The sequence below is a fragment of the Gemmatimonadota bacterium genome, from assembly GCA_030747075.1.
Classification (GTDB): Bacteria; ARS69; ARS69; order ARS69; family ARS69; genus ARS69.
Genome location: JASLLL010000005.1, coordinates 1 through 112,215 on the forward strand (window position 1 = coordinate 1; position 112,215 = coordinate 112,215).

Annotated in this window: 101 protein-coding genes and 4 tRNA genes; 15 read left to right on the top strand and 90 right to left on the bottom strand. The window is 65.3% G+C overall.

What is annotated here, in order from left to right; all coding sequences use genetic code 11:
* The 56 genes from QF819_02650 to murJ form a co-directional block, all read right to left on the bottom strand.
* A partial coding sequence (locus QF819_02650) for an ABC transporter ATP-binding protein (GenBank protein MDP6802061.1) occupies positions 1–693 on the bottom strand: 693 nt, incomplete at its 3' end.
* Positions 694–700: 7 nt separating this feature from the next.
* The gene (locus QF819_02655; GenBank protein ID MDP6802062.1) at positions 701–1,930 is read right to left on the bottom strand and encodes an ABC transporter permease; all 1,230 of its coding nucleotides are present in this window, start codon (positions 1,928–1,930) and stop codon (positions 701–703) included.
* Positions 1,927–3,420 carry a lysine--tRNA ligase gene (gene lysS / locus QF819_02660; protein ID MDP6802063.1) on the bottom strand — a complete coding sequence of 498 codons (1,494 nt, stop codon included), beginning with the start codon at positions 3,418–3,420 and terminating at the stop codon, positions 1,927–1,929. Before lysS ends, QF819_02655 begins: the two co-directional genes overlap by 4 nt.
* Positions 3,417–4,551 (bottom strand): peptide chain release factor 2 gene (gene prfB, locus QF819_02665; protein MDP6802064.1). Its coding sequence is split into 2 segments (ribosomal slippage): positions 3,417–4,481 and positions 4,483–4,551, totalling 1,134 coding nucleotides; the frame shifts between segments, so codons are not numbered across the junction. The genes lysS and prfB overlap by 4 nt, the downstream gene beginning before the upstream one ends.
* 57 nt (positions 4,552–4,608) lie before the next feature.
* Positions 4,609–5,232 carry a dephospho-CoA kinase gene (gene coaE / locus QF819_02670; GenBank protein MDP6802065.1) on the bottom strand — a complete coding sequence of 208 codons (624 nt, stop codon included), beginning with the start codon at positions 5,230–5,232 and terminating at the stop codon, positions 4,609–4,611.
* A gap of 1 nt (position 5,233) precedes the next feature.
* On the bottom strand, positions 5,234–7,921 hold the full coding sequence (gene polA, locus QF819_02675) for a DNA polymerase I (protein ID MDP6802066.1): 2,688 nt from the start codon (positions 7,919–7,921) through the stop codon (positions 5,234–5,236).
* On the bottom strand, positions 7,918–10,356 hold the full coding sequence (locus tag QF819_02680) for a DNA translocase FtsK (GenBank protein MDP6802067.1): 2,439 nt from the start codon (positions 10,354–10,356) through the stop codon (positions 7,918–7,920). Before QF819_02680 ends, polA begins: the two co-directional genes overlap by 4 nt.
* Positions 10,357–10,464: 108 nt before the next feature.
* Positions 10,465–11,811, bottom strand: a complete 1,347-nt coding sequence (gene accC, locus QF819_02685; protein MDP6802068.1) for an acetyl-CoA carboxylase biotin carboxylase subunit — start codon at positions 11,809–11,811, stop codon at positions 10,465–10,467.
* Positions 11,812–11,850: 39 nt separating this feature from the next.
* On the bottom strand, positions 11,851–12,978 hold the full coding sequence (locus QF819_02690; protein ID MDP6802069.1) for a type IV pilus twitching motility protein PilT: 1,128 nt from the start codon (positions 12,976–12,978) through the stop codon (positions 11,851–11,853).
* Positions 12,979–13,012: 34 nt separating this feature from the next.
* Positions 13,013–13,471, bottom strand: a complete 459-nt coding sequence (accB, locus tag QF819_02695; protein MDP6802070.1) for an acetyl-CoA carboxylase biotin carboxyl carrier protein — start codon at positions 13,469–13,471, stop codon at positions 13,013–13,015.
* Positions 13,472–13,514: 43 nt separating this feature from the next.
* Complete coding sequence (efp, locus tag QF819_02700; protein ID MDP6802071.1) at positions 13,515–14,078, bottom strand: elongation factor P; 564 nt, start codon at positions 14,076–14,078, stop codon at positions 13,515–13,517.
* The gene (aroQ, locus tag QF819_02705) at positions 14,075–14,569 is read right to left on the bottom strand and encodes a type II 3-dehydroquinate dehydratase (protein MDP6802072.1); all 495 of its coding nucleotides are present in this window, start codon (positions 14,567–14,569) and stop codon (positions 14,075–14,077) included. The genes efp and aroQ overlap by 4 nt, the downstream gene beginning before the upstream one ends.
* Positions 14,566–15,183 carry a tetratricopeptide repeat protein gene (locus QF819_02710; protein ID MDP6802073.1) on the bottom strand — a complete coding sequence of 206 codons (618 nt, stop codon included), beginning with the start codon at positions 15,181–15,183 and terminating at the stop codon, positions 14,566–14,568. Before QF819_02710 ends, aroQ begins: the two co-directional genes overlap by 4 nt.
* Positions 15,161–16,243 carry a 3-dehydroquinate synthase gene (gene aroB, locus QF819_02715; GenBank protein ID MDP6802074.1) on the bottom strand — a complete coding sequence of 361 codons (1,083 nt, stop codon included), beginning with the start codon at positions 16,241–16,243 and terminating at the stop codon, positions 15,161–15,163. The genes QF819_02710 and aroB overlap by 23 nt, the downstream gene beginning before the upstream one ends.
* The gene (locus QF819_02720; GenBank protein MDP6802075.1) at positions 16,240–17,262 is read right to left on the bottom strand and encodes a DUF4837 family protein; all 1,023 of its coding nucleotides are present in this window, start codon (positions 17,260–17,262) and stop codon (positions 16,240–16,242) included. The genes aroB and QF819_02720 overlap by 4 nt, the downstream gene beginning before the upstream one ends.
* A gap of 66 nt (positions 17,263–17,328) precedes the next feature.
* Positions 17,329–18,456: a S1C family serine protease gene (locus QF819_02725; GenBank protein MDP6802076.1), complete on the bottom strand. Its 1,128-nt coding sequence runs from the start codon at positions 18,454–18,456 to the stop codon at positions 17,329–17,331.
* A complete protein-coding gene (locus QF819_02730; protein ID MDP6802077.1) occupies positions 18,446–19,171 on the bottom strand; it encodes a zf-HC2 domain-containing protein in 726 nt (241 codons plus the stop codon). The genes QF819_02725 and QF819_02730 overlap by 11 nt, the downstream gene beginning before the upstream one ends.
* Positions 19,168–19,887, bottom strand: coding sequence for a sigma-70 family RNA polymerase sigma factor (locus QF819_02735; GenBank protein MDP6802078.1), 720 nt, complete (start codon positions 19,885–19,887; stop codon positions 19,168–19,170). The genes QF819_02730 and QF819_02735 overlap by 4 nt, the downstream gene beginning before the upstream one ends.
* Positions 19,888–19,939: 52 nt before the next feature.
* A complete protein-coding gene (locus QF819_02740; GenBank protein MDP6802079.1) occupies positions 19,940–21,670 on the bottom strand; it encodes a tetratricopeptide repeat protein in 1,731 nt (576 codons plus the stop codon).
* The gene (locus QF819_02745; GenBank protein ID MDP6802080.1) at positions 21,667–22,626 is read right to left on the bottom strand and encodes an ABC transporter permease; all 960 of its coding nucleotides are present in this window, start codon (positions 22,624–22,626) and stop codon (positions 21,667–21,669) included. The genes QF819_02740 and QF819_02745 overlap by 4 nt, the downstream gene beginning before the upstream one ends.
* Positions 22,592–23,596, bottom strand: coding sequence for an ABC transporter permease (locus tag QF819_02750; GenBank protein MDP6802081.1), 1,005 nt, complete (start codon positions 23,594–23,596; stop codon positions 22,592–22,594). The genes QF819_02745 and QF819_02750 overlap by 35 nt, the downstream gene beginning before the upstream one ends.
* 16 nt (positions 23,597–23,612) lie before the next feature.
* The gene (locus tag QF819_02755) at positions 23,613–25,193 is read right to left on the bottom strand and encodes an ABC transporter substrate-binding protein (GenBank protein MDP6802082.1); all 1,581 of its coding nucleotides are present in this window, start codon (positions 25,191–25,193) and stop codon (positions 23,613–23,615) included.
* 127 nt (positions 25,194–25,320) lie between these two features.
* Positions 25,321–25,397 (bottom strand) — tRNA-Arg (locus QF819_02760).
* Between the two features lie 71 nt (positions 25,398–25,468).
* Positions 25,469–26,839 (bottom strand): sulfatase, encoded by a 1,371-nt coding sequence (locus QF819_02765; GenBank protein ID MDP6802083.1) that lies wholly within the window; start codon positions 26,837–26,839, stop codon positions 25,469–25,471.
* Positions 26,836–28,038: a tryptophan synthase subunit beta gene (gene trpB / locus QF819_02770; protein MDP6802084.1), complete on the bottom strand. Its 1,203-nt coding sequence runs from the start codon at positions 28,036–28,038 to the stop codon at positions 26,836–26,838. Before trpB ends, QF819_02765 begins: the two co-directional genes overlap by 4 nt.
* On the bottom strand, positions 28,035–28,823 hold the full coding sequence (gene trpC, locus QF819_02775; protein MDP6802085.1) for an indole-3-glycerol phosphate synthase TrpC: 789 nt from the start codon (positions 28,821–28,823) through the stop codon (positions 28,035–28,037). The genes trpB and trpC overlap by 4 nt, the downstream gene beginning before the upstream one ends.
* A complete protein-coding gene (gene trpD / locus QF819_02780; protein ID MDP6802086.1) occupies positions 28,820–29,848 on the bottom strand; it encodes an anthranilate phosphoribosyltransferase in 1,029 nt (342 codons plus the stop codon). The genes trpC and trpD overlap by 4 nt, the downstream gene beginning before the upstream one ends.
* 6 nt (positions 29,849–29,854) lie before the next feature.
* The gene (locus QF819_02785; GenBank protein ID MDP6802087.1) at positions 29,855–30,418 is read right to left on the bottom strand and encodes an aminodeoxychorismate/anthranilate synthase component II; all 564 of its coding nucleotides are present in this window, start codon (positions 30,416–30,418) and stop codon (positions 29,855–29,857) included.
* A complete protein-coding gene (trpE, locus tag QF819_02790) occupies positions 30,415–31,908 on the bottom strand; it encodes an anthranilate synthase component I (GenBank protein ID MDP6802088.1) in 1,494 nt (497 codons plus the stop codon). Before trpE ends, QF819_02785 begins: the two co-directional genes overlap by 4 nt.
* Positions 31,905–32,423 carry a CDP-alcohol phosphatidyltransferase family protein gene (locus QF819_02795; GenBank protein MDP6802089.1) on the bottom strand — a complete coding sequence of 173 codons (519 nt, stop codon included), beginning with the start codon at positions 32,421–32,423 and terminating at the stop codon, positions 31,905–31,907. The genes trpE and QF819_02795 overlap by 4 nt, the downstream gene beginning before the upstream one ends.
* Positions 32,420–34,117: a DNA repair protein RecN gene (gene recN, locus QF819_02800; protein MDP6802090.1), complete on the bottom strand. Its 1,698-nt coding sequence runs from the start codon at positions 34,115–34,117 to the stop codon at positions 32,420–32,422. Before recN ends, QF819_02795 begins: the two co-directional genes overlap by 4 nt.
* Before the next feature lie 28 nt (positions 34,118–34,145).
* Entirely contained in the window at positions 34,146–36,074 is a 1,929-nt protein-coding gene (gene dxs, locus QF819_02805; protein ID MDP6802091.1) for a 1-deoxy-D-xylulose-5-phosphate synthase, read from the bottom strand.
* Positions 36,067–36,531: a divergent PAP2 family protein gene (locus QF819_02810; GenBank protein MDP6802092.1), complete on the bottom strand. Its 465-nt coding sequence runs from the start codon at positions 36,529–36,531 to the stop codon at positions 36,067–36,069. Before QF819_02810 ends, dxs begins: the two co-directional genes overlap by 8 nt.
* 48 nt (positions 36,532–36,579) lie before the next feature.
* Entirely contained in the window at positions 36,580–37,467 is an 888-nt protein-coding gene (locus tag QF819_02815; GenBank protein ID MDP6802093.1) for a polyprenyl synthetase family protein, read from the bottom strand.
* A gap of 4 nt (positions 37,468–37,471) precedes the next feature.
* Complete coding sequence (gene xseB, locus QF819_02820; GenBank protein ID MDP6802094.1) at positions 37,472–37,726, bottom strand: exodeoxyribonuclease VII small subunit; 255 nt, start codon at positions 37,724–37,726, stop codon at positions 37,472–37,474.
* Positions 37,716–39,059 carry an exodeoxyribonuclease VII large subunit gene (gene xseA, locus QF819_02825; protein ID MDP6802095.1) on the bottom strand — a complete coding sequence of 448 codons (1,344 nt, stop codon included), beginning with the start codon at positions 39,057–39,059 and terminating at the stop codon, positions 37,716–37,718. The genes xseB and xseA overlap by 11 nt, the downstream gene beginning before the upstream one ends.
* Entirely contained in the window at positions 39,034–39,930 is an 897-nt protein-coding gene (folD, locus tag QF819_02830; protein MDP6802096.1) for a bifunctional methylenetetrahydrofolate dehydrogenase/methenyltetrahydrofolate cyclohydrolase FolD, read from the bottom strand. Before folD ends, xseA begins: the two co-directional genes overlap by 26 nt.
* Positions 39,927–40,772, bottom strand: coding sequence for a TIGR00282 family metallophosphoesterase (locus QF819_02835; protein ID MDP6802097.1), 846 nt, complete (start codon positions 40,770–40,772; stop codon positions 39,927–39,929). The genes folD and QF819_02835 overlap by 4 nt, the downstream gene beginning before the upstream one ends.
* A gap of 45 nt (positions 40,773–40,817) precedes the next feature.
* The gene (locus QF819_02840) at positions 40,818–41,171 is read right to left on the bottom strand and encodes a cell division protein ZapA (protein ID MDP6802098.1); all 354 of its coding nucleotides are present in this window, start codon (positions 41,169–41,171) and stop codon (positions 40,818–40,820) included.
* A 40-nt stretch (positions 41,172–41,211) separates the two neighbouring features.
* Positions 41,212–41,487 (bottom strand): cell division protein ZapB, encoded by a 276-nt coding sequence (gene zapB, locus QF819_02845; protein MDP6802099.1) that lies wholly within the window; start codon positions 41,485–41,487, stop codon positions 41,212–41,214.
* A 14-nt stretch (positions 41,488–41,501) separates the two neighbouring features.
* On the bottom strand, positions 41,502–43,904 hold the full coding sequence (pheT, locus tag QF819_02850) for a phenylalanine--tRNA ligase subunit beta (protein ID MDP6802100.1): 2,403 nt from the start codon (positions 43,902–43,904) through the stop codon (positions 41,502–41,504).
* Complete coding sequence (gene pheS, locus QF819_02855; protein ID MDP6802101.1) at positions 43,901–44,926, bottom strand: phenylalanine--tRNA ligase subunit alpha; 1,026 nt, start codon at positions 44,924–44,926, stop codon at positions 43,901–43,903. The genes pheT and pheS overlap by 4 nt, the downstream gene beginning before the upstream one ends.
* Positions 44,927–44,933: 7 nt before the next feature.
* Positions 44,934–45,308 carry a 50S ribosomal protein L20 gene (gene rplT, locus QF819_02860; GenBank protein MDP6802102.1) on the bottom strand — a complete coding sequence of 125 codons (375 nt, stop codon included), beginning with the start codon at positions 45,306–45,308 and terminating at the stop codon, positions 44,934–44,936.
* Positions 45,309–45,402: 94 nt separating this feature from the next.
* Positions 45,403–45,990, bottom strand: a complete 588-nt coding sequence (infC, locus tag QF819_02865; protein MDP6802103.1) for a translation initiation factor IF-3 — start codon at positions 45,988–45,990, stop codon at positions 45,403–45,405.
* A 114-nt stretch (positions 45,991–46,104) separates the two neighbouring features.
* Positions 46,105–46,181, bottom strand: a tRNA-Val gene (locus QF819_02870).
* Between the two features lie 54 nt (positions 46,182–46,235).
* Positions 46,236–48,308, bottom strand: a complete 2,073-nt coding sequence (locus QF819_02875) for a 30S ribosomal protein S1 (protein ID MDP6802104.1) — start codon at positions 48,306–48,308, stop codon at positions 46,236–46,238.
* Positions 48,309–48,378: 70 nt separating this feature from the next.
* The gene (locus QF819_02880) at positions 48,379–49,038 is read right to left on the bottom strand and encodes a lysophospholipid acyltransferase family protein (protein MDP6802105.1); all 660 of its coding nucleotides are present in this window, start codon (positions 49,036–49,038) and stop codon (positions 48,379–48,381) included.
* An 83-nt stretch (positions 49,039–49,121) separates the two neighbouring features.
* Positions 49,122–49,817, bottom strand: a complete 696-nt coding sequence (gene cmk, locus QF819_02885; protein MDP6802106.1) for a (d)CMP kinase — start codon at positions 49,815–49,817, stop codon at positions 49,122–49,124.
* Entirely contained in the window at positions 49,814–51,100 is a 1,287-nt protein-coding gene (gene aroA / locus QF819_02890) for a 3-phosphoshikimate 1-carboxyvinyltransferase (protein ID MDP6802107.1), read from the bottom strand. Before aroA ends, cmk begins: the two co-directional genes overlap by 4 nt.
* 26 nt (positions 51,101–51,126) lie before the next feature.
* Entirely contained in the window at positions 51,127–52,140 is a 1,014-nt protein-coding gene (aroF, locus tag QF819_02895) for a 3-deoxy-7-phosphoheptulonate synthase (protein MDP6802108.1), read from the bottom strand.
* On the bottom strand, positions 52,137–52,895 hold the full coding sequence (locus QF819_02900; GenBank protein ID MDP6802109.1) for a pseudouridine synthase: 759 nt from the start codon (positions 52,893–52,895) through the stop codon (positions 52,137–52,139). Before QF819_02900 ends, aroF begins: the two co-directional genes overlap by 4 nt.
* Positions 52,873–53,766: an SMC-Scp complex subunit ScpB gene (scpB, locus tag QF819_02905; GenBank protein ID MDP6802110.1), complete on the bottom strand. Its 894-nt coding sequence runs from the start codon at positions 53,764–53,766 to the stop codon at positions 52,873–52,875. The genes QF819_02900 and scpB overlap by 23 nt, the downstream gene beginning before the upstream one ends.
* Positions 53,756–54,601 (bottom strand): segregation/condensation protein A, encoded by an 846-nt coding sequence (locus tag QF819_02910; GenBank protein MDP6802111.1) that lies wholly within the window; start codon positions 54,599–54,601, stop codon positions 53,756–53,758. Before QF819_02910 ends, scpB begins: the two co-directional genes overlap by 11 nt.
* A 125-nt stretch (positions 54,602–54,726) precedes the next feature.
* Entirely contained in the window at positions 54,727–55,635 is a 909-nt protein-coding gene (locus QF819_02915; protein MDP6802112.1) for a site-specific tyrosine recombinase XerD, read from the bottom strand.
* Positions 55,632–57,464: an excinuclease ABC subunit UvrC gene (gene uvrC, locus QF819_02920; protein MDP6802113.1), complete on the bottom strand. Its 1,833-nt coding sequence runs from the start codon at positions 57,462–57,464 to the stop codon at positions 55,632–55,634. Before uvrC ends, QF819_02915 begins: the two co-directional genes overlap by 4 nt.
* Positions 57,461–59,029 carry a murein biosynthesis integral membrane protein MurJ gene (gene murJ, locus QF819_02925; protein ID MDP6802114.1) on the bottom strand — a complete coding sequence of 523 codons (1,569 nt, stop codon included), beginning with the start codon at positions 59,027–59,029 and terminating at the stop codon, positions 57,461–57,463. Before murJ ends, uvrC begins: the two co-directional genes overlap by 4 nt.
* 140 nt (positions 59,030–59,169) lie before the next feature.
* Here murJ and rpsT point away from each other — a divergent pair, with 140 nt between their 5' ends.
* A complete protein-coding gene (gene rpsT, locus QF819_02930) occupies positions 59,170–59,424 on the top strand; it encodes a 30S ribosomal protein S20 (protein MDP6802115.1) in 255 nt (84 codons plus the stop codon).
* 34 nt (positions 59,425–59,458) lie between these two features.
* Here the strand turns inward: rpsT and QF819_02935 are convergent, their stop codons facing one another.
* The 11 genes from QF819_02935 to QF819_02985 form a co-directional block, all read right to left on the bottom strand.
* On the bottom strand, positions 59,459–61,168 hold the full coding sequence (locus QF819_02935) for a proline--tRNA ligase (protein MDP6802116.1): 1,710 nt from the start codon (positions 61,166–61,168) through the stop codon (positions 59,459–59,461).
* 34 nt (positions 61,169–61,202) lie between these two features.
* Positions 61,203–61,973, bottom strand: a complete 771-nt coding sequence (locus tag QF819_02940) for a class II aldolase/adducin family protein (GenBank protein MDP6802117.1) — start codon at positions 61,971–61,973, stop codon at positions 61,203–61,205.
* A complete protein-coding gene (locus tag QF819_02945) occupies positions 61,970–62,251 on the bottom strand; it encodes a EutN/CcmL family microcompartment protein (protein ID MDP6802118.1) in 282 nt (93 codons plus the stop codon). Before QF819_02945 ends, QF819_02940 begins: the two co-directional genes overlap by 4 nt.
* Positions 62,248–62,541, bottom strand: coding sequence for a EutN/CcmL family microcompartment protein (locus tag QF819_02950; protein MDP6802119.1), 294 nt, complete (start codon positions 62,539–62,541; stop codon positions 62,248–62,250). Before QF819_02950 ends, QF819_02945 begins: the two co-directional genes overlap by 4 nt.
* Positions 62,538–63,137, bottom strand: coding sequence for a BMC domain-containing protein (locus tag QF819_02955; GenBank protein MDP6802120.1), 600 nt, complete (start codon positions 63,135–63,137; stop codon positions 62,538–62,540). The genes QF819_02950 and QF819_02955 overlap by 4 nt, the downstream gene beginning before the upstream one ends.
* Positions 63,134–64,402, bottom strand: coding sequence for an SLBB domain-containing protein (locus tag QF819_02960; protein ID MDP6802121.1), 1,269 nt, complete (start codon positions 64,400–64,402; stop codon positions 63,134–63,136). Before QF819_02960 ends, QF819_02955 begins: the two co-directional genes overlap by 4 nt.
* A 2-nt stretch (positions 64,403–64,404) precedes the next feature.
* Positions 64,405–65,868: an aldehyde dehydrogenase EutE gene (locus QF819_02965; protein ID MDP6802122.1), complete on the bottom strand. Its 1,464-nt coding sequence runs from the start codon at positions 65,866–65,868 to the stop codon at positions 64,405–64,407.
* 17 nt (positions 65,869–65,885) lie between these two features.
* Entirely contained in the window at positions 65,886–66,194 is a 309-nt protein-coding gene (locus QF819_02970; protein ID MDP6802123.1) for a EutN/CcmL family microcompartment protein, read from the bottom strand.
* Positions 66,195–66,221: 27 nt separating this feature from the next.
* Positions 66,222–66,512, bottom strand: coding sequence for an ethanolamine utilization microcompartment protein EutM (gene eutM / locus QF819_02975; GenBank protein ID MDP6802124.1), 291 nt, complete (start codon positions 66,510–66,512; stop codon positions 66,222–66,224).
* A 69-nt stretch (positions 66,513–66,581) separates the two neighbouring features.
* The gene (locus QF819_02980; GenBank protein ID MDP6802125.1) at positions 66,582–66,854 is read right to left on the bottom strand and encodes a BMC domain-containing protein; all 273 of its coding nucleotides are present in this window, start codon (positions 66,852–66,854) and stop codon (positions 66,582–66,584) included.
* A 693-nt stretch (positions 66,855–67,547) separates the two neighbouring features.
* On the bottom strand, positions 67,548–68,165 hold the full coding sequence (locus QF819_02985; GenBank protein ID MDP6802126.1) for a hypothetical protein: 618 nt from the start codon (positions 68,163–68,165) through the stop codon (positions 67,548–67,550).
* A 96-nt stretch (positions 68,166–68,261) separates the two neighbouring features.
* On the opposite strand from QF819_02985, the gene QF819_02990 reads away from it, so the two are divergent.
* Positions 68,262–69,767, top strand: a complete 1,506-nt coding sequence (locus QF819_02990; GenBank protein MDP6802127.1) for an alpha-amylase family glycosyl hydrolase — start codon at positions 68,262–68,264, stop codon at positions 69,765–69,767.
* Here the strand turns inward: QF819_02990 and QF819_02995 are convergent.
* A complete protein-coding gene (locus QF819_02995; GenBank protein ID MDP6802128.1) occupies positions 69,731–71,335 on the bottom strand; it encodes a glucose-6-phosphate isomerase in 1,605 nt (534 codons plus the stop codon). The two genes, QF819_02990 and QF819_02995, sit on opposite strands and share 37 nt — an antisense overlap.
* Positions 71,336–71,489: 154 nt before the next feature.
* On the opposite strand from QF819_02995, the gene QF819_03000 reads away from it, so the two are divergent.
* From QF819_03000 to QF819_03010, 3 genes are all read left to right on the top strand, one after another.
* Positions 71,490–72,101 carry a YceI family protein gene (locus QF819_03000; protein MDP6802129.1) on the top strand — a complete coding sequence of 204 codons (612 nt, stop codon included), beginning with the start codon at positions 71,490–71,492 and terminating at the stop codon, positions 72,099–72,101.
* Between the two features lie 125 nt (positions 72,102–72,226).
* Positions 72,227–73,033 carry a hypothetical protein gene (locus tag QF819_03005; GenBank protein ID MDP6802130.1) on the top strand — a complete coding sequence of 269 codons (807 nt, stop codon included), beginning with the start codon at positions 72,227–72,229 and terminating at the stop codon, positions 73,031–73,033.
* Positions 73,024–73,731, top strand: a complete 708-nt coding sequence (locus QF819_03010) for a hypothetical protein (protein MDP6802131.1) — start codon at positions 73,024–73,026, stop codon at positions 73,729–73,731. The genes QF819_03005 and QF819_03010 overlap by 10 nt, the downstream gene beginning before the upstream one ends.
* Here the strand turns inward: QF819_03010 and QF819_03015 are convergent.
* Both QF819_03015 and QF819_03020 read right to left on the bottom strand, forming a co-directional pair.
* Positions 73,716–74,798, bottom strand: a complete 1,083-nt coding sequence (locus QF819_03015) for a mechanosensitive ion channel family protein (protein MDP6802132.1) — start codon at positions 74,796–74,798, stop codon at positions 73,716–73,718. The genes QF819_03010 and QF819_03015 overlap by 16 nt on opposite strands.
* Positions 74,799–74,835: 37 nt before the next feature.
* Positions 74,836–74,924 (bottom strand) — tRNA-Leu (locus QF819_03020).
* A gap of 152 nt (positions 74,925–75,076) precedes the next feature.
* Between QF819_03020 and QF819_03025 the strand changes: the two genes are divergently transcribed.
* The 4 genes from QF819_03025 (at position 75,077) to QF819_03040 (ending at position 79,332) form a co-directional block, all read left to right on the top strand.
* Positions 75,077–75,152, top strand: a tRNA-Ala gene (locus QF819_03025).
* A gap of 210 nt (positions 75,153–75,362) precedes the next feature.
* The gene (locus QF819_03030; GenBank protein ID MDP6802133.1) at positions 75,363–76,661 is read left to right on the top strand and encodes a lactate racemase domain-containing protein; all 1,299 of its coding nucleotides are present in this window, start codon (positions 75,363–75,365) and stop codon (positions 76,659–76,661) included.
* A gap of 32 nt (positions 76,662–76,693) precedes the next feature.
* Positions 76,694–78,520 (top strand): sulfatase, encoded by a 1,827-nt coding sequence (locus QF819_03035; GenBank protein ID MDP6802134.1) that lies wholly within the window; start codon positions 76,694–76,696, stop codon positions 78,518–78,520.
* Positions 78,521–78,600: 80 nt separating this feature from the next.
* Positions 78,601–79,332: a hypothetical protein gene (locus QF819_03040; protein MDP6802135.1), complete on the top strand. Its 732-nt coding sequence runs from the start codon at positions 78,601–78,603 to the stop codon at positions 79,330–79,332.
* Between the two features lie 6 nt (positions 79,333–79,338).
* Here QF819_03040 and QF819_03045 read toward each other — a convergent pair whose 3' ends face one another.
* On the bottom strand, positions 79,339–80,187 hold the full coding sequence (locus QF819_03045) for an XdhC/CoxI family protein (protein MDP6802136.1): 849 nt from the start codon (positions 80,185–80,187) through the stop codon (positions 79,339–79,341).
* A 72-nt stretch (positions 80,188–80,259) separates the two neighbouring features.
* The gene (locus QF819_03050) at positions 80,260–82,863 is read right to left on the bottom strand and encodes a S8 family serine peptidase (GenBank protein ID MDP6802137.1); all 2,604 of its coding nucleotides are present in this window, start codon (positions 82,861–82,863) and stop codon (positions 80,260–80,262) included.
* A 338-nt stretch (positions 82,864–83,201) separates the two neighbouring features.
* On the opposite strand from QF819_03050, the gene nifJ reads away from it, so the two are divergent.
* The gene (nifJ, locus tag QF819_03055) at positions 83,202–86,789 is read left to right on the top strand and encodes a pyruvate:ferredoxin (flavodoxin) oxidoreductase (GenBank protein MDP6802138.1); all 3,588 of its coding nucleotides are present in this window, start codon (positions 83,202–83,204) and stop codon (positions 86,787–86,789) included.
* A 5-nt stretch (positions 86,790–86,794) separates the two neighbouring features.
* Here nifJ and QF819_03060 read toward each other — a convergent pair whose 3' ends face one another.
* On the bottom strand, positions 86,795–88,630 hold the full coding sequence (locus QF819_03060) for a SpoIIE family protein phosphatase (protein ID MDP6802139.1): 1,836 nt from the start codon (positions 88,628–88,630) through the stop codon (positions 86,795–86,797).
* A gap of 10 nt (positions 88,631–88,640) precedes the next feature.
* Complete coding sequence (locus QF819_03065) at positions 88,641–89,096, bottom strand: cupin domain-containing protein (GenBank protein MDP6802140.1); 456 nt, start codon at positions 89,094–89,096, stop codon at positions 88,641–88,643.
* A gap of 138 nt (positions 89,097–89,234) precedes the next feature.
* Between QF819_03065 and QF819_03070 the strand changes: the two genes are divergently transcribed.
* Entirely contained in the window at positions 89,235–90,953 is a 1,719-nt protein-coding gene (locus QF819_03070) for a carbon starvation protein A (GenBank protein MDP6802141.1), read from the top strand.
* On the opposite strand, the gene QF819_03075 is transcribed toward QF819_03070, so the two are convergent.
* The 7 genes from QF819_03075 to QF819_03105 are packed head-to-tail and all read right to left on the bottom strand — an operon-like array spanning position 90,898 to position 97,906.
* Complete coding sequence (locus QF819_03075) at positions 90,898–91,449, bottom strand: phosphatase PAP2 family protein (GenBank protein MDP6802142.1); 552 nt, start codon at positions 91,447–91,449, stop codon at positions 90,898–90,900. The genes QF819_03070 and QF819_03075 overlap by 56 nt on opposite strands.
* Entirely contained in the window at positions 91,446–93,377 is a 1,932-nt protein-coding gene (locus QF819_03080) for a CehA/McbA family metallohydrolase (GenBank protein MDP6802143.1), read from the bottom strand. Before QF819_03080 ends, QF819_03075 begins: the two co-directional genes overlap by 4 nt.
* Before the next feature lie 5 nt (positions 93,378–93,382).
* Positions 93,383–94,384 carry an electron transfer flavoprotein subunit alpha/FixB family protein gene (locus tag QF819_03085; GenBank protein MDP6802144.1) on the bottom strand — a complete coding sequence of 334 codons (1,002 nt, stop codon included), beginning with the start codon at positions 94,382–94,384 and terminating at the stop codon, positions 93,383–93,385.
* 15 nt (positions 94,385–94,399) lie between these two features.
* A complete protein-coding gene (locus QF819_03090) occupies positions 94,400–95,173 on the bottom strand; it encodes an electron transfer flavoprotein subunit beta/FixA family protein (protein MDP6802145.1) in 774 nt (257 codons plus the stop codon).
* A gap of 41 nt (positions 95,174–95,214) precedes the next feature.
* On the bottom strand, positions 95,215–95,769 hold the full coding sequence (gene dcd / locus QF819_03095) for a dCTP deaminase (protein ID MDP6802146.1): 555 nt from the start codon (positions 95,767–95,769) through the stop codon (positions 95,215–95,217).
* 14 nt (positions 95,770–95,783) lie between these two features.
* A complete protein-coding gene (locus QF819_03100; GenBank protein ID MDP6802147.1) occupies positions 95,784–96,839 on the bottom strand; it encodes a hydroxyacid dehydrogenase in 1,056 nt (351 codons plus the stop codon).
* Positions 96,839–97,906, bottom strand: a complete 1,068-nt coding sequence (locus QF819_03105) for an alanine--glyoxylate aminotransferase family protein (protein ID MDP6802148.1) — start codon at positions 97,904–97,906, stop codon at positions 96,839–96,841. The genes QF819_03100 and QF819_03105 overlap by 1 nt, the downstream gene beginning before the upstream one ends.
* Positions 97,907–98,072: 166 nt before the next feature.
* Here QF819_03105 and QF819_03110 point away from each other — a divergent pair, with 166 nt between their 5' ends.
* Positions 98,073–99,437, top strand: coding sequence for a pyridoxal-phosphate dependent enzyme (locus QF819_03110; protein ID MDP6802149.1), 1,365 nt, complete (start codon positions 98,073–98,075; stop codon positions 99,435–99,437).
* Between the two features lie 14 nt (positions 99,438–99,451).
* A complete protein-coding gene (locus QF819_03115) occupies positions 99,452–100,597 on the top strand; it encodes a PLP-dependent aspartate aminotransferase family protein (protein ID MDP6802150.1) in 1,146 nt (381 codons plus the stop codon).
* A gap of 6 nt (positions 100,598–100,603) precedes the next feature.
* Here the strand turns inward: QF819_03115 and QF819_03120 are convergent, their stop codons facing one another.
* The 3 genes from QF819_03120 to QF819_03130 all read right to left on the bottom strand — a co-directional run bounded on the left by QF819_03120 (position 100,604) and on the right by QF819_03130 (position 104,180).
* Positions 100,604–100,891 (bottom strand): hypothetical protein, encoded by a 288-nt coding sequence (locus QF819_03120; GenBank protein MDP6802151.1) that lies wholly within the window; start codon positions 100,889–100,891, stop codon positions 100,604–100,606.
* A gap of 77 nt (positions 100,892–100,968) precedes the next feature.
* On the bottom strand, positions 100,969–103,164 hold the full coding sequence (locus QF819_03125; protein MDP6802152.1) for an ATP-dependent RecD-like DNA helicase: 2,196 nt from the start codon (positions 103,162–103,164) through the stop codon (positions 100,969–100,971).
* Between the two features lie 104 nt (positions 103,165–103,268).
* Positions 103,269–104,180 (bottom strand): sigma-70 family RNA polymerase sigma factor, encoded by a 912-nt coding sequence (locus tag QF819_03130; GenBank protein MDP6802153.1) that lies wholly within the window; start codon positions 104,178–104,180, stop codon positions 103,269–103,271.
* Between the two features lie 151 nt (positions 104,181–104,331).
* Between QF819_03130 and QF819_03135 the strand changes: the two genes are divergently transcribed.
* Entirely contained in the window at positions 104,332–104,457 is a 126-nt protein-coding gene (locus QF819_03135; GenBank protein MDP6802154.1) for a hypothetical protein, read from the top strand.
* A gap of 9 nt (positions 104,458–104,466) precedes the next feature.
* Here QF819_03135 and QF819_03140 read toward each other — a convergent pair whose 3' ends face one another.
* From QF819_03140 to QF819_03160, 5 genes are all read right to left on the bottom strand, one after another.
* The gene (locus QF819_03140) at positions 104,467–107,559 is read right to left on the bottom strand and encodes a sigma 54-interacting transcriptional regulator (GenBank protein ID MDP6802155.1); all 3,093 of its coding nucleotides are present in this window, start codon (positions 107,557–107,559) and stop codon (positions 104,467–104,469) included.
* Between the two features lie 113 nt (positions 107,560–107,672).
* A complete protein-coding gene (locus QF819_03145) occupies positions 107,673–107,933 on the bottom strand; it encodes a hypothetical protein (protein MDP6802156.1) in 261 nt (86 codons plus the stop codon).
* A gap of 125 nt (positions 107,934–108,058) precedes the next feature.
* Positions 108,059–108,322 (bottom strand): hypothetical protein, encoded by a 264-nt coding sequence (locus QF819_03150; protein MDP6802157.1) that lies wholly within the window; start codon positions 108,320–108,322, stop codon positions 108,059–108,061.
* Positions 108,323–108,379: 57 nt separating this feature from the next.
* Positions 108,380–109,723: a peptidoglycan DD-metalloendopeptidase family protein gene (locus QF819_03155; protein MDP6802158.1), complete on the bottom strand. Its 1,344-nt coding sequence runs from the start codon at positions 109,721–109,723 to the stop codon at positions 108,380–108,382.
* Entirely contained in the window at positions 109,720–110,523 is an 804-nt protein-coding gene (locus QF819_03160; GenBank protein MDP6802159.1) for an SAM-dependent chlorinase/fluorinase, read from the bottom strand. Before QF819_03160 ends, QF819_03155 begins: the two co-directional genes overlap by 4 nt.
* 112 nt (positions 110,524–110,635) lie before the next feature.
* Between QF819_03160 and QF819_03165 the strand changes: the two genes are divergently transcribed.
* A complete protein-coding gene (locus QF819_03165; GenBank protein MDP6802160.1) occupies positions 110,636–111,823 on the top strand; it encodes an acetyl-CoA C-acetyltransferase in 1,188 nt (395 codons plus the stop codon).
* Here the strand turns inward: QF819_03165 and QF819_03170 are convergent.
* Entirely contained in the window at positions 111,790–112,179 is a 390-nt protein-coding gene (locus QF819_03170; protein MDP6802161.1) for a PTS sugar transporter subunit IIA, read from the bottom strand. The genes QF819_03165 and QF819_03170 overlap by 34 nt on opposite strands.
* Between the last annotated feature and the right edge of the window lie 36 nt (positions 112,180–112,215).

Sequence of the window (112,215 nt, forward strand, 5' to 3'; positions counted from 1 at the left end):
GCCTGCGTGGAGTTGGTCCTGCGCGACCTCGTGCAGCGTTCCGCTTTCCATCTTCAGAACACGGTCGGCATGTTGGGCCAGTTCCGCATCGTGGGTAGCGACGACGAATGCTTGCCCGTGGTCCGCCCGCAGTTGATCTACCAGCGCATGAAGCTCCCGGCGCGTCGAGACATCCAGATTCCCGGAGGGCTCGTCCGCCAACACAATCGTCGGGTGGTTGGCCAGCGCGCGGGCCATGGAGACCCGCTGCTGCTCACCCCCGGAGAGTTCCGCCGGCCTGTGGTCCGCACGGTCCGAAAGGCCGACGGCCTCCAGGAGTTCGCTCGCGCGCGAGGCGGCTTCACCCGCGCGCATGCCGGCAATCCTGCAAGGCAACGACACATTCTCCCGAGCGGAGAAATCCGGAAGCAGGTGGTGAAACTGAAAGACGAAACCGATCCGGCGATTTCGTATCGCGGCAAGATCCGGCTCGGCCATGTCCCACAGAGACTGTCCATCCAGGCGAACCTCGCCTTCGTCCGGTCGATCCAGCCCACCGAGCGCGTGCAGGAGTGTGCTCTTGCCTGAACCCGATGGCCCGACCACCGCGACAATCTCCGCAGGCCGAACGCGCAGGTCCACTCCCCGCAGGACACGCAGCATCCCCTCGCCCGAGGCGAAGTTTCGCCTGACACCACGCGCCTCCATGACCATTGCAGCGCTACTCATAACGGATCGCCTCCGCCGGAACGAGTCGGGAGGCCCGCCACGACGGGTAGAGAGCAGAAAGCACCGAAACCGCAAATGCCAGCATCGCGACGATCACGAGATCACCCCACCAAAGCTCCACCGGAAGCGTCTCGATGAAGTACACATCGCCCGGAAGCGTGAGGCGGTACCGGTCCAGCCCCGCGCAAGCCAGCCAACCGGTCAGGCAGCCCAGAACCGTCCCTGTCCCGCCGATGGCCGCTCCTTCGAGAACGAACAGACGACGGATGGACCGCCGCGCCATGCCGACCGCCATGAGAACGCCGATCTCCCGTGTCTTCTCCAGCACGATCATGATGAGGGTGGACGCAATCAGAAAGGACGCCACCACGAGGATCACACCGAACAGCAGATATCCGACGATCTTCTCGATCCGCATCCACAGGAAGAGCTGGCGGTTCTGCCGGATCCAGTCGTTCGCCCAGAGTGGCGGGTCGGCAATCTCCGAGACAATGCGCTCGCCGATTGCCGGCGCGTCGTCCATGTCGGTCACACGCACGAGGATTCCGGTCGCGCGGCCCGCCGAGTCCAGCGCTTCCGCCGCGCTCTCAATGGAGGTGAGCGCCAGGGCTGAGTCGTATTCGTGCATTCCGGACTCGAAGAGACCGGTGACCACAAATGAGCGCATCCGCGGAATCCCGCGCCTGCGAACGGTCGGCACCATGACCGAGACGGTCTCGCCGATTCCGGCACGCAAGGAGGCCGCAAGACCCACTCCCAGAACGATTCCCGGAAGTTCGTCCAGGTCGGTTTCCGCTCGTCGCCCGAGTTCCGCGTTCTCGGGGAAAATGCTGCCCGGCACTTCCGTCACGAGGCTCTCCGCCGCGCGATCCATCCCGCGAAGGACCGCGCCTTCGGCCTCTCTGGCCGTCGAGATCATCACCTTTCCGTACACGAAAGGAACCGCCGCGACCACTCCCTCTACCTCCTCCACCGCAGAGACCACGACTTCCGGCGACTCGATTCCCCGCTCCTCCGGATCCAGCAGCACGACATGAGCATTGGTTCCTACGATTCGTCCGCGCACTTCCTTGCTGAAGCCGTTCATCACCCCGAGGACCACAATAGCCGAAGCCACCCCCACGACCACGCCGCCCACCGCAAGGAGGCTGATCAGCGAGCGAAACCGTGACCGCCCCCGGGCACGAAGATATCGCGACGCGACGAACCACTCGACGCTCATTCTTCCCCCTTCTCCGGACGCATCTGCGGGAAAAGAATGACCTCTCGAATCTGGTCCGCCCCGGAGAGAATCATGGCCAGCCGATCAATGCCCAGGCCCAGCCCGGAGGCCGGTGGCATCCCGTGTTCCAGCGCGCATAGGAACGGCTCGTCGAGCACCATCGTGTCCTCATCGCGTCGGGCGCGCTTCAGTTGATCCTCAAACCGGGCGCGCTGCTCCTGAGGGTCGTTCAGCTCAGAGAAACCGTTCCCGACCTCCATCCCGCACACAATGGGTTCGTATCGTTCCACCAGATGCGGCGAACCCGGCTTCCCCTTCGCCAGAGGCGACATGAGCTTCGGGTGATCGATCACAAAGGTCGGATCCAGCAGTTCAGGCTGCACAATCCGGGAGAAGAGGTCGTCCAGCATCACCGCGGCGGTAGGGTCTCCCTCATACTCGATTCCGTGCGCCTGGCAGGCTTCCCGGATCGGCCCTTCCTCCAGCGAGGAGAGATCCCGCCCTGCCGCCTCCGAGAGAATGGTCAGATACGACACGCGCTCCCACGGCCTCCCGAAGTCCAGCGTGCGACCGCCCCATTCCACCACGGTACTTCCACACGCGGCCTCGGCTCCGGCCGCCACGAGTTCTTCCACCAGCGACATCCCGTCCTCGTAGTTCCCATAAGCCTGATACGCTTCCAGTTGCGTAAACTCGGGCTGGTGTGTGCGGTCCATGCCTTCGTTTCGGAAGTCCTTGCCAAACTCATAGACGCGGTCCAACCCGCCCACGAGACATCGCTTCAGATAGAGTTCATCCGCGATTCGCAGGTACAGCGTGACGCCCAGCGCGTTGTGCTCCGTCCGGAACGGCCGTGCATTGGCTCCGCCATAGAGCGGCTGGAGTACCGGCGTCTCCACTTCCAGAAAGTCCTTCGCGTCCAGCACACGCCGCATGGCCGAGATCATTCGTGAGCGCGCCCGAAAGACGACGCGTGCCTCTTCGTTCATGGCAAGATCCAGGTATCGCTGACGGAACCGTATCTCCTTGTCCCGGACACCATGCCACTTCTCCGGCAGCGGCCTTTGTGCCTTTGCAAGGAAGCGCCAGCTTTCCACCTGAACGGTGGCCTCTCCGGTACGCGTGCGAAACATCGTCCCGGCGATTCCGGCGAAGTCCCCAATGTCGAGCAGGCTCATCAGCGCATAAGGCTCCTCGCCTACCGCGTCCTTTCGACAGTACGCCTGAATGCGCCCGTCCCGGTCCTGCAAGTGCAGGAAGGTGGCCTTGCCCATCTTTCGGCGCGACATCACCCGCCCCGCGATCCGCACGGGAACCCCTTCTCCTTCCGCTTCAAACGCACTCACCGCCTGCGTGGAAGTGTGCGTGATGTCATATCCACCGGGATAAGGGTCCACGCCCGCTTCTTCGAGACGGCGCCGCTTGTCAAGGCGCGCAAGCACCTGATCGCTTTCGGAACTCATTGGCGCGGCTCCCGGCGCATCGGTCATGAGTGACCCTCCTGCTCCCCGGCCGCCACTCCAGTCCCGACTCCCTGCAGAAGTGCCGCCTCAATGAACATATCAATATCTCCGTTCATGACCGCCTGAACATTGCCGGTCTCCACCTTCAGCCGATGGTCCTTCACCATCGTATACGGCTGAAACACATAGGACCGAATCTGATTGCCCCACGAAATCTCACCCTTGGCGTCTTCGATTTCCCGGCGCTTTCGATCGTCCTCTTCCTTCGCCAGCGCATACAGGCGTGACTTGAGAATATGCATCGCCATCTCGCGATTCCGGTGCTGGGAACGCTCCGCCTGGCAAGTCACCACGGTGTTCGTGGGAAGATGCGTGATGCGGACCGCGGAATCGGTCTTGTTCACATGCTGCCCGCCCGCACCGCTGGCGCGGTAGGTGTCCCACTTCAGATCCTGATCGTTGATCTCCACCGCTACTTCTTCGTCGGCCTCGGGATAGACATACACCGAGGCGAACGAGGTATGCCGACGGCTCTGCGCATCGAAGGGCGAGATCCTCACCAGTCGATGCACGCCTCTTTCCACCTTCATGTAACCAAATGCATAATCTCCGCGGATGATGGCCGAAGCGCTCTTTAGCCCTGCTTCTTCCCCGGGCGACTGATCCACGATTTCCACCTCGAATCCCCTTCGCTCTGCCCAGCGCAGATACATCCGGAAGAGCATCTCAGCCCAGTCCTGGCTGTCCACACCACCCGCACCGGGATGGACGGTCAGGATGCCATCTCTTCGATCGTCCTCGTCCCGGAAGAGACTGCGGACTTCCAGCGCCTTGAGATCTTCCTCGAGCGCCACCGCGCCTTCGGCCGCTTCTCTCTCGGAGTCCTGATCCGCTTCTTCTCTTGCCATCTCCAGAAGAAGTTCCAACTCCTCGCACCGCGACGCCACTGAGGTCAACTGCTCCACCCAGTTGCGTTCGCGCTTCATCTCTCGAAGAAGCCGCTGCGCCTTGGCGGAGTCGTTCCAGAATCCCTCCGCCGAAGTCTGCTCCTCCAGTTTGGCAATCCTCTTCTCCCGCGTGGGGAGGTCAAAGAAACCCCCGAAGGTCGGCGATTCGTTTCTGAAACCCTTCCAGCGTCTTCCCCAGATCGTCGTGCATTCCTGATCCTCCCTCCGGATCTGCTCTCACCGTCTGCAACCGCGCGGGATACTAGTCTCAAATGGCCTTTTCGTCGCGCCTCAGCTTTCGTAGAAACTCTTCCACTCCTGCGGCAAGATCCTCCACGGACCCGTGGTTTGCAAGCACATGATCCGCCCGGGACGCGCGCTCGGCGTCCTCCGCCTGCGCTTCCATTCTCTGAAGAGCCTCCGCCCTGCTCATTCCCCGGTCTTCCAGTCGTTGGAGACGGATCGAAGCCTCGGCCTCCACCACAAGCAGGAAGTCCACCGGGTAGGGTGGCCTCGCTTCCACAAGGAGTGCGGCGTCCACGACCGCAAGACCCGCGAAACCGGCCGCACGCCATTCCGCAAGCGATTCTTCCACCACGCCCCGCACTACCGGGTGCACGATCTCCTCCAGCACACGCCGACTCTCCTCATCCGGAAACACCCTTGCGGCCAGGCGGGCCCGATCGACCGAACCGTCCCCCGCCATCACCTCCGGGCCGAAGCGTGCCAGGACGCGCTCGCAGACCTCTCCGCCCGCATAGAGCTCGCGCACGATCTCGTCCGCATCCAGTACGCGCGCACCACGCGCCGCGAGAAGCGCCGCGACGGTGCTCTTCCCCGCCCCGATGCCACCGGTAACGCCCACGACGCACATCCGATCTCCGGTGCCCATGCTAGTGTGCCTCGCTCCAGTTCTGTCCGTGCCCCGTTTCCACAAGCAGTGGAACCTCCAGCTCCATGGCACCCTCCATGGCCGGGATCGCCACCTTGCAAAGCGCGTCCACTTCGTCCCGTGGAACATTGAACACCAGTTCATCATGCACGGTCAGGAGAATGCGAGAGCGCAGTCCCGCCTCACGGATCCCCGTCGCGACGCGCACCATTGCGATCTTCATGATGTCCGCTGCCGTCCCCTGAATGGGCGTGTTCACCGCAATCCTCTCGCCGAAGGAGCGCAGACGCGGATCCGACGACGCGATCTCGGGCACAGGTCGCCGCCGCCCACTCAGCGTCTCCACGAAGAGGTCCTGGCGCGCTCGCTCGCGAGCTTCCCGGATGAACGCGTCCACTCCCGGATAGCGTTGGAAGTACGCCTTGATGAAGCCGCCCGCTTCCTTTCGGGCAATGCCCAGCTGACCCGCGAGATTGCCGGCGCCCATCCCGTAGAGCACACCAAAGTTGATGGTCTTCGCTCTCCCCCGCTGTTCGCCGGTGACCTCCTCTTCCGGCACATCGAACACAAGCGCGGCCGTGGCGCGGTGAATGTCACGGCCCTCGCGGAACGCCTGGATCAGCGTGTCGTCTTGAGCCATGTGTGCCAGGATGCGCAGCTCAATCTGCGAATAGTCCGCGGAGAGAAGGACACTCTCCGAGTCCAGTGGAACGAACGCGCGCCGGATCGAGCGGCCTTCTTTCGTCCGAACCGGCACATTCTGCAGGTTCGGATTCGATGAAGACAGCCGTCCCGTCACCGTCACCGCCTGATTGAAGCTGGTGTGCAGACGCCCTGTCTCCGGATGCACCAGCCCGGGGAGGGAATCCACATAGGTGGACTTGAGCTTCGCCAGTTCCCGGTGCCTCAGCAGAAGCCCGGGGATGGGGTGCTGATCGCGCAGCATCTCCAGCACGCTCGCGTTGGTGGAGAAGCCGGTCTTCGTCTTCTTTCCCGTCGGCAGTCCCAGCTTCTCGAAGAGCAGCACTCCCACCTGCTTCGGACTGCCCGGATTGAAGTCCGGCCCGGCGGTCTCCCGGATCTCCGAAACCAGTGCTTCCAGCTCGCGGTGCATCTTTCCGGAGAGGTCGACGAGAAAGTCCGTATCAAGACGGATCCCCGCCTCTTCCATGTCGGCGAGTACGCCAGCCAGTGGCATCTCAATGTCGCGAAGCAGCTCCGTTTGCCCGGCCGCGTTCAGTCCCGGCTCCAGAACCGCTCGCAGCCGGAAGGTCACATCCGCATCCTCGGCGGCATAGCGCGCCACCTTCTCCACGGGCGCGTCCGCCATGGACACCGCGGACTTGCCCTTCCCGAGTACTTCTTCGATCGGGATCTTGCGCATCGACAGGAGACGATCCGCCAGTTCGTCCAATGAGTGGGACCGCCGGGACGGATCCTCGACATACGATGCCAGCATCGTATCGAAGTCCACCCCGCGCACCTGAACTCCATGCCGTTTGAGCACCAGCGTGTCGTACTTCACATTCTGACCCCACTTGGGAATCTCCGCGTCTTCCAGGATGGGGGCCAGAATCCCCCTGGCGGTCTCCCACGGCACGCCGCCACCCTGCGCATGGCCGACGGGCACATACCAGGCCTCCCCGTCCGACGACGCGAACGAGAGCCCCACCAGGCGGGCCAGCATTGGCCGCTTCGAAGTCGTTTCCGTGTCGAAGGCAAAGCGGCCCGCTTCACGGAGAGCGCGGGCTGCCTCCTGCAGGGCCCGGGCGGTATCCACGATCCGGTAATCGCTGCGACCGGCCACCACGGGAGCGGAAAGCTCTTGCCGCAACGAATGGAACTCCATCAGCCGCAGGAACTCGTCCAGTGCTTCCGGGTTTGCCGCCCCGTGATCGTAGTCCGAATCCGCCGGCTCGATTTCTCCATGGAGACGAACCAGTTCCCGCGCAGCCAGCGCAATCTCCCGGTCGGCGATCAGGTTCTCGCGGAGTTTGCTCGCCTTCATGTCGGCCGCGTGGTCCAAGATCGCGTCCAGTGTGCCGTGCTCCGCCAGGAGGCGCACCGCAGTCTTCTTGCCCACGCCGCGCACTCCGGCGACATTGTCGGAGGAGTCACCGACCAGCGACAGGTAGTCCACAATCTGTTCCGGGCGCACACCCATTGCCTCCAGCACTCCGCCCTCGTCCAGCGTGCGCGGGCGATCCGCACCCCTGCCCATGATCACGACGCGGACGCCTTCACCCACTTCCTGCAACAGATCCTTGTCACCGGAGACAATGCGCACCTCCTTGTCGGAGGCCGCGGCTCTTCGCGCCAACGCGGCCAGCACATCGTCCGCTTCGTACCCGTCCATGGTCACTTGTTCCACGCCGGACAGGCGCAGGTACTCCCGGATTCTCGGGAACTGGTCGCGCAGATCGTCAGGCATGCGCTCCCGCGTCGCCTTGTAGTCAGCGGAGAGCCTGTGGCGAAAGGTCGGGCCGCGAGGATCGAACACCACCACCAGCTCGTCCGGAGACAGTGCCTCCTTCATGCGCCGCAGTCCGGTGATGAACCCGTAGACTGCGCTCGTCACGGTGCCATCCGCAGTGGTCAGCGGGTTCTTCGCAAAGGCGAAGTGAGAGCGGTACGCCAGCGCTGTTCCGTCCACGAGAACCAGAACGCACCGTGCGGTCGCGCGCGTCATGATCCGGCAACGCCGCCCGGGGAGCCCTGCGACCTGGCGCTCAGGAGTTTGTCCAGATCCTCCACCGTCGGAACCAGAATCTCGCGCGCTTTGCTTCCCGTGAAAGGCCCCACGATGCCAGCCTCTTCCATCATGTCCACAAGACGGGCAGCGCGTGCATAGCCCACCTTCAGCCGCCTCTGAAGAAGCGAAATCGACCCCTGCTGATGAGCCACCAGAATCCGCGCCGCTTCTTCGAAGAGATCGTCTTCCCTTTCCATGGGGAAGAGGTCGTCCCCCCCGGCGATGGGACTCTCCTCGACAGCGTCTTCCTCTACGCTGGGGGAATGCGTCTTCAACCACTCCACGACATCGACCGCCTCTTCGGTAGAGACAAATGACCCGTGCACCCGGACAGCATCCGGCATTCCCACTCCGAGGTAGAGCATGTCGCCCTTACCCAGAAGCCGCTCCGCACCCACTCCGTCCAGGATGGTGCGTGAATCGGTACCCGTGGGAACCTGGAACGCAACTCGCGAGGGGAAGTTGGCCTTGATCACGCCGGTGATGACATCCACCGAGGGCCGCTGCGTGGCGAGCACGAGATGGATGCCTACGGCCCGGCCCATTTGCGCAAGGCGCGCGATCGAAGTCTCGATGTCCCCCTTCACATTCGACAACATGAGGTCCGCAAGTTCATCCACCACAATCACCAGGAAGGGGAGCGTGGGCGCACCCTCCTGCTCCTGCCGGGAGTTGTAGTCGCCAATCCCTCGCACGCCTACATGCGCAAGCATCCGATAGCGAGCCTGCATCTCTCCGACAGCCCACTTGAGGATCTTGACGGCTTCCTTCGCCTGAGTCACGACAGGCGGGATCAGGTGCGGGAGGCCGACATAGGTCTGCAGTTCCAGCATCTTCGGGTCCACCATCACAAACCGCACCCGCTCCGGACCCGCCTGATAGATGATGGACATAATGATGGTGTTGATGCAGACGGACTTCCCGGACCCGGTCGCTCCCGCAACCAGCACATGCGGCATGGCATCCAGCGGCACGCAATACGGATCCCCGGAAATGGTGCGGCCCAACGCAATGGTCAGCTTCGAACGGCTCTCCGTGAACTCCTTCGACTCCAGCAGCGGCCGAAGCCGCACTGTGACGGGTACGTCGTTGGGGATCTCGATCCCCACGGCACCCTTCCCGGGAATGGGAGCCTGAATGCGGATCTGTGAAGCCCGCATCGCCAGCGCGAGATCATCCGAAAGCCCCGCGATGGCGGACACTTTCTGCCCCGGAGCAGGTTCCACCTCGTAACGCGTGATGACGGGGCCGGGGAATACCTGCGTCACCTTTCCCTTGATGCCGAAGTCGCGAAGCGTGGTCTCCAGCACACCGGCCCGTTCACGGAAGACCCCGGCGTCCGGACCGACCTCCGCGTTTTCTTCATCCTCCGCAAGAAAGTGAAGAGGCGGTGGGGCGTATGGCGCCATGCCTTCCGGAGTGATGACCGACCCTGCCAGAGACTGCAGTTCTGAATCCGCGGAACGATCCGACTCCGCTGCCGGCGCAGGCCTGGGCGGGGTGGGCTCTCCCCGTGAAGGAAGCACTTCCACCGGTGCGCCTTCGCGCTGTTCATCCGTCGTGGGCAAGTCCGGCCCCGAGCCGGGGTCCTTTGCCGGGGCGGGGCGCACCACGGGGATTTCCCGCTCACCCGGTCCCGGTTCCTCTTCCGACCCGGCGACCGCTCCACCGCAGACTCCCGACTCCTCCGGTGGGGTGGTGATGGTTCCGCGCCTGGCCTTCAGCCTTTTCGAACTATCCTGCGCGAACAGAGACCGTACGCTCAAGGCTGCACTCTTCCACAAACCCGCACTCTTCGAAGGCACCCGGGCGGTCCATGTCGCGAAGACACTCCCCAGACGCTGCAAGTATTCCATCCCGGGAATGCGGCGTACTCCCGACACCACAACAAGCACCACCGACGCGCCCACCAGAAGAATGGTGGCACCCACCCTTCCGAAGAACTCCTCCAGCACCCAGGCAGTGCGGGTGCCCACCCAGCCCGCGAGAAACCCGCGAACCCCCTCGGTGCTCTCCCCGGGAAGCGCGATGAATGTGGCTGCAAGCACGACCGCACCCGCCACTTTTGCCGCGAACTTCCCGTCCACGCCGGGGAGCGATCTTCCCGCAAGGAGGCGAACGCCCACGGCCCCGGCGCCCAGCGGAAGCAACCACGCTCCCAGCGCGCCCAGCAAGGCGATGGCACGCGAGGCCGCAAAGTGGTTGATCCGACCCATCTCGCGCGCGAGTTCTCCCGAATCGACGCGCCAGTTCCCATTCTGGATGTACGCGACGAGGGCCACGGCCAGCATCAGCGCGACGACCAGCAGGCACAGCCCCGCGAGAAGACGCGGTCTTCCGGAGCGCTTTCTTCTTCGGGACTTTCCACCCATGCGGACCACCCGGGACGGAGGAGAATGAGAAACCAGTGATGACTCTTTGAACGCCCCGAGTCGCCGGAGCGCCACGCGCAAGACGGATCCCGGCTGTCGCCGACCGCCCTACTCTGCGGACTGCCGCCGATCCAGGAAGCCGGTATCGTAGCATCCCTGCACGAAAGCGTCCTCCTCCAGAATCTCGGCCAAAAGAGGGACGGTCGTCTTCACTCCCTCCAGCGAGAACTCATCCAGAGCACGCTTCATCCGCGCGATGGCTTCGGCGCGGTCTCTCCCATGAGCCAGCACTTTGGCCACCAGTGAATCATAATAGGGCGGAATGTCCGCGCCGGAGTCCATGTGAGTATCCACTCGGATTCCCGGGCCTCCGGGAAGGTGCAGGTGCTCTACATGTCCCGGACAGGGTGTGAAGTCCCTCGCCGGGTCCTCCGCGTTCACGCGACACTCGATGGCGTGCCCTTCCACGCGCACCTCATCCTGCGTGAACGAGAGCGGTTCCCCTCCGGCCACAAGGATGCTCTCCTTGATGAGATCCCGCCCCGTGATCAGCTCCGTCACGGGATGCTCCACCTGGATTCTCGCGTTCATCTCCATGAAGTAGAACCCGCCCTCCGCATCCACGAGGAACTCGACGGTCCCGGCGCCTGCATAGCCCACCTTGCGCCCACCGTCTGCAGCAGCCTGGCACAACCGCTGACGAGTCTCCTCACTCACTGCCGGGCTGGGGCCCTCTTCAATGAGCTTCTGGTGTCGACGCTGAATGGAACACTCCCGTTCATACAGATGGACGACATTCCCGTGTGTGTCGCCGAGAATCTGCACCTCTACATGGCGCGGGTCCACGGCCAGCTTCTCCGCATACATGTCTCCGTTCCCGAAAGCCGCCTGCGACTCTGTGGAAGCGGACACGAACGCCGACTCCACCTGGTCCCTCTCGTATACCCGACGCATCCCTCGGCCGCCGCCACCCGCCGACGCCTTCAGGATGATCGGGAGGCCGATCTCGTCGGCGGCACGCAGTGCGGCTTCCACATCAGGAAGAACCCCATCGGAACCCGGGAGCACCGGAACACCCGCAGCGGCCATCGTCTCGCGTGCGAGTGCTTTGTCTCCGAGGGCGCGCATGACCTCGGGAGAGGGCCCGATAAATGTAAGTCCGCAGGACGCACAGATCTCCGCGAAACGCGCGTTCTCCGCAAGAAACCCGTACCCCGGGTGGATCGCGTCACAGTCGGTGATCTCCGCAGCACTCAAGATGCGCGGGACATTCAGATAGCTCTCCTGCGCAGACGGCGGACCGATGCAGACATCTTCGTCCGCAAGGCGTACATGGAGCGCGTCCTGATCCGCTTCCGAATGCACCGCCACCGTCGCAATGTCGAGCTCACGACAAGCGCGGACAATCCGGACCGCAATCTCTCCCCGGTTCGCCACGAGGATCTTTCGAATCATTGCAGAGCACCGTCCCGGGTTGTGCGCCGCAGACAGACATCAGGAGGGGATCTTCTCTCCCGGACCGCTTTCGAACATGTCCCACGCTCCGCCCGAGGAACCCTCAATGCCGCGTGCCTTGAGAGCAAACTCGTCCGGACTCGTCGCATGTGCCAGCGCGTCCTCGTACGAGATCACCTCCTCCTTGAGCAGCCGCATCAACGACTGGTCAAAGGTCTGCATCCCGTACTGGTGACACCCCTCCCGAATAGCCTGCCGGATGGCGCAGGTCTTTTCCGGGTCGATGATATACTCCTGAATCGCCGGCGTGCATAGCATGACTTCCACTGCCGGAACCCTTCCCTTCCCCTCCGATCGGGGAATCAGCCGCAGGGAGACAATCGCGTTCAGACAGGAAGCCGTGAGAAGGCGGATTTCGCGGTGCTGATGCGTCGGGAAGAAGGAGACCACCCGCTCGATTGTTCGCGCTGCGTCCGGCGTATGGAGAGTCGAGAGCACGAGGTGCCCCGTGTTGGCGGCAGTGATCGCGAGTTCCATCGTCTCGCGATCCCGGATCTCCCCGACCATGATGACATCGGGGTCCTGCCGGAGCGCGTGCCGAAGCGCCGCCGCAAAGGACTTCGTGTCGGTCCCCACCTCGCGCTGCGCGACCAGCCCCCGCCCGCGCGAATGCAGAAACTCGATGGGGTCCTCCACCGTCACGATCTTCGCGTTGCGCTCATGATTCACCACCTGGATCATCGACGCCAGCGTCGTCGACTTCCCTGAACCGGTTGCGCCCGTGACCAGCACCAATCCGCTCGAACTTCGCGCAATGCCCGGAATCGCATCCGGAAGCAACAAGTCCTCCGGCGTAGGAACATCAAACGGGACAAATCGAAAGACCATCGCCAGAGTTCCGCGCTGCCTGCTGACATTGGCGCGGAACCGCCCGAGGCCTGGAACGCCGAACCCGAAGTCGATCTCCTGAGTCTCTTCAAACTCAGCACGCTGCTCGACGCTCAGCACGCAGTCGGCCAGTTCGACCATGGCCTCCGGCGTCAATGCCGCGTCGTCCATAGGCTGCAGGCACCCGTCGATTCTGAATGTCGGTGGGAATCCCGCAAAGATATGCAGGTCCGACGCATTGCGCCGCATCATCTCTTCCAGAACTTTGCGGAGTTCCATTCCGTCCTCCCGCAGATGCCTGCGGGAGGACGGATCAGGCCGGTGAAACCAGGAAGATCTCCTGTCCGAACTCCACCGGTTGTCCATTCTCCACGCAGATTCGCTCGACCCGTCCGGACACCTCGGACTGGATCTCGTTCATCAGTTTCATGGCCTCCACAATGCAGACCACCTGCCCGACGGACACCATGTCACCCGGCGCGACATACGCCTTCGCGCCCGGCGCGGGGGCTTCGTAGTAGGTGCCCACCATCGGTGCCACAATCCGAAGGAGTCCGGCGTCCGGATTCGCCTCCGGCGGAGCGTCCACCTCCTCGGCGACGGGAGCGGTCACGGTCGCCACCGTCGCAGGGGCGGAGGCCGCCTGTACCGGAGCAGCCGGAGCGTTCCGGCGAGTGATCCTGACCCGCCCGAAGGGTCTCTCGACCTCCAGTTCGTCGATGTCACTTTCTTCGACCATGCGGATCAACCGCTTGAGTCTGCCCTCATCCATCTTCACCGTTCCTTGTCGATGCCTGCGTTCATTGTCGGCGACCTCAGCCCTTGACTCTCTCCACATAGCTCCGATTGCGTGTGTCGACTTTCAGGCGATCTCCCACTTCGATGAAGAGAGGCACATTCACGACCGCACCGGTCTCCAGCTTAGCCGGTTTGGCGCCGCCCTGCGCGGTGTCACCGCGCACGCCGGGATCCGTCTCGGTGACTTCGAGTTCCACGAAGTTCGGAACTTCCGCCGTCACCGCACTTCCGTCCCGCAGGAGCACCGTGACAATCTCATTCTCGCTCAGAAACTGCGCCGACTCACCCAGAAGAGCCACATCCAGAGCCATCTGCTCAAAAGTCTCCTGATCCATCACATGGAGCAGGTTCCCCTCGCGATACAGAAACTGCAGGGCCTTCCGGTCCAGACGAATCTCCTCGACCTTCTCTCCCGCCCGCCAGGTCTTTTCGACGACCGCACCCGTGCGCACATTCTTGAGTTTCGAGCGGACGAACGCGCCGCCCTTGCCGGGCTTCACATGCAGGAACTCCACGACAATCATGAGATTGCCGTTCATCACCACCGTCATACCGTTACGAAAGTCATTGGTCGTTGTCATCGGCTCTCCCGCCCACCCGGGGCGATCGTGGGGAGCGAAGCCCCCTCCAGCAGGTCCACCAGCGCATCCAGGGCATAGCAGGCCCCACCCGCGCCCAGTCCGGATATCGTGCCCGTCACCACATCGGAGATCAGCGATTCACGACGGAAGTCCTCTCGCGCATGGATGTTGCTGATGTGGACCTCTACGACCGGGACGCTCAGCGCGAGAAGCGCATCACGAATGGCCACCGAGGTATGGGTGTACCCCCCCGGATTGATCACGACCCCATCCACCTTCCCCAAGGCTCCACCCAGAGCATCCACGATCTCACCTTCATGATTGGAGCTGAACCACTCCAAGTCGACCTCGCGCCGCGCCGCTCCCGACTCCATTGCCGTTCGAATCTCAGCCAGGGTCACACTACCGTAGACGGAAGGTTCGCGCTTTCCCAACAACTCCAGGTTGGCGCCATGAACGACGAGGATGCGTCGGCGGGGCTGCTCCGTCACGAGGGCTCTCCCTCCGCCGTGTCCCTGGAGCGCAGCTCCTGGATGCGCATCCGAAGATCTTCCCGATCCGGGTACTCCCGGACCACCGCTTCGTAGATCTCCAGCGCCTTTCCGTCAAAGCCCTGTCGCTCCAGTATCCCCGCGAGCGTCCCGGAATAGAGCGGAGTCGGCAGAGCGTCTTCCAACTCTTTCTCCGTCAGTGCCGCTTCGGGCTCCGCCTCCGCCTCGGTTCGACCGCTCGGCGAGGGGGCAACGCACCTGGCCCGACCGGAACCGGGCTCCGACACGAGCCGGGCGTTGTCCGGATCCAGCGCAAGTGCTTCTTCATGGATGCGGCGGCGGTCTTCTCCCCGCCCGGCCTCGTCGTAACACCAACCGAGAAGAACTCGCCCGGAGATGGTGTCCGCGTTGCCGCTCACCAGCTCTTCCAGCAGTTCCATCGCCCGCTCCAGCCGACCGCTCATCCAGTTGGCCTCGGCCACCTTGACGACATTTCTCGCCGACGAATCCTCCGCAAGCGAAGACTCAAGATCCGGCAAGGCCCGGTTGAGTCCCGGGAGAATGGGCGGTACGGGACGCAAGTGGTCCACCTCAGCGGCTTCGAAGGAACTCAACGGCCGCCTCAGCGGCCCCATCCGGGAGATTCTCAGCGACGCTAACGGCCTGCACTCCCGCTGTCAACTGGTAGCGATCTCTACCGCCCCTGCGCTTCTTGTCGACACGAGTCCGGGCCACGACGGCCTTCGAATCCAGTCTCTCATCGCGAACCGGAAGCCCGAGCCGTGCCAGAAGTGACACCATCCGATCCAGGTCCCGCGATGCGCATCTTCCCGTTTCCACCGAGAGATAGAGCGCTGCCACCAGCCCCAGCGACACGGCCTCGCCATGCAGCAGTCGTCCCCGGGCCTCCGTTTCAATCGCGTGCCCCAGCGTGTGGCCGAAGTTGAGGACTTCCCGGGGTCCGGATTCCCGTTCATCGCGGGCCACGACGGCGGCCTTCACCCGGATGCAGCGCTCGACGATCTCCTCAAGCCCCGGATGTGGCGCGCGCGCCGGTGGATTCGCCTCCAGAAGATCCAGCAACTCCCCGTCGCCCAGCCAGGCTGTCTTCACGACCTCCGCCATCCCGGATCGGAACTCTCTCTCGGGGAGTGTCTCCAGAAAGAGGGTGTCGCAGACCACACCTCCCGGCTGATGGAACACCCCCACCAGGTTCTTCCCGCCAGGTAGATTGACGCCGGTCTTTCCGCCCACCGAAGCGTCCACCTGCGCGAGGAGAGTCGTGGGCACGAGCAGGTGCTTCATCCCGCGGAAAAGAACGCCCGCAACAAAGCCCGCCAGATCCGTTGCCGCGCCTCCTCCAAAACCGAGGATCAAGTCCCCGCGGTCCATCCCACCGTCCACCAGTTCCCCGCAGACGCGCTCCGCTTCGGCCAGCGTCTTGCACGACTCCCCGGATGACAGCGTCACGCGGAGGACGGCTTCGCCCCCGATCGCGTCCTGGAGCATCTCCCCGTGAAGCGCATGCACCGCCGAGTCCGACACCAGCGCGACTCTTCCCGCCCCGGCGGCCTCCACCGCACCGCGCAGCCACGCCACGCACTCCCCGTGCCCGATGACTACCTCATAGGTTCGCCCGCCAAGAGGTACCGCCACTCGCCGGCTCTCGTTCAAGAGGACCCTCCCTTCCGGCTCACGCGCTCCGGCACACATCCACACTGGAACGACTGCGCGACCGCTTCCAGCGTTCGCATGAGGGGTCGCTTGTCGCGATCCGGCGCGTAGACACACAGGTCCACCAGGTAGGTTCGGTCATCCTCCGCGCACCAGAACGACCAGCTCTCGAACGGCCCCCCGATCACATACCGGTCGTTCTCCCACAGCCCCTCCAGGCGGACTCCGTCCGGTGCGCCCGGCATCTTCCCATGACTGGCGACCGACCGTCCCTCGACCACCTGGTCCCCCTCATAGAAACGATCCACCAGAAGGCTCCTTCGAGCCAGCCACTCTTGAGGCGTGCGATCCACGCGTCCCTCCTCCCACGACACGAACATCTGGCACACCGGCGCGTCCCTCCAGATTCGCACGAAGGACTCTTCCGCATACCGATCGTCCACGACCCAGTCCGATGCCAGGCGAACCCCCCACCCCCACCGCTCCACCATGGCCCTTCTTGCACCCGCAGTCGCGCCGGCCCGGAAAAGGTTCGTGTGAAGGAGCGTGCAGGCAGCCTCTTCGACCCTCTCGACGAATGCGTCTTCTTCTTCCTGCAGTTGCGAAAGAAGCACCGCACCCTCCCCCGAATAGACCAACAGAATCTGCCCGGCGGAGAAGGGTTCCGTCACAATCCAAAGCCCCGGAAAGGCGGTGGGTACGGGTTCTCCGCCCGCCTGTCGCAGGAGGGCGCGGAGAGGCTCGTCCTCCGGTGTCCCCACCGCGAACAGAATCTTGCGTGTTCGGTAGAAGGAGACATCGGCGTAGCTCTCGGAGACGGTCTGGAAGAGCGGTTCCCGGCGAAGGTAGAGAACCTCACGCGAGAGAACCCGCGCGACGCGATCACCCAGCGCGCGACTCTTCTCCGTGGAGAAGACGATGATCTCGTAGCCCGGACCGACTGCGGGGATGCGCTTGCCGTCCGAACACCCCGTCAGGGCGCAGAGAGTGGTCAGCATCATCGCAAGAGGCACCTTCATTGGGAACTCCCCGCATCGGCAGGACGCAATCACACCGGTACAGGCTAGCCTGCAGACGAAGAGGGGTCAACGAGGCGAAACGCGCGCGGCGGCCATGGGCCGACGGCGTGCCGCCTCTTCCGCAAGAGAGTCCGGGGCGGCCTCGACTCGGGGAACGCGAGTGGCCTCTCCCAACTCCAGCGTGACGAAGTGTTCCACGCCCTGGCGCAGGAAGGCGATGTCCATCGGAACCCCCGGACGCGATCCGCACACGAGGCCGCAGAGGTCGCGCGGGCCGCCCACTTCCACATCCCCGAACCGGATCACCACATCTCCGCGAGCCAGCCCCGCCCGATGCGCGGGGCCGCCCTCCACCACCCGCAGGATGCACGCACCGCCCTCGCCCGAAGCCTCCCCGGGGAGCAACACGCCCAGGTAGCCGCGGCGGACTCGTCCGAACTCCCGCAGATCCTCCCAGGCACGACGGCAGGTTTCGGCAGGCAATACGAATCCCACGCACTTCTCTCCCTCGCGCAGGCCGGGATGCAGGATGCGCCCCCGGTGCATCGCAGGCGCCACGCCCGTGACCATTCCAAGCAGGCGCCCTTGCGCATCGATGACCGCGCCTCCCATGTCTCCCGGGAGAATGGACGCCCGGACGCGCACCACCCGTGTGGGGATTCCGCCCGCCGAGATGGCCACCGGCTCTCCAAGAATGCCGCGAGCCGCAGAGAAGTTGCGCCCCTGCGTGTTTCCCATCACAAGGCAGGGTTCGCCGGGCGTGCGCTCTGTGCGCGTCACGACATCCGGAAGATCCCGGACGCTCTCCAGTCCCTCCGGAACCTCCAGCAGGACGACATCCAGCAGCGGATCCCGACCGACCACGCGTGCGTAGTACATTCGGCCCGCATGGTCCAGAATCTCCACATCCTGGGCCGCGCCCACCACCGAGAAGGTCGACAGCAGGTACTTTCCGCCACCCACATAGGTCGCGCATCCGACCCGACGGCATACGCGAAGCACTTCCGCGCTCTTCATGGCTGCGTCCAAGTGGACTCGGGGGGCCTCTCGCTCCCCGATCACGAGGAAGACCCGTCGCTCCCAGTCTGCGGGGATTGCGCCAGCGGTCTGGCTTGCCCCCGCCTTCACGACGAACGCGAGGCTCACCGCAAACGCCAGAAGCGCAACCCGCGCCGCAGGCTGCCTAGAACGCAAGGATCGTGGGTGCGACGGCATGGCCGTTCGCCTCCGGGGTGGCTGAACTCCGACCCGCCACCTGCTGAGCGGTTCCCTGTTCCGGAATCCGGCGCAGCGGGTACCGGTAACGCGCCTCGCGATAGCGGGACGCATCCGTGGGAAGGCGGAGATCCCTGGACTCCTCCAGGAGCTTCTGCAACTGGAGGGGCATCTCGCCAAATACATCCTCTTCGGAGTCTTCCTCCGATCCCTGCGCCAGCGCGTCAGACTCCATCATCACGACTCCCTCCGCCGGAGCCTCGGCAGGACTCACGGCAAAGCGCGAGACAGACTCACCCGGAGCACGCCCACCGGAAGGAAGGGAATCGCCCGACGGATGGGTGGCCAGCAGCAAAAGGACGGCTCCCATGGCCATGGCGGGGGAAGCGCTCCAGATCGCGCGCGACCGATCCACATCCGACCACCAGCTCTGCAGACGCACCTTCCACAGGGCCGGTCCTCTCGCCGGACCCGCCAGACCGTCCAGCTTTGAAAGAACCGCTTCGTTGAACTCGTCGGCGACCTCTACCGTTCCGAGTTCTTCCAGCAGTGCAAGGGATGCGCGAAACTCCTCCATCGCCGCAGAGCAGGGTGAGCACGCCGCGAGGTGACCGTCCAGCTCGCGGCTGGCTTCCGCGGAAAGCGCCCGGTCGCATCGCAGGGAAAAGAGGTTCTGTACATGGGAGCAGTTCAAGTGATGTCTCCTCGTTCCGGGCGGGGGGATCCGGCAGTCCTCACGCGGGACGCCTTCCAGAATACGGTGGGGTCATTCCCACGCGTGGCAAAAAGAAGCGGCTCGATCCGCCGCTTGAACTCCTGACGCGCCCGGTTGATTCGGGACTTCACGGTGCCGACGGGGAGCTTGAGCATGGTGGATATCTCTTCGTAGGTGAACCCTTCCAGGTCTCTCATCACGAGCATGATCCGAAAGTGCCCCGGCAGCGAATCGATGGCACTGCGGACCGCCTGCCTCCGCTCATTCAAGTCGGCAATGCGATCCGGCGCAAAAAAGTCCTCGCGCGTTCCAAAGTCGTAGTCCGCCTGCCCCAGCTCCCTCGGCGTATCCTCAATCGAGACATTCCTCCGGCGGGCACGGTTCCGAAGTTCGTTCTTCCCGAGGTTGGACGCGATCGTGTAGAGCCATGTCGTAAAGCGTGCCGTCACGCGGTAGGTCCCCGCGTGGCGGTAGACTCTGAGGAACACTTCCTGCGCCAGGTCCTCGGCGCGGTCCGCGTCGCCAATCAGTCGAATCAGGAAGTTGACGATCCGCCCCCGATGCCGACACATCAGTTCCCCGAAGGCGGACTCGTCGCCCTCCTTCAGGTCCAGCATCAGATCTTCATCCGGCCTGCGTGTCTCCACGGTCACCTCGTTGGCATCCACCCGGACTCGTTTGAACGCAAGGGTCATCGACCACCTCCACGGGCTGCTGAACCCTCCTGAGAGCCAAAGGTTCCAGCACTCACCGGCCCGTGGCCGTGGAATCCCTCTTTGCCCCCTCCGCGGCCCGCTTCTCAGCCAGCCCCGGGAGGGTCGAATCCAGTTCCCAAGCCTTCTCCCAGGCCTCCCGAGCCCCCTTCCCGTCTCCCAGAGCGGAAAGGACATCTCCCAGATGGTCCAGAATGACCGGTTCCGCCCTCGAGTTCTCCAACGCACGGAGGAGAAGATTCCGCGCGGCCTCGGGCCGCCCCGACCGGAAGTGAGCCCATGCCAGGCTGTCCAGATAGTAGGCATTCTCCGGGCTCAGTCGAACGGCTTCCTCCAGCAGCTGCACTGCCTCCGTGAGATGAATCCCCCGTTCCGCAAACATGTAGCCCAGGTAGTTCATAGCCTCGGTGTCCTGAGGGCGGATCCGGATGACTTCGCGCAGGTCGGCCGCCGCCTCTTCGGGCTTCTCCAGCCTCTCCCGCGCCGCGCCCCGTGCGAAGAGCCCCTCCGGATCCGCGGGTTCCAGCTCCAGGTAGCGATCGAGGGCCTCTTCCGCCGCTTCATATTCAGCCAGATCGTTGTAGCACAGCCCGAGAAACAAGTGCGCGCCCGAGCGATCGGGGTCCAGCTTCACCGAACGACCGAATGCCGCGACCGCTTCGCGGGTCTTCCCAAGACGCGACCGCAGGAATCCGGTATACAACCATCCCTCCGCGAACGTGGAGTCCAGTTCGACCGCGGTCTCAAAGTGCGCCAGCGCCTCTTCGCTTCGCCCGTGATCCATGTACCACCGCCCGAGGTGCTTCCTCGTCTCCATCCGCTCCGGAGCCCGGCGTGCCACTTCCTCCAGTTCATTCACCGCCCGGTCTCCTTCCCCCGCCTGAATGAGAAGCAGCCCGAGCTGTTCCCGCACCTCCACATCTTCCGGGTGCGCACTGAGGATTGTCCGGGCTTCCTCGATCCCGCTCTCCACATCGCCCAGGACAAAGAGCGTGCGCAGGTACCTTCGCCGAATCTCCAGGCTGTCCGGGGCGAGAAGCAGCGCCTCCCGATAGCTCATGGACGCCTGGGGCAATTCCCCGCGAATCTCACGGACCATCCCGGCACGAAGCATCTCTTCCGGCAACCCCGGCGCAAGCTCCCGAACCGTGCGGAACTGTTCCTGCGCATCCCCGGCGCGGTCCAGGCGGTCGTACAACATCCCCAGGCGGAAATGAACCCGCGGCAGCCCCGGCCGGACGCGGGTGACTTCCAGAAGCTCCTCCGCTGCCCCCTCCGTGTCTCCAAGGCGCTCCAGTACCCCCGCGCGGCGAATGCGCATCTGCAGGTCCTTTGGATCCGCCTGGAGGAACGCGTCCAGAGCGTCGGCCTCCCGCCTGGCATCTCCCGAGGCGGCATGGACATCCGCCATCACCTCCAGCGCGTCCAGGTTCGCGGGATCCTCTGCCAGAGCGAGAGTCGCTTCCCGTGCGGCTTCCTCCACCTCTCCCAGCGCGTGATGCACCCGGGCCATTCCCGTGTGAATCTCCGGAGCCTCCGGATTCGCGTCTGCCGCCAGCCGATACTGCTGAAGCGCTTCGCGGAACTCCCCTTCGCCCTCAAGGAACATCCCCAGCGAATAGTGCGCCAGCGCATCCGAGGTCACGCTCCCCGAAGCACTGCCCTCCACCGCCTGCGTGGAGCAAGGCACCCCGGTGAGAAGCGCCACCACGGCCACGCTCCGCAGCCATGTGCTCTTTCGACCCTCCACCTTCCCGCTCCTCACAACTGTCTCCCTTTCGTCCACAGCCCCCGCCCTCTCTCCGGGCCGAAGATGCCCTCAAGGGCAGGATCCAAGGCGTCGCGGATCCCGTCCCCCACCAGATTGAAGCCAAGCACCGACAGGAGGATCGCGATGCCCGGCATGGCCAGCACCCAGGGAGCGTGAATCACCAGATCCCGGCCCTGCCCGAGCATGGCCCCCCACTCCGGTGTCGGGGGTTGCGCTCCCAGACCCAGGAACGAAAGCCCCGCAGCCTCCAGTATAGCGGAGGCCAGGCCCAGGCTCGTCTGCACCATCAGCGGCGCCACGCAGTGCGGCAGGATCGTTCGAAAAAGGATCCGCCCTCGTGGCACTCCCATCGCCACCTGTGCTTCCACAAACGGTTGGGACTTGACCGACAGCACCGCACCCCTCAGAAGTCGCGCGAAGTGCGGAACGCCCACAATGCCCACGGCGATCATGGCGTTCGTCAAGCTCGGCCCGAGGATCGCCACGATCACCACGGCCAGCAGGATCCCCGGAAACGCCAGAAGAACATCCACGACGCGCATACCGATCATGTCCACGCGACCGCCCAGATAACCGGTCACCAGTCCCAGCAGCCCCCCGGCCAAGAGCCCGATGCCCACCGATACCATTCCTATCGTCAGGGAAATGCGGGTTCCGTACAAGAGCCGGGAGAGAATGTCGCGACCGAACTCATCCGTTCCCAGCAGATGCCCATCCCCCGGAGGGACCAGACGGTGGTCCAGATCCTGCAAATACGGGCTCTGCGGAGCCAGAACGGGTCCTATGGCAGCGCCCAGCACCAGCGTCGCCAGAATCACCAGCCCCACCCTTGAGGCCGGGCGACGCACCAGGCGGCTCAGAACCCGCCGTGTGCGTGATGCGTGCTCCTGTCCCGTCCCCCTGACCGGGGGCGGGTCAACGAAGCTTGATTCTCGGATCGAGCGCGGCATAGAGCATATCCGTCAAGAGGTTCACCAGAGCGAAGGAAAACGCCATGAGCAGTACTGCGGCCTGAAGCGCGCGAATATCCCGCGACTCCACCGCCAGGAGAACCCAGCGGCCGAGCCCCGGCCATGCGAAGATCGTCTCTGTGATGATCGCCCCTCCGAGGAGAGCGCCGAACTGCAGTCCAACCACCGTCAGCGTGGGAAGCGCCCCGTTTCTGGCTGCATGCCGAAGCAGAATGGCCATCTCGCCCGCCCCTTTTGCGCGAGCGGTGCGGATGTAGTCCCGGCCCATGGTCTCCAGAAGGCTGGAACGCGTCATCCGCGCAATGACGGCCATCGGCACAGTCCCGAGCACCAGTGCGGGAAGTACGAGATGCCGAAAAGCGTCCGCAAGCGCCGACAGATCTCGGGCCAGCAGGGAATCCACCAGAAGGAACCCCGTCTGCACAGGCGGCGCCATCATGGCCCCCGTGCGACCGGACACCGGTAGTACAGGGAAGAGAACGCCCAGAAAGTACATCAGGAGAAGCCCCAGCCAGAAGACCGGCATGGAGACGCCGATGGAAGCCAGCCCCATTCCCAGCGCATCCGCGAATCGACCTGCGCGCCGCGCAGCCAGCACTCCCGCAGGGAACCCGAAGAGGCAAGCCACGAACAGCGCCGCAACGGCCAGTTCCAGCGTGGCGGGAAAGTAACGACGGATCTCCGACGCGATCGGCTCGTGCGTCTTCGCCGACCGCCCGAGATCCCCCGACAGCAGGTCGGCCATGTAGCGCACATACTGTTCGGCAAGCGGCCGGTCGAGTCCAAGCCCGGTGCGAATCTGCTGCACGACCTGCGGCGACGCGTGTTCACCCGCGAGGATCTCCGCCGGATCGCCCGGCATCCAGTGCACGAGCAGAAACGCCACGATCGTCACGCCGAGAAGGGTCGGCAGGATCAGCGTGAGCCTTCGAAGCAGATAAGGAATCACGGCACGCCTCCGCCCGTCACCGGGAGAGCCACACCCGGGAGAGCAATACCCGCCCCGTGGGGTGCAGGCTGTACCCCATGACCTCGCATCTCATCGCCGCCAGTTCCATGGTGTGCACCAGCGGCACCCAGGGGGCATCCGCATGAATCAGTTCCTGCGCCCTGTGATAGTGCCCGACGCGATCCTCCGGCCGAACCGTGCGCCGACCGGCCAGCAGATGCTCGTGCGCTTCCTCGCTGCGGTAGAAGGCAATGTTCCCCGCCGGGGCGACCGCCGCCGAGGGATCGAAGTGCGTGAAAAGGAAGTTGTCCGGATCTCCGTTGTCCGCCTGCCAACCGAGCAGCGCCATGTCGTGATGCCCCCGATGCACACGATCCAGGTAGGTGCCCCACTCGAAGGTGACAATCTTCGCGCGGATGCCAATGCCGGCCAGGTTCGCCTGGATCGCCTGCGCGATCCTCGGCGGCTGGGGCATGTAGGGCCTTGGACCGGACATCACCCACAAGGTGGTCTCAAATCCATCCGGATAGCCAGCTTCCACGAGAAGCTCCCGTGCGCGCTCCGGTGCATACTCATAGCTCGGCGGGTCCGGATGCGCGGCGAACACATTCGGCGGCACCGGCCCGTCCGCGACCACGGCCAGATGGCCGTACAGCCCCCGGACGATCGCCGCCCGATCGACCGCATGATTCACGGCCCTCCGTACGCGCACATCGCCGAAGGGCGAGTGATCCATGTTCATCGCCAGGTACGCCACATTCATCCCGGGTTCACCCAGAAGCTTCAAGGCCCGGTTTGAGCGGATGGCCGGGACATCATCCGGGGGGACTCCATCCATCATGTGGAGCGACCCGGCAAGGAGTTCGAAAAAGCGCGTGGAGTTCTCCGGGAGGCAGCGAAACACCACCCGATCCAGATAGGGCGGATGGTCCCAGTACTCTTCGTTCCTTCTGAGAACGACCGTCTCCGCCCGGTCCCAACTCTCGAATCGGAATGGACCGGTTCCGCACGGATGCCGAAAGAAGTCCTCTCCGGCCGCGTGAGCATCTTCCGAGCACACCATCGCCGCGAAGTTGCACGCCAGATTCGAAAGGAACGGAGCGCTCGGTTCCTTCAGAACAAAGCGCACCACCCCGGGAGCGGGAGAGTCGATGGTCTCGAGGATCTCGTCGATTCCCAGGTAACCCCAGAAGGGATACGGGCCTCCGAGGCCGTGGTCCGAATGCAGGGGCTGCCGTGCGCTCCACTGTCGTTCCAGGCTGTAAAGCACCGCACGCGCATCGAAGCGGCGGCCGCAATGAAAGCGAACCCCCTGTCGAATCTGAAACTCCCAGCGAAGGCCATCCTCGCTGACCGTCCAGGACTCCGCCAGCGCGGGCTCAATCTCGGTCCCGCTTCCGGCAAAACGCACGAGAGTCTCAAACAGATTGTCGCAAACTTTGAACGACTCCCCGTCCGATTCGTGCGCGGGATCCAATCCCACGGAGTCCATTCCGCGTCCGTAGATCAGCGTTCCGCCCGACTGCGGGGGATTCCCCAACGCATGAGTCACCCCAAGCGCCAGTAAAACCGCGGTAATCCCGAGGATTCGTCCCATCACAGTCTCTCCTGACAGGGCCGCAGGAATCGTAGACCGGGATGATCGCGAAACGCCAGCCCGGATTTCCCGCCCGAGTTCGGGCGCGAACTCATCCGGTGGCTCTTTGCGGGAAGCTCCGAACAGGTGGCGGGCCCGAGAGGATTCGAACCTCCGGCCTTTGGTTCCGGAGACCAACGCTCTATCCAGCTGAGCTACGGGCCCGCACAGGAGGAGAGAATCTAGGGGGCGAACACCCGGGTGTCAAGAAACGCCGCCCCGCTCGCCGGACCCGGTCATTGCACATAGCCCAGCGCACGAAGCTCGGCCAGCGTCCCCTCTCTCAGGCTGGGGCGCGGAGTCGCGGGAGGCGCCAGACGCGCCCACTCTCTCGCGCGGGCCGCCGCCTGAAAGTCCGCTGTGATCTGCGGGTACCTCCCCGAGCAATCCGCCCTTTCGGCCGGATCGGCGCGAAGGTCGAACAGTTCTCCGCGCCCCTCGTCTCCCGCCCGAGCAATGAACTTCCACTTCCCTTCGCGGATCGAGATGTGCGTGTCGTGCAGTTCGCCATAGACCCTGCGCGTTCCTGTACCGGCGGCCAGTGTCTGAAGAGAGCGCCCCTGTGCAAGACTCTCGCGCCCCCCCCCCGCGACGGCGACCACGGTCGGGAAGACATCCACCAGAGACGCCGGTTCCGCCACCACTCCCCCTCCGGCCAGAACTCCCGGCAGCCGGGTGATCAGCGGAATGTCCAGCGTTTCGCCATACAGGTTCCTCCGATGCCCCTTCCCCCCGTGTTCGAAGAACTCCTCCCCGTGATCGCCCACCACCACGATGAGCGTGCGCTCCAGATCCCCGCGCGACTCCAGCGCGCGCAGAACCTTCCCGATCCACCGGTCGGTGTATCGGATCTCCCCGTCGTACAGGTCCATCACGCGCTGTCTCTCCGTGGGGGCCATGCCGGAGTGAATGGCGCGATTCTCGGAAAACCCACGGCCGCTCAACCGCCCGCGATACTCCGGATTGAACACGCGATCATACGGAGCTTCCGGCACAAAGTCGTAGTGCGGATCCCAGTAGTGGAGGAAGAGGAAGAACGGTTTGCCCGTCGGCACCCGGGCGAGCCAGTCGACCGCCCTTTCGTGCAGCGCGGGAGAGGTCACCCCCGAATGCGACCGCAGATGCACTCCGACAAGGTTTTCGATACCGCCTTGATTGTCCCGCTCCACGCGGTAATCCACGCAAGGTTCGTAAGTGTCAAAACCCTGTGCGAAGCCGAAGGCCGGGTCCAGGTACGGTCCGGTGACAAACCCCGCTGCCGCATATCCGCGACGGGTCAGAAACTCCGCCAGCGTGGTCTTCGAATCCGGCAGCGCGTGGATGTCTCCCACGACTCCGTGGCTCGAAGGGTACTGTCCGGTGAGCAGCGAAAGATGCGCCGGAAGTGTCCAGGATGTCGTCGAGGATGCCTGCGAGAAGACCGTGCCCGTCGCGGCCAGTCGATCCAGGTGAGGAGTGGTCGCCCGGGGATTCCCCGCGCCTCCCGGTCGATCGGCACGGAGGGTATCGATCGAGATCAGAAGCACATTCGGAGGCGGTTCCGGTGCCCGCCCGCACGAACCGCCCAGCAGAATCCCACCTGCCAGGAATACGCAGAACCGCTTCACGAAGCCTCCGGCTCTCCCCCGGTCAGGCGAGAGACCTGCTGCACATCCTTGTCGCCCCGACCGGAGAGATTGACGATCGTCAGCGAATCCGCCGGCAGACTCGGCCCCTCGCGGAGAAGCCACGCCACCGCATGCGCCGACTCCAACGCCGGCAGGATCCCCTCTTCGCGTGCCAGTCGGCCGAATGCCGCCAGCGCTTCGCCATCTTCCACGCTGTGGTATTCCGCCCGGCCCAGTTCCCGAAGCTGCGCATGCTCCGGCCCGATCGACGGGTAGTCCAGCCCCGCAGACACGCTGTGCGTCGGTGACACCTGTCCGTCGTCGTCCTGCAGAAGCCAGCTGCGCGTGCCATGGAGCACTCCGGGACTTCCACCGGCGAAGCGCGCCGCGTGCCGTCCCGTCTCCACGCCTTCTCCCCCCGCTTCCACGCCCACCATGCGAACGGATTCATCCGCAAGAAACGCGTGAAAGAGGCCGATCGCATTCGAGCCGCCCCCGACGCAGGCCACCAGCAGATTCGGCAGACGCTCCTCCGCTTCCTGGATCTGGCGGCGGGCCTCGATTCCAATCACCGACTGGAAGTCACGCACGATTCGCGGAAAGGGGTGCGGGCCCAGGACGGACCCCAGAATGTAGTGGGTGTCCGCGACATGGGTAACCCAGTCGCGCATGGCTTCGTTGATGGCGTCTTTCAGCGTACGGCTCCCTGCGTCCACGCCGGTGACCGTCGCGCCCAGAAGGCGCATCCGGAACACATTCAGCGACTGTCGCTCCATGTCCTCCACGCCCATGTAGACCACGCACTCCAGCCCGAGCAGCGCGGCAACGGTCGCGGTGGCGACGCCATGCTGCCCCGCGCCGGTCTCCGCGATGACGCGTCGCTTCCCCATTCGCCTGGCAAGAAGTCCCTGGCCGAGCGTGTTGTTGATCTTGTGCGCACCCGTATGGAGAAGGTCCTCGCGCTTCAGATAAACCGTGTGGCCGACCGCTTCCGAGAGATTCCCGGCACGATACAGTGGCGAGGGCCGACCCGCGTATTGCTCCTGCAGGATCCGAAGTTCTTCCGTGAAGGCAGAGTCGGCGGCCGCCTCCGTCGACGCCCGGTTGAGTTCCTCCAGCGCGGCCATGATCGTCTCCGGCACAAAGCGACCCCCGTACGGACCGAAGTACCCCCGCGCGTCCGGCGTCTCCCCGATCATGCCGTCTCCTCCGTTCCCGTGAGTTCCGCGAGGCACCCCACCGGGTCCGGCGCGGTCACCAGAGCCTCGCCGACGAGCACCGCAGACGCGCCGACCCGCTCCACCCGCAGCACATCCTCGCGGGAGGCGATCCCGCTTTCGGAGACCACGCGCACGCCCTCCGGAAGCATGGCCCCTACGCGCTCCGTGACGGACAGGTCCGTCCGGAAAGTCGACAGGTCCCGGTTGTTCACACCGATCACCTCCACGCCGGCATTCAACGCGCGTTCCGCTTCCGCTTCCGTGTGAACTTCGACCAGAGGCGTGACCTGCAGCTCGGTGAGGAGCGCGTGAAGATCCGCCAGTGCCCCCTTCTCCAGCACCGCCACAATCAGGAGTGCCGCGGACGCCCCCCACGCACGCGCCTCCCAGCACTGGTAGGCATCCACCAGGAAGTCCTTCCGCAGAACCGGCAAGTCCGTTTCCCTCGCGACGGCCTGGAGGTCGGCGCCACTCCCCGCGAAGTGGTCCCGTTCCGTCAGAACCGAAAGCGCACGCGCCCCGCCCCTCTTGTACGCACGCGCCAGCTCCACTGGATCGTACGGGTCCAGCAGGACTCCCCGCGAAGGAGACGCGCGCTTCGCCTCGGCGATGACGGAGGTTCCGCGCCGATCCACGGCCGCGACAAACGACACGGGGTCCGGAGACTCCTCGGCCTGTCGGCGCACTTCCACGGCCGGAATGGCACGCTGGGCTTCCTTCAGGCGGTGCCGCACATCAGCCAGAATCGCGGGCAGCACACTCACGCCGATTCCGCCCGGAGCGCCGCGAGCAGATGAGCCACCCGTCCTTCGTCCAGCGCGGCCGCCGCTGTCTTGGCTCCGTCGCGAAAGTCCGCGGCCATCCCGCAGGCAACCAGCGCCAGCGATGCATTCGCGACCACAACGGAGCGCGGAGCCCCCTTCTCCCCGGCGGCAATCCTCTCCAGGATGCCGGCGTTCATCTCGGCATCTCCACCGGCCAGGTCTTCGCGCTTCACCGGTTCCATCCCGAAGTCCGAGGCGTTCAGCACACCCCTGCGAACCTCTCCGTTCGCGACTTCCGCATAGTGGGTAGGGGCACAGAGACTCACTTCATCCAGACCGTCCGCGGAATGCACGACGAACGCGCGCTCCACTCCCAGCCCCAGAAGCGCCGCCGCCGCCAGGTCCACGATCTCCGGCGAATACACACCCATCACCTGACAGGCGGCCCCCGCCGGATTCGTGAGCGGACCCAGAAGGTTGAAGACGGTGCGCATGGCCAACTGCCGACGCGGCCCCATCGCGTGACGCATGGCACCATGGAAACGCGGGGCGAACAGGAATCCGAACCCGTGGCGATCCACCAGCATTTCCGCGCGCGCGGGTTCCACATCGACCGGGATGCCGAGCGCTTCCAGAACATCCGCGCTGCCGCACTGCGAAGAAACCGACCGATTGCCGTGCTTTGCCACGGCCGCGCCCGCCGCCGCCACCACCAGGGCCGCTCCGGTCGAGATGTTGAAGGTGCCGGAAGCGTCCCCGCCTGTTCCGCAGGTGTCCACCAGCGGAGTGCGCGAGGGCGCAATCCCCGACGCCGCCGCACGCATGGCCCGGGCCGAACCCACGACTTCGTCGACCGTCTCGCCCTTCATCCGGAGTGCCACAAGATAACCGGCCACCTGCGCGTCGGTGGCCTCGCCCTGCATGATGGCCGCCATGGCGCCCTCGGCGGTCGCGGAGTCGAGCGAACTCCCGGACACCACACGCTCAATCGCGTCCCGAAGTGCGCCGCTGCCGGAGTGGGTCATTCCGGCCTACAGTTCGAGGAAGTTCCGGAGGATGGCCTTCCCCCCCGGCGTAAGGATGGACTCCGGATGAAACTGCACGCCGTGGATCGGATACTTCCGGTGGCGCAGTCCCATGATCTCCTGGTCCGCCGTCCAGGCCGTGACCAGGAGGTCCTCCGGCAGGGAATCCTTGTCCACGATCAGCGAGTGATAGCGCGTGGCCTCGACAGGATTCTCCACGCTGCGGAAAATGTCCCTCCCGTTGTGGATCACGCGGGAGGTCTTCCCATGCAGGAGCCTGTCCGCAGGCACGATCCGCGCCCCCCACGCAACCGCAATGGCCTGGTGCCCCAGACATACGCCCAGAAGCGGGATCTTCGGGCCGAGAGTCTGGACCAGGCCCACGCTGATCCCCGCATCCTCGGGGCGTCCGGGACCCGGCGAGATCACGATGCGCTCGGGATTCATACGACGAATCGCGGCAAGGCTCACGGCATCGTTCCGCAGCACCTTCGGGTCCGCACCCAGTTCCCCGAGGTACTGCACAAGGTTGAATGTGAAAGAGTCGTAGTTGTCGAGGACGAGAATCATCCCGATCTCCTCCTGCGTGAAGTGCCACTTTCGGCGGCTTCCACCGCTGCGAAGAGCGCACGCGCCTTGTTCACCGTTTCCCGGTACTCCCGCTCGGGATCCGAATCCGCGACAATCCCGGCGCCGCATCCCACATAGATGCGCCCCCTCTCCACAAGCGCCGTCCGAATCGCGATACAGGTGTCCAGGCTGCCACCGAAGGAGAGGTAGCCCACCGCTCCTGCGTACACGCCTCGTCGAATCGGTTCCAGATCCTCAATGATCTCCATCGCCCGCACCTTCGGGGCTCCGCTTACCGTTCCGGCCGGGAAGCACGCCTTCAGGGAATCCAGCGGGCCGACCCCGCGACGCACCTTCCCCACCACATTGGAAACGATGTGCATCACATGGGAGTAACGCTCCACATTCATGAACTCCGTCACATTCACCGAGCCGAACTCCGCCACACGCCCGACATCATTTCGGCCGAGATCGACCAGCATGACATGTTCCGCGCACTCCTTCGGGTCCGAGATCAGCTCTTCCTCCAGGCGCCGATCGTCCAGGGAATCCGCGCCGCGAGGACGCGTTCCGGCAATCGGGCGCACTTCCACTTCGCCGTGCTGGTGCCGTACGAGCACCTCCGGCGACGACCCGACGATGTGTCGATCGTCCATGCGGAGGTAGTACATGTAGGACGAAGGGTTGATCACGCGAAGCGAACGGTAGACTTCGAATGGATCACACTTCAGAGATTTCTCAAACCGCTGGCTCAGCACCACCTGCACCACATCTCCGGCCAGAATGTGCTTCTTGGCTTTACGCACCGCGCTTCGGAAAGCCGCAGGTCTGATGGAACTTCGGAAGCGTCGTGCCGTGCCGCGGCTCGGGGGGCGGGTCTCCCGCTCAGGGAGCGCGGTCTTCAGGCGAGCCACCACTTCATCAATGCGCTCCAGCGTCTTTCGATAAGTTCGCTCGGCATCCTTCCCGGCAGGCATGCTGGAGATGATCTTCATCGTCAGCGTAAGGTTGTCGAAGACCACCACGGTGTCCGCCAACATGAAGACGGCGTCGGGGATGCCCAGATCATCGTCGGCCTGTCGGGGGAGCTTCTCCAGGCTGCGCACCGCGTCATACGAGACGAAACCGACGGCGCCGCCCCAGAACGGCGGCAGCCCCTCCAACTCCACAGGACGCTGCCGACGCTGCCATCGACCCAGTTCGGCAAGCGGATCGTCCGAACGAATCCGACGCACTCGATTCCCGGTGCGGATTTCCACGGTGGAACCGCGAATCGTCAGAATGGAGGACGGGTCCGTGCCGAGTAAGGAGTACCGCGACCACTTCTCCCCGCTCTCCACGCTCTCCAGAAGAAAAGCGTAGGGACCGGTGGCCACCTTCAGGAAGGTAGACACGGGCGTCTCCGTGTCTGCGAGAATCTCGCGAACCACGGGCACGCGTCGGCCTGGCCTGGCCAGTTTGCGGAACTCCGCCAGCCCGGGGGTGATCATGCCCGCTCCTCCCCGACTGCACCGACTGGTGACTGACAGGCGTAGGTGAGGCCCGCCAGCACATAGAGCACCACCACCCACGGGCCGGCCGCATCAAAGAACGGCCACTCGACAGCCATGCCGAGAGCGTAGATTCCCAGAAGAGCGAATGCCGTCTTTCCCGGGCGGTTGGAGACCGGCGTTCCCTTTCCTGCACGAATCCGCCGGACAGCCCACGCCACAATCGCCAGATCCCGCGCGACCACGACTGCGAGAAGCTCCTTCGGAACCTGCCCCTTTGCGACCAGTGCGCCCAGCACACCCACCGCGAAGATCTTGTCCGCCACCGGATCCAGCGCCCTTCCAAACTCGGTGACCTGCCGGGACCGGCGTGCCAGCCAGCCGTCGAGGACATCCGTCAGAAGAGCCACTCCGACCGTCGCGAACGCCACTTCCCGATTCCCGGACAGGATCCCCCACATGGCCAGCGGAACCAGCAGGATTCGCAGGCAGGACAGCCCGTTCGGGGCATTCAAGGAGCGACCGCCCCCAGCAACTCCCGGGCGTGTTCCACGGCAGCTCCGTCCCCTCCCCCGAGCATCCGGGCCACTTCCCGCACTCTCTCCTCCCCCTCGACCGGCTCCACCAGCGAGAGGGTCCGGTTCTCCCGCTCCACCTTCCGAACGGCGAAGTGCGTCGTCGCCCGTGCCGCAATCGGAGCCAGATGGGTGATCGAGATGACCTGTCCGCGAGAGGAAAGCTCCGCAAGCATCTCCGCGACGCGTCCGGCCACGACTCCACCGATTCCCGCGTCGATCTCGTCGAAGACCATCGTCCCCGGACACCGGGTCGTGCCGAGCGCAGACTTCAGCGCCAGCATGACGCGGGAGATCTCCCCTCCGGAGGCGATGGCACGCAGCGCGCCCGGCTTCTCTCCCGGGTTTGCCGACAGGAGAAACTCCCCCTCGTCGAATCCTCGCCGACTCGCCTTCGGCCGGTCTTCTCCGATGCAAACGACCTCTCCCTTCTCCAGCGGACGCACGAGGGTCCGGAACACGGTGCCCCGCATCCCGAGACTCTTCAGCGCGTCCTCCACGGCGGCATCCAGCTGTGATGCAGCCTCTTGCCGCCTCGCGGTCAGGTCCGCTCCTGCGGCGGCGATCGTAGCAGAGATCTTCCCGACCCGCTCCCGCAAACCCCCGACCCGTTCCCGGGCCGCCTGAGGATCCGCCACTTCCTCCGCAAGGCGCTTCTGCTCGCGAAGCAGATCCTCTTCCTCGGGACCGTACTTCACAAGAAGATCTTCGATCCGCCGAATCCGCCCCCGAACCTCCTCCAGCCGGGCGGGGTCATCGACCGCCCCGTCTCCGGCGCGTCGCGCATCATCCGCGAGATCCCCCACGCGAACCACCACCTCCGCGAGCCCCTCCGCCAGCGCCTCCCACTGCGGATCGTGCCGGGCGGCCTCCGCGGCGGCTCCTTCCAGCGCGGCCACCTCATCGTGAATCGAGCCGTCTCGCTCCCGAAGAGTGTCCACCAGCCGCGAAGAGGTCTCCCGCAGGAACTCCGCCTGCTCCAGTCTGCTTCGAAGTGTACGCGACTCCGCCAGTTCTCCGGGCTGAACAGCCGCATCCTCCAGTTCCTTCCACTGGAACCGGACCCACTCCTCACGCTCGCGACAATCGCGAAGCGCCTCCTCGGCGCTCTCCAGTTCTGCAATGGCCGCACGAAGCTCATCGAACGCCGCGGCGAACCCGGCCCGCAGCCCCAGGAGCCCGGCGAAGGCGTCGAGCATGTCCAGCTGGAAGGATGGGCGCAGAAGCGATTGATGATCGTGCTGCCCGTGCAGGTCGATCAGGAACTCTCCCGCGCGAACCAACGCGGAACGGGGAATCGCCCGGCCATTCGCCCGGCATCGGCCCCGCCCGCCCGGCACGATTTCACGACGGAGAATCAGCTCCCCGTCCTCCGCCTCGATATCCAGCTCCCGAAGCGCGTCCACCACCCATCCCTCGGGGTCCAGTTCGAAGACGCCCTCCACGACCGCCCTCTCCGCGCCCGCGCGGACCGTCTCCGATCCCGCACGATCGCCCAGGAGAAGACGCAGCCCCCCCGTCAGGAGCGACTTGCCCGCTCCCGTCTCTCCGGAGAGGACATGGAGCCCCGGGCCGAAGCGAATCGTGATTCGGGAGATGATCGCCATGTCCCGGATGGAAAGCTCGGTCAGCACGGCCCCACCCCCTCCCGGGAATGCCGGGTCAGCTTCGGCCGGGGAGTTGAACACGCCCCGCAGTCTCCAGTAGGCTCAGTGCGCGCCCGACCACCGTGTCCACGCCGAGACCCGCCATTTCGCGAAGAAGCTCCGGTCGCCCATGTTCCACATAGAAGTCGCCGATGCCGACACAGGACAGTCGAACATCGTGGGCGCCGCTCTCGGTGAGGAGCTCTCCGACCGCGCTTCCGAACCCGCACGCCTTCTGCGACTCCTCAAGCGTGACGATGCACCCCGTGGTCCTGCCAAGATCCAGAATGAGCTCGGCATCGAGCGGCTTCACGAAGCGCGCGTCCACGACTGCGGCGGAGACACCTTGTGTCGCCAGTTCAGCGGCTGCGCTCCGCGCCGTACCCACCATGGACCCCAGTGCCAGAAGCAGAACATCCGAACCGTCCTGCAGGATCTCCGCCTTCCCGATCGGGATCTGTCGGAACTCAGCATCCACGGCCACACCCAGCCCCGCGCCGCGGGGATATCGCAGAGCCGTCGGGCCTCCATCGTGACAGAGTTGCGTGTAGAGCATGTTGCGCAGTTCATTCTCATCCCGGGGCGCCATCATGACCATCCCGGGGAGCATCCGTAGGAATCCCGGATCGAAAACACCATGGTGCGTCGGGCCGTCGTCCCCGACCAGTCCCCCTCGATCCATCACGAACCGAACCGGCAGTCCCTGAAGCGCCACATCGTGCGCCACCTGATCGAACCCTCGCTGCAGGAAGGTGGAGTAGATCGCGCAGAACGGCTTGATCCCTTCGCAGGCGAGACCCGCCGCGAAAGTGACCGCGTGCTGCTCCGCGATTCCCACATCAAAGAAGCGGTCCGGAAAGCGATCCGCGAATCCTGCGGTACCCGTTCCGTCCGGCATGGCTGCCGTGATCGCCACCACATCCGGGTCCAGTTCCGCCAGTTCCACCAGCGCCGAACCGAAGACACTCGTATACGAAGGCGCCTCCGGGGCCGTTCCCTCCGGCACCGGGGCCTTCTGCGGCGACATCCCGTGCGCCCGCGTCTTGGAGGTGGCCGCTGAAGGGAAACCGCGCCCCTTCTCCGTGACCGCATGGAGAAGGACCGGACCGCGCTGTCCCTTCAGGTGCCGCAGTGTCTCAAGAACCTCCGGGAGATCGTGACCGTCGATGGGGCCGTAGTACTTGAAGCCGAGTTCCTCAAACATCACGCCCGGCACGACCAGGTTTGTCAGGCTCTCCTTGATCCGACGGCCCATTTCCTGCGCGCGCCGCCCCGCCCGGGGAATGCGGCCGATCAGTTCATAGACATCTTCCTCCAGACGGCGGTAAAGCGGTCGCGAGGTGAGGCGTGTCAGGTAGGTGGAGAGCGCCCCGACATTCCGGGAGATGGACCATTCGTTGTCGTTGAGGATCACCACGAGATTGCTCCGCAGATGTCCCGCCTGATTCAGTGCTTCAAACGCCATCCCCGCGGTGAGCCCGCCATCTCCAATCACACACACCACGCGGGAGTCGTCACCGCGAAGGCCGCGTGCCGCCGCCAGTCCCAGCCCTGCTGAAATGGAGGTTCCCGCGTGCCCGACTCCGAACGCATCGTGTTCGCTTTCGCTGCGATTGGGGAACCCGCACAGCCCGCCATGCTGGCGCAGCGTCTGGAAGCGGTCGCGGCGACCGGTCAGAAGCTTGTGTCCGTACGCCTGATGTCCGACATCCCAGACGACCGGATCCCGGGGCGAGTCAAAGACGGCGTGAATCGCGACTGTCAGCTCCACCGTCCCCAGCGAAGCGCCCAGATGCCCGCCGGTCCGGGAGACCGTGCGAATGATCTCCTCGCGGATCTCCGCACACAGTACCGTCAAGTCCTTCAGCTCCAGCGAGCGAAGGTCCGCAGGCGTTTCGATTCGATCCAGAACCCGGCTCACAGTCTCTCCCTGCAGGTCAGCCATGCCACGATCCGACTCCCCCGAAGAGCACCGCAAAAGCGACTCCCAGAGCAGCCCCCGCCAGAACTTCGAACGGCGTATGTCCCAGCAGCTCCAGCAGGCGCTCTTCGCGCACCTTCCCGGACATCTGGAGATCGTCCACGATCTTGTTGAGCACTTCGGCCTGCCTTCCGGCCGACCGGCGAATACCCGCCGCATCGTACATGGTCAGGAGGCTGAAGAACAACGCCATCCCGAAAACGGGCGAGCGCAACCCTTCCTGAATGCCCACGCCTGTCGAAAGTGCGGCCACTGATGCGGAATGCGCACTCGGCTTTCCGCCCAGTTCGACGAGCCGCTTGAAGTTGACGCGACTCTCTCCGACCACCGTCCAGACGAACTTGATGATCTGCGCGGTCGCAGCGCTGCCCATCGCCAGCACAAACGGCCCGCTCAGCGGAGAAGATGCCATCATATCCATGTCAGTTCCAACCCTCTTCGTGCTCGCGGAGGCCCAGCCCCCGGCTTCTCAGCGATCTCTGTCCTTCACAAAACGCACCAGTGCGGCCAGCCCCTCGCCGCTCTCTCCAAAACCATCTGCCAGTTTCACCGCCTCCTCGACCAGCGAAGCCAGCACTCGCCGCGACTCCTCTTCCCCCAGAATGCCCGGGCCGGTGGCCTTGCCGAGCGCGCGGTCTCTTCCCGCATCCTTGCCCAGGTCATCGCGGGATCCCGTCTCGTCCAGGAGATCATCCGCAATCTGGAAGGCATACCCCGCCGCAGCGCCGAATCGCCTGAGTACATCCAGCAAGTCCGCGTTCGCTCCTCCCGCCAGACCGCCCAGCTGACACGACGCCTCGAAGAGCGCACCCGTCTTCCGAGTATGGATCTCCCGAAGCTCCGCCAGTTCCACACCGGTCTTTCGCTCCGCCGCCAGATCCAAAGCCTGCCCGCCCACCATTCCGTGCGCGCCCGCGGCCTGCGCGAGCGCCGCGACCATCTCCAGCGTCCTCTTCGGCGGCGTCGGGCCGCCCCCGTCCGTCAGCACTCCGAACGCACGCGTCAGGAGAGCATCTCCGGCCAGCACCGCCATGGCCTCTCCATGAACACGATGATTCGTGGGCACGCCGCGGCGGAAATCGTCATCGTCCATGCACGGGAGATCGTCGTGGATGAGCGAATAGGTGTGCACCAGTTCCAGCGCTGTCGCGGCAGCGACGGCATCTTCCGCGCGGCCACCCACCGCCTCACAGGAGGCAAGACACAAGGCCGGGCGAATCCGCTTGCCCTTCGCGAGAAGACTGTACCGCATCGCGTCGTGAAGCGGCCGAAGAGAGGCCACATCCGACGCGATGGCCGCTTCCAGCGCGGGATTCACCAGGTCCGCAACTCTGGACAGAAGCGAGGCGATCTTCATGGGGTCAGGCCTCCGACGCTTCCGCACCGAAGAGGTCCAGCGTGACTTTCCCGTCTTCTTCACGAACGAGACGCTTCACGCGATTCTCCGCCACCGAGAGCATCTCATGGCACGCGCGACTGAGCGCCACGCCTTCCTCAAACAACCCGAGCCCCTCGGCCAGCGGCGCCTCTCCTGTTTCCAGAAGGGCGACGATCTCCTCCAGTCGGGCCAGCGACTCCTCGAAAGTCCCGGCCGCCTTCTTGTCATCAGCTCCCATGTCCGTCTCCTTCCGCGCAAGTCGCAGCCTCATCGCTGCACACCCGCACTGAATCTACCGTGCAGTCCACGGCTCCATCCTGCAACTGAACTTCGATTGCGTTCCCCGGAGCCAGTTCATGCGCCGAACGAATCAGATCCCCGGCACCCGATCGAACCGCAGCATAACCCCGTTCCAGAACCGCCAGCGGGGAAAGCGCCCGAAGGCTCCCCGCCGCACCGCCCACGCGCAGTCCCCGGTTCTCAAGCAAGATACGCATGGCCGTGTCGACTCTCTCGCGAAGCCCGTCCACATCCTGCGAGCGACGCCGGTAGAACTCCAGCGGGCGCCTGAATGCAGACGACGCGACGCGCAGATCCACCCGTTCCCGTACCGACTTGAGCCGAGCGGCCACAGCCCGCGCCATGCGGCCTCCCGTGCGCTCCAGAACCTCCGTCGGCACTTCTACCAGTTCGCGAACGCTGCAGGTGACCAGACGGTCCCCCAGGGATGCAAGATCCGACAGCAGCGCCTCGCGATCGGGCACGGCAAGCTCCGCCGCCGCGCTGGGGGTGGGAGCCCGAAGGTCCGCCACCGCATCTGCGATCGTGTGGTCCACCTCGTGACCGACCGCAGAGATCACCGGCGTCCTGCATTCCACCAGAGCCCTCGCGAGGACTTCCTCGTTGAAGGCCCAGAGATCTTCCAGCGACCCTCCGCCCCGCCCGACGATGAGTACATCCGCACCACCCCAGTCGTCCAGATCCGCCACCGCCCCGGCCACCTCCTCTGCAGCCCCCTCACCCTGCACGCGCGCAGGGCAGAGCACGGCCGTCACATGAGGAGCGCGACGGCCGAGCACATCCATGATGTCCCGCACGGCAGCACCCGTCGGGGAAGTCACGATCCCCACCGTCCGCGGATAGCGGGGAATCGGCTGCTTCCGGGCTTCATCGAACAGGCCTTCCTTCTGCAGACGAGCGAACAACTGCCGCCAGGCCAGCTCCAGTTCTCCGACACCCAGCGGTTCCAGCCGCGAGGCGATCACCTGATAACGGCCCTGTCGTTCGTAGACCGTGAGATCTCCGCGCAGGCGTACACGCTGCCCGTCCTCGGCCTTGAAACGCACGCGGGACGCACGCGACTTGAACATCACTCCCGACAGCGCGGCACCTTCGTCCTTCAAGCTGAAGTACAGATGCCCGGATGAGTGGTGCTTCACATTGGAGAGTTCTCCCTCCACCCAGACGGTCCCGAATCCCGATTCGATATGCGACTTCACCGCCTGCGTCAGTTCCGTAACGGAATAAACGCGCGCGTCGTCGCTCTCAGACAGACTGTTCGACCGGCTCATAGGCCTCCGCCGCAAGGACCGTGTTCTGCAGGAGGAGCGCGACCGTCATCGGGCCTACCCCCCCGGGGACCGGCGTGATCCACGCCGCCTTCGGAAGCACCGCGTCGAAGTCCACATCGCCCACCAGACGGCTGCCTCGCGGAGCAGCCGGGTCTTCCACGCGATTGATGCCCACATCCACCACGACCGCACCCTCGCGCACCATGTCCGCGGTCACCGTCCCGGCGCGCCCGACCGCCGCCACCACGATATCCCCGCGCAAGACCACCTCCGCCAGTTCCGGCGTTCGGGAGTGACAGATGGTGACCGTGGCATCTCCCCCGCGTCCCTTGGCAAGCAGCAGCATGGCCAGCGGACGGCCGACCAGATTGGACCTCCCCACGATCACGACATGTTTCCCCTGCGTCTCCACTCCCGAGCGCAGGAGAAGTTCCACAATCCCGGCGGGAGTACAAGGGACGAACCCCGGGGCTCCCCGCGCCAGTTCCCCCGCGTTCACCGGGTGCAGGCCGTCGACATCTTTCGAAGGAGGAATCCGGCGAATCACGCGGTCTGCATCCAGCCCTTCCGGCAGAGGAAGCTGAACCAGGATCCCGTGGACTGCTTCATCGGCGCCCAACCGCTCCACGACCTCTTCGAGATGAGCCTGCGAAACATCCGCGGGGACTTCATGCGTCCGCGCATCCATGCCGATCTTCCGCGCGGAGCGCTTCTTGTTGCCGACATAGACTCTTGACGCCGGGTCCTCCCCGACCAGAACCACATCCAGGCGAACCGTGACGCCACGCGCCTTCAAGGTGGCGACGCGGTCCGCCAGTTCGCGCCGGATCTCCTTCGCCGTCGCCTTCCCGTCCAGTATGCGTGCGCTCATCCTTCGAACTCCCTCCCGGGGCCGTGGTCTTCCAATCGTTCCTGTATGCGCTTCACCGAAAGTGCCCGGCCCGTCGCCGGGTTCACTTCCACCAGAACACCATTCAACCGAAGATCTCCCGTCGCCGGTTCCAGTCGCTCCGACCTGCCGGACAGAAACCGATGAAGCGCCCCTTCCGCCTTCATCCCGATCACGCCGTCGTGCCCGCCCGTCATTCCCGCATCCGTCTGGAACGCCGTTCCTCCCGGTAGAATCTGCGTGTCCGCCGTAACCGTATGCGTATGAGTTCCCACGACCATGCTGCACAGTCCGTCCAGATGCCTGCCCAGAGCCATCTTCTCGGAGGTGGCCTCCGCATGAAAGTCGACGAAGATCACCGGCGTCTCCGTGCGCAGCTCTTCCAGGAGCTTCCGTCCCGTTCGAAAAGGGCAGTCGACAGGAGCCATGAACACCCGCCCGATCAGGTTCACGACCGCGACCTTGCCCCCGGGAACTTCATACACCCCGTGCCCATGACCGGGTGTCCCCGGCGGGAGGTTTGCCGGGCGAAGCACCCGGGGCCGCGTTGCGATGAGGCGGACCCCTTCCGCCTTGTCCCATGAGTGATTGCCGCCGGTGAGAACATCGGCGCCCGCGTCGAAGAGCGCCGATGCGGAACGCTCGTTGACACCGAAGCCGCCCGCCGAGTTCTCCGCGTTCACAATGACCATGGAAGGCCGCTCGCGCTCGATGACCCGGGGAGCGAGTTCGCGCAACACACGCCGTCCGGGCCGACCGACCACATCCGCGATGAAGAGAATCCGCAAGGCGCCACGCTCTGCCAACGCACCCTCACTCGTCATGGGAAATCCTGCCGAACCCATCTATGGTTCGGCCATCCGTCCGGATCAAGAAGCCGCGCGCGCTGCCGGGGTCTTCTTCCGAGGCTTCTTTCCGGCAGGCGGTGGCTCCGCATCCAGCGCGTCTTCCAAGCGGGACACAATACCGCGAAGCCTCTTCTCCGTCCCGCTCGGCAGGCCTCTTCCGTTTCGTTGCGCGGCAAAGAGCTCTTCTGTGATGTTCAGCGCGGCCAGGACCGCGACCTGCGTCGTCGTTCCCTTGCTGATCATCGAAGATACCCGCGTCATCTCCTCATCCAGATAGCGGGCGATGGCGCGAACGGTATCGGGATCATCTTCGGACCGGATTTTGTAGTCTCGTCCCAGAATGGTCACGACCGTAGTCTGCACGGCTGAGCTCATGGTGCCCTCACCTCATGGGGAAGTTCGACCGACGCTTCGTTCAGCCCTCCAGCGCCCTTGCCTGCTCGATCATACGGCGAATCCGGTTCCGGACCCCCGCAAACTTCTTCTCCAGTTCCGCACACCGCTTCCTCAGCGATTCGACTTCGGCCGCATCCGCTGAGGAACCGTTCAGGTCCTTTTCCAGCGCGTCCAGTCGGGTGGCAAGCTCCTCAGCCTCTTCCCGCAGCGCGCCGTTCTCTCCGCGCAGGCGGGCCATGCGATCCGCAACGGCCCCCGCGCTCTTCTCCAGACGATCCAAGAGGTCTGCCTTCATGGCTGTCTCCGCAGTCAGTCCTGGCGAATCCGGGCGTCGAGATCTTCCGAAAGCCTCTTCGTGATCCGCTCGACCCGGGCGTCCACTTCGTCGTTGGTCAGACTTCGCTCCAGCGAGCAAAAGCGAAGGTTGTACGCAAGGCTCTTCAGATCCGCTCCGATCTGCTCCCCTTCGTAGACATCGAACAGGCTCACGCCCACGAGGAGTTCTCCCGCCGCCGAGCGAATCACCTCTTCCACCTGCGCATGCCGACAGGCTGCGCTCACCACCACGGCGAGATCGCGTTCCACTCCCGGGTACCTCGGAAGAGCACGGAACTCCGCGATCTCCTGCCGGGCACAACCCACTCGATCGACATCCACCTCCGCGACGAAGACGGGAGCATCCGGCGGAATGTCAAACACGCGACGAGCTTCGGCTCCGGCCTCGCCGATGGCACCGACTCCTTGCCCGTCCACGCTCACCAGGGCGGACCGGTCCGCGTGAAAGAAACCTCCCGGCGCGGCACCGGACTCCACAGCCACCGTCCCGAACGCTTCGAGGTATACTTCCAGAATCCCCTTCAGGTCAAAGAAATCACACCACTTGCCCGAGCGGGCTACTGTTCCGGCAAGGCCCTGCCCGCTCAGTAGAAGACCCGCATGAAGCGACTCCACGATCTCTCCGGCGGCTGTCAGTCGAAACACGCGCCCCACCTCAAACACGGCCAGATCTCTCAGCGAATGAGCCTGATTGGACGCTAGAACGCGCAGGAGCGAAGGGACCAGCGATCCGCGCAGATGCCCCCGATCGCTGGAGATGGGATTCCGAACCGGCACAGGCCGACCCAGCAGATCCCCCGGGTTCCCGATGGCGGACTCCTCCTGGTCGCCGTCCACCAGCGCGGGCGTCAGCACTTCCGTCAGTCCCAGCGCAAGAAGGCGGTTTCGGGACTTGCGCTGACGGTCGATTCGCGGAGCATCCACCGGGGGAATGTTCGTGGGAATCCCGGACCGATCCGCAAAGCGATCGTAGCCGTGAAGGCGTGCCACTTCTTCCACAAGATCCTCTTCGGCCTGCACATCCTGCCGGACGGTGGGAGGAGTGACCGTCCAGACCCCGTCCGACTCAGACTGAACCTCCATCCCCAGCGCCTCCAGATGCGCTCGGACTTCTTCTTCGGGAATGTCTTCGCCGAGGATTCTTCGGAGAGTCACGCCGCGCAGCTTGATCCCCGGGGGCGTGGATGGCGCGGGGAAGCTGTCGAAGGAGTGCGCGAGCTTCGCGCCCGGGCAGCTTTCGATGAGAAGTTCCACACAGCGGTCCAGCGCATGCGGAATGCCGTGAGGATCCACACCCCGCTCGAAGCGAGATGATGCTTCCGAAACCAGACGGAGCCCCCGCGCGCAGGCACGCACGCGGCGCCCTTCGAACGACGCGCCCTCCAGAAGGAGCGCCGTCGAATCCGAAGTCGCCATGGAACCCTCGCCGCCCATCACGCCGGCCAGTGCGATGGGTCCGCCCTCATCCGCAATCACGAGCATGTCCGGATTCAGCGACCGGTCCTTCCCGTCGAGCGTGGTCATCTTCTCGTCCGGCTTCGCTCTTCGAACACCGATCTGTTTCCCGAGCAGTCTGGACGGATCAAACGCGTGCAGCGGATGCCCCGTCTCCAGAAGGACATAGTTGGTGACATCCACCAGATTCATGATCGGGCGAATCCCGGCCGCCCGGAGGCGCCGGGCCATCCAGTCGGGAGAGGGGCCGGCCTTCAGCCCTTCGACCACCCTCCCGGCATACCGGGGGCAATCGGCTGTATCCTCGATCTGTACGAGCCACCCGCCCGCGTCAGGCTGGTCGGGCGGCGACGAAAGCGGAACCGGGCGCGTGAGCCCGAGCACCGCCGCCACCTCCCGAGCCACTCCCTCGATCGACAGCCAGTCCCCGCGGTTCGAGGTCGGCTCGGTCACCAGAACCGTCTCCCGCGACAGAGCCTCTTCCAGCGCGATCCCCACGGGCGTCTCTTCCGGCAGCAGGAGAATCCCCTCGGCTTCCGTGGACATGCCCAGTTCCGCCTCCGAGCAGAGCATGCCCTCGGAGAGTTCCCCCCGCAGCTTGCGCCGCGCAATCACGAAGCCGTCCCCGAAGTCCACTCCGACGCGCGCGACCGCACCCACCAGACCCTTCCTTGCATTGGGCGCCCCGCAGACGATCGACAACCGTTCCTCCCCGCCGACATCCACCGTGCAGACACGAAGCCGATCCGCATTCGGATGCGCATCACACTCGACAATCCGCCCGGTCACCATGCCGTCCGGAAAAGGAGAAGGCCGTTCCACTTCGCACTCCAGACCGGCGGCAGTCAACCGTTCGGCCAGGCTCTCGGGATCCAGCGAAGCCCCCACCTGCTCTTCCAACCAGCGGAGAGGCACTTTCATGAGGCACCTCCGAACTGATGGAGAAAGCGCAGGTCGTTGTCATAGAACAGGCGAATGTCGGGAATCCGGTGGCGAAGCATCGCGATGCGATCCACGCCCAGGCCGAATGCAAAGCCGGACACGACATCCGGGTCGTAACCCACGCCACGGAGGACGCGCGGATGCACCATGCCGCACCCGAGCACCTCTACCCAACCGCTCGACTTGCATACGGGGCAACCCGCCCCCTCGCAAACGGTGCAGGCGATGTCCATCTCAAGGCTGGGCTCGGTGAAGGGGAAGTAGCTCCCGCGGAAGCGAAGTCCAATGCCCTCTTCGAAGAACGAATGTGCAAAGGCACGCAGCGTGCCCTTCAGATCACCCAGCGTCACATCCTCGTCCACATAGAGCCCTTCCATCTGGAAGAAGAAGGGCGAGTGGCTGGCGTCGAAGGTGTCCCGGCGATAAACGCGCCCGGGACTCACAATGCGTACCGGAGGCGAGTGCTTCTCCATGACCCGGATCTGCACCGGAGACATCTGCGTTCTGAGAAGAAGCCCACCGCCCAGAAAGATGGAGTCCTGATCGTCTCGGGTGGGATGCCCCTCCGGGATGTTCAACATCTCGAAGTTGTAGCGTTCGGTTTCGACTTCCGGCCCATCGGCGACGGAGAAGCCCATCGAGCGGAAGGCGCCCACGAGTTCGTCCAGCGTGGCCGCCAGCACATGAGGAACCCCCAGCGGGGGGCGCCTGCCGGGGAGCGTCGGGTCAAAAGACGACCCGTCCGACTGCCCGCCGGTATCCGCAAGCTCCGCGCCCCTCGCATCCAGTGCCTCCGCAAGGGCGGTGCGAAGCCGGTTCCACTCCTGCCCGGCGCTCGGGCGCTGGGCCACCGGGAGCGAGGGGATCGACCGAAGCCCGGCCGTCACCTCTCCCTTTCGCCCGAGGAAGCGGACCTTCACATCGTTCAGGGCTTCCTGATCGGTGCAGGCGCCCACTTCCCGCAGTGCCCGCTCAAGGACTTCCGCAGGGCTTTCCGCCATCGGGGCCTCAGGATCCCGTGGGAGGGGATTCGGGGTGCTCACTGGCGACGGCTGCGAGATCCGCAAAGGCCTGCGGATCGTTGACGGCCAGTTCCGCCAGAGCACTGCGATCGAGTTCCACTCCGGCCGTCTTCAGCCCGCAGATGAAACGCGAGTAGCTCAGCCCGTGAAGGCGCGCCGCAGCATTGATGCGAATGATCCAGAGGCGACGGAACTCCCGCTTGCGATTGCGGCGATCCCGATACGCATACTGGAGGCTCTTGTCTACCGCGTGCTTCGCGACGGTATAGAGCTTGCGGCGTCCTCCCACGAAGCCCTTGGCAGACTTCAGGACGCGCTTGCGACGGCGATGTGAATCGTACGAGCGGCGAGCTCTGCTCATGAAGTACTCCCTTTCGGTTCGGGGGCCTCCTTTCGGAGGACTTGATGACCCCTTGCCCGTTTGGCCTCCTCTCCCGGCACGACGCCGGGATTGATCAGGAGGCTTCCTCCCTGGAAGCGTCTCCGGCGTTCTTGCCGGATTCCTGCTTCGCGGAGGCCTGTCCCTTCTTTGCCTGGCTCAGCGGAATCAGGTGGACCACCATCGTCCGCCCCTCCATCCGAGGCCCGGATTCCACAGTCGAAACATCCGAGAGCTCCTCCGCCATCCGGCGGAGCACCCGGGTGCCGAGATCCTGATGCGTGATCTCTCGTCCCCGGAAGAACAGCGTCAGCTTGACGCGATCCCGGGCTTCCAGAAACTTGCGCGCGTGTCGCATCTTGAACTGGAGGTCGTGCTCCTCGATCTTCGGACGAACCTTGACCTCTTTCTGCTGCATTCGATGCTGCGCGGAACGCGCTTTCCGTTCCTTCTTGTTCTGGTCGTACTTGAACTTCCCGTAATCCATGAGCCTGCACACGGGCGGTCTGCTGCCCGGCGCAATCTCCACCAGGTCGATGCCCCGGTCATCCGCAAGGCCTCTTGCCTCCTCGATGCTCATGACGCCGAGCATCTCACCCTCTTCATCGATCACACGAACCGGTGAGATCCGAATGCGATCGTTGATTCTCAGATCCTTGTCGATTTAGCCATCCTCCTTGCGCGGCCTTCACCAGAACCGCGCCACGAGTTCACTCCCTATGCCTCCCGGGCCTCCGGGAGGTACTTCGCACAGTCCCGAACCGCCACGGTCCGAGAATGGTGGGCGATAGTGGACTTGAACCACCGACCTCCTGCATGTCAAGCAGGCACTCTAGCCAGCTGAGCTAATCGCCCCCCACGAAACGCCCGGGAAATCTCCGTCAGGCCACTTCCCGAGTCAAGCGAGGATTACTCGCCTTCTCCCTTCGCTTCCGCTTCGGCCTCGGCCTCCGGCGTCGCGTCGTCAGCCCCGGCCTCCGCGGCCTCCTCCGCACCTTCGGCCGCATCCGCATCCGGGGTTGCTTCGGCACCTTCGGGCGCATCCGCATCCGGGGTTGCGTCGGCACCTTCGGCCGCTTCGGACTCCAGGCTCGCAGCAGCGTCTGCTGCCTCCGCCTCACGCTTCGCAGCCGCCTCTTCGCGAGCTGCGCGGCGCTCTCCGGCACGACGCTGGACCTCGGCGCGGAAGTTCATCTCCTCTTCCTCCCCGAGACCTTCCAGGTAGTCCTTCAGAGAGAGCACAATCCGCCGCTGCTGCTGATCAAGACTGATGACCTTCAGCGGCACATCGTCTCCCTCCTCGAAGAGATCCGCCGGAGTCACGATGTCTTCCCAGCCAAGGTGCGAGATGGGAACAAAGCCCTCGAGGTCGTGCTCCAGATCCACGACCACTCCGCGATCCAGGAGACGGCTCACCTTACCCACCGTCTCAATGTCCGGCTGGAATTGCTCTGAAAGCTCCAGCCAGGGATCGTCGTGAACCTGCTTGATCCCCAGAGAAATCCGACGGGCTTCCTTGTCGATATTGAGGACGATGACCTCGACCTCGTCGCCCTTTTTCACCACCTCGTTGGGGTGGCGGATTCTCTTCGTCCAGGACATGTCGCTGATGTGAACGAGTCCGTCGATCCCCTCCTCCAGCTCTACAAAGGCGCCGAAGTTGGTGAGGTTCCGTACCGTTCCATCCAGCTTGGAGCCGACCGGGTACTTCTCGTCCAGCGTCAGCCACGGATTCGGTTCGATCTGCTTGAGTCCGAGAGAGATCTTCTCGTTCTCCTGATCCACCTTCAGCACCACGGCCTCGATCGTCTCGTTGACGGTCACGACCTTGCCGGGATGACGCACATGACGCGTCCAGCTCATCTCCGAAACGTGGACAAGCCCTTCCACGCCGCGCTCCAGTTCGATGAATGCGCCGTAATCGGTGATCGAAACCACGCGCCCGTTGATCCGTGAGTTGACGGGATAACGCTCCTCGACATTCTCCCACGGATACGGGGTCAGCTGCTTCAGACCCAGCGAAATCCGCTCTCTCTCGCGGTCGAACTCCAGCACCTTGATCTCGATGGTGTCGCCAATGGACACGATCTCGCTCGGATGCCCGACTCGTCCCCATGCCATGTCCGTAATGTGCAGGAGGCCGTCGATCCCGCCGAGATCCACGAAGGCGCCGAAGTCGGTGATGTTCTTGACCTGGCCCTCGCGAGTCTGTCCCTTCTCCAGTTCCTTGATGAGCGCGTCGCGCTTGACCGCACGCTGCTCTTCCAGAACCACACGCCTTGACACGACAATGTTCCTGCGACGCTTGTTCAGCTTGATGACCTTGAACTCCAGCGTCTCTCCGATGAGATCGTCGAGGTTGGGAACGCGACGCAACGCAACCTGCGAACCGGGGAGGAATGCATCCACTCCGAACAAGTCCACGACCACGCCACCCTTGATCCGGCGCACCAGCCGACCGTCCACGACGCTCTCTTCGTCGTAGGCGTCCTTGATGCGGTTCCAGACGCGAAGGAAGTCCGCCCGCTGCTTCGAGAGAACGACGAGCCCGTCGCGGTTCTCCATTCTCTCTAGAAACACCTCCACGGTGTCGCCGACGGCAATGCTGTCACGCTCCGTGAACTCGGAGAGGTTGATGGCCCCCTCCGACTTGAAGCCGATGTCCACGATCACCTGTTTCTCGAGGATCGTGAGGATCTTCCCCTGGACGATCTCCCCTTCGGAGAGGTCCGCCATGGATTCCTCGTACAGCCCCAAGAGTTCCGCAATCTCCGGAGACTCCAGATCCAGGTCTTCTTCATCGGCGAGGTTCACGAGCTTCGGCGGATCCGGCGGACGGATCGTCTCCGTCTGCACGGCTTCTTCGCTGCTCTCCTGGGCCGAGGATCCATCTTCCGGGATCTCCGGCGCGTCGCACACGGTTCCTTCGGCCGCTTCCACGGCCTCGTCGGTCTGAATGTCCGTTCCCTTGTCTTCTGTCATGACTTTCTGGTCCATCCCTTCCCTGCGAATATACGGTTCCTTGCGGACGAAGCGCCGGGCGGGCCGAGGGCTAGCGCCGGGCCTTCGCTTCCGGGGAACCGTTCCCCCGATCGGAGATTCCACGCCCCGGTTCAAGCTCCGTGATGTGCTCCATCACGACGCTCGCGATCCGCCGGTAGTCCTCCCGCCGGTTCTCCGGGTTCGTGTCCCCCTTCGGGAGCGTGAACGGGCGTCCTATGGCCACCCGCACACGTCCCCGGCGGAGCAGGCTCCGCAAGGGGTGATCCGACCCTTCCACCCGAACCGGAAGCACCGGCACGGGATTCCTGGTGAGCACCATGCCCACCCCAATCTTCGGCCGCCTGGGCCTTCCCTGGCGACCGCGCGTGCCTTCCGGAAAGTACAGGAGCGCCCCCTGGCTCTCCAGCACGCGGTCAAACTCTCTGAGCGTCTTCACCGACAGGCTGTCGCGATCCACCGGGATCGAGTTCAGCGCGCGGATGGTCCGCCCGAGCAGCGGAACCCCGAAGAGCTCCCGCTTCGCCGCGAAGAACACCTCTCGCGGAAGCGCGCTCCCGATCAGAGGCGGGTCGACCGTCCCGATGTGGTTGCACGCGACAAGAAGCGCCCCCTCTCGGGGGACATGCTCCAACCCTGTCACGCGCACTCCCCAAAGGAGACGCGCCACCCCCCGGACCAGGCTGTGCGCAAACCGATAGAAAGGGGTCAAAAGGCCCGATTCCCTTCATTCCCGGCACGGACAAACGGGCATCCTAGAGCACTCGGGGGGGGCATGGGAAGAAAAAAGGAGACTCAACCGTTGGAAGTCCCGGATTCCGCCTCTCGCCGTTGCCGCACAATCTCCACGACCGCCAGAACCTGCTCCTCAATGGTCATCTTCGTGGTGTCGAGAGGGACTGCGTCCTCGGCCCGACACAAAGGGCTGTCCAGCCGGTCGGAATCCAGGGCATCCCGCTTGCGGATTTGGTCCATCAGCTCTTCCACCGGGACGACCACTCCTTCTGAAGCCAGCTCCCGGGATCGCCGCCTCGCACGCTCCTTGAGCGACGCCACCAGGAAGACCTTCACTTCGGCGTCGGGGAACACCACCGTGCCGATGTCCCGGCCTTCCACGACGACATCGCCACGCTGCCCGACACCCCGCTGCAAACGCACCATCTCCCGCCGGACCGCCGGAACCCGCGCCACAAGAGAGACGGTTCGGCTGATCTCAGGGTCGCGAATCTCGCCGGTCACATCCCGGTCGTCCACGACCACTCGCGTTCCCTCCGCGCCGTGCGCCAGGTCCAGATCCGTGGAGGCAGCCAGGCGACCGAGCGCCTCTTCGTCGGTGAGGTCGGTCCCTTCCTGAAGCGCCTTCCAGGTGATCGCGCGATACATCGCGCCGGTGTCCAGATACAGGTGTCCCAGCCGCTCCGCCACCAGTCGCGCGGTCGTGCTCTTCCCCGAGGCCGCCGGACCGTCGATCGCCACCACTCTTCCGCTCATTTCGCTCTCCGCACGACACGACGCAAGCGTCCATCAAAGCCGGGATCTGAGACCCGAATACACGAAGAACCCAAGATGCGCACTCTCCCTCGCGCGAGGAGACTTGCCACGCGAAAGGCCATCGCAAGCCGGTGGTCCCCGTGTGAATCCACCGTGCCTCCGTGGAGTTCTCCCCCTTCGATGATGAGCCCGGCGGGGCGCTCCGTCACACGAGCCCCCAGTCGGCCCAATCCCTCCGCCAGCCCGGCCAGACGGTCGGATTCCTTCACCCGAAGCTCTCCGGCCCCTGTGATCCGTGTGGTTCCCCGACACGCCCCGGCAGCCAGAACCGCCAGCACGGGGATTTCATCCAGAAGCGACGGGATCGCCGGGCCGCCGATCCTCACACCGTGAAGTGTGCCCGCTCGCACGCGGAGGTTCCCGACCGGCTCCCCGCACCAGCGGCGCAACTCCACCATGTCGATGCGGGCCCCCATGCGGGACAACACTCGATAGAACCCCAGACGCGTCGGGTTCAGGCAGATGCCCTCCAGCCACAGGTCCGACCCCGGGAGCGCGGCGGCCGCGGCGGCCAGGAATGCCCCGGCGGAAGGGTCGGCCGGGACGCGCCCCGACGGGGACGCGAGGCTCCCCCCCGCGCGAAGTCGGGCTCGCCCCTTCTCCCGGCGTATGGGCAGCCCCAGTGCGTCCATCATTCGCTCCGTATGGTCCCGGGATGCGCCGGGTTCGACAATGTCCACCGCCACTTCCGCCCCGTGCGCGGCGAGGAGAATGGCCGACTTGACCTGCGCGCTGGCTACGGGGAGCGAAAAGCGCCCGCCGCGAAGCGCACCCCCTTGAATGCACAGCGGCGGCATAATCTCCGCCCCGGCACCCGCGACTCCCTCCACCTTCGCACCCATGCGCCGGAGGGGGACCGCAACCCGCGACATGGGGCGCCGCACGAGCGAGGTGTCACCGGTAAGCCGCGAACGAAAGGGGCACGCGGCCAGGACTCCCGCCAAGAGGCGCATCGTGGTGCCGGAGTTCCCGCAGTCAATGCTACGGCCGGGCTTTCTGAAAGGGGACTCTGTCGCGCGCGCACCCCCGCGCCCAATGACAGTCCATGCCCCGCCCTCTCTCTGAACGCGGACACCCAGAGCCGCCAGCGCCCCGGCAGTGGAGGCGACATCTTCGCCAGGATTGAGCCCGGTCAGCCGCACGGATTCCCCTGACAAGGCCGCAAACAGGAGCGCACGATGAGAAAGTGACTTGTCTCCGGGGGGGCGGACTCGACCCGTCACGCACGGGGCGGCTCTCCGCAGGGCCGTCACAGCCCGCGGCCCACCGCGCGGGCGACCTTTCGGAGATCCGTCATCCCTTCCGCGAACCGCTCGGGAAGCAGCGACTGGACGCCATCAGAGAATGCCGTTTCCGGCGAATCGTGGACTTCGATCATCAGTCCGTCCGCACCGGCGGCCACCGCGGCCCGCGCCATCGGCATCACAAATCGCCAGGTCCCCACGGCGTGACTCGGGTCCACAAAGATCGGGAGGTGCGTCAATGACTCCAGCAACGGCACGGCCGAAACATCCAGCGTGTTGCGCAACGCCGTCTCGAAGGTGCGGATCCCGCGTTCGCAGAGGATCACATTCTCATTCCCGTTCGACATGACATACTCCGCCGACATCAGGAACTCGCTGATCGTGGTCATCAGCCCGCGCTTCAGGAAGACGGGCGTGCGCGTCCGGCCGACTTCGTTCAGAAGGCTGAAGTTCTGAACATTCCGCGCACCGATCTGGAGAATGTCCGCATATTCGCAGACCAACTCAACATCGCGCGTGTCCATGACTTCCGTCACAATCGCCAGGCCGGTCCTCTCTCGAACTTCGGCAAGGATCTGCAGCCCTTCCTCGCCCAGCCCCTGGAACGAATACGGGGAGGTCCTCGGCTTGAAGGCTCCGCCCCGAAAGACGGTGGCACCCGCCTTCGCCACGGCATCACCGATGGTGAAGCACTGCTCCCGCGACTCCACGGAGCACGGCCCCGCCATGACGACGACCTTCTTGCCCCCCGCCCGCGATTTCCCCGCCTTGATGACGGTCTTCTCCCCGCGAAACTCGCGGCTCGCCATCTTGTAGGGCTTGGCGGTGGCCACCACGCGCTCCACCCCGGGAAGCGCCTCCAGTTGTGAACCGCGGAGGGTCTCCATGTCTCCCTCCACAGAGACGACCACGCGATCCGCGCCATGAGCCACATGCGCCTGCGCGCCCAGCGCGGTCAGCCGGTCCAGCAGCGCGTCGATGTTCTTCTGTGTCACATTTGGAGAGAGAATGAGAATCACGAGACATCCTCCCCGGACGCAAGCTCGGGACCGAACACAGCACTTCGAAGGCCGTCCAGTTCCGTCTCCGTCAAGGGCCGCCACTTACCGGGCGCCAGAGAGCCCATGGTCAACGAGCCCACCTGAGTGCGCACAAGGCGCGTCACTTCCAGACCGAACAAAGCGAACATCCTCCGAACTTGTCTCTTGCGCCCTTCCCGAAGCGTGACCTCCAGGCGGGTGAATCTCTTTTCGCGCTCCACGATGCGTACGCGCGCCGGCTGTGTCGGCCCGTCTTCAAGGCGAACGCCTCGTCGGAGGGCATCCACCACCGCAGGAGCGACTCCCCCCAGCACCTCCACCAGGTAAACCTTCTCCACCTTGAACGCCGGGTGGGCCAGACGGTAGGCCAGATCCCCGTCATTGGTAAAGAGAAGCAAGCCTTCGCTCCGGAAGTCCAGACGCCCCACGGGGAAGACACGCACGGGAACCTCCGTGAGAAAGTCCATCACAATCCGCCGCCCCCGGGGATCCACCGCGGCCACGAGGACATTGGGGGGCTTGTGGAACGCCAGGGAGACCGATTCTTCCTCTGCCGTCACGACCTTCCCGTCCACGCACACCGAATCGCTGTCCGGCTGGATCCGGCCTCCCAGTTCGGACACGACCTCGCCGTTGACGGTCACCCGCCCCTCGGAGATGAGAGCATCGCACCGGCGACGGGAAGCGACTCCCGCCCGTGCAAGGAACCGGTTAAGCCTGAGCGCCTGAGTCATCAACCGTGCCCGACTCCCTCCCGGAGTGAGACGAGGATTCCTGTCCCGCCGTGGAAGCCGTTTCCGGATCTTCGCTCATGTCGCCGGGTGGGATTTCGTCGAAGGCGTCCGGCTCTTCCGAAGCCGCACCATTTTCGGTCAGTGTCCCTTCGGGGAGTTCTCCAGCCAGAAGAGATTCCAGTTCCGCGGTCCCGGGCAAGTCCGACACATTCTCCAGCCCGAAGTAGACGAGGAACTCCCGAGTGGTCGTATAGAGAAGTGGACGCCCGGGAGCATCGGCACGCCCTGCAATGCGAACCAGTTTTCGCTCCAGAAGGTGCCGGAGGACGCTGTCCGTGGAAGTGACTCCGCGAATGGCATCAATCTCCGCACGAGTCGCCGGCTGCTTGAACACGACGATCGAGAGCGTCTCCAGGGCCGCCCGCGAGAGGCGGGAAGGGATCTTCTCCTTGTGCAGGCGCGTCAGGAGTTCGGAGAAGCCGGACACCGTCACCATCCGAAATCCGCCCGCAAGCGCTACAATCCGAAACACGCGCCCTGACTCTGCATACGCAAGATTGAGTTCATCGATTGCCCGAAGCACATCCTTGCGTTCCGCTCCGCACAGATCCGCAAGGCGACGCGGCGCAAGAGGGATTTCGCAGGAGAAGAGAAGCGCCTCTACCGTCTCGGTCACTGCGGGACCGGCCCCATCCACCGGCTCCGCCACCGATCCCCCGGGCGCGGACACCTGAGCCGCAGGTTCCACATACCCCGCATCCACGGATTCCGCAGACGCCTCCGCGACCGGCATGTCCTTCACCGGAAGCGAAGCTTCTTCCACGACGGGTTCCCGTTCCTTCGACTTCTCCTGGACTTCTTCATGCGTCATCAGGGATTCCAACCTCCGTTCTCCTCAGCCAGATTTCGCCAAACAGATCCGCTTGATTCACGGCCAGCACTCTCTTCCGAATCAGTTCCAGGAGCGCCAGAAAGGTCGTAATGACATTGGCCCGGCTGGGGGTTCCCTCGAAGAGGCGGGCAAAACTCACGCCCTCCGAGTTCCGGTCACACTCCGCCAGAATGGCCTCCGTCCTCTCCTCCACCGAATACTCCTCCGGCTCCAGCGTGAAAGGTGTGTCGTCCGGGCGGTTCGAAAGGACGGTTCGAAACGCGCGATACAGCTCCAGCATCGTCAGATCCAAACTCTCCGTTCCCGGGTCCTCTGCCTCGGGAAGGGCGCTTGGCCCTCGCTCAAAGATGCCGCGCCATTCCTGTTCCCGGTCTCCCAGCAGTTCCGAAACCTTCTTGAACTCCCGGTATTCCAGAAGGCGGCGGACCAGTTCCGCGCGAGGATCTTCTTCCTCGTCTTCCAGGTCTTCGTCTTCACGCGGGATCAGCGTGCGGCTCTTGATGCGCATCAGCGTGGCCGCCATCAGGAGGAACTCCCCCGCGAAGTCCAGGTCCAGCGACTCCACATCCTGAATGGAGAGCAGAAACTGCTCCGTGATGTGGGCGATGGGAATATCGTGAATGTCCACTTCGTCCCGTTTGATCAGATGCAGAAGCAAATCCAGCGGCCCTTCGAACTGATCCAGCGACACTCGGTAGCCGTCGCCCCGAACCGGGGAGTCCACCTCGGCGGAGAGGGCGGTCCCGGGCCGCGCCTCCACGGCTTCGACCACCTTTCCGGCGGGCGGAGCAAGGACCTGCTCTTCCGTGGACATGGGACTTCCTCAGTTGGGCGCGGGTTCTTGAACTCTGCGTTGCCGCGGAGATTACCCGCATGCCCTCACCTGCGCCAGTCCGCAGTTTCACCGCCTCCGTGGGACAGGGGCAGCGTGGAAGAGCGTCACGACCTTCGGGCCCGCTCACGAGGATGGGCGCTTCTATGGACCTCGGAGAGGAGCGTCGTGTCCACTCGCGTGTAAATCTGCGTCGTGGACAGGTCTGCATGGCCCAGAAGCTCCTGAACGACGCGCAGGTCCGCCCCTCCCTCCAGCAGATGAGTCGCGAAGGAGTGCCGCAGAGTATGGGGAGACACACTCCCGCCCAGCCCGGCCGCTCGCGCGTGACGCCGAATCGCAAGCCAGATTCCCGCACGAGAGAGACGCCCCCCGCGCGCGTTCAGAAACAGCGCGTCTTCGCGCCTGCCCCGAAGAAGCGAAGGCCTCCCCTTCCGCCGCCACGCCTCCACCGCATGGCGGGCGATGCGCCCTACCGGGACCTGGCGTTCCACTTCTCCCTTGCCTCGAACGCGAACAAGTCCCGGCTCTTCGTCCAGATCTCCCTCATTCACCGAGGCCATCTCCGACGCCCGCAGGCCGGTCGCGTAACCGAACTCCAGAAGAGCCGTGTCACGAAGGGCCAATGGGCCTTCCTTCGGCACCGCCGCGAGCAGGCGTTCGATTTCCGGCACCGTCAACGCACCCGGGAGCTTCCGCGTGCGCCGAGGCCCCACGACTTCGCGCGTCGGATCCTCCCCCGCGAGCCCGGCGCGAAGCGCGCTTCGGTGAAGTCCCCGCACTGCGCTCAGTCTCCTGCGAACCGTGGTGGGCGCGCGCCCCCGCTTCGTCTCGGACTCCAGGAACTCGGCCACGAGTGTCGGGGTGACATGCTCCACTTCGACCACCTCGCGCTTCCGCAGTGCCTCCACATACGCCGCAAGATCCCGACGGTACGCGTCCAGCGTGTTCTTCGACGCACCCCGTTCAACCGAGAGTTCATCCAGAAAGCGCCGCTTCGCGTCCTCCAGCTTCATGATGCGTCTCCGGACATCCGTTCCCAGATTGCGCGAGCCAGTTCGACCCCGATCCCCGGGACGGCGGCGATTCCCTCGCGCCCGGCAAGGCGCAGCCCCTCCGGTGAGCCAAACGCACGCAGAAGAGCCCGCCGCCGCTTCGGCCCGATCCCGGGAATGCCGTCGAGGGCGCTCTCCCGCATTCGCTTCCCGCGCTTTCGGAGATGCGCTCTTCGGGCAAACCGGTGCGACTCATCGCGGACTCTCTGAAGCAGTGCCAGCGCGTGATCGCCTTCCTTCATACACACCTCGCCCGGACTTCCCGCCAGGCGCACGACTTCCTCGCGCTTGGCCAGCGCCGCGACGGGCACGCCGCCGAGCCCCGCCTCCATCAGCGCCCGCCGCGCCGCCTCCAGTTGTGCCTCTCCACCATCGACCAGCACGAGATCGGGAATCGTCCCCTCTTCCCGGGCCGTCTTCGCGCGCCGCCCCACGGCTTCCCCGATCGCGCCCGGGTCGTCTGCCCGCGCGGCAGTTCGAATGCCGAAGGTACGGTATTCCGCACGCGACGGCTGCCCTCCCCGGAACACCACCAGCGATGCATACGCATCTCGACCCTGCACATGGGAGATGTCGAACCCCTCGATCCGGCCCGGGAGCCCCGGGAGCCCCAGCACCGCCGCCAGTTCGACGAGCGCCGCGTCCCGCGTTTCCACCCGTTCCGCACCCGCCCCCACCGCCACCGCCGCATTGTGGTCGGCCATCTCCAGAAGCCTCGCGCCGTCGCCGCGGCTGGGCACCCGAAGGCGAACGCGACGACCGGCCCTCTCCCCCAGCCAGCTCTCAAGGACGGGCGCGTCCGCAACCCGGGCAGGCAGCAGGATCTGTGGCGGAATGGTGGATCTGGAACGATAGAACCCGAGCAGAAGAACGCGCGCCACCTCCGCCGGGGAATCCTCCGGGCCGCACTCCACATCCAATCGATCCCTCCCCACGACGCGCCCTTCCCGCAGATGAATGAGAACGCCCGTGCCCCGGCTGCCGTCCCGCGCAAAACCGAGCGCGTCGAGATTCCCACGCCCGAGAGTGACATGCTGGGTTTCGAGAGTGCTTCGGAGAGAGCGAAGTCGATCGCGGATGCGCGCCGCCTCCTCATAGCGACGATCCCGGGACGCCCGCGCCATGTCCTCTTCCAGCGCCGAGAGAATGCCCACGCCCCGGCCGCCGAGGAAGCTCATCACCTCCTCCACGATTCTCCGGTACTCCGCCGGATCCCCATCTCCGCGACACGGGGCCACACACCTCCCCAGCTGATGGTCCAGGCAACCTCGCTCGGACATGCCCTCCGTCAGGCGGATCCGGCAGGTCGGCAGCGGAAAGGCCGCCCCCAGCGCACGCAGCGCACTTCGCATGGATCCCACATCGGTGTACGGCCCGAAATACCGACTGCCGTCCTCGACCACCTCGCGCGTCGGAACCACGCGAGGATACGGTTCCCCGAGCGTCACCTTCAGGTACGGATAGCGTTTGTCGTCCCGGTACACCACATTGTACCGGGGTCGGTATTCGCGAATCAGGTTGTATTCCAGAAGCAGCGCTTCGACCTCGGTTCTCGTGACGATGGTCTCCACCGAGTCGGTCTGCGACACCGTGCGCTTCACCTTGACGGCGGGGTCCGCGGTGGGCGCGAAGTAACTTCGAACTCGCGTGCGAAGAACTTTCGCCTTCCCGACATAGATGACCGCTCCCTCGTCATCCCGGAAGAGGTAGACGCCCGGTGCCCGCGGAAGCTCGGCCGCCTCTCGCGCCAGACGCTTCCGCCGGACGGCGGAGGAACTCGCCTCGCTCACTGCCGCCCCGCTCGTCTCCGGAAGACCGCGACCACGTCGGCCAGTTCACGATGGCGCAGCAGACGCCCCGCGACGAGCCACAGACTCAGTCCGCCCACCACGCCGCCCGCCACTTCTCCGACGCGCCCCACCGGCGCTCCCAGGGCTGCGCCCGCCACACAACCCACGCCCAGCGCAAGGGTCGCGGCCAGCGTCCGGACGACGGAGCCCGTCAGCGCCCCGCGTCCCCGCAGCCCGATCCGGCCGCGCAATCCCGCAAGGAGAAGGCCGGTGTTGAGGCACGCCGCCAGCGAGGTCGCCAGCGCCAGGCCACGCAACCCCATGGGGCCCACCAGCGCGAAGTTCAGCACAATGTTCGTCCCCATCGCCACACACGCGATCCGTACCGGCGTCTTCGTGTCCTGCACGGAGTAGTACCCTTGCGCCAGCCCCTTCACCAGCCCGAACGCCGGCAGACCCAGCGCGTAGAACGCGACAGCTCCCGCCGTCATCGGCGTGGAATGCGCCGCGGTAAACTCCCCGTACTGGAAGAGGAGGCGCACGATCGGCTCCGACAGGATCATGAGCCCCGCCGCCGCCGGCAGAAGGAGCGCAAACAGAAGTCGCAGCGAATGCGCGAGCCCCTCGCGAAGTTGCGCAAGGTCACCCCGTGCCGCGCGCATGGAGAGGTCCGGAAGCGCCGCCGTCGATATGGCCACGCCGATGACGCCCATCGGGAGAAGGGTCACGCGGTTTCCGAGACGCAGCGCGGAGAGCGAACCTTCCTCCAGCCGGAGTGCCAACAGCGTGTCGACCAGCAGATTCACCTGCGTCACGCCGAACGCCAACAGCCCCGGCAGCATGAGAGCTCCGATCCGCCTCACATCCGGATCGGACGGCTTCCATGCGGGCGTAATGGGAAGCCCCAGTCGGCGCATGACCGGGAAGTGGGCGAACCAGGCCAGAAGCCCCCCCGCCAGCCCTCCGAGGGCGAAGACGACCGCGCGGCTCTCCAGACTTCCCCCGCGAAGCACCGCCACGCCCGCGGCCGACAGAAACGACAGATTCAGGAGAATCGGAGCCAGCGCAGGAATCCGGAAATGACGGAGGCTGTTGAGCGCAGCCCCCGCCAGCGCCGCTCCCCCAGCGAACAGGAGATACGGAAACAGGATACGCAACAGTCTGACGGCGTAGTCGAACGCGGCCGGATCCGCCGACCAGTCCCGCGCGTACAGGCGCACGAGCGGTTCCGCAAGGAACTCTCCCGCCAGCGTCAGGACAAGGAGCACCCCGAAGAGAGACCCGGCCACACGCCGGAGAAGGACCCCTCCGGCCCGGTCCCCCCGGCGCTCCCGGACCTCGGTGAAGACGGGGACGAAGGCTGGATTGAGGTTCCCCTCGCCGACGATGCGGCGAAAGAAGTTCGGCAGGAGAAACGCCAGATTGAAGGCATCGGCGACAAAGCCCGTCCCGAAAAGAACGGCAAAGGCGGTGTCCCGCGCCAGCCCGAATACCCGGCTCAGAAGCGTCGCGGCCCCGATTCCCGTCGCCTGCCGGGTTACCGGCCGGATCCCGCCCCCCTCCATCGCGTCCCTCCCCGCTGACAGTGGACATTCCACGTTTCCGCCGCAGTCGTCAAATGACGCTTGACCCGCCCCGAACTCCCCCCTAGAATCCATCGGTCCGTATAGGGATATCGAAACTCACGCTTGGAGAGGCTCTACTTATGCCCCAGCACAAGTCGTGCGAAAAGCGCCTGCGTCAGACCAAGACGGCCAATGAACGCAATCGCGCCATTCGCAGCGCACTCCGAACCATCGTGCGCAAGTTCCGCGAAGCCAGCGGCGAGGAAGCCCGGGACCTGTTCACCCGGAGTTGCTCCGTTCTGGACCGCGCTGCCAGCCGGAATGTCATCCACCGCCGCCAGGCGGATCGCCGGAAGAGCCGATTGGCTCTCGAACTGGCTCGGAAGACGGACTGACCGGCCCACGCTGCCTGAATTCAGACCCCCCGGCTTATACCCGGGGGGTTTCTTCGTTCAGCATCCGCGCCACCACCTCCGGCGCGGACTCCACGGAGACCTTCTCGACCTGACCGTCGCGTCGGCGCCGCACCTCAACCAGTCCTTCCGCGAGATTCCGCTCTCCGATGGTCACCCGCACGGGGCTGCCCACCAGGTCCGCATCCTTGAACTTCGCGCCCGGCCGGCCAGAGCGATCGTCCAGCAATGTCTCGTCCGCGGGAAGCGCGTCAGCGATGGTCCGTGCCGCGATCATCGATTCCTCATGCGCGGCCTTGACCGGCGTGACGGTCACCTCATACGGAGCCAGAGCCACGGGCCAGATGATGCCGTTCTCGTCGTGGTTCTGCTCCACAGCCGCCGCCACCGTCCGCGTCGTCCCGATGCCATAGCACCCCATGACACTCGTCCGGTTCTTGCCGTCCTTGTCAAGAAACTGCGCCCCCATCGCCCCGGAGTACTTCGTCCCCAGCTTGAAGATGTGGCCGACCTCGATCCCCCGGATCGCCTGCATCGGTCCCCCCCCGCGCGGGCACAGGTCTCCGGCGCGAGCCGTCGCAATATCACACCAGTCGTCCGGGTCGAAGTCCCGTCCAGGGTTCACCCCCGTGAAGTGCGCATCTTCCCGGTTGGCACCGGTCACTCCGTCCGCAATGCCCCGCACGGAGTAGTCCGCGATCACGCGCACCCCGGAGAGTCCCACCGGACCCGCGAATCCGACCGGGGCCTTCGTGACGCGCGTGATCACTTCCGGAGAAGCCAGCTCCACCCGCTTCCCGAGGAAGCGCGCCAGCTTGCCCTCGTTGACATCCCGATCGCCACTGACCAGTGCAACCACCGGGCCATCCTCCGTCTCGTAAACCAGCGTCTTCACCAGTCGCCCCGGCTCGACACCGAGGAACGCCGCCACCTCATCCACGGACTTCAGCCCGGGCGTGTCCACTTCCGCAAGATCCGCACTCCCTTCGGGCGACTCGCCCCCCGGATCCAACCGGTCCGCGCGTTCGTCAGAAGCGCAGTAGCCGGATTCCTCGCTGAAGAGAATCGTCGCCTCTCCGGACTCCGCCAGCACCATGAACTCGTGGCAGACCTCTCCCCCGATCGCGCCGGAATCCGCCTCCACCACGCGAAACTCCAACCCGCATCGCGTGAAAATCCGTGTGTAAGCTTCGTGCATCTTCCGATAGGTCTCGGCCAGGCAGTCTTCGGTTTCATGGAAGCTGTACGCGTCCTTCATGCCGAACTCGCGTGCCCGCATCAAGCCGAATCGAGGCCGGATCTCGTCGCGGAACTTGGTCTGGATCTGGTAGAGATTCACCGGCAGCTGCCGATAGGACGAAACCTCGGTCCGGATAAGATCGGTGATCACTTCTTCGTGGGTCGGTCCCAGCGCGAAGAAGCGGCCATGCCGATCCTCCATTCGCATCATCTCTTTCCCGTAAACATCCCAGCGCCCCGTCTCCTTCCAGAGATCCTCCGGCGAAAGAACGGGCATGCGGACTTCCTGCGCACCGGCCCGGTTCATCTCCTCGCGGACAATGGCCTCTACCTTCAGCACCGATCGCCACCCAAGCGGAAGCATGGTGTACAAGCCGGAGCCGACTCTTCGCATCATTCCCGCCCGGAGAAGCAAACGATGCGAAGGGATCTCCGCGTCCGAGGGGACCTCTTTCATGGTGGGGATCAGCGCGCGACTCCACAGCATTGGTTCCCTGCCTCCTCTTTCCCTGGAGATGTCCTTACCTGTTCGAGTCCCCGCGAAGGGAATCGCGAACGCGGTCCGCAATCGTGGCCGCGAGCTGCCGATCCGCGTCGGACAACCCGCCACTCCGGGGAGTCGACACCCCGCAGGAAGCCAGCCCCTCGCGTATCCCGTGTCGCCCTCTCTCATCAAGAAGGCGCTCCACCTGCTCCCTGCCCAGCGGATGCGCCCCACCCAACAGCCGCGCCACCAGGAGAACCCGCGCCGCGTGTTCGACCGTCTCCATCCGGCGGTACGCGCTGGAAACGCAACTCCCCACGGTCACCACACCGTGATTCGCCAGAAGAACCGCGTCGTGATCGGCGATCCACGGATCCAGCGACCGGGACAGATCCTCGGTCCCCGGCGTGCCGTATGCGGCGACCGGCACCCCCCCGAGCCCCAGGATGACCTCCGGCAGGACACATTCCGACAGGTCCGCCCCGGCCGCTGCAAAGCCGGTCGCCACCGGCGGGTGGGCATGAACCACCGCCTTCACATCCGGCCGGAGATCATAGATGCGAAGATGCATCCCTGTCTCGGAAGAAGGAGTGCCGCGCCCTTCCCGCACCTTCCCGGCGCGACCCAGAAGGAGCAGGTCCTCCGCGACCATCTCCCCCTTGGCGCGGCCGGACGGCGTGATCAGGAGGGTGTCCTCCTGGCCGAGCAGCGCAGAGACATTGCCATCGGTGCCCGCGACATACTGCCGGGTGTCCAGCCGCGCACAGACGCGAACGATCTCCCGGCGAACTTCTTCAGGAGTGGTCACTTCTCAGGAACCCTCCACGGGTGGTGGTCGACTACACCGACAATCACGGTGCGAATGGGCGGCTGGTCGAGGCCGAGCACCTGTCCGGCCGAGTTCCCTTCATCCAGGACGAGGACTTCGTCCCCGACGCCGGCGTCCACGGTATCCACCGCCAGATACGCTGCCCCCCGAAGCACGCCGGTCGCGTCCATCGGGCGCACCAGCAGGAGCTTTCGCCCGGCGAGTGTTTCCTCCTTCGCGGTGGCCCAAACGCTCCCGATGACCTGCCCGAGTTTCACGCGTCCTCCTCCGGGCACAGCTCTTCCTCAACGGAGAGATCGTCGACGATCCCGAGAATCGCCGCATCCACCGGCGCACACTTCCCGGGGAATGCCTTCGCGGCCTCGCGGGACAACACAAAGAACACGCGGTCCCCGGCGCGAGCGGACACCTGATCCGCCGCGATCAACGGGGCGCCGCTTGTCTTCCCGCGCTCGTCCTCCGGCTGGATTACGAGGAATCGGAAGCCCTCCAGGCGAGGGTTCTTCCGCGTCGCCCAGACGGTGCCGATGACGCGCGCCAGATTCATCCGGCACCCCCCTCGTCCGTGCTTTCGGTGAGCATCCTCCCCACCCGCGCCGCCAGTTCCGGATGCGGACCCGCGAGAACCTCGGTTCGAACATGAAAGCCGCGTTCATCAATGGGCGCACGCGCCGCTTCCACGGCCGCCTGCACCGCGGCGACATCTCCGGTCAGCGTGAAGAAGCCCTTGCCGCCGATCCCGCGACCGGCCCCCAGTTCCAGAACGCTCACCGTCGCGGCCTTGGCGGCCGCGTCCGCTCCGACAATCGCCGATGCCACCGTCAAGGTCTCCACGATCCCGATCGCCTCGCCCACCTTCAGCGCGGACGGCCCCCGGCCAATGGCGGGCGGCACCTCCGGGTGCACACGCGCAAGGAGAAGTTCGTCCAGGATGCAGCCGGGTGCCACCGATCGACCGCTGTCCAGCGAGGCCTCCACCTCCGCCACCCCCCCACCGAAGATCACGAGAAACTTGCCGGGGGAAACGGGCGACGCTCGAAGCAGAGCCACGCGAGCGGTCTTGAGTACTTCGTCCGCCGCACGCACTCCGGCCGCAATGGACGAATACTCCAGAAGCCCCAGCGCATCCTCGACCGTCTTCACGCTCTCTCCCTTACCAGCGTCAGCGAACCATTCAACGCGCGAACTCTCCCCGAGAAGGGCGCGTGAATGCGCACTTCCTGCTCCCCGTCCCCGCCTCGGGCGACCACCTGCCCCTTCCAGACATCCTCCCCAGTCCGGACGACCGCCGAGACGCGGAGTCCGTCCTCTTGGGCCAGCGACAGGCGAACGCGCCCGATCCGGTCGCGGACATCGGTCCGGGCCTCCACCGCTCCTCCGATCCCGAGCCTGCGTGCGAACGCCTCGCGCGGGACGAAGCGAACCGCTGACGGCGACCGCTGCCGCACCCCTTGCGAACGAACACGCTGCGCGACTTCCGATGCGAGTCTACCCACCGGAATCGCCGACGGACAGACGGTATCGCACAATCGGCATTCCAGACACGATCCGGACGCGCTCGGAGGATACGGTCCTCCATCCCGCCCCGGCCAGCGAAGAGCGTCCACCAGGCTTCGCGGCCGCACCCCCGCATCGGCAGCCGGGCAGATGGTGTTGCACAGGAAGCAGCGGGAGCAGCCCGCTTCCACGCGAGAGAGCGCGCTGTTGAAGGAGCGCGCCTCCCCTTCGGCCAGTGGGTGATCGGGCGGAAGGAAGATCATCGCACCCTCCCCGGCGGAAATGCCGTGTCGCGTTCCGACCGCTCGCCCACGACTCCCGCTCCAGGCGAACGCCACCGCATCGGGTGACTTGCGCCCTCCCGCCATCCGCGCAAGCGTGGCAACCGTCGTGCCAAGGGGAACGCGAAAAGTGCCCGGACTGCGCACATCTCCGGCAACCGTCACCCATGCGTCGAGCAGAACACGACCGCGCCTCGCGTGCCCGGCCGCCACCGCAACCCATGCGGGAAAGATGCGAAACGCGCCTGCGGGAATGCCTTCAAGACGCGGCGTTGCGGAGAGCCATGTCCGCAGGGCGGACTCCTCTCCCATCGGATAGAGATCCGGAAGTTCCATCGTCGCGATCCGCCCGCAGCGCGCCACCAGAGCTTCGAGCGTCTGTGCCTGCGCCTCTTCCGCTCCGACTGAGGCGATGAACACCGGGGCGCCGCCGCATCCCTCTCCGAGAACGCCCGCGCCCGCCACGAGATCCTCGGGACACTCCGTCAGGAGCGCCGTCTCCGAGGCCTGCCCCGGAGCGGCGTCCACGACCGTCACGACCACCGGCCCGGCCTCCCGCGAATCCGTGCGGGGAAGCCGCCGGGGAATCCCTCCCCAGGCGAACAGGTCAGACAGCGTGGGGGAGTTCACGGTCACACGATGCGGAAGGAATCGACGAGCGTGCAGCGACGGAACCGGGTGAAGTCCCGCGCAGTGGTCATGCCCTCTCCGGTCGGACTGGCGATGGTGAAGCTGGTATAGCCCTCTCCGCCTTCGCCCAGTCCCTTGTAGTGTGGACCGTTCTTCACGAAGATCGAGCAGTCGATGACCCGGGCCATGCGCGAAAGCTTCTCGATGTTCCGCGAATAGATGGAAGCGCTGTGGCGGTTGCCTCCTTCCACCTCCCGCGCGAAGTCGATGGCGGTGTCGACATCCCGAGCGCGGGTGATCCCCAGCACCGGCATCATGAGTTCCGACCAGAGGAAGGGATGTCCGGCATCCACTTCAGCGACCAGAAGCCGCGTGTCGGTCGGGCCGTCGACTCCGGCCGCGTCCAGGATGACGCCCGCGTCCCGGCCGATCAGTTCCCGGTTGGGAACGGATGCACACCCGTCGCCGCGGTCTTCCGCAAGGACGACTCGACGGACGGCATCCAGTTCTGTTCCGGTCAACTCGTAAGCACCCTCGGCGGACAGACGATCCATCAGATCCCGGGCGACGCGATCGACCACGATGACCTCTTTCTCGTCCGTGCAGATGATGTTGTTGTCCAGCGAGGCACCCCGGACAATCCCCCACGCCGCCAGATCCAGATCCGCCGTGGTATCCACCACCACGGGCGGATTGCCGGGTCCGGCGGTGATGGCCCGTTTGCCCACACTCATCGCTTCCTTCACAACCCCCGCGCCGCCCGTCACGACGATGAGGCGAACCGTCTCGTCGCGCATCAGTGCCTGCGTTCCCTCGATGGACGGTTCCGCGAGAGTGGTGAAGACATTCGGAGGGCCGCCTTCGTTGCGGACGGCCTCTTCCAGAAGGCGCACCGTTCGGAGCGAAGTCTCCTTCGCGCCCGGATGCGGAGCGAATACCGCGGCGTTGCCCCCCGCCAGCATTCCGATGCCGTTGTTGATCACCGTCTCTGACGGATTCGTGGAGGGGGTGACCGAAAGCACGACTCCGTACGGCGCACGCTCCTCCAGCGTGAGTCCGTGGTCTCCCGTCCGGGCCCACGGGGCGAGGTCTTCAATGCCGGGGGTCTTGCGGGCCACCAGGAGGTTCTTGATGACCTTGTCTTCCACACGCCCGAGGCCGGTCTCGCGAACGGCCAGCTCCGACAGCTCCGCCGCATGGGTCTCCGTGGTGTGGCGGATGGCCGCGATCCACTTCTCCCGATCCTCCAGCGTGGTTTCCGCCAGATCAAGGAAGGCGCGTCTCGCCGCTGCCACGGCCTCTTCTGTGGTCTCGAAAACGGCATGACCCGTCGTGGATGCTGCGGGCCGCGAGGGCTGCACAGGAGCGTTTGCGGAGGCTGTCTCCCCTCCGACGAGACCCTCGGCTTCCAGCCTCGCGAGAACCTCTCCCACGATGGAGTCGATCCGCCGCGTGTCCGTTGCCACCGCTCCCCCTCGTCGGGTCAGGCGCCGACCCCGGGCCGCGCCTTGTCGTAGACGACCTCTCCGTGAGTCTCCAGTGCATCCACAATGGCCATGATCACTGCGTCCACAGGAGCATCAAGAGTCTGCTCGGTCAGTCGGGCTGAACTTCCCGCGGCCGTCAGGACGATCTCTCCCGCTCCGGCCCCGACGGCATCCACCGCCACGACAAAGGCTCCCGTCGGCTTCATGTCAAGCCCGAGCCCCTCCACGACCTGCAAGGTGAAGCCTGACAGACGGTCTTCTTTGCGAGTGGCCACCACGGTGCCCACAACTCTTCCCAGCGTCATTCAGACCTCCGACCCCTGCCGCAAAGACTAAGCCTGGACAGGTGCCTCCTGCCCGACCGGCAGGATGTTCTCCACATTGGCGTGCGGACGCGGGATCACATGGACGGTGACCAGCTCACCCACCTTGTTGGCGGCGGCACTGCCGGCGTCGGTCGCGGCCTTCACGGCTGCCACATCCCCCCGCACCACGGCGGTCACATACCCGCCCCCAATCTTCTCGTATCCCACAAGGGTGACATTCGCCGCCTTGACCATGGCGTCCGATGCCTCCACGAGAGCCACGAAACCGCGCGTTTCAATCAGCCCCAGAGCCTCCATCACAAAACCTCCCGGTGCGCGGGTTCGACATCCCGCACGGCGGACCCGCCCTTGGGGGCAGGCATTCGACTACTTCAAGAGGATATCCTCAAGCGAGGAATGCGGACTCGGAATCACATGGCTGCTCACCAGTTCCCCGACCCGCTCCGCCGCCTCGACGCCCGCGGCCACGGCCGCCTTGACCGCGCCCACATCACCCCGGACCAGTGTGGTCACGAGTCCGGATCCGACCTTCTCATACCTTGTGAGTGTCACGCGGGCCGCCTTCACCATGGCGTCCGAGGCCTCGATCAGCCCCACATAACCGCGCGTCTCGATCAGCCCGAGGGCCTGACCTTCCAAGGGTGCCCCCCTTCCTCCCGGGACTCCGCTCAAGGCGATCACCCGGAGAGACGCAGGAGAATGGGTTCTCCTCGCGCCATGACCCTTCAGGGTTTAGCCGGATGAGGCGGGGTTGTCAATCGAAGCCTTGGGTTCATTCCGGAGAGAAATCGGCTCGGGGAGGGCGCAACCTGCGAGATACGAAGGGTGGGAAGTTCGGCGGTCCCCCACTTTGATGCCGCGCGCGGCGGCACCCGGGAGCATACCCATGCGAGTCAGGCCGGGAGCCCGCGAATCGCGGACATCGCAGGGGACCACCATTTTCCGTTCCGACGCCTCCTTCGAAAGCGGGCGCCGTGGAGAGGGCGGAGTCCGGCCGATTTCGCGGCAGCCTGTCCGGGGCCCGGCGACCGCCGTCCCCCGCTCCACTCCAAAGCTGTCCACTCTCCAAGCACGGTTTGTGCCAGCTCGCGCCCGGAAAGCGTCAAGAGCCCCGCAGGGACCCCTCCCACCCGGAATCGCCTTTGCTGTGCCGAAGGCGCCCCGGCTCTCCGTGGGGAGATGTCCCGGTGCGGGGACCCACTCCCGGCTCCGCAGGTACCCCGCAGGGCCGAAGTGCATCCCCTCGCACCATCCCATGGGACACCTGCCAGCGAGAGTTTTGAGACACGGGGACGAGAATCCGAGGCGACCCGCAGGCGTGGCGGCGAGGGCTCAAGAGAGGAGGCGGGAGCAGCCTTCCAGCACTTCGCAGTAGAGGCGGTAGTTTGCGGCAAGAAGCCGCTTGCTCACATTCTGATACGCGATCCCGAGATCGGTTCCGATCTCCATCAGCGTGCCACCGCTTCGGCGATGGTGGATGGCCTGCCACTGAGCCGCGGTCCAGCCCGTCTCCAGAAAGTCCATGGTCCTGAAGAGCGCATCCAGTCCGGCATTGATGCGCGGATCCGGCGTCAGACCCCGTGTCCCCGGGCGCTTCGACTGATCGAGAGAGCGAAAGGCGGCACCCGCCAGCCCGGAAGCTTCCACTCCGCCGCCAATGCCCAGCCCCGCAGTGATTCCGAGCGGGACGGCGGCCGGGTCCTGCCGAAGACTGGTCCGCAGAGCATGCAGGAGCGGGAGCGCCGCGGCGACATCTTCGACATCCATCTGCCCGGCAAGCCCGTCCTCGGACGCGGGCAGCCAGCGAGCTCCCGCGCCGGGAGACGCCAGCATTCGCCGGGCCGCATCCTGCACGGGGGCGAGATCGTCCGGCACACTTTGGAGCGCGCCCCCGAGCGGGCGGACTTCCAGAAGAATCACGACGCCGGTCGACTCAAAGTCCACAGCCATACCCCCCGCTTTCGACTATCACCTATGGAGGGCGATTGTCAATCAGGACCGCGCCGCCTATCCTCCCGGACTCCATCCGCACTCGAGGAGAACCCCATGGCCGGCCCGATCCGAAGCACCCCGAACCCCCTCCTGCTGGAGATCAACACCCGCGTCTTCCTTGGGGAACTCTCCCGGGACGCGGGCCGCCCGCTGACGCTGGGACAGATCCCGGCCGCCGAGCTGGATCGAATCGCCGCGGACGGCTTCCAGGGTGTCTGGCTCATGGGCATCTGGACGACCGGGCCTCGCGCACGCGAGATTGCGCTTTCGCACCAAGGACTCCGCGGCGAATACGACCGCGCGCTCCCCGGATGGACCGACTCCGATGTTCCCGGCTCGCCTTACGCCATCGCGCGCCACGAAGCGGACCCGACTCTCGGTGGCCGGGAGGAACTCGCGCAGCTTCGCGAGAGACTTGCGCGGCGTGGTCTGGGTCTCGTGCTCGACTTTGTTCCGAACCATGTCGGCATCGACCATCCCTGGCTCGACGAAGCACCGCAACTGCTCGTGCGCGGGAGCGAACACCACCTTGCCGATGAGCCCGGAAACTGGTTTCGCCACGCCTCCGACAGCGCGCCGGCCATCGTCCTTGCACACGGACGCGATCCTCACTTTCCCGGCTGGTCGGACACCTGCCAGATCGACTTCCGAAACGCGGAAGCAAGGCAGCGAATGACCGCCGTCATGCGCGACGCGGCGGCGCAGTGCGACGGCCTCCGCTGCGACATGGCCATGCTTCCGCTGGAGGATGTCTTTCTGTCGACATGGGGAGACACCGACTCCCGGGACCCCGGCGACTTCTGGGCCGAGGCGATCCCGGCCGTCCGGCGCGACCACCCTGAACTCGTCCTGATTGCGGAGGCGTACTGGGGGATGGAGGACCGTCTCCACGAGGCCGGCTTCGACTTCGCCTACGACAAGAGCCTCCTCGATCTCCTGGCGGCCGGGAATCCCCCCGCCTTGCGGGCACACCTTTCCGCTCCCCGGTCGTCTCACGCTCACCGCGTACACTTTCTCGAAAACCACGATGAAGCGCGCGCCGCGGCTGTCTTCGAACCTCCGCGCCAGGATGCCGCCACGGTCTTCGCATGGACGCTTCCGGGCGCGCGCCTTGTCCACGAAGGGCAGGCGGACGGCCGGACGATTCGCGTTCCGGTTCAGCTTTCCGGAAGAGCACACGAGATCGTCCGCGAGGATCGCGCGGAGTTTCATCGCCGCGTTTTCGCCCTTCTCCGCGACCCGTCGTTCCACAAGGGCACATGGACCCCGGTGGATGCCGGCGACTGCCGTACGGTCTTCGGAAATCGGTGGACGCTGGACGACCGAGTGGTCCTTGTCGTGGTGAATCTCTCGGAGGAGCCGTGCACGCCGGAACTGGAGATCGCGCCGGGTTGGCCTCCTCCTCCCGCTTCCGGACACGACCTGTGGAACGCCCGCGAGTGCCCTGCCGAAGAGGCCCCGGAAGGATGCCTTCGACCCGAACTGGGGCCGTGGGAGTTCCGCGTGCTCGCGTTCGCCGGGAGTCAGCCCGCGATCCGCTCCGCCAGCGCCCGCGCCTGATCCGCCACGCAACCTGATCCCGCGCTGCGCACGGCCCGCCGCCCTGCCGCGCGAAGCGCCGACAGATCGCCGGACGCCTGTGCCGCCAGGAGATCTCCGAACCCCCAGGACTTCTCCGGGATCGGGAGGTTGTCTTCCTCCGCGAGAAACTGCACGACCACCGTCGAGTCCGGGCCGCCCTTGTGCAACTGCCCGGTGGAGTGAAGAAAGCGCGGGCCGAACCCGAGCGTCGTGGCAACGCCCCATCGGGCGGAGATGGCTGCGCGCAGTTCCGCCATGGCCCGCTCCACCGGTTCGACGGGATCTCCGAAGACGGTCAGCGCGACCGCATCGCCCCGGGTCAGCGTGGCCAGCACATCCATCGCGTCCGACTCCTCCACCGACGGCGGAGACTCTCCCGACTCAATGACCCGAAGGATCTCGCCCGTCGCGCGTTTGGTAGCCTGTACATCCGGTTGATCGAACGGGTGGACTCCCAGCACGAAACCCGCCACCGCGGTCGCAAACTCCCAGCGGAACATCTCGCCTCCGATGTCGCACGCGCCCGCCAGGGGAATGCGGAAGACTGTCTCTCCCTCGGCAAGCGGCGCCTCTTCTCCCGGCGCGACGAGTTCCACCACCATGCGATCCTCTCCGGTCGCAACGGATTCCGGGGGCTCGCCCGTCACCGGCAGGATGCCGCGCCCGTCCTTCCCCGTGCTCTCCGCGACCAGTTGTTCGATCCACGCACCCAACGACTCCAGCGCCCGCGGAAATCGCAGCGTGAGCTTGTCCCGCCCGGCGAGTGCGGCCCCGCCCATCACCGCGCCCAGGAGCGCTCCCGGGTTCTCCGCTGCCGGGATCTCCTTCCTGCACGCCGCCGCCATGGCACACGCCCCCGAGAGAAGCGCCCGCGGATCCTGCCCCAGCACCGCCCACGGCACGAGGCCGAAGAGGGTCATGGCGCTGTACCGCCCCCCCACATCGGGCGGGTTCGTGAGCACATGCGCGAAGCCTTCCTCACGCGCCCTGTTCTCCAGCGGGGATCCCGAATCGGTGATCGCGGTGAAGTGACCGGCCCACCCGCCCCCCACGGCCTCGGCCATCGATTGCCGAAAGCGCGCAAGCAGCGTCGCCACTTCGATCGTCGATCCCGACTTGCTCGCCACCAGCACATGCGTTCGCGCGAAGTCCAGCTCCGACTCCACGCGCCGGATCCGGTTCGGCGAGGACGAGTCCAGCACGATGAGCCGCGCCCCCTCACCCACGCGCCCGGCCGCATTCGCAAAGACCTCCGCCGCCAGCGAAGACCCGCCCATGCCGAGGAGAACCACATCGCGGCAGTGGCCCCGCGCCAGCGTGTCGCGAACGGCAGCCACCTCGTTCAGGCGTTCCGCCATGGGCCCCATGGTGTCCAGCCACCCAAGCCGGTTGGAGATCTCGGTGGGGTCGTCACTCCAGAGGGTGGCGTCCCGGCTCCAGAGCCGGGAGACCGCGTCCGCCCGTTCCACCGAGCGCAGTGCGTCTCCGATCGCTCGCTCCAGACTCTCCGGTGCGTGGAGACCCGGCACCCATCCAATGCTCGACATTCTCCCTCCTCATGACAGACGAACATCCTGTCATGTTCCGCCGCGTCGGCGCAACCGTGCTTGACCCGGTCCGGCCCGCTGCACCATCCTTGCACCACTGATGTTCCTTGTGAGCGGGAGCGTCACCCTCCCCTGAGTGAAAGGACCCTTCTTCATGATCCATCCCGCCTTCCGGCGCGCGGCCATTGCCGCCGTGCTCCTGCTGCTGTCCGTACCCTGCCTCGCGGAGATCCAGCACCTGGGTGTTGATTCCGCTCATTCCACCGTCCGGTTTTCCGTTCGTCATCTCGTCTCCCGCGTGCACGGCACATTCTCGGGATTCGAGGGGGTCGTGCACATCGACCCCGCCGACCCGGCCGGAACGCTCTCCTTTTCAGGCGAGGTGCAAGTCTCCACCGTCGACACCGGAAACGCGAAACGCGACAAGCACCTTCAGAACGAGGACTTCTTCGACAGCGAACATCACCGCGTGATGCGCTTCCAGTCCGGGGAGGTTCGCCAGACCGACCACGGACTGGATGTCGATGGGCTCTTCACGATGATGGGCGTCACGCAAACCGTGACCTTCCAGGTCGAGGTACTTGGCTTCATGCCGGATCCCTGGGGCCGGGGCACGACAGGAGGCTTCTCCGCCACGACGACGCTCGACCGGAAGGCCTTCGGCATGGCATGGAACACGACGCTCGACACGGGCGGACTCGTCCTGGGTGACGAGGTTCAGGTTCACCTGCAGATCGAAGCGGTCACCCTTCCAGAGACGGAGTGACACAAGCGAAGGGCTTCTCCTCCTCTGTGGGGCTTGCCGATCGGCCCGGACATGCTCATAGTCCGGGCCTTCGCGGGCTTTCGGGCCGCTTCATGAGGCCTGCCCGAACAGCGCAGGAGGTTTTCGTGAGCACGCTCAGACTCGGATCGACCTGCCGCGTTCTCCTCGCTGCGCTCCTGGCCATCACGGCGGACGCCGAGGCCGGACGCTTTGATGATCCCGCAAAGTACCCGGACGCGCCCGGTTCCGTCACCACCAGTGGCTTCGGCCTCCTCTCCTTCGGCATCACCGGCGGGTTCCAGAGCTGCTCGCTTCGGCGCTACGAGTCCTTTCTGTCCGATCGCGCCGACGACATGTTCGCATCCACGCGCATCCGGCTGGAGGGACTTTTCCCCCCCAGCTACGCGTTCGGCGCACAGGTGCAGGTTCGCCTGACCACGCACACTTTCCTCACGACAGGCCTCGAATGGACGGGGTTTGAATGGGGCGATCGGGATTTCGTGAACCTCCACCGCCTTGGAGGGGCCGTGGACGATCTTTCCGTGGGGAGCCGCACGCTCATCCGGACCCACCCCTTCTTCTTCACGCTGGGAGTGGGAGCAGCCTTCGACTTCCGCGAGGTTCGCTTCGCCTTGTCCACCAGCGGCGTTCTCGGCCGCATGCGCGTCACGGACACGCAGGAGAACTATCTGAATCAGGAGCGCTACCTGCACGAAACCACATCCAAGGGCCACGGTTTCGGGATCGAGTCCACCTTCACCATCGACTACTACACGAACCCGGACAACACGCTCTTTCTGGAGTTCTTCCGTCGCGACGGCTCCGCGACGGTCGAGTTGCAGGAGAGAGAGTGGGAGTCGTCCTTCCTGCCATGGAAGAGAGCCGTCGATTTCGACGGGGTGGGTGTGCGTCTGGGGCTCCGATGGATTTGACGCGCGCTCTTCCCGCACTCGCGGCCCTGGGAATCCTGCTTGGCAGTACCTCGGGCTGCGACGAAGGCCTGCCCGTCGAGTACTCCGACCGGCAGGTTCTCTTCCCGGCGACACTTCTGGACGCGCTTCCGCTGGCCACGACCATCGCGCTCGACTGGGACGAGAACGCGTATCTGTGGGGCCTCGGGGGTGCTCACACCATCCTCGACAACACCGGCCACGGGGGGACGCTGTCGTATCGATTCTACTCGCGTCGTTCCGAGCGCCGACTGGATGTGCATCTCTTCTCAGGTACACCGTGGGCGGGTGATGTCGTGCTTCTCGACGCGCCCGCTCCGCTGCCCGGCGCCGCGACGCTGGTGGACTCTGACGAAGCCGTGACCCGCGCGCTGGGGATCGCGGACTCGCTCAACACCGTTGCGCCGGGGACCATCCCTGAAGCCTCGACCTTTTCGGCGCGTCTGCTGAGCTATCCCGTCTGGCCGGAACCCGGCACTGTCTATGCGACCACCGACTCGATCGCCTGGCGGGTGGACCTCATGACCTATCGGGAATACGGAGGCGAAGAGGGGGCTCCGCCCGAGTCCACCTACTTCTCGCTGGCGCGGTTCTATCTTTCGCCCACGACGGGACTTCTTCTGGACGACGGGGAATCTCCCAACCCGGTCGTCCACGAGGAGATCTATCCGTTCCCCTGATCCGAGTCCGGCGCGGGTGGCGAAGACTGCGGATGCACCACGCGTTGCGGAAAGGGAATCTCAATCCCGGCTTCCCGGAAGCGGGCGAGTATGGCGGTGTTCACGGCATCCAGCGCCCGGCCGGTGAACTCCGGGTCGCGCACCCACATGTGCAGCTCGAAATCCAGCGACGACTCTCCGAAGTTCAGGAAGCGCACTCTCGGCGCGGGCGTCCCGCACACATCGTCCTCATTGGCGGCCACTTCCGACAGGATTCGCCGCACCACTTCCACATCGCTGTCGTACGACACGCCCACCGCCACACGCACACGCCGCTTGGAGTGGCGCCCCCGGCTCTCGTTCACGATCTTTGCGGTGGCGATGGAAGCGTTCGGGATGATGATCTCAAAGTCGTCGCGCGTGAGAATGCGCGTGCTTCGGATTCCCACTTCAGTCACCCGACCCCGTTCCCCGCTGTCGAGCAGGATCATGTCGCCGATGCGATACGGGGCATCGACCAGGACGGCCATCCCTCCGAAGAAGTTGGCCAGCGTGTCCTTCGCCGCAAACCCGATCGCGATTCCGGCAATCCCCGCGCTGGCAATCCACGCGGTAAGGTCCACATTCCATGCCAGCAGGAAGAAGTACGCCCCCAGGACAATAATGCCGACCCTCGTCAGCGTATCGAAAAGAGGAACGGTACTCGACTGCACCAGCGATTGCGCGCCGCCCGCGCTTCCCTTCGATCGCAGCACCGCGCTGCAAAGACGCATGGTCGCGACGCACCAGACCAGCGTCACCGCCGACTGGACGCCGGAGGTGACGAGGCCCTCCGCCTTCGCGCCCCACTCCACCAGCGAAAGGCCGAGGAGTACGCCGGCAAGCAGGACGGAGACTCGAACCGGGCGATGCAGGATGCCCACGACCTGATCGTCCAGCGTGGACTTCGTCCGGCCGACGAGTGCCCTTAGAAGGCGGGAGAAGATCCACTCCGTCAGAAAAGCCGCCGCGACCGTACCGACCATCAGAACAGCCAACGCAAGCCACGGGGAGTCGCTCAACGCGCGTACGCTCTCAAGAAGTTCCACGGCGCACCTCTCACTTCTGTGGACTCCGGGACGGAAATGGTGCCGGAGGCCGGGCTCGAACCGGCAAGGGGCGTTGGCCCCGGCGGATTTTGAGTCCGCTGCGTCTACCCATTCCACCACTCCGGCGAACGCCGGGGAGTACACCACTCGCGGCACAGAGCGTCAAGCGGAGCGGCCCATCCGTGCCCGGCGCTTCCCCACCGGGCGCACGAATCCTCCTCGCGAAGGGTTGACCCAAGCCCCCCCGCAGACTAGTCTTCGCGGGCTGTTTGCGGGATGGGGCTGTAGCTCAGTTGGGAGAGCGCATGACTGGCAGTCATGAGGTCAGGGGTTCGATCCCCCTCAGCTCCACCACCCGCTCCGGCGCGTGAGAACGACCCCCACCCTCCAGCATTTCCTGAAGCACTGCCCTGATCTTTGTGTCAGCAAAGGGATTGCAGCCCACCGGCATGGCGCGCGCATGCCCGTGCGACGCTTCGCTGGCCGCCCTCCAGAGATAAGGACCGCCACCCATCTGCCGATTCATGGGAGAGGCGGACACGCACCGGAGTGCGGAGGAGACCCATGGACATTCGTATGAGGTACGGAGGCGGCACCATCGAGGTGCGTGTACCCGAGGCCAATGTCGGGGGAGTGTACCGTCCCTCCCGCCCGGACGGCCCGGGGCCGAATGAGTCTTTGCTCGCGCACCTTGCCGGGACCCCCGGCGGGGAGGCTCTTGCGCAGGACTCCCGGGGACGGGATGTGCTCTTTCTGATCGCGGATTCCACGCGCGACGAACCCCACGGCGACATACTGGACGCTGGCTTCTCGTGCCTGACCGACGCACGGTCCATCACCGTATCCATCACCACCGGCAGCCACCGTGCGGACACCCCAGGCAACCGGAGAATCGTCCGGGACGCACATGAACGGGCCGCCGCACGCGGACTCCCGGAACCGCGCGTGGTGATCCACGACTGCGCCACCGCCACCTTCACCGACCATGGCACGACTTCGCGGGGCAACCGCGTCCTCCTGTCCGACATTCTCGATGGCGCACAGGTGTTCCTCGTGGCAACGGACATGAAGCACCACTACTTCGCGGGGTATTCCAACGCGCTCAAGGACTTCCTGCCCGGAGTGGCCTCCTTCGAGACGATCGAGCGAAACCACCGTCTTGCGCTGGAACCCGATGCCACCTTCGGGCAGCACCCGCTTCACCGCGACGCTTCGCGCCACAGCAACCCCGTCGCGGAAGACATGCTGGAGGCCTACCGGATGAGTGTCGGGAAACGCCCTTCCCACGCGCTCGCCACGGTGACGGTGGACCGGAGGATCGCCTGGGCGCGCATCGGCCTGTTGGAAGAAGTCTCCGCGGAATGCATGGACGAGGTCGACCGCGTGGCGAGTTTCTCCGTAGAGCCCACGCGCCATCTCGTGGTCTCCGCCGGAGGCGCCCCGCAGGACGACAGCCTCTATCTCAGTCAGCGCGGCATTGAACTCACGCGCGCGGCGGTCGCCGACGACGCGGAAATCCTGCTCCTTGCGGAGTGCGCCGACGGCATTGCCGACGGAGAGAACGCCTACCGCAACTTCTATGTCGAACTGACGCGGCCCCTCGATCAGGTGCTCGACAACATCCGCGACGGCTACCGTCTTTACCAGCACAAGGCCTACAAGTTCGCGGAACTCATGACCCGCGTGCGCGCCATCCATCTTCACAGCGCGCTTCCCGCCGAGGAGGTCCGGGCGGCCCATCTGCATCCCGCTCCCGATCCGCAAGCGCTTGTGGACCGTTGGATTCGCGACGATCCTTCCTGCACGATCGCGTTCTTTGACGAGGCCAACCGAATGTGCGTACTCGGAAGTGACCCGAAGTGATCCGGCGAACCCGCACCCGGGTGTGGTGAGAGATGCCGGAGAATGACTCACGCGCTACCGCAGCGGTGGCACTCCTGCCTGCAGGATGGTTCATCGGCTGCGCGGTCGGGATGGTGGGCGGCGCCGTCGAGGCCGCCGTCTCCCCCCTTGCGGAAACATGGCGTATCCCGTGGATCGTGGGAGCGGACGGACTCGCGGGCGGCGTCTTCGGGCTCCTGGCCGCCATCGCCCTGCTTCCGGCCCGCCCCCTCAGCAGGTGGGGAGCGCCCGCGTCGGGCGGCATCCTTCTGGGCGTCACCGTCTTCCCGGGGCTTCTGCTCACCCTCGGCCTCCTGGTCAATCGAGTCCTTCTCGCCGGGACCCACTTTCTCAGCCTCGCCAGCCTCGCGGCGGATGCTTTCGCCGCACTGGTCGCCATCGCGCTCTCCCTTTGCCTCGGCCGGTCGGTGAGCCGAACCCTCGCGCGCAGGCCCCGTCCCCTGCCCGGGCTCGCTGCGGCACTTGTGTCTGCGGCACTCCTTGCGGTCCTTCACGAACTTCCAGTTCGCGCCGGGCAGTCCGGGGAAACCGCTCCTTCCGACCTTCCCCCGATCGTTCTTGTCTCCATCGATACCCTCCGTCTCGACGGCCTTTCCACCGGCGGCGATCCCCGCCCGACCTCTCCGGAGATCGACCGACTCTGCCGCGAGGGGCTTTTCTTCCCGGACGCCACCTGCGTCTCGCCCGGATCGGCCGCGTCCCACGCCGCGCTCCTCACCTCCCGCTACCCGGTCTCCAACGGCGTCTGGGCGAACTTCACGGTAATGGACTCCTCCGTCACAACGCTGGCGGAGGTTCTTCGCGACCGCGGATACCGCACCGGTGGATTCGTGACGAACACTTTCCTCGGACGCCGCTTCGGATTCGCTCAGGGGTTCGAATGCTATGTGGAATCCGGCGTGGTGGAGGCGCTCGGGCATCCGGGGCGCGCCGCCTTCCGACGCTCTCTGGTCCTGACGCAGGTCTTTGACCGCGTCCGGAGTCGGTTCTCGCCCGGCCACGATCCCAGCTTTGAGACCGCGCTGGCCTGGCTGGGCGAAGACGAGACGCCCCCCTTCCTCTTTCTCCAGATCATGGATGTCCATTCTCCCTATGTCCCCCCCGCTCCCTGGGGCGCCCGATTCGGCGCACGACGCGAAGGCGACGGAAAGGGACCGGTGAACCGCTTCGGGTGGCGTCCCTCCGAAGAGGCGTACGCCGCGGAAATCGGCTTCGCCGACGCGAAGATCGGGCGGCTGCGTCGCACACTGGAGGAACTTGGCATCCTGGAGGACGCCGTCATCTTGTTGACTTCCGACCACGGCGAGAACCTGCTGGATCATGAACCGCACTTCTCGCACGGGCGGACTCTCTTCGATTCGACGCTCCGCGTGCTCGCTTCCATCCGCGCACCCGGGCACGGCGTTCGCCCAGCCATCGACGGGCGGACCTTTGAGAATGTCGATGTCCTGCCGACCATGGCGGATGTGCTGGAGGAGAGTCCGCATCCGCACTGGGAGGGCCAGTCCGCACGGCGCCCGTCGCCGGGCGCAAGGTGGGCCGTGTCGCAACTGAAGCACGATTTCGCCATGCGGACACCGAGTCGGAAGATCATCTTCCCGGACGAAGGCGCACGACTCCGCTTTCGTCTCGAATCCGATCCCGGAGAGCAGGCACCCACCGCACCGTTCCCCGATGAAGACGCGCTTCAGGATTCGCTGGACGCATGGATCCGCTCCCACGCGACGGATCTCTACCGAAAGGGGCCGCGTGCCGTCACGCCGGACGAGATGTCCCCGGAGACCGTCGAGAAGCTCCGCACGCTGGGCTATATCCACTGACCGGAAAACTCCCCGCGTGAGGACTCCCTTCGGTACAATGTTCCGACGATTCGCAGATGATTCCCCAACCCTCTGGAGCGATGACCATGCCTGTTCGTTTCGCAGTGACGGTTCTCCTCGCCGGTTTCCTTCTGACTTCGTTCGCCTTCGCGTCGCAGCCCACGCTCCAGATCAGCCTGTCGCCCGAAGACCCGGATCTTCGCTCGGGCGCGCGCCCGGATGAAGGACCGGTCGAGTTCTTCCTCTTCGCCACGGGGGATTCCATTCGAGGGGTTCAGTTCGGCATCCATGTTTCCGGCGGCGAGTTTGTGGACTATCGCATCAACTCCCGGGCCGGGTGGCTCGCTCTTCCCAAGGCCGATGCGTACCCCGGCACCATCATGCAGGCCGTCAGCCAATGCGTGGAAACACCCATCTTTCTGGGCTCCATGACGGTGCTTCCCTCCGGGGAGGGTGAGCCCGTGACGCTGAATGTCATCCCCGACCTCATGGGCGAAGTGGCCGGGTTCCTGCGCTGCGACTATTCGGTCACGGAGGGAATCTTCGCGTCCCCGGCGGTCTATGGCGGAGACGCTCCCGACGCGTACCATGTGATCGGGGAGTCCGTACCGGTGACTCCGGGTGTTGAGACCCGCCGGGCGATGGGCATGGACGACAACGCCGCATCCGGACAGAGCGCAAAGAAGAAGGGCAAAGCCGGGAAGAGACGCGAGAAGCGGCCCGACAAGGACGAAGATGACGAGGACGATGATGACGAAGATGACGAGGACGCGGATCCCGGCGAGTCCGCGGATCACGACAGCTCGGACTGACCCGCGTTAGCGGAGCGTTCTTGCCACGCGCTCCACCACCGCGCACGACTCCGCCGGCGGCGACATCGATTCGCCGCCACGCCCCGCGCGGACGGCCAGCATTTCGGCCACGATCGACACGGCAATCTCCGAGGGCGTCTCGGCCCCGATGTCCAGCCCGACCGGAGACCGTACCGCCTCCAGCGCATCGGCCGGGACTCCCTCGGCGAGCAATGTCTTCCGCAGTTCCTTCGCCTTCCTCCGCGAAGCCACGACCCCCACGAATGCCGGAGTCCGATCGTCATGCAGGATGTTCCGCAGGCAGGCTTCATCGGTCTGATGGCAGCGTGTGACCACGACGAGGAAATCACCCTCCTCCACCGGGAAGTCGAGCGCCGCGTACCCCCCATCGGCCAGCACGACCTCGTCCACGAAGTGAAAACGCTTCTCGTTCGCAAACTCCTCGCGGTCATCCACCACCACGATCCGGAATCCGGTGTCCCGTGCCAGCTGCGCGATCGGCACGGCCAGGTGTCCGCCCCCGTAGATCACCAGGCGATCGGGCGGACCGTGGACCTCCAGAAACACCTCCACCTCTCCACCGCAGGTCATGCCTGTCGCATCCTCGCCCACCGGAAGAAAACGGTATCGGCGAATCCGGGACTCTCCGTCAGCCAGCGCTTGCTTCGCGTCCTCGATGGCCAGCGCCTCAAACGGACCGCCGCCCAGCGTGAAGTCGATTTTCCCCCCAGGGCGCACCAGCATCCGGGTTCCGATCTTCCGGGGAGTGGAGCCGCTGGACCGAATGATGGTGGCCACGACGAAGCTCTTTCCGTCGCGCAGGTACTCGAGGGTTTTCTCGTGACACTCGTGCATTCGCTTCTCCCGGATCGACGGTTGCGCAGGAGCATCCTCAGCGTGCCAACCGGGCGATGTCAAGTGGGCGCATCAACGCATGCGGATGATCTTCTCGGTTCGCGTCACTCCCCCTCCGACGAATCGCACGAAGTAAACGCCCGCCGGAGCGGCCCGCCCTCCGGAAAGCGTCCCGTCCCATGCCACCCGATGAGAGCCTTCCGTGCGCTCGCCCGCGAGGAGGACGGTCGCGAGGCGCCCCGCGGCATCGTAGACCCGTACCGACACGACCGCCGGTGCGGGCAGTTCCATGCGGAAGAGGGCACCGTCGCGAAACGGATTCGCCCCGGCCACCAGGAACGAAGCGGCGGGAGGCGCGGTCGGCGGCACCGGCGCGGAGACCGCGATCGAAGTGGTCGTCGCGGTGTCGGACACTCCGGGGGAGTAGTTCGGGATCTCGTCCCGGGAGAAGGCCGCGTAGTGGTAGAGCGTCCCCGGCAGAAGCGGGCCGTCGGAGAGCGGCAGGCTGGAGTGGTCGGCATCCCCCGCTGACACCACGACGACGCCGGGGACGACTTCCTCTCCTTCCGTGTAGCTCGTTCCCGCTACCGGGGTCCATGCGACAGCCGAGGCCGCGCGCACCACCAGAGTCCCCGCACGGTCGGTGTCCCCGGGCCGAATCCAGGTAAGCCCGACGGTGGTGTCGCTGGACGCGAACGCCGTCAGCAAAGCCGGGTCCGCCGGAGACGCGCTGTCGAATCCCACCAGCGAATACACCTGCGGCCCCTGCGGGACGGAAGTTCCCACAACGCGAGCGCTCCATGCTCCGGGTTGGGGAGCAAGCACGCGAACCTGCTCCATGTTGTCCAGACGGTTCTGCCCGGTACCCGCCGGAGAGAGAGGGGCCGCCGGGTCCGGAACGAACGGCAGGTAGGTCGTTCCGGACGGACCCAGCAGCTCCAGATCGAGATCGTTCACGAGCGTCGTCTCGGCGAGTTCAGCACCCGGGGGATCATCCCACGCCAGGGTCAGCGCCAGCGTGTCCAGTCCCGACGGGATGTGGAAGGACCACAGGTCGGCGATTCCGTGGTCGACCGAATCTTCCACCGTCGTCGCGGTCCTCAGTTCCCGCATACTGAGGTCGATGTCGATCGCACCGTACCCGAACCGATAGTCCGGCCCGGGGAGGTATCGGTCCTGCGCAAACCCCGCCAGCAACGCCTTGAAGGTGGAGGGAAGCGGAGCCCCCGGAAGACGCGCCTTCCAGTCTTCCAGGAGGAGCGCAATGGCTCCCGTGACCGCCGGCGCGGCCATGCTCGTTCCGCAGAGCACGGAGTATCCCCACCCGGCCATCGAAGTCGACTTGATGCCGAAGTCCCCGGACTGCTGGCACCCGGAGGCCGTGACATCCGGCTTTACGCGCCCGTCATCCACCGGTCCCCATGAAGAGAACGGCGCTATGGTCCCCGCGTCGGACTGGTGCGCTCCCACCGTGATCACATTCTTGGCGGTCGCCGGAGGAGGCAGGCTCCAGTAGCCCCCTGTCGTGTCAAGGCCGCAGTCGCCGTCGTCGCGTTCGTTTCCGGCGGCGAAGACCATGGGGATCGCTCGTCCAAACGCGCCGCGCACGACAGCGTCAAACTCCGGCGCCTCTCCCGAGTAGTCGCCATAGTCCCCGCAGTTCCCCGGGGATACCGGATAGACCCACGAGTTGTTCGACACATCGATCTCCAGGAGTGCAATCGCCGGGTCCAGTTCCACGAGAACCGAGTCGTAGGTGAATGCGACCAGCGAGGCCTCCGGGGCCATGCCCATCCACTGCAACCCCCCGCCCCCTTCGGCCTGGCTGTTCGAGCCGTCCCCCACGAGCGTCCCGGCCACATGCGTGGAGTGCTGCATGACCGCGGCGCCCGACTCGCCGGTGATGATGCGCCCACCAAAGTCGACATGCGTCGTCTCCGGGACGCCCCCGTCCCACATCCCGACCAGCACCCCTGCCCCGCTGTACCCGGCCGCATGAACCGGAGCCACCCGCGCGTCCGCCCGGACGCCGTTGTTCGCGGGAACGGGCAGAGGCGGCGCGGGTTCCACCCATCGCACGGCATCCACTCGAAGGAGTGCGTCCAGCGCGTCCGCGGGAAGATAGATGTCGACAATCCCGAGCGCGGGGATCTCGGCCCGAATCACGCCGTCCTCTTCCCGCACCCGCGTGCGCACCGAAGATGCGTTCGCGTCGGCGAAGACCTTCACCCGGAGCGCACTGCGCCCCCACGGATCCTCCGGGTCCGAAACCGGAGGTTCGAGGAGAAGTCCGGGCGCGCAGCGATCCTCCCTGCGCAGCTCCCAGACCGCGCGCGCCTCTGCCGGGGCCTCACTGCGCGCGAGTTGCGCTGCGGGAAGGGACGCGAGCCACAGATCCCCGTCAATGGGCCGAAGAAGCCGGAGTCCCGACTCGCCTGCCCTACGGCCCGCCGCGGACGACGCCTCCACGATGACATGAAGACGCGCGTCTTTCCCCCGTTCCACAAGAACGGATGCCGCCCGAACAGCCAGCCGGGGCTCGACCAGTTCGGAGGATTTGTGGAGCGACCGGGAACGCAACCCCGCATCCGCGGGCCGTACGGGGAGCACGGCCGCGAGAAGAAGAACGCCAGCGGCCAGCGCCGGGCGCGAGAGAAGACGAGAACAGTGTGTCATGCGCAAGCGAAACCACCCTTATGCACGAAAGAGGCCAGATGGCCCTTCGTGGTACACGGGAAGTCACCGCGCCCCGGACCTGTCTATTATCGGCTCTCATTCCTCCTGATTCAAGCCCCGGACCCGGGTGCGGTGCCAAAGCTGGATGGAACGCCACTTCGCTCACCCCCGCGCTTCCCGATTGCCCATTTTGCCCGGGCACAGTATCAATGGCCGTTGTGCCAATCCGGATTCGCGGCAGACGAGTCGCCTTTCCGGGCGACCCCGGCCTCATCCCGGCCCGGGTCCCTCGGACTTCCGGTGAAAGCGGTAGTCACCTCAAGAACGATGGAGTCCCCATGAGTCGGCGAAAACTGGTCACGATCGACGGGAACGAAGCGACCGCATCGGTCGCCCACAGGATCAACGAAGTCATCTCCATCTACCCCATCACCCCGTCTTCCCCCATGGGGGAACTCTCCGATGAGTGGTCCGCACTCGGGCGGAAGAACATCTGGGGGATCGTGCCGGAAGTGATCGAGATGCAGTCGGAAGGCGGTGCGTCAGGCACGGTGCACGGGTCGCTCCAGGCCGGAGCCCTCACCACGACCTTCACCTCTTCGCAGGGTCTCCTGCTCATGCTCCCGAATATGTACAAGATCGCCGGAGAGCTTACTTCGGCCGTCTTCCATATTGCCGCGCGAACCATTGCCACGCATGCGCTGTCCATCTTCGGAGACCACTCCGACATCTACGGCGCACGCCAGACCGGGTTCGCCATGCTGGCCGCCGGCTCCGTTCAGGAAGCGCACGATTTCGCGTGCATCGCCCAGGCCGCCTCGCTCCGCTCGCGCATTCCCTTCCTGCACTTCTTCGACGGATTCCGAACCTCTCACGAGACCGCCAAGATCGAGGAACTCACCGACGAAGACCTGGCCACGATGATCCCGAACGAACTGGTCCAGGCTCACCGGGACCGGGCACTGTCCCCGGACCATCCAGTGCTGCGGGGGACCGCTCAAAACCCGGACGCCTTCTTCCAGGCGCGCGAGGCCATCAACTCCTTCTACGCCGCCTGCCCCGGCCTTGTGGAAGAGACCATGCGGGACTTCGCCTCTCTTACGGGGCGAGCATACAGCCTCTGCGACTATGTCGGGCACCCGGATGCGGAGCGGGTGGTCGTCCTCATGGGGTCCGGCGCAGAGACGGCCCACGAACTCGTGAACTGGATGACGGAGAGGGGCGAGCGTGTCGGCGTTCTGAAGGTTCGCCTCTATCGCCCCTTCCCCGCCGAGCAGATTCTGGCCGCTCTCCCCGCGTCCACGAAGTCCGTGGCCGTTCTGGATCGGGCGAAGGAACCCGGGGCCACCGGCGAACCGCTCTATGTGGATCTCGTCACCGCGCTTGCGCAGGCCCGCGCCGAAGGAAACTCTCCCTTTGAATCGGATCCCGTCCTGGTCGGCGGACGCTACGGCCTGTCGTCCAAGGAGTTCGATCCCGCAATGGTGCACGCGGTCTTCGAAAACCTCGCGGCGGATTCCCCGCGCAATCACTTCACCGTCGGCATCGTGGACGATGTGACCCACACTTCGCTCCCGGTCGATGATGACTTCGATATCGAGCCGGACGATGTCTTCCGCGGAGTCTTCTTCGGACTGGGTTCCGACGGAACGGTCGGCGCCAACAAGAACTCCATCAAGATCATCGGGGAAGGGACGGACAACCACGCGCAGGGCTACTTCGTCTACGATTCCAAGAAGGCGGGTGCCGTCACCATTTCCCATTTGCGCTTCGGCCCGCGCCCGATCCGTTCCTCCTATCTGATTCGCTCCGCACAGTTTGTCGCATGCCACCAGTCTGTCTTTATGGAATCCCAGGACATGCTGGAATACGCGCAGCCGGGCGCCGTCTTCCTTCTGAATACGCCCCACCCCCCCGACAAGATCTGGGATGAACTCCCTCGGGAAGCCCAGGAGTCCATTCTGGAGAAGAAGCTGCGCTTCCACTGCATCGATGCCTACACGGTGGCCCGGGACTCGGGAATGGGTCGGCGGATCAACACCATCATGCAGACATGCTTCTTCGCCATCTCCGGGGTACTCCCCCGCGATGAGGCCATCGACCGCATCAAGGATGCCATCCGCACGACCTATGGCAAGAAGGGCGACCAGGTCGTTCAGTTGAACTTCGATGCGGTGGACCGCACGCTGGAACACCTCCACGAGGCCGTCGTTCCGGAGAGCGTCACGGCCACGAGGACCCGCCCGCCCATCGTCTCCTCCGACGCGCCGGACTTCGTGCAGCGCGTCACCGCGCTGATGATCGCGGGCAAGGGTGACCTCCTTCCGGTCAGCGCCTTCCCTGTCGACGGAACCTGGCCGCTGAGCACCACGAAGTGGGAGAAGCGGAACATCGGCCGGGAGATCCCCACCTGGGATGAGGACCTCTGTATTCAGTGCAACAAGTGCGCCATGGTCTGCCCGCACGCCGCCATTCGCGCCAAGGTCTTTGATCCCGCCCACCTCGACGGCGCTCCGGAGACATTTCTTTCGGTAGACTACAAGACGCCGGACTTCCAGGGCTTCCGCTATACCATTCAAGTGGCACCTGAAGACTGCACCGGGTGTACGCTCTGCTCGCGGGTCTGCCCGGCCAAGGACAAGGAGAACCCGGAACACCGCGCACTGGACATGGTGCCCCAAGCGCCGCTGGTGGCCGCTGAGGGAGAGAACTTCGACTTCTTCATGGAGATTCCGGATCCGGACCGCACGAAGGTCCAGCCCGGCGTCAAGGGTGCCCAGTTCCTCCGCCCGCTTTTCGAGTTCTCAGGCGCGTGCGTGGGGTGCGGGGAGACGCCGTACGTCAAGCTGCTCACCCAGCTCTTCGGCGACCGCTGTCTCATCGCGAACGCCACGGGTTGCTCTTCCATTTACGGCGGAAACCTCCCGACCACGCCGTTCACCACCGACGCCGATGGGCGCGGGCCGGCCTGGTCCAACTCGCTCTTCGAGGACAACGCGGAGTTCGGACTCGGGTTCCGCCTTGCGGTGGACAAGACCCGAGATCTTGCACGCGAGCTCCTCGGCCAGATGGAGGCCGAACTCGGCGGCCGACTTGTCGGCGAACTCCTCTCGGCGGATTCTTCGGACGAAGCGGCGCTTCAGGCGCAGCGGGCCCTTGTGGACGAAGCCCGCCGCAAGCTGGATACGCTGGACAGCGCCGAAGGAAACCGCCTCCGCCCGCTTCTCGACTATCTGGTGCCCAAGTCCGTGTGGATCGTCGGCGGAGACGGGTGGGCGTATGACATCGGATACGGTGGGTTGGACCATGTTCTCGGCGTCCACAGAGATGTGAATGTGCTCGTACTGGACACCGAGGTGTACTCCAACACCGGAGGACAGGCCTCCAAGGCCACGCCGCTCGGCGCCACCGCCAAGTTCGCGATGAGCGGGAAGTCCATCCCGAAGAAGGACCTTGCGCAGATGGCGATGGCATACGGGCATGTCTATGTGGCGCAGATCGCCTATGGCGCCAAGGACACGCAAACGGTAAAGGCCTTCCTGGAGGCGGAGTCCTATCCCGGCCCGTCGGTGATCATTGCCAACAGCCCCTGCATTGCGCACGGGTACGGACTGGAGGACAGCCTCGACCACATGGAAGCCGCGGTAAAGTCCGGGTTCTGGCCGCTGTTCCGCTTCGATCCGAGGCGCATCGCGTTGGGCAAGAACCCTCTCATCATGGACTCAAAGAAGCCGTCCATCTCTTTCGAGGAATACGCCATGACGGAGACGCGCTTCCGTACGCTGCTGCAGTCCAATCCGGAGAGGTCGGCGGAGCTGATTGCCAGCGGGCAGAGGGAGATCAACGCGAAGTTCGACCTCTACCAGCAGCTTGCGCGCATCCGATACGATGCGGCGGGGAGTGCGGAGGACGCCGGTCAGGGTTGATCGAATCAGCCGGGGGGGGCGGCTCCCTCTCCGGCCCGGTCGCCAGTCAGGTTGCGCTTCGCCAGGATCACAAGGGTGCGGTCATCCGCCTCGATGTCCGCATCCTCGCCCCGCGGGCCGCCTCCGGTCAGTTGGGCCGGTTCCATCTCACGGAGGATCCGATCCGGCAGTTCGGCGGCGGGCAGGTTTCGGTGCTCCTTCGCAAGGCGCAGCAACTCCTCCGTTCCGCGGGATGCCCCGTCCCCGCGCGGATCGTCAATCAGCCCGTCTGTGAACAGAAGCACCCGGTCGCCCGCTCCGAGATGCACCTCCCCCCGCTCGTATTCGGCTTCGGGAAACGCGCCCAGGAGGAGCCCCCCCGCTTCCATGGAATCCACGCTCCCGTCCCGGCGAACCACCAGCCCCGGTTCGTGTCCCGCATTGGAGTAGACGAGCGTTCCCGTTGCCGGATCGTAAACGGACACCAACGCCGTCACAAAACGATCCGCGTCGAGTTCCGCAGCCAGTGACCGGTTGACCACGGACAGAACGCGACGCGGGTCATCCGAAATCCGGAACGCCGCCCGAACTTCCGCGCGAAAGCCCGCCATGATGAGGCTTGCGGGGATTCCGTGGCCCGAGACATCGGCGATCAGCACGGCCCAGCGGCCATTCTCCATCGGCAGGAAGTCAAAGTAGTCGCCGCCCACATCCGAGGAGGGATCGTTCCTTCCGGCGAGCGTGTGTCCCTCCACCGCGGGCGTGGTGTGAGGGAGCAGCGTCCGGTGAATGTGGCGCGCGACCCGCAGTTCCTCCTCCAGAGCACGCTTCTTGCGAACTTCCGCATACATCCGCGCGTTCCCGATGGAGATCGCCGCCTGATCCGCGAAGGCCACCAGTCGATCCAGATCCCGCGTGCCGTAGGCCGCCGCGTCGTCGCTCTCGAGATTCAAGATGCCGATGACGCGCCCTTCCGTGCGAATGGGAATGGCCATCTCCGAGCGCGTCGCCTTCCGTGCGTTGACATAGCGCGGATCCGCATGCACATCTCCCACGGCCACTCCCTCTCCCCGGTCCGCCACCCACCCGAGAATCCCGTGCCCGACCTTCAGGCGCACTTCATCGAACCGCTCGGGGGCGTATCCGCGAAGCTTCTCCCGGCGGATCTCCCGCGTTTCATCCCGAATGAGGAAAATGCCCGATGCATTCGACGGGACCAGTTCTTCCAGCGCATCCAGGATGGCGTCCAAGAGTTCGTCCAGATCCAGTTGAGCGCTGATCTTCGTCCCGATGTCCCGAAGGAGCGAAAGCTCACGGATTCGCCGCTCCAGATCCCGGGCCAGACGAGCATTGTCGAGCGCAACGGCCAGGTGGTCCGCAAGCGCGGCCAGAGCGCCTTCGCTCCCGAGAACGCGTGGCGGTGGCTCTTCGCGAAAAGCGACCTCCAGACTTCCAAGCACCCGATCGAGCCGCTTGAGAGGGACGGCGATCCGCACGGCCGGGGGTGATCCGAGGATTCGCGCGGAGGCCCGTGCGCCCGGAGCATTCGGGTCCCGCTGAACACCGCGCTCGCCGCTCAAGAGCACTCGTTGAGTGAGACGCGAGGAGTCCAGCGCCATCCCCCGCGCTTCCGCTTCTCCGCGCAGAAGGAAGTGGGCCGTCTCCCCCTGTTCCCGCTGCGTCACAAGAAGCGCACCGTCGGCCCGCATCACACGGAGAGCCAGTCCCAGCGCACGACGCACCAGCCGTTCGTGATCCAGCGAAGCGTCGAGGAGCTCACCCGCTTCGGCGAGCGCGGTCAGCTCCTCTACCTGCCGCAACGCCCGGCGAAGCCGGGCCGCCTCATCCGGGTTTTCCTTCACGACCGGCCTCTCATTCGACGAACACCCGGTCCTTCCCGTCGAACGGGGGCGAGAAGACGCTGACCACCTCCATCGGCCCGTCCAAAACACTGAGCGCATGGACCGTGCCGCGTGGAATCAGGAGGATCGACCCCGGCCCGACGGAGAGGGTCTCTTCGCCCAGACGCATCACTCCGCTTCCGGCAAGGATCACGACCGTCTCGTCATGGGTACGGTGCAGATGCGCCGCGACTTCGGAAGCGATCGTCAGGTGCGTGCAATCCGCAGTGCGGTGAGCACCCACGGGGCGGGCCGTGATGTTGGCGTGTGCTTCGGCGGGTACGCCCGGGTCGGCATGCCAGGCCACCGGCGCCGATCCTCGCGACGAAGCCATACGCCCCGCCAGCCACATCCCCGCGAGAGTCATGGCCCCCGCCAACGCGAGTGCCAGCAGGATTCGTGTGCGCGATGTGTGAAGAGTACTCATGATTCGCCTCCTTCCCCGACTGCCGCACAGCGTAGCCTATCATCGAGGAAAGGGCACTCCCCGGCCGCGTTGACTCCCCGCCGGAGGCGTGCCAGCATCCCCCCGGATCCGCCTACCACTCCGTTCCGGAGGCTTGCTGTGAACGCACTCCTGCTTGCCCTTCTTTCCGCAGCCGCTTTCCTGGCCGCAAACCGCTTCTACGGCGGCTGGATCCGCCGGGTTCTCCTTGAGGTCGACGAGACGGAACTGACGCCCGCGGTCCGCCTGAATGACGGCGTCGATTTCGTGCCTACGAGACGGGCCGTCGTCTTCGGCCACCATTTCGCGTCCATCGCGGGCCTCGGCCCGATTCTCGGCCCGGCCATCGCCGTCATCTGGGGCTGGGTACCGGCCGTTCTGTGGATCGTGTTCGGGACCATCCTCATCGGAGGCGTTCAAGATTTCAGCGCCCTGGTGCTTTCGCTTCGAAATGACGGGCGGTCCGTCGGTGATATCGCAGGCGAGATTCTGGGCCGCCGCGCACGGATCCTCTTTCTGGTCATCATCTACTTCCTGATGTCGCTGGCCATGGGCGTCTTTGCGCTGGTGATCGCAACGCTCTTCACGGCGGCTCCTGACGCGGGCCTCCATCCTGAATCGCATCCGGAAGCCGTCCTTCCCGTGGCGATCCTTCTGGCCATCGCGGTCCTCATGGGACTTGCGCTCTACCGCTGGAAACTCCCCTTCGGTCCTGTCACCCTCGCGGGCGTCGCGCTGTCTTTTCTGGGCGTTCTCTGGGGGCAGGCGCATCCCGTCACGGGAGTCGTCCGGGAGACCTGGATCTTCGTGCTGCTCGGGTACGCATTCGTGGCATCGGTACTGCCGGTCTGGCTCCTTCTTCAGCCTCGCGACTACCTCAACTCCTTCCAGCTTTACGCCGGGATGCTGCTCATGTTTCTCGGCCTCGCCGTGTCGCGGCCCGAGGTCGTCGCCCCGGCCATCAACCACGCCCCCACCGATCTCCCGCCGATCTTCCCCTTCCTCTTCATCACCGTGGCCTGCGGGGCGGTCAGCGGATTCCACAGCCTCGTCTCTTCCGGAACGACCGCGAAGCAGATCGCGCACGCGCGCGACGCGCAGACGCTGGGCTACGGCGCCATGGCCACCGAGGGAATGCTGGCGATTCTGGCTGTTCTCGCCTGCACCGCCGGACTCTCCTCCTCGGCTGAATGGCACGCGCACTATACCGGTTGGCAGGCCGCGGGCGGCCTCGGCCCGAAGGTCGGCGCCTTCATCACGGGCGCCGCGACCTTCGTCCATTCGCTGGGAATCCCCATGGCCACGGCGACCGCCTTCACCGCGGTGGTCGTCGTTTCCTTCGCGCTGACCACACTCGACTCCGCCACGCGCCTTCTCCGCTACAACATTCAGGAACTGGCCCGTGCGGCCGGGCTCCCTCCCGGACTGTCCAACCGCTATCTCGCCTCGCTGGTTGCCGTGGCCTCCATTGCCTTCTTCGCGCTGCTGCGTATCGGGGGGAAGCCCGCGGGGATTGTTCTGTGGGAACTCTTCGGCACCACGAATCAGCTTCTCGCCGCGCTCGCGCTCCTTACCGTTCTCGTCTGGCTGGTTCGGCGGCGGCGTCCCGCGCTGCCCGTCGCTCTGCCCATGATCTTCATGTTCGTGATGACCCTCGCCGGGATGACCATCAAGATCCGGCACTTTTACGCACAGGAAGCATGGCTCGTCTTCGGCTTCGGACTGGGTCTGGGAGTGCTGGCGGTGTGGCTCGCGATCGAGGGAGTGCTGGCGCTGCGACGCGCTAGCTCGTCCGCCGGGCGACCAGGCGAAGCCGCGCTGCCGTCTCCACCACGGTAAAAAACCAGCCCAGCGCCGCACCCACGACGGCTCCGCCGAGAATGTCCAGCGGGTAGTGAACGCCGCAATAAACACGCGACCATGCCACGACGGCGGCCAGCAGGAGAGACGGCCACCACCCGCGAAAGCGCAGAGAAAGAAATACTCCGGCGGCAAAGGTGTTGGCGGCGTGGGCCGAAGGGAACGAGTAGTCGTGGGCGCCGATCAGCTTACGGACATCATCCAGTTCCTTGAAGGGCCGGGGGCGCTCGAACCACGGTTTGATGGCGTCGTCCACGAGAAGGTCCGTCGCGGCGACGGCCACGATGGCGAAGAGAATCCCTACGCGCGTGGATCCACTCCCGCGCGCCAGGCCCACCAGAAGCAGCACGACCAACGGTATTCGCCAGTGGTCAAAGTCCGTCAGATACGGCATCACGACATCCAGCACGGGATGCGTCCATGCCTCATTCATGAGACGGAACAGGTGCTCATCGAGGGCGAGAAGTGCGTTCATCGTTCCCCTTCACTTCGGGTCCACCATGGAGACTCCCAAGCCGTCTCACCGTCGGCCAGCACGACCCGCACATACAACCACGGCGACGCCGGCCTGTCTCGCCCCTTCAGGAAACGCCGCGTCACCTGCCGCCCTCCGCCCCGCCGGCGCTCCACCACGCCGTCGGTCCCGACCAGTTCGATTCTCTCCACCGGTTCAGGCGAAACCACACGAATGCGAAGAGCGCCCGCGGGCCATGCATCCACGACCCTCCCGGGGAGGACGCCTCCCCAGTCCGTATCCAGCAGAATCCGCGCTCCTGTCGTCCCGTAGACATGGCGGTCCCGCATCGCGTCCCACACCGCCTCACGCGTACACGCAGCGGCGCGAAATGCCACCAGCCCGTGAGTGGCCGCCCCCGCGGATCGATGCCCCGGGTGCCCGTCGTGAGTATCTCCCGACGCCAGAAAGCCCAACCGGTGTCCTGCATCCAGCGCGGCACGCACAAATCCCTCTGGAACCGGATCGTAGATCATCCCCGGAACTCCCGGTGCCTCCGAGGACCCGTGGATGGAACAGATCTCCACCACCGTTTCCATGTCGTCCGGTGAGGGCACGCTCCAGTCCACCGCGATCGGACCGCCACCCGGATGGTGCGGAATGGTCATGGCCCCATACGGCGCGACCCGTTCCCAGAGTTCCTGCGGGGTGTCGCTGGCCGCGTCCCGATGCTCATAGACGCGCCCCTCCACGCCCGGGAAGTAGACATTCCGATGGCCCCAGGTCCACGAGGTCCACTCGTATCCGAGAAGCGTCGCGAACCGCCCGGGATCGTAGGCATTCTGCGTGGCCTGCCTGACCATGGCGAAAGCGGCTTCGTCCAGCGGAGCCACGCCGTGGGCGTCGTGATCCGTTACGCACGCGACATCCAGTCCGGCGACATCCCGCGCAAACTCCAGCAACTCGCGGGGAGAGCCGGTGCCGTCCGACAGCGCGGAATGACAGTGAATGTCGCCCCAGAGGAGATTCCGGAGCGAGGAGTCCCGCTCCACCAGAAGCAGGTCTCCCTGTCCGCGCAAGGCTCCCGAGCCCCCATTCAGCACGGCGTGGATTCGCAAGAGACCGGCCTCGCGGACGAGCAATCCCACGCCCGCACTCCTTCCCCCGGGAGTCACGCCGACATCCTCCGCTCTCGGGAGATCGGCGGACTCCTCGCCGGGGTGGGCGAGGTCTGTCGTGAAGACCGACAGCGTCCCTCCGGGAAGCACGGCGCGATTCCCAAAGCGGTCCAGAGCCGAAACCCGTACGGAAACGCGGGCTCCTGGTTCCACCACCGCCGGAGCGGCGAGCGTCAGTCGCACCGCCTCCGCCGGGAGGATGGCCAGCGTCGGCGCGTTCTTCACCGTCGCAAAGACACCATCCGCATCGGCGTCCGTCTTGATGAGAAGTTCCTCGAATGCTTCCGCGTAAGAGTCGGCCCGCGCAAGACTTCCCGGGTGCCCCCCGCTCGTGTCACCGTAGACGAAACGGACCGTGTCCCCTTCCGCGAGGCGGCCGCGGTCCAGTAGGGCCACCAGACTCATGGGGGGTGCGCCTTCGTGGAGGGTGAGCGTCACATCCTCCCGGGAGCAGGACACCGTGGTAAAACCGGCCGCACCCGGTGGCGCGACTCTCGGCGGAGACCAGCCCCAGAATGGGGACACCTGGAGGACGACCCCGCCCCCTTCGGCCATCCCCGACTCCCCGGCCACCCAGTCCACCGTCCACGATCCCCGGGAGCCCGCAACCACGGGATCCTCCGGGAGAATCCGCACGACTCCCTCGCCGTCACCTCCCGAGTTCACAGGAAGGGTGCGGTCTTCGTCGCAGGCATTCAGTAGAAACAAACAGAGACCGCCCGGAAGCAGGAAACGAACCCCGCTCCGGACGGTCCCGGTCACTCTCGGCATGCGCGTCAGACGCCCGCAGCCACGCCGCGCTTTTCTCGGATCCTGCGTGTCAGTTCGGGGAGGATCTTCAACGCATCTCCCACCAGACCATAGGAGGCGGCACGAAAGATGGGTGCCGTCTTGTCCTTGTTGATGGCGACGATGGTCTCGGAGGTCCTCATCCCGGCCAGATGCTGAATGGCTCCTGAAATCCCGGCGGCAATGTAGAGATTCGGGCGAACCACCTTGCCCGTCTGCCCCACTTGGTGCGGGTAGCTGATCCAGCCGGCGTCCACCACGGCCCGGGTGGCCCCCACGGCGCCGTCCAGCGCGTCCGCGAGTTCCTGAACAAGCTGGAAGTTCTCCGCGGACTGAAGCCCGCGCCCTCCAGCCACGATGACCTCCGCGTCGGAGAGGTTCACCCCTTCGCCCTCTTCCTTGCGGAACTCCAGGATTTCCACATCGTTCGTCTCTTCCGGGAAGGAGATGCTCTCCTCCACGACGGGTGGAGGATCTCCTGAGCCCGCGCCGGGATCCGCATACGCCTTCGGGCGCACCGAAATCACCGCCGGTCCGCCGCCCGGCCACTCGACGGTCTCCAGGAGTCTTCCGCTGTACACGGGACGCACCGCCTGAACGCCCGACTCTCCGACTTCGACCGACACGCAGTCCGCCGCGACCCCGGCACCCAACCGGGCTCCGAGCGACGCCGCGAACTCATGGCCGTTCGCCGTCGCGCCCACGAGGACCGCCAGCGGTTCCGCCTTCCCGACCAGCGTCCCCGCAGCCTCCACATACGCGCGGGCCCGATACCGCTTCAGTTCCGGAGCGGACACCGCAATCACGCCGTCCACGCCCAGCCCCGAAAGACCCGGCACGACCGCCGCAGCATCCTCGGCAAGAACGAGCGCCGTAAGGCTCCCGCCGGACGAATCCGCAAGGGTCCTTCCCAGTCCCAGCACCTCACGCGTGACAGGCTGGACGACCCCTTTCCAATGTTCTGCAACCACCCAGATATCTTTCGACATGATTGGCTCCCCCGCCTAGATCAGCTTGGCTTCGGCCAGCCGGGCCACCAGCGTCTCCGCCAGTTCCTCGGGCTCGCCCTGCAGCAGTTCTCCACCCGGTCGCGCCGGAGGAATGCTCATGCCGGTGACCTGCGTCCGGGACGCGGCCTCCACTCCCAGATCTCCCGCGCCCCATTCCGTCACCGGAGCCCGCGAGGCCTTTCGGATTCCCAGAATGGATGCGAAACGGGGTTCGTTGCTGTCCTTGGTCATGGCGAGAAGCGCGGGCAGGCGGCCCTTCACCACCTGAAGCCCCCCTTCCAGCAGGCGCTCCACGCAGATGGTCCCGGCCTCCTGGTCGATTTCGTCCACGCGGAACACCTCGGTCAGCAGCGTCATACCCAAGCGCTGCGCCACCATGGGCCCCGTCAACGCGGTGTTCGTGTCGATGGTCTGCCGCCCCACGAAGACCAGATCCACTTCGCCGACCTTCTCCACTCCGGCGGCCAGTACCGCCGCCGCACCCGAGGCATCGAGCCCCTCGAACGCATCGTCCTTCAGATGCACGGCATGGTTCGCCCCCATGGCCAGCGCCTCGCGAAGGCTCTCCACCGCCGTCTCCGGGCCCAATGTCAGGGCCGTGACTTCCCCACCATGGGATTCGCGCGTCTTCAACCCCTCCTCGATGGCAAAGTGGTCATACGGGTTGGTCACCGACTTGGAGTCCGACTCCACACTTCCGGCGCCCCCGGCTTCCCCGCGAATCGAGGGGGCTTCCGGGACCTGCTTGATCAGCACCACAGACTTCATTCCAGCATCCTCCTGCATGAGCAACCCGCCCCGTGCTCCCGTCAGATTCGCGGGAGGACGACGCCGGTCTGGGCCTGGTACTTCCCCTTCTTGTCTGCGTAGGAGACCTTGCAGACTTCATCCGCTTCCAGAAAGAGCACCTGCGCGATGCCCTCATTCGCATACACCTTGGCCGGCAACGGCGTCGTGTTGGAAATCTCCAGCGTTGCAAAGCCTTCCCACTCCGGCTCGAACGGCGTCACATTCACGATGATGCCGCAGCGCGCATAGGTGCTCTTCCCCACGCAGACGGTGATGATGTTCCGCGGGATTCGCATATACTCCACCGTCCGGGCCAGCGCAAAACTGTTCGGCGGAACGATGCACACATCCGACTCCACCTCCACCAGTGAAGAAGCGTCGAAGCTCTTCGGATCCACGACGGCAGAGTTCACATTCGTGAAGATGCGGAACTCATCCGCGACGCGAATGTCGTATCCGTAGGATGAGACGCCATATGAAATCACGCCTTCCCGCACCTGCTGTTCTTCAAAGGGTTCGATCATTCCCTGCTCGCGCGCCATGCGCGTGATCCAGGCATCGTTCTTCACCGGCATGCGTGGCTCCCTCTCTATGAGTCCGTCGGGCCCGGAAGCCCCGGAGGCACCGGACCGTTCGCGGCAGCGGCCGCCTCTTCCGCTGCCGCCAGTTCGGCAGCCTCGGCCGCAGCCTGTCGACGGTCTGCGAGTGCCGTGGCCTTCGCGGACATGATCTTCCGCACGGCCTTCCCGACACCTTCCACGAGTTCCATGCCCACGCGGGCCTGCCCTTCCCGCGTCATCGACCCGATGTGCGGCAGAAGCAGTGTCCTCGGATGGGCTTTGAGCCGATCCAGCGTCTCACCGGGCGGCTCCACCGCGTAGGTGTCCAGCGCGCAACCCGCCAGATGTCCGCTCTCCAGGAGGTCCGCAAGCGCGACCTCGTCCACCAGCCCTCCCCGGCCGAAGTTCAGGAGGAACGAACCCTTCTTCATGGCCTCCATCTCTTCACGACCCATGAGGCTTCCGGTCTCATCCTCCAGTGGCACATGGAGAGAGACAAAGTCCGCGCGGCTCAGCACATCTTCCAGCGTATGGAGATGCACGCCCGCGACATGGCTCTCATCCAGATAGGGATCATAGGCGACGGCACGCATCCCGAACGCCTGGGCCATCCGCGCCACTTCTCTCCCGATCCGACCGAAGCCGATCACGCCGATGAGCTTCCCCTTCACTTCCATGCCTTCGAATCTCTTCCGGTCCCATTCTCCCGAGCGAACGAGCGCGTCCGCGGCGTGAATATTCCGCGCGAGATCCAGAACCGCTCCCAGCGTGAGTTCCGCCACGGAGACCGTGGTTGCGTCCGGTGTGTTCACGACACGAATGTCCCGCTCCGAAGCGGCGTCCATGTCGATATTGTCCACGCCGATCCCGGCTCTCCCGATGACCTTCAGCCTGCGTGCCGCCTGAATCACCTCGGCGGTCACTTTCGTCCCGCTGCGAACGATCAGCACATCGGCGTCTTCCACTCGGCCGGGGAGGTCTTCGGGGGCAACGCCCAGTCTCTCCTCCACAGCCCACCCCGTCTCCTCTTCCAGGCGACGGATGGTCTCCTTCGTAATCCGGTCCAATACGACAATTCGCTTCATCAGCACAACCCCTGGATCTCATCGATCCACATCAGCAGTTCGTTGACATCATCCATCCGGATCTCTCCCATGTGAGCGATCCGGAAGGTCTCGTTTTTCAACCGTCCATATCCGTTCCCGATGACTACGCCCCGTTCCGCCAGAGCTTCATTCAAGCGGGCAATATCGATCCCGCGGGTGTTTCGTACCGCGGTCAATGTGATCGACTCCGTTCCTTTCTCGGGAAAGAGCTCGAAATGCTCCCGGGCCCACTGCTGCACCCGGCCCGCCATGGCCCGGTGCCGGGCTTCCCGGACCGGCATCGTCTCGGTGAGGATCCGGTCGAGCTGGCGATCGAGCGCGTAAAGATGAGAGATCGAGGGAGTGGTCACTCCCTGACGCTTCCGGAACGCATCATAGTGCCTGACGAAGTCGAAGTAAAAGCCTCTATTTTCGACTTCGCGAGCCCTGTCCACCGCCCGATCGCTGACAGCCATGACCGAGAACCCGGGCGGAACCGCCACCGCCTTCTGCACGCCCGCGAGGAGCCCGTCCAGGCCGAGTGCGTCAAAGTCGATGTCCACCGCCGCCAGAGAACTCACGGCGTCCACGAACAGGAACACCTCCGGATACTCCTTCACCACGGCCGCAATCTCCGCCAGAGGATTCATCACGCCTGTCGAAGTCTCGTTGTGCGTCAGGAGAACCGCGTCATAGTCTGACGAACTCAGCGCATCGGCGACCCGATCCGGCCGAACCGCCTCGCCCCAGGAGAACTCCAGCCGGTCCACCGGGAGACCGTTCATCTTCGCGATGGCTTCCCAACGGTCGCCGAAAGCACCGCAGCTCACAGCGAGAATTCGCTTCGTCGACCCGTTCCGCACACACGCCTCCATGAGGCCGGTGGACGAGGAGGTCGAGAGGAAGACGGGGCTTTTCGTGTGGAGCAACCGCTGGATCCTGCGAATCACCCGTTCGCCGAGCTCCGTAGCCTCCTCCGACCGATGCCCCACCGGCGGGCGGGACATTTCTTCGCGGATGTCCGGCAGAACCTCGGTCGGCCCCGGAATGAAGAGTCGCTTGTGCATCCGTATCTCCCGCCCCTCTACAGCGTCGGGAAAAGCTACCAGCGCACCCCTCTCCGGGAAAGGCCAAAGCCGTCAGTTCGGCTGTCTTGACGCGCACACGGCGCCCGGCTAGGCTGCCGCACGGTGCCGCAATGGACGCACACCGGGCATCCACGGAGGGGGCCTCATGATTCACACGGACATACTCGACCTCGTGGGGAACACTCCCCTCCTGCGCCTGGGCACAATCCCGCGTGAGGGCGACGCCGAGATCATCGTCAAGCTGGAGTCCTTCAATCCGGGCGGCAGCGTCAAAGACCGCATCGCGGTCCGCATCGTGGACGACGCCGAGGAGAAGGGGCTTCTGAAGCCCGGCGGCACGGTCGTGGAAGCCACCAGCGGAAACACGGGCGCCGGACTGGCGCTGGTCTGCCTTCGCAGAGGATACCGGGCCATCCTCGTCATGCCGGACAAGATGTCGCAGGAGAAGATCCGCTATCTGAAAGCGCTCGGAGCTCAAGTGGTCATCACACCCACGGCGGTCCCTCCGGATGACCCGAGAAGCTACTACTCCGTTTCCAGCCGCATTGCGGAGAGTACGCCCAACGCCATCCTCGCCAACCAGTACTTCAACCCGGTGAACCCGGAGACCCACTACCGTTCAACCGGGCCGGAAATCTGGGAGCAGACCGATGGCAAGCTCGACTACTTCGTCACGGGCATGGGAACCGGCGGGACCATCACCGGAACGGCGCGCTTTCTCAAGGAGATGAATCCCGGGATCCAGATTGTCGGCGCGGACATCGAGGGTTCCATACTGGAGGAGTACTTCCGAACGGGTGAGATCGGCGATTCACACCCTTATCTGGTCGAAGGCATCGGCGAAGACATGGTCCCCGGAACGCTCTCCATGGACAACATCGACGACATCATCACGGTGTCGGACCGGGACTCCTTCATCATGGCCCGGCGACTCATGCGCGAGGAGGGACTCTTCGTGGGCGGGTCATCCGGGACGGCTGTCGCGGTGGCCGCGCAGCTGGCTTCCCGGATCGGCGCGGACAAGCGAATCGTCGTGCTGATCCCCGACCACGGAGACCGCTACCTCTCCACATTCCACGGCGACGAGTGGATGATCGAGATGGGCTTCATGGACCCCGATTCACTCACCACCGCAGAGGTTCTCGCGGCCAAGCCGAACGCTCCCACCGGACTCGTGCAGGCGACGCCCGACGAGACCGTGCGGGAAGCGCTGGAGCGAATGCGCGGGACGGGCGTTTCTCAGGTCCCGGTGATCGACAAAGGCCGCGCCGTGGGGTCTCTCGAAGAAGCCCTGGTCATGGGATGCGTACTGGACAACGCGTCGATCCTGGAGGAACGCGTCTCCACAGTCATGGGCGACGCCTTCCCGGAGGTCGCGTCCACCGAACCCGCCGAATCCGTACTTCACCATCTCTCGGAGCGACGCGCCGCGGTCCTGGTGAAGGCGAGCGGTAACGAGTTCTCCGGCATTCTCACCCGTTTCGACTTCCTCAAGTTCATTCACGCCTGACACAGGATACCGCCATGGGATTCTCCACCGACGCAATCCACGCCGGGCAACGACCCGACCCGACAACCGGCGCCATCATCACTCCCATCTATCAGACCTCCACATATGTTCAGGACAGCATTGCGTGTCACAAAGGCTATGAGTACTCCCGCACGGAGAACCCCACGCGCGAAGCCTACGAGGCCAATGTCGCCACGCTGGAAGGCGCGCGGCACGGGATCGCGTTCGGATCGGGAATGGCGGCTATTGACGCCATCGGATCGTTGCTGGATGCGGGCGACCACCTTCTTCTCACCGACGATGTCTACGGCGGCACATTCCGCCTCTTCGACAAGGTCCGCCGACGCTTCGGACTCTCCTTCGACCGCGTGGACACGACCGACCTTGCGGCCGTCCGCGACGCCATCCGTCCGGAGACCCGTATGCTCTTTGCCGAGTCCCCGACGAATCCCACGCTGCGCATCTCCGACCTGAGAGCTCTTGCGGATCTCTGTCACGAGAAGAACATGCTGCTGGCCGTGGACAACACCTTCATGACTCCCTTTTTCCAGAGACCGTTCGAGCTCGGCGCGGATCTCGTGGTCCATTCCGCAACCAAGTACCTCGGCGGACACAGCGACACGATCGGCGGGATCGTTCTCGCTCAGGACGATGCGCTGGAGGAACGCATCCGCTTCCTCCAGAAGTCGGTGGGTGCGGTGCCGGGTCCGCTGGACTGCTGGCTGATCCTGCGCGGGACGAAGACGCTCGCCGTGCGCATGGAACGCCACGAATCCAATGCACGGGAGATCGCTTCGCGGCTGGACTCGCACGATGCCGTGTCCCGCACGCTCTATCCCGGACTCCCGAACCACCCCGGGCACGACCTGGCCACTCGGCAGATGTCCGGGTACGGCGCCATGATCTCCTTCGATGTGGGTTCCCGGGAATGCGCGCGCACGCTCCTGGAATCGCTCTCGATCTTCGCGCTGGCGGAGAGCCTTGGCGGAGTGGAGAGCCTCGTCTCGGCGCCGGGCGAAATGACGCACGCCTCGGTTCCGGAGGAGGCGCGTCTCGCCATGGGAATCACGCCGGGATTCGTTCGGCTCTCGGTCGGGATCGAGGATCTGGAAGATCTCTGGGAGGACCTTGAGCGCGGCTTCTCGCAGATGAAGGGCTAGCCGGAATCAGACGCGTCCGGAGTGTTCCTCACGCGCCGTTTCCCGCTGTGTCGGCTTCGTCGCCTGCCCGGGCCGGCGCGATGCATCCGCCACCGTGAGGTTGTGCGCCTCCGTCCATGTCAGGCCGCCGGTGGGAACCGTGCTCTGGCGGCCCCTCCCGGTCACGGCGCCCGGCAGCCCCTCTTCAAAGAGGCCGTCGCGCACTTCCGCGATCCGGTTTACGGCGCAGAAACGGCCGACCACGATCCCAAGCGCCAGATATGCGGTGACTCCTGCAAGAATCCAGACGAACAATGCCCACCCCCCGTGAAAGTGCGACTTCTCACAAGGGGGATCGGCACAAGAGCGTCCGGAACTGAGGAAAAGCCGTTCTATGCGGGGAGGTCCCCGCGAATGCGCTTTGCCAGCGTCGTACGGCGACCCGCCGCGCGCCCCGGGCGGTTCGCCAGTTCCAGCGCACGCCGACTGCCCACCAGGATCACTCCCTGGCGCGCACGCGTGATCGCGGTGTAGAACAGCCTCCGCTCCAGAAGGATGGCATGCTGCGTGGCGAGCGGGATCACGACCCATTGGTACTCGCTGCCCTGCGACTTGTGGATCGTGATGGAGTACGCGAGCGCCACCTGATCCCAGTCCGCCGGAGGGATCTCCACCGATTCATCAAAGAGGACGCGCATGCCCCCGCCTTCCTCCGCGACGGCTTCCACACGCCCGATCTCGCCGTTGAAGACATTGCGCTGGTAGTCGTTCTTCAGCTGGATCACCCGATCCCCGACGCGGAACTCTCTTCCGATGGCCTTCGAGGGGCGCCCCCCCGGATTCAGGTCCTGTTGAAGGGCACGGTTCAGCTCGTTCGCGCCAGCCTCTCCCTTGTACATCGGCACGAGAACCTGCACATCCCGGATGGGGTCCACGCCTTCTTCCTTCGGCAGGAACTCCGACACAATCCGGCGCACCTCGGCAGCCGTGGAAGCCGGGTCCTGTCGTTCCACCCAGACGAAGTCTCCCTCGCCCGGCGCGGCAAACTCCAACTTCTCTCCCCGGAGAATCCGGTGCGCGTTCTCCACGATCCCGCTCCGCTCCCCCTGACGAAAGATGCGCGTGAGCCGCGCAGCCGGAACGCAACCGCTCCTCAGCAAATCACGCAGCACCTCGCCGGGACCGACCGACGGCAACTGGTCCGCGTCCCCGACGAGCACCAGTCGCGAAGACTCCGGCAACGCTCGAAGAAGACTGTCGAAGAGGTGCAGGTCCACCATAGAGGTTTCGTCCACCAGTAGAACATCGGCTTCAAGCGGATTGGACTCGTCCCGGCCGAAGATCCCCATGGACGGGTCGAAGCCCAGCAGGCGATGGATGGTGGAAGCCTCGCGCCCCGTGGTCTCGCTCAGACGGCGCGCGGCCCGCCCCGTGGGCGCGGCAAGAAGCAGGCGCAGCCCATGCCCTTCGAACAGGTCCAGGAGGAACCGGGTCAGCGTGGTCTTTCCCGTGCCGGGGCCGCCCGTGATCACCAGCACATTGCGCTCATGCGCCAGGCGAAGCGCTTCGATCTGGTCGGCGGAGAGTTCCAGCGCGTGAATACTCTGGAGGCTGCGGAGAGCGGCCTCATCGAGCGTGAGGCAATCTTCCTCCAGCGCGCTCTCCTGCAGCGCAGTCAGAATCCGGGCGGCACGAGTCTCCGCGAGATGCAGACCGACCGTGTAAAGGCGATCCTCCTCGCGAACGACTCGACCCGACTTCACCGCCGTCTCCACTCCCTCCTCCACCGGTACGATGTCCACCTCCAGAAGACCGGCCGTCTTTCGAACCAGTTCATCCGCCGGCAGGTAGACTTCTCCCACTTCCGCCGATCGCCCCAGGACATGCTCAATGCCCGCCGCCACTCTCGCCGGAGATTCCGGCTTCACTCCGAGGCTCCGGGCAAGCGCATCCGCACGCACGAAGCCGATGCCCCAGATGTCACGGGCCAGCCGATAGGGCTCCTCGCGAACCACGGTCAGCGCCGAGTCCCCGTACCGGTCGTGTATGCGCGCCGCATACCGCGCGCCCAGTCCGTTTCTCTCCAGAAGCATGGTGAGGTTTCGAAGGCGTGCATGCCTACGCACTCCGTCGGCCAGCGCGCGAGCCTTCGCCACCGAGATCCCGGAAACTTCCGTGAGCTTGCCCGGATGGTGGTCGATGACATCCAGCGTGTCCGTGCCGAAACGCTCCACGATCCGCTCCGCCAGTCGCGGGCCGATTCCTTCCGCCAGACCCGCCCCGAGGTACCGGGCAATGGCCGCACAATCCTCCGGCCTTCTGAACTCCACGCGCTCCACCTGAATCTGCGCACCGAACTTCGCGTGTTCCGTCCACTGGCCGCCCATGCGCACGCGCTCCCCCACTGTCAAGGGAGGCATCTTCCCGACCACCGCGACGGTTCGTTCATCATCTTCCGGGGCGATGCGAGCGACCGTGTAGCCGGTCTCCTCGCTGCGATAGGTGATCCGGGCCACCGTTCCTTCCACTTCCACGGCACCCTGCCTTCGCGAGGCGAAGAGATCCGCCTCGGGTTTGTTCCTGGGCATGCGCGAGTCCTCCCCGGAGAGCATTCTGGCCCCCCGTGGGTACCACGCACGCGCCTCGGGGGCAACGGGCATGCTGGTGGTTCCGTGGGAAAACCCCCGCAAGATCAGGCGAGCGGGGGCACAGACGCGCCATCCTCGTACCGGCGGGCGATCTCCCGGAGCTTCACGAGACACCGATTCTGGATCTGGCGCACACGCTCCCGGGTCACGCCGATGTGCATTCCGGTCTTCTCGAGCGACAGCGGTTCCTGCCCGTCCAGACCGAACCGGAAGTTGAGGATCCTGCGCTCCCGTTCGTCCAGCGAGGAGAGAAGAATGTCCAGACGCCGCCGGGCAAGTTCCGATCCCGCGGAGTCCTCGGGCGACTGCAGACTCCCGTCGGGGACGAGGTCGTGCAGGCAGAGCTCCCCGTCCGCGCCCAGCGGTCCGTCCATGGAGAGAGTGCTTCGCGAGAGGCGCGCAAGTCGGTCCACCTTCGGCAATGGCAGCCCCAGCGCGTGGGCCACATCCTCCCGCGTGTGCCGGCCCTCCCCCTCTTGTGCCAGGTCCCGCTCCACCCGAAGATAGCGCCGGAGATCCTGCACGACATTCGCCGGGATGCGAACCGTGCGACTGTGGTTTGCCAGCGACCGTGTGATGGCTTGCCGAATCCACTTGGAAGCGTAGGTCGAGAACCGAAAGCCGAGCTCGGGGTCGAAGTACTCCGTCGCCTTGATCAGCCCCAGATTCCCTTCACCGATCAGATCCGGAAGCGCGATTCCCATGCCCTGGTAGCGGCGCGCGATCGACACCACCAGGCGGAGGTTGGACGCGATGAACTTCTCCTTGGAACGCGCACACCCCTTTGAGGCGGCCCGAGCCAGCCGACACTCCTCCTCCCGCGTCAGGAGGCGCGCCCGACTGATGGCCTCCAGGTACGCACCCATCGTGTCCCGGGATGAAGCCGCCGTCGGACTCGGCGCAGCCCGCCGCGTGGCTCTTCCATTCCCAGCGCGCTCGCTTTGACCTGTTTCCATGTCGCACCCTCCCTTTGCGGAACTCTTCGCATGGAGCGTGCCAGTACCCGTCCCGCTCGCGTCTCACCGCGCAGGCGACCGATTCAGGCGGCCACGCCGGGGTTCACGCCACCGAAGCGAATGCTCATGTCCACGGGACGACCCGCGCAGATTGCGCACGAGGTTCACACTTCAGCCCGGAGCGCGCCCACGGCATGCCACGCGACCGTCTCCGGGCGGGAAGGAAGTTCACGCCGGATCGCGTCTGGATGTGAAGGAAGTGGCCACCTGGGAGTGATCTCCGCGATCAGAGCGGGATGTGGTAGCGGCCGATCTTGTTCAGGAGTCCCCGCCGGCTGATCCCAAGGAGGCGCGCGGCCTGGGAGCGGTTCCCCCCCGTCTTCTGAAGCGCCTTCGACACCATGTCCCGCTCCAGTGCTTCCACCACACTCGGCAGCGTGCGCTTCCCGTCCGGAGACAACACCCGCCCCGGCAAATCCGGAGGGCGAAGTTCCCGCGAGAGCTCACCCGCCTCCACCACGGAACCCGGCTCCCCCGTGGCCACGATGCGTTCCACCTCGTGCTGGAGATCCCTCACATTCCCCGGCCAGTCGTGCGCGACCAGAAGACTCATGGCGTCTGAAGAGATGCGCGGCGGGGGATCGCCCTGCCTCGTGGCATACCGCTTGAGGAAGTGATCCACCAGAAGCGGCACATCTTCTCTTCGCTCACGAAGCGGCGGGATGTCGATGGAGATCACTCGAAGCCGATAGTACAGGTCTTCGAGGAACCGGCTCTTCTCCACGCGGGTCCGCAGATCTCGATTCGAGGCGCACAGAATCCGTGCGTCGATCGCGATCACTTCGCTGGACCCGACCGGACGAATCTCACCGCGATCGACCACCCGCAGTAGTCGCTGCTGAAAGCCACGGCCCGTCTTGTCGATTTCGTCGAGGAATACGGTCCCTCCCGACGCCTGCTCAAAGAGCCCGGTCTTGTCCCGCCCGGCGTCCGTGAACGCACCCTTCACATGGCCGAAGAGTTCGCTCTCGAGCACGGACCGGGATATGGCGGCACAGTTGATGGTCACAAAGGGCGCGTCCCGCCTGGCCGAGGAAGCATGGATGGCTCGCGCAAGGAGTTCCTTGCCCGTCCCCGTCTCTCCCTGGAGGAGGACGGTGGACTCGTTCGAGCGGATCTTCTCGATCAGTTCGATGATCTCCAGCATTCTTCGGCTCTGCGTGAGGATCCCGTGGAAGCCATCCCGCCCCGTAAGACGCCGGCGCAGCATGAGGTTCTCCCGACGCACCGCTTCCAGACGCATTTCCTGCACCGCCATCGCAGCCGTCGCGGCAAAGCCCACCACAAAATCAATCTCCGACTGCCGGAAGTCACCGGCCTCCCGGCTTCGAGCCACATGGACTCCGCCCAGGAACTCCTCTTCCGAGAAGAGGGGCATGAACAGAATGGAGCCGGTATCCTCCAGTTCTTCGGGCGGCAGTTTCTCGAACCGGGAATCCACGGACGGGTTCGTGGAGACCAGCGGCCGTGGCCCGAAACTACCATTGCCTTCCAGCGCGACCACCTGCCGCACGATGCGCGCGCACTCTTTCTCACTCTTCGAACTTCCCGCGGCGGGCGACCACTCCGTGGTGTCCTGCCCGCGCAAGAGCAGCACCGCACTCGACGCGACGAGTCTCTCCTTCAGCGTCGTCTCCATGACGCTAACGCGCGCGGAGGAATCCTCCGCAGCGCATACCCGACCGACCGCATCATTCAGTACGGCCAGGTCGTTTCGCTCCGTGAGGGACTCATCCTCCAGTCGGCGATCGATGTCGCGGTGAAGGCGCCGCACGGCCATCCGATCCTCTTCATCCCCCACGCGATCCAAGAGCGCCATGGCCTGCCGCAGGTGCCCGCGCGCATCTCCGGTGGGTTCGGTGAGCACGGTCTCCAGTCTTGCCAGAGTCAGGTAGGCACAACCGGCCTCGTAGCTGGCTCCCATGTGGTCGAACAACGCCACGGCTTCCCGCAGATCAGCGCCCGCCTGATCCAGATCCAGAATGTTCTCCACACGGAATGCCGCGAACTCCAGACGCGTCACGGCCAGTTCGTATGGGCTGCCAAACCGTCGCTGAATCTCCAGAGACTCACGGTAAGACCCGGCGGCGGCGGGGATGTCTCCATCCATCGCCGCAAGACGCGCGGCAAGGCGACGAAGCGCTCCCGCCTCCGAGTTCTCCCCGAGGCCCGCTGAGACGGCCTCGGCCTCCGTGAGAAGAGCTTGCGCCGCCGCACCGTTTCCACAGTGCGACTCCAGATCCGCCTGCCTGCGAAGCACCTCCAGGACCAGGTCGCCCAGGGGCGCGAGCCTTCGCGCGGATGCCAGTGCACCCTGATAGATCCCCCGAGCCCTCTCGTGTTCTTCGAGTGCGACAGCCAGATCTCCGCGAAACTCCCGCGCCAGAATGACGGAGCGTGCATCCCCCAGCTGACCCGCGATCTTCTCCGCGCGCGAATAGAACTGCTCCGCCACCTCCCAGTTCCTTCGGTGCCGGTGGTAGTTTCCAAGATTCAGGCAGGCTGTACCGATCTCCAGGCGATTGCCGATCCCCTCCAGCGTGCGAAGCGCCCTCTCCCACTGGGCGCGGGCCGTCTCCCAGTTCCCCAGATGAAACTCGACCAGCCCGATGTTGTTGAGTGACCACCCCACGCGCAGGGTGTCGCCCACTTCCTCAAAGACGGCGAGGCTCTTCAGCAAGTGGCCTCGTGCATGGGTCCAGCGACCCCGGTTCTTCTCCATGAGGCCCAGGTTGTTCAGGCTGTCCGCCATGCCGGGCCGGTCTCCGGCCTCGCGGAAGAGCGTCAGCGCAGACTCAAACGAGAACGCGGCCGCATCCCAGTCTCCCCGGCGCAGGGCAATGATCCCGCGGCACTTTTGTCCGTGGGCCATCTGCGTCATGGTCTTTGTGTCGAGGAATGCGGACGCCGCCTCGTCGAGACACTCTTCCGCCGCGTCGTAGTCTCCGAGCCTTGTCAGCGCGTAGGCTCTCTCATTGAGGATGCGAAGGCGTTCCGGACCCCCCTCCGTTGGGTCCATGGATGCCTTCGCTCGATCCAGAAGTTCCAGTGCACCCGTGCAGTCGCCGCTTTGGCTGCGACACCGCGCGGCCTCCACCAGAATCCTCGCGACCTCCCCGGGCGGTGCGCCCGCCTCTCTCATTCCGGATAGAATCCGGTCGAAGTAGCCCAGTGCCCCGGCAAGGTCCCCGGCGCTCCGGCTGAACTCCGCCATCTGTTCCAGGTGTGCGGCCTCTTCCCCGGCGCGAGGCGAAGGGGGCGAAGACGAGTCGCCCGAACCGGGTCGATCACCCCTGCCGCTTTCGAAAGGCCTTCGCATTGCCCGCCGTCCTTCCCCGGGTGTGAAGAGGGTTCACTCCCGATGACCCAACTCCGCCTTTCGGGAACGAACGGGTCGCGGCGGGGGGGGAATGACGAAACCGCGACGGTTCCCTACAGCGTCTGCACAACTCGCACGAACTCGGCGAGAAGCCTCGAAGTCCACAGGTTCCAGTCTCCGCGCGCTGAGTGAGGCAGGCGGCCGGACTCCTCCGCCACCAGGACCTCGTCTCCTGCCGGATTCCCTGGTTCCACCTTCATCGGAATGTCCGGGTCCCCTTCCGTGAGGTCGCCGCCGGGGTTGGCCATGGCCGCCCCGGTAACGAACATCGCGAGCGTCAGGAACCACCATACACTTCGATACCGTCTGCGCATGATCACGCCTCCTGCGATTCCCGCCGGGCGTTCGGCGGATCCCCGGGGAGCCCGCTGCGAAGGGGCTTCACACCCGAGGTTCCAACACTCTAGGAAGGAAGGGGCGAATCGTCAAATCGGGAGGGTCACCGACGCTGCCGCGAAGGTGCCGAAAGAGCGGCCCGGCCTCGCCAGAGCCCAAAAAGAAGCCCTCCGAAGCACGCCAGACCCATCCACCACAGCCCGAAGAAAGCCGTCATTTCGTTCAAGGGCTCAGCCAGTGACGGAAAAGGACGGACCAGCGCGGCCCGGAGTCCCAGCCATACTCCCTGAATCAGGAAGGCCCCCACGAGGATCGCCACCCAGTCCCCGATGAGACGCAGCCAGAATCGGTCTGTACGATCACTCATGGGCTTCTCACTCCCTCCGCTCAGACTGCGGCATGGTAGGAAGCTCCGCGATCCATGTCAACGAGTGGCATCATCGCCCGGAAGGGTGGGCCGCCGGGATTTCTCCCCGGAACCTGAGTCCTCGCTCCACCCCGGGAGCAGCGCCATCGACTCTCCGGTGACCGCGAGGGAGTCCGCAAGGTGCCACGCGATCTCGCGGCTCCGATCGAAGCTCTCCCGCTCTTCACCCGGCACGGATCTACCGGGAGGGGACTTCAGGCGAAGCGGATCCACGAAGTCGCCATTTCGCTTTACGCGAAAGTCCAGATGCGGCCCCGTGGAAAGCCCCGTCGAACCGACGAGGCCGATGACCTGCCCCTGGGCCACACGAACTCCCCGACGAATCCCCTTGCCGAACTTCCAGAGGTGCGCGTAGCAGGTGGTGTAGGAAGAACTGTGACGAATCTCCACATAGTTCCCGTAACCACCCTTTCGCCCGGCAAAGGTGACCACACCTTCTCCCAGGGCGCTCACCGGAGTCCCGCGCGGGGCCGCGTAGTCCACGCCCCAGTGTGGGCGGACGGTCTTCAAGATGGGATGACGACGCCGCGCGGAGAAACGCGAACTGATCCTCCGGTACTGGAGCGGCGACTTCAGAAACGCTCGGCGAACCGTGCTCCCTTCGTCATCGTACCAGTCCACCTTGCCTTCGTCGTCCTCGTAGCGGACGGCGCGTCCCGAAGCGCGGGCACCGTCATATTCGAGCGCGTAGATCTTCCCGAAGCCCAGGAACTCGCCATCCAGACGACGCTCCTCCACAAGCATGCGAAAGGAATCCTCCGAACGCGGTTCCGTCAGAAAATCCACCTCCCACCCGAGGAGGTCCGCGAAACGCATGACCAGATCCGCCTCGCCGCCCGCGGCGATCACCGACTCGTAGAGGCTCCCGTTGACCCGTCCGGTCACCGCGCGAAGTCGAATCTCCGGCTCACGAACCCGCATGGCGACGGAAGCCGAACCGGAGTCCGGGAATGTCACCACCACCGAGGTCAGCGCATCCCGGACGAGCGAGACTTCCCGAAGCGCTCCCCCCGTATCCCATGCCACTCCGACCGTCTCTCCGGGGAGAATCCGGCGGAGGTCAATCTCCTCGCCCAGAAGGCGTTCCGCCTCCATGCGCCAAGCCCCCGGCACATCCAGCCGGCGAAGCACGAGATCCAGCGGTTCCCCCTGCCCCACCTTTCGCGAGAGGCGGCGCAGGTCCTCCCCGGCGGGCTGTGCCTCGGGCGCTTCGATCACCGCGGTGATCGAATCCACGCCGCCGGACGATTCCCCGCACGGCCCGACGAGCCTCACAAGGACATAGAGCGCGAAGGCCGCCAGCAAAACGACCGCCCGTGTTCTGCCAAGCCGACCGGTCATCCGTCTCCCCCCGCGACAATCCTCACGCGTCGATTCGATGGTGGCCCGAGCACCCGGACGGCCCGCCCGCCATTCACCGCAATCTCCAGAGTCCCGCCCCCGCCAATGGTAAGGACGGGTTCTCCCCGCCCCACCTCGGCGTAGGCGTTGCGGATTCCCCGGATCTCCCGGTTCCCCACGCGAACGACAATGTCACGCCACGCGTCCCCGAATGCGGACCGCAGGAAACCCTCCTCCGCGCCGGTGACCAGGTTTCCGTAACCGTCCACCCAGTGGATCTCCGTATCCCAGACCCTGCCCGTTCCAATCGGAGTGAACGAGCGCAGGCGAACCGGATCCGATGCGGCTTCTCCCAGCGCATCGAATGCCTCTCCGGCAGCCAGTCGACCGGCCGCCACGGCGAAGACATCCCGTCCGTCGAATGTCGTTCCGCGCCCGGGAGACACTTCCGGCGGGCGGGAGATCTCGCGATACTCCCAGCCGTCGGGGAATCTCTCCGATGCATGGGAGAGGAGTCCGTTGTCCGGCCCCACGAAGAACCGACCCGCACCGGCGGCGATCAGCGCCCTGCGGTCCGTCCCGACCCCCGGGTCTACCACCACCAGATGGACCGTGCCCTCCGGGAACCGGTCCCACGCCCGCCCCACCAGCCAGGATGCCGCGCGCAGATCTCCCGGCATGACCGCGTGCGTCAGGTCCACGAGCGCGGCCTGCGGTGCCCGGGCGAGAAGGGCGCCCTTGACCTCTCCGATGTATGGATCTCGAAGGCCGTAGTCCGTCAGCAGCGTGACGATCGGCATGAGTACTCCGCAAGTCAGGGAGAACAGGCTGGACGGAAAGCGGCGCCACCCCTTTTATAGCAGGCATGGATTGGATTCTGAAAGCCTCCTGTGTCCCCCTGCCGGAGTTCCTGTGAGACCTGTCGCCATTCTCTCCGCGGTCCGCACGCCCATTGGCCGCTTTCTGGGATCCCTCGCGGAGGTGTCGGCCTGCGACCTAGGAATCACTGCATCGCGTGAGGCAATCCGCCGGGCCGGGGTTTCGCAAGCGGACATTGGGGAGACCATCTTCGGCATGGCTCGTCAGGCAGGGAGCGGTCCCAACCCCGCCCGCCAGATTTCGATGGGCGCCGGAGTGCCGGAGACGGCGTGCGCATTCACGGTCAACAAGGCCTGCGCCAGCGGGCTCAAGTCGGTGACGCTGGCGGCCTCTGCCATTCTGGAGGGCGAAGCCCGCTTTGTACTCGCGGGAGGCGCGGAGAGCATGACCCGCGTCCCGCACTACCTGACGCAGGCACGCAACGGGTACCGCCTGGGGCATGCGGAGATCGTCGACGGGATGTACCTCGATGGATTCCATTGCCCGATCGCCGATCAACTCATGGGTGCCACCGCAGAGACGATCGCCGAACAACTGGGCCTCACCCGGACAGAGCAGGACGAATACGCCCTCCAAAGCCAGACGCGCGCGGCCGCTGCCCGGGACGCCGGTCGCTTCGACGACGAACGGGTTCCGGTGACCATCCCCGGGCGACGCGGTGAGACGCACGAGTTCACTCAAGACGAACATCTCCGCCCGGACACCACGCTGGAGAAACTGGCGCGTCTTCCTGCCGTCTTTCGCAAGGGAGGGACGGTCCATGCGGGGAACTCCTCCGGCATTACTGACGGAGCCGCCGCGCTCGTGCTGGCCGACGCCCGTGACGCACAGCGGGCCGGCACACCGCCTCTCGGATGGATCGTCGGCTGGGCTTCGGCGGGAGTCGGCGCGGAAGTGATGGGCCTCGGCCCGATCCCCTCCATCCGCCGTCTCTTGGATCGAACGGGCTGGAAGCTCGCGGATGTGGATCTGATCGAACTCAACGAGGCCTTCGCCGCCCAGGTACTGGCCGTCGTCCGGGAACTGCAGATCGATCCGGAACGCATGAATGTGAACGGGGGTGCCATCGCGCTCGGGCATCCCATCGGTGCCACCGGCGCCCGCATCCTGGCGACGCTCCTGCACGAAATGCGTCGGCGCGGGGCCGCGCGGGGGATCGCCACCCTTTGCGTGAGCGGCGGGATGGGCTACTCCGTCGCGGTCACGCGAGAGAAGCCCTGAACGATTCGCGCCGGATCCGTCTCCTGGCGGAACCACTCACGCGAAGCCTCCGTCCGGAATATCCACAGGAGGCGTGACAGCGTACTGATCAGTTGAGCTCTGGGCGGGAACCGGCCCACGACGCCTACGAAGAGATCCACCGGCAGCCCATCCGCCGCGCCAAAGGGCACCGGCTCAGCAGTCCGCACGAATGCGGCCCGAACCGCCGTCACTCCCTCCACGCGAGCGTGAGGAAACGCCACGCCCCCGCCGATGGTCGTGGAGCAGACGACCTCCCGCGCGGCCATCCCGTCGCGGATGATTTCCGCAATGCCCGGGTCCCGGCCGCCCACGAGGGAGGCCACGTACCCGCGCACTTACTCGGAGGTGGCGGCGGTCACCATCAGGCCGAC

Bases quoted from the DNA above. Each gene is read 5' to 3' on its own strand.
- dxs (MDP6802091.1), bottom strand. From the start codon at position 36,074: ATGGCTGACCTGCAGGGAGAGACTGTGAGCCGGGTTCTGGATCGAATC.
- QF819_02875 (MDP6802104.1), bottom strand. From the start codon at position 48,308: ATGACAGAAGACAAGGGAACGGACATTCAGACCGACGAGGCCGTGGAA.
- QF819_02840 (MDP6802098.1), bottom strand. From the start codon at position 41,171: ATGAGCTCAGCCGTGCAGACTACGGTCGTGACCATTCTGGGACGAGAC.
- dcd (MDP6802146.1), bottom strand. From the start codon at position 95,769: ATGCCGGTGAAGAACGATGCCTGGATCACGCGCATGGCGCGCGAGCAG.
- QF819_02815 (MDP6802093.1), bottom strand. From the start codon at position 37,467: ATGAAGATCGCCTCGCTTCTGTCCAGAGTTGCGGACCTGGTGAATCCC.
- QF819_03140 (MDP6802155.1), bottom strand. From the start codon at position 107,559: ATGCGAAGGCCTTTCGAAAGCGGCAGGGGTGATCGACCCGGTTCGGGC.
- accB (MDP6802070.1), bottom strand. From the start codon at position 13,471: ATGGATGAGGGCAGACTCAAGCGGTTGATCCGCATGGTCGAAGAAAGT.
- QF819_02935 (MDP6802116.1), bottom strand. From the start codon at position 61,168: ATGCTGTGGAGTCGCGCGCTGATCCCCACCATGAAAGAGGTCCCCTCG.
- QF819_03155 (MDP6802158.1), bottom strand. From the start codon at position 109,723: ATGACCGGTCGGCTTGGCAGAACACGGGCGGTCGTTTTGCTGGCGGCC.
- rpsT (MDP6802115.1), top strand. From the start codon at position 59,170: ATGCCCCAGCACAAGTCGTGCGAAAAGCGCCTGCGTCAGACCAAGACG.
- folD (MDP6802096.1), bottom strand. From the start codon at position 39,930: ATGAGCGCACGCATACTGGACGGGAAGGCGACGGCGAAGGAGATCCGG.
- QF819_02810 (MDP6802092.1), bottom strand. From the start codon at position 36,531: ATGGATATGATGGCATCTTCTCCGCTGAGCGGGCCGTTTGTGCTGGCG.
- QF819_02755 (MDP6802082.1), bottom strand. From the start codon at position 25,193: ATGGGACGAATCCTCGGGATTACCGCGGTTTTACTGGCGCTTGGGGTG.
- QF819_03115 (MDP6802150.1), top strand. From the start codon at position 99,452: ATGGGATTCTCCACCGACGCAATCCACGCCGGGCAACGACCCGACCCG.
- QF819_02655 (MDP6802062.1), bottom strand. From the start codon at position 1,930: ATGAGCGTCGAGTGGTTCGTCGCGTCGCGATATCTTCGTGCCCGGGGG.
- xseB (MDP6802094.1), bottom strand. From the start codon at position 37,726: ATGGGAGCTGATGACAAGAAGGCGGCCGGGACTTTCGAGGAGTCGCTG.
- QF819_03145 (MDP6802156.1), bottom strand. From the start codon at position 107,933: ATGCGCAGACGGTATCGAAGTGTATGGTGGTTCCTGACGCTCGCGATG.
- QF819_02690 (MDP6802069.1), bottom strand. From the start codon at position 12,978: ATGGAACTCCGCAAAGTTCTGGAAGAGATGATGCGGCGCAATGCGTCG.
- scpB (MDP6802110.1), bottom strand. From the start codon at position 53,766: ATGACGCATGAAGAAGTCCAGGAGAAGTCGAAGGAACGGGAACCCGTC.
- QF819_03010 (MDP6802131.1), top strand. From the start codon at position 73,024: ATGGATTTGACGCGCGCTCTTCCCGCACTCGCGGCCCTGGGAATCCTG.
- nifJ (MDP6802138.1), top strand. From the start codon at position 83,202: ATGAGTCGGCGAAAACTGGTCACGATCGACGGGAACGAAGCGACCGCA.
- QF819_02735 (MDP6802078.1), bottom strand. From the start codon at position 19,887: ATGACCCTTGCGTTCAAACGAGTCCGGGTGGATGCCAACGAGGTGACC.
- QF819_03090 (MDP6802145.1), bottom strand. From the start codon at position 95,173: ATGAAGTCTGTGGTGCTGATCAAGCAGGTCCCGGAAGCCCCCTCGATT.
- QF819_03105 (MDP6802148.1), bottom strand. From the start codon at position 97,906: ATGCACAAGCGACTCTTCATTCCGGGGCCGACCGAGGTTCTGCCGGAC.
- QF819_03085 (MDP6802144.1), bottom strand. From the start codon at position 94,384: ATGTCGAAAGATATCTGGGTGGTTGCAGAACATTGGAAAGGGGTCGTC.
- QF819_03030 (MDP6802133.1), top strand. From the start codon at position 75,363: ATGGACATTCGTATGAGGTACGGAGGCGGCACCATCGAGGTGCGTGTA.
- QF819_02745 (MDP6802080.1), bottom strand. From the start codon at position 22,626: ATGCCGCGCTCGATCCGAGAATCAAGCTTCGTTGACCCGCCCCCGGTC.
- QF819_03065 (MDP6802140.1), bottom strand. From the start codon at position 89,096: ATGAGTACTCTTCACACATCGCGCACACGAATCCTGCTGGCACTCGCG.
- QF819_02985 (MDP6802126.1), bottom strand. From the start codon at position 68,165: ATGGCTGTGGACTTTGAGTCGACCGGCGTCGTGATTCTTCTGGAAGTC.
- QF819_03100 (MDP6802147.1), bottom strand. From the start codon at position 96,839: ATGAAGCGAATTGTCGTATTGGACCGGATTACGAAGGAGACCATCCGT.
- QF819_02990 (MDP6802127.1), top strand. From the start codon at position 68,262: ATGGCCGGCCCGATCCGAAGCACCCCGAACCCCCTCCTGCTGGAGATC.
- QF819_02720 (MDP6802075.1), bottom strand. From the start codon at position 17,262: ATGAAGGTGCCTCTTGCGATGATGCTGACCACTCTCTGCGCCCTGACG.
- QF819_03130 (MDP6802153.1), bottom strand. From the start codon at position 104,180: ATGGAAACAGGTCAAAGCGAGCGCGCTGGGAATGGAAGAGCCACGCGG.
- QF819_02785 (MDP6802087.1), bottom strand. From the start codon at position 30,418: ATGATTCTCGTCCTCGACAACTACGACTCTTTCACATTCAACCTTGTG.
- zapB (MDP6802099.1), bottom strand. From the start codon at position 41,487: ATGAAGGCAGACCTCTTGGATCGTCTGGAGAAGAGCGCGGGGGCCGTT.
- polA (MDP6802066.1), bottom strand. From the start codon at position 7,921: ATGACGCGCGCGACCGCACGGTGCGTTCTGGTTCTCGTGGACGGAACA.
- pheT (MDP6802100.1), bottom strand. From the start codon at position 43,904: ATGAAAGTGCCTCTCCGCTGGTTGGAAGAGCAGGTGGGGGCTTCGCTG.
- cmk (MDP6802106.1), bottom strand. From the start codon at position 49,817: ATGAGCGGAAGAGTGGTGGCGATCGACGGTCCGGCGGCCTCGGGGAAG.
- lysS (MDP6802063.1), bottom strand. From the start codon at position 3,420: ATGACCGATGCGCCGGGAGCCGCGCCAATGAGTTCCGAAAGCGATCAG.
- QF819_02680 (MDP6802067.1), bottom strand. From the start codon at position 10,356: ATGGGTGGAAAGTCCCGAAGAAGAAAGCGCTCCGGAAGACCGCGTCTT.
- xseA (MDP6802095.1), bottom strand. From the start codon at position 39,059: ATGAGCCGGTCGAACAGTCTGTCTGAGAGCGACGACGCGCGCGTTTAT.
- QF819_03080 (MDP6802143.1), bottom strand. From the start codon at position 93,377: ATGCCGAGAGTGACCGGGACCGTCCGGAGCGGGGTTCGTTTCCTGCTT.
- QF819_03050 (MDP6802137.1), bottom strand. From the start codon at position 82,863: ATGACACACTGTTCTCGTCTTCTCTCGCGCCCGGCGCTGGCCGCTGGC.
- pheS (MDP6802101.1), bottom strand. From the start codon at position 44,926: ATGGCGGAAAGCCCTGCGGAAGTCCTTGAGCGGGCACTGCGGGAAGTG.
- QF819_02915 (MDP6802112.1), bottom strand. From the start codon at position 55,635: ATGAAGCTGGAGGACGCGAAGCGGCGCTTTCTGGATGAACTCTCGGTT.
- trpB (MDP6802084.1), bottom strand. From the start codon at position 28,038: ATGATCGGGGAGACGCCGGACGCGCGGGGGTACTTCGGTCCGTACGGG.
- accC (MDP6802068.1), bottom strand. From the start codon at position 11,811: ATGATTCGAAAGATCCTCGTGGCGAACCGGGGAGAGATTGCGGTCCGG.
- QF819_03150 (MDP6802157.1), bottom strand. From the start codon at position 108,322: ATGAGTGATCGTACAGACCGATTCTGGCTGCGTCTCATCGGGGACTGG.
- QF819_03110 (MDP6802149.1), top strand. From the start codon at position 98,073: ATGATTCACACGGACATACTCGACCTCGTGGGGAACACTCCCCTCCTG.
- QF819_03160 (MDP6802159.1), bottom strand. From the start codon at position 110,523: ATGCCGATCGTCACGCTGCTGACGGACTACGGCCTTCGAGATCCATAC.
- QF819_03035 (MDP6802134.1), top strand. From the start codon at position 76,694: ATGCCGGAGAATGACTCACGCGCTACCGCAGCGGTGGCACTCCTGCCT.
- QF819_02950 (MDP6802119.1), bottom strand. From the start codon at position 62,541: ATGAATCTGGCGCGCGTCATCGGCACCGTCTGGGCGACGCGGAAGAAC.
- QF819_02835 (MDP6802097.1), bottom strand. From the start codon at position 40,772: ATGACGAGTGAGGGTGCGTTGGCAGAGCGTGGCGCCTTGCGGATTCTC.
- QF819_02900 (MDP6802109.1), bottom strand. From the start codon at position 52,895: ATGACTCAGGCGCTCAGGCTTAACCGGTTCCTTGCACGGGCGGGAGTC.
- eutM (MDP6802124.1), bottom strand. From the start codon at position 66,512: ATGGAGGCTCTGGGGCTGATTGAAACGCGCGGTTTCGTGGCTCTCGTG.
- murJ (MDP6802114.1), bottom strand. From the start codon at position 59,029: ATGGAGGGGGGCGGGATCCGGCCGGTAACCCGGCAGGCGACGGGAATC.
- QF819_03000 (MDP6802129.1), top strand. From the start codon at position 71,490: ATGATCCATCCCGCCTTCCGGCGCGCGGCCATTGCCGCCGTGCTCCTG.
- coaE (MDP6802065.1), bottom strand. From the start codon at position 5,232: ATGGGCACCGGAGATCGGATGTGCGTCGTGGGCGTTACCGGTGGCATC.
- trpD (MDP6802086.1), bottom strand. From the start codon at position 29,848: ATGACCCACTCCGGCAGCGGCGCACTTCGGGACGCGATTGAGCGTGTG.
- QF819_03125 (MDP6802152.1), bottom strand. From the start codon at position 103,164: ATGCCCAGGAACAAACCCGAGGCGGATCTCTTCGCCTCGCGAAGGCAG.
- rplT (MDP6802102.1), bottom strand. From the start codon at position 45,308: ATGAGCAGAGCTCGCCGCTCGTACGATTCACATCGCCGTCGCAAGCGC.
- QF819_02910 (MDP6802111.1), bottom strand. From the start codon at position 54,601: ATGTCCACGGAAGAGCAGGTCCTTGCTCCGCCCGCCGGAAAGGTGGTC.
- QF819_03075 (MDP6802142.1), bottom strand. From the start codon at position 91,449: ATGAACGCACTTCTCGCCCTCGATGAGCACCTGTTCCGTCTCATGAAT.
- trpE (MDP6802088.1), bottom strand. From the start codon at position 31,908: ATGATCACCCCCGGGCTGGCGGAGTTCCGCAAACTGGCCAGGCCAGGC.
- efp (MDP6802071.1), bottom strand. From the start codon at position 14,078: ATGACAACGACCAATGACTTTCGTAACGGTATGACGGTGGTGATGAAC.
- QF819_03045 (MDP6802136.1), bottom strand. From the start codon at position 80,187: ATGCACGAGTGTCACGAGAAAACCCTCGAGTACCTGCGCGACGGAAAG.
- QF819_02995 (MDP6802128.1), bottom strand. From the start codon at position 71,335: ATGTCGAGCATTGGATGGGTGCCGGGTCTCCACGCACCGGAGAGTCTG.
- QF819_03040 (MDP6802135.1), top strand. From the start codon at position 78,601: ATGACCATGCCTGTTCGTTTCGCAGTGACGGTTCTCCTCGCCGGTTTC.
- QF819_02970 (MDP6802123.1), bottom strand. From the start codon at position 66,194: ATGACGCTGGGAAGAGTTGTGGGCACCGTGGTGGCCACTCGCAAAGAA.